At 66.2% G+C, this 113,504-nt stretch carries 104 protein-coding genes, 2 tRNA genes and 2 riboswitches (1 of these 108 cut by a window edge); of the genes, 58 read left to right on the top strand and 48 right to left on the bottom strand.

The annotated features are described in order from the left end of the window. Positions 1-727 carry the 5' portion of a LysR substrate-binding domain-containing protein gene (locus tag BLS52_RS02915; protein ID WP_026545293.1) on the bottom strand. It extends 134 nt beyond the left edge of the window, so only the first 727 of its 861 coding nucleotides appear in the window; its start codon is at positions 725-727; the stop codon falls past the left edge of the window. Between the two features lie 142 nt (positions 728-869). Between BLS52_RS02915 and BLS52_RS02910 the strand changes: the two genes are divergently transcribed. Then, positions 870-2,222, top strand: a complete 1,353-nt coding sequence (locus tag BLS52_RS02910; protein ID WP_090584413.1) for an MFS transporter — start codon at positions 870-872, stop codon at positions 2,220-2,222. Positions 2,223-2,331: 109 nt separating this feature from the next. After that, on the top strand, positions 2,332-2,670 hold the full coding sequence (locus tag BLS52_RS02905) for a YnfA family protein (protein ID WP_090584518.1): 339 nt from the start codon (positions 2,332-2,334) through the stop codon (positions 2,668-2,670). Positions 2,671-2,702: 32 nt separating this feature from the next. Here BLS52_RS02905 and BLS52_RS02900 read toward each other — a convergent pair. The 3 genes from BLS52_RS02900 to BLS52_RS02890 all read right to left on the bottom strand — a co-directional run bounded on the left by BLS52_RS02900 (position 2,703) and on the right by BLS52_RS02890 (position 4,252). Continuing rightward, positions 2,703-2,776, bottom strand: a tRNA-Gly gene (locus tag BLS52_RS02900). A gap of 100 nt (positions 2,777-2,876) precedes the next feature. Beyond that, positions 2,877-3,197 carry a protealysin inhibitor emfourin gene (locus tag BLS52_RS02895; protein ID WP_035778794.1) on the bottom strand — a complete coding sequence of 107 codons (321 nt, stop codon included), beginning with the start codon at positions 3,195-3,197 and terminating at the stop codon, positions 2,877-2,879. Then, positions 3,194-4,252, bottom strand: coding sequence for a M4 family metallopeptidase (locus tag BLS52_RS02890; protein ID WP_090584412.1), 1,059 nt, complete (start codon positions 4,250-4,252; stop codon positions 3,194-3,196). Before BLS52_RS02890 ends, BLS52_RS02895 begins: the two co-directional genes overlap by 4 nt. A gap of 78 nt (positions 4,253-4,330) precedes the next feature. Here BLS52_RS02890 and kynA point away from each other — a divergent pair, with 78 nt between their 5' ends. Both kynA and dcd read left to right on the top strand, forming a co-directional pair. Beyond that, complete coding sequence (gene kynA, locus BLS52_RS02885) at positions 4,331-5,185, top strand: tryptophan 2,3-dioxygenase (protein ID WP_026545288.1); 855 nt, start codon at positions 4,331-4,333, stop codon at positions 5,183-5,185. Between the two features lie 47 nt (positions 5,186-5,232). Continuing rightward, positions 5,233-5,847, top strand: a complete 615-nt coding sequence (gene dcd, locus BLS52_RS02880) for a dCTP deaminase (RefSeq protein ID WP_090584411.1) — start codon at positions 5,233-5,235, stop codon at positions 5,845-5,847. 27 nt (positions 5,848-5,874) lie between these two features. Here dcd and BLS52_RS02875 read toward each other — a convergent pair whose 3' ends face one another. Continuing rightward, positions 5,875-7,224, bottom strand: coding sequence for an MFS transporter (locus BLS52_RS02875; protein WP_245702658.1), 1,350 nt, complete (start codon positions 7,222-7,224; stop codon positions 5,875-5,877). A gap of 177 nt (positions 7,225-7,401) precedes the next feature. Here BLS52_RS02875 and BLS52_RS02870 point away from each other — a divergent pair, with 177 nt between their 5' ends. The 6 genes from BLS52_RS02870 to mnhG are packed head-to-tail and all read left to right on the top strand — an operon-like array spanning position 7,402 to position 13,734. Further along, positions 7,402-10,407, top strand: a complete 3,006-nt coding sequence (locus tag BLS52_RS02870; RefSeq protein ID WP_090584409.1) for a Na+/H+ antiporter subunit A — start codon at positions 7,402-7,404, stop codon at positions 10,405-10,407. After that, positions 10,404-10,895 carry a Na(+)/H(+) antiporter subunit C gene (locus BLS52_RS02865; protein WP_090584408.1) on the top strand — a complete coding sequence of 164 codons (492 nt, stop codon included), beginning with the start codon at positions 10,404-10,406 and terminating at the stop codon, positions 10,893-10,895. The genes BLS52_RS02870 and BLS52_RS02865 overlap by 4 nt, the downstream gene beginning before the upstream one ends. After that, on the top strand, positions 10,892-12,520 hold the full coding sequence (locus BLS52_RS02860) for a Na+/H+ antiporter subunit D (RefSeq protein ID WP_090584407.1): 1,629 nt from the start codon (positions 10,892-10,894) through the stop codon (positions 12,518-12,520). The genes BLS52_RS02865 and BLS52_RS02860 overlap by 4 nt, the downstream gene beginning before the upstream one ends. After that, entirely contained in the window at positions 12,520-13,089 is a 570-nt protein-coding gene (locus BLS52_RS02855; RefSeq protein ID WP_090584517.1) for a Na+/H+ antiporter subunit E, read from the top strand. Before BLS52_RS02860 ends, BLS52_RS02855 begins: the two co-directional genes overlap by 1 nt. Next, positions 13,086-13,343: an MrpF/PhaF family protein gene (locus tag BLS52_RS02850; protein WP_245702657.1), complete on the top strand. Its 258-nt coding sequence runs from the start codon at positions 13,086-13,088 to the stop codon at positions 13,341-13,343. Before BLS52_RS02855 ends, BLS52_RS02850 begins: the two co-directional genes overlap by 4 nt. A 7-nt stretch (positions 13,344-13,350) precedes the next feature. Further along, positions 13,351-13,734 carry a monovalent cation/H(+) antiporter subunit G gene (gene mnhG, locus BLS52_RS02845; protein WP_090584405.1) on the top strand — a complete coding sequence of 128 codons (384 nt, stop codon included), beginning with the start codon at positions 13,351-13,353 and terminating at the stop codon, positions 13,732-13,734. A 154-nt stretch (positions 13,735-13,888) separates the two neighbouring features. On the opposite strand, the gene BLS52_RS02840 is transcribed toward mnhG, so the two are convergent. Continuing rightward, positions 13,889-15,439 carry an HNH endonuclease signature motif containing protein gene (locus BLS52_RS02840; RefSeq protein WP_090584404.1) on the bottom strand — a complete coding sequence of 517 codons (1,551 nt, stop codon included), beginning with the start codon at positions 15,437-15,439 and terminating at the stop codon, positions 13,889-13,891. A 162-nt stretch (positions 15,440-15,601) separates the two neighbouring features. Continuing rightward, complete coding sequence (locus tag BLS52_RS02835) at positions 15,602-15,862, bottom strand: DUF4235 domain-containing protein (protein ID WP_026544188.1); 261 nt, start codon at positions 15,860-15,862, stop codon at positions 15,602-15,604. Positions 15,863-15,976: 114 nt separating this feature from the next. After that, a riboswitch (TPP riboswitch) is annotated at positions 15,977-16,092 on the top strand. A gap of 54 nt (positions 16,093-16,146) precedes the next feature. Between BLS52_RS02835 and BLS52_RS02830 the strand changes: the two genes are divergently transcribed. From BLS52_RS02830 to BLS52_RS02815, 4 genes are all read left to right on the top strand, one after another. Further along, positions 16,147-16,758 carry an ECF transporter S component gene (locus BLS52_RS02830; protein ID WP_090584403.1) on the top strand — a complete coding sequence of 204 codons (612 nt, stop codon included), beginning with the start codon at positions 16,147-16,149 and terminating at the stop codon, positions 16,756-16,758. Position 16,759: 1 nt separating this feature from the next. After that, positions 16,760-18,232, top strand: coding sequence for an ABC transporter ATP-binding protein (locus BLS52_RS02825; RefSeq protein WP_090584402.1), 1,473 nt, complete (start codon positions 16,760-16,762; stop codon positions 18,230-18,232). Further along, positions 18,229-19,026 (top strand): energy-coupling factor transporter transmembrane component T family protein, encoded by a 798-nt coding sequence (locus BLS52_RS02820; RefSeq protein WP_090584401.1) that lies wholly within the window; start codon positions 18,229-18,231, stop codon positions 19,024-19,026. Before BLS52_RS02825 ends, BLS52_RS02820 begins: the two co-directional genes overlap by 4 nt. A gap of 144 nt (positions 19,027-19,170) precedes the next feature. Continuing rightward, a complete protein-coding gene (locus tag BLS52_RS02815) occupies positions 19,171-19,683 on the top strand; it encodes a sigma-70 family RNA polymerase sigma factor (RefSeq protein ID WP_051470461.1) in 513 nt (170 codons plus the stop codon). 18 nt (positions 19,684-19,701) lie between these two features. On the opposite strand, the gene BLS52_RS02810 is transcribed toward BLS52_RS02815, so the two are convergent. From BLS52_RS02810 to BLS52_RS02750, 13 genes are all read right to left on the bottom strand, one after another. Beyond that, positions 19,702-20,259: a COG4315 family predicted lipoprotein gene (locus tag BLS52_RS02810; RefSeq protein ID WP_026544193.1), complete on the bottom strand. Its 558-nt coding sequence runs from the start codon at positions 20,257-20,259 to the stop codon at positions 19,702-19,704. Between the two features lie 140 nt (positions 20,260-20,399). After that, on the bottom strand, positions 20,400-22,001 hold the full coding sequence (locus BLS52_RS02805) for a multicopper oxidase family protein (RefSeq protein ID WP_090584516.1): 1,602 nt from the start codon (positions 21,999-22,001) through the stop codon (positions 20,400-20,402). A gap of 179 nt (positions 22,002-22,180) precedes the next feature. Next, the gene (locus BLS52_RS02800) at positions 22,181-23,386 is read right to left on the bottom strand and encodes an O-succinylhomoserine sulfhydrylase (RefSeq protein ID WP_090584515.1); all 1,206 of its coding nucleotides are present in this window, start codon (positions 23,384-23,386) and stop codon (positions 22,181-22,183) included. Between the two features lie 70 nt (positions 23,387-23,456). Beyond that, complete coding sequence (locus BLS52_RS02795; protein ID WP_090584400.1) at positions 23,457-23,999, bottom strand: rhodanese-like domain-containing protein; 543 nt, start codon at positions 23,997-23,999, stop codon at positions 23,457-23,459. 6 nt (positions 24,000-24,005) lie between these two features. Beyond that, positions 24,006-24,131, bottom strand: a riboswitch (SAM riboswitch). 115 nt (positions 24,132-24,246) lie between these two features. Next, the gene (locus BLS52_RS02790) at positions 24,247-25,101 is read right to left on the bottom strand and encodes an aminodeoxychorismate lyase (RefSeq protein WP_090584399.1); all 855 of its coding nucleotides are present in this window, start codon (positions 25,099-25,101) and stop codon (positions 24,247-24,249) included. A gap of 165 nt (positions 25,102-25,266) precedes the next feature. Further along, on the bottom strand, positions 25,267-27,306 hold the full coding sequence (gene pabB, locus BLS52_RS02785; protein WP_090584398.1) for an aminodeoxychorismate synthase component I: 2,040 nt from the start codon (positions 27,304-27,306) through the stop codon (positions 25,267-25,269). 3 nt (positions 27,307-27,309) lie between these two features. After that, the gene (locus BLS52_RS02780) at positions 27,310-27,927 is read right to left on the bottom strand and encodes a LysE family transporter (protein ID WP_026544198.1); all 618 of its coding nucleotides are present in this window, start codon (positions 27,925-27,927) and stop codon (positions 27,310-27,312) included. Between the two features lie 52 nt (positions 27,928-27,979). After that, complete coding sequence (locus BLS52_RS02775; RefSeq protein ID WP_026544199.1) at positions 27,980-28,378, bottom strand: type II toxin-antitoxin system VapC family toxin; 399 nt, start codon at positions 28,376-28,378, stop codon at positions 27,980-27,982. Then, positions 28,357-28,668, bottom strand: coding sequence for a type II toxin-antitoxin system Phd/YefM family antitoxin (locus tag BLS52_RS02770; protein WP_342707413.1), 312 nt, complete (start codon positions 28,666-28,668; stop codon positions 28,357-28,359). The genes BLS52_RS02775 and BLS52_RS02770 overlap by 22 nt, the downstream gene beginning before the upstream one ends. 92 nt (positions 28,669-28,760) lie before the next feature. Next, positions 28,761-29,270 (bottom strand): low molecular weight protein-tyrosine-phosphatase, encoded by a 510-nt coding sequence (locus tag BLS52_RS02765; protein ID WP_026544201.1) that lies wholly within the window; start codon positions 29,268-29,270, stop codon positions 28,761-28,763. Between the two features lie 3 nt (positions 29,271-29,273). Continuing rightward, positions 29,274-30,893, bottom strand: coding sequence for a phytoene desaturase family protein (locus BLS52_RS02760; protein ID WP_090584397.1), 1,620 nt, complete (start codon positions 30,891-30,893; stop codon positions 29,274-29,276). Between the two features lie 17 nt (positions 30,894-30,910). After that, positions 30,911-31,708: a methyltransferase domain-containing protein gene (locus BLS52_RS02755; RefSeq protein ID WP_090584514.1), complete on the bottom strand. Its 798-nt coding sequence runs from the start codon at positions 31,706-31,708 to the stop codon at positions 30,911-30,913. 10 nt (positions 31,709-31,718) lie between these two features. Then, on the bottom strand, positions 31,719-32,189 hold the full coding sequence (locus tag BLS52_RS02750; protein ID WP_090584396.1) for a MarR family transcriptional regulator: 471 nt from the start codon (positions 32,187-32,189) through the stop codon (positions 31,719-31,721). Positions 32,190-32,281: 92 nt separating this feature from the next. Here BLS52_RS02750 and BLS52_RS02745 point away from each other — a divergent pair, with 92 nt between their 5' ends. The 8 genes from BLS52_RS02745 (at position 32,282) to BLS52_RS02710 (ending at position 41,051) form a co-directional block, all read left to right on the top strand. Further along, positions 32,282-34,459 (top strand): MMPL family transporter, encoded by a 2,178-nt coding sequence (locus tag BLS52_RS02745; RefSeq protein ID WP_090584395.1) that lies wholly within the window; start codon positions 32,282-32,284, stop codon positions 34,457-34,459. Between the two features lie 131 nt (positions 34,460-34,590). Further along, positions 34,591-35,436, top strand: coding sequence for an esterase/lipase family protein (locus BLS52_RS02740; RefSeq protein WP_090584394.1), 846 nt, complete (start codon positions 34,591-34,593; stop codon positions 35,434-35,436). 174 nt (positions 35,437-35,610) lie between these two features. After that, a complete protein-coding gene (dnaK, locus tag BLS52_RS02735; RefSeq protein WP_090584393.1) occupies positions 35,611-37,485 on the top strand; it encodes a molecular chaperone DnaK in 1,875 nt (624 codons plus the stop codon). Between the two features lie 2 nt (positions 37,486-37,487). After that, on the top strand, positions 37,488-38,168 hold the full coding sequence (locus BLS52_RS02730) for a nucleotide exchange factor GrpE (RefSeq protein WP_090584392.1): 681 nt from the start codon (positions 37,488-37,490) through the stop codon (positions 38,166-38,168). Between the two features lie 87 nt (positions 38,169-38,255). Beyond that, the gene (locus BLS52_RS02725) at positions 38,256-39,245 is read left to right on the top strand and encodes a DnaJ C-terminal domain-containing protein (RefSeq protein WP_090584391.1); all 990 of its coding nucleotides are present in this window, start codon (positions 38,256-38,258) and stop codon (positions 39,243-39,245) included. A 37-nt stretch (positions 39,246-39,282) separates the two neighbouring features. Then, positions 39,283-39,705 (top strand): heat shock protein transcriptional repressor HspR, encoded by a 423-nt coding sequence (locus BLS52_RS02720; protein WP_090584390.1) that lies wholly within the window; start codon positions 39,283-39,285, stop codon positions 39,703-39,705. A gap of 48 nt (positions 39,706-39,753) precedes the next feature. Then, positions 39,754-40,359 carry a hypothetical protein gene (locus tag BLS52_RS02715; RefSeq protein ID WP_090584389.1) on the top strand — a complete coding sequence of 202 codons (606 nt, stop codon included), beginning with the start codon at positions 39,754-39,756 and terminating at the stop codon, positions 40,357-40,359. 5 nt (positions 40,360-40,364) lie between these two features. Then, a complete protein-coding gene (locus tag BLS52_RS02710) occupies positions 40,365-41,051 on the top strand; it encodes a PspA/IM30 family protein (protein WP_090584388.1) in 687 nt (228 codons plus the stop codon). A 36-nt stretch (positions 41,052-41,087) separates the two neighbouring features. Here BLS52_RS02710 and trmB read toward each other — a convergent pair whose 3' ends face one another. Continuing rightward, positions 41,088-41,957 carry a tRNA (guanosine(46)-N7)-methyltransferase TrmB gene (gene trmB, locus BLS52_RS02705; RefSeq protein ID WP_090584387.1) on the bottom strand — a complete coding sequence of 290 codons (870 nt, stop codon included), beginning with the start codon at positions 41,955-41,957 and terminating at the stop codon, positions 41,088-41,090. Between the two features lie 34 nt (positions 41,958-41,991). Next, positions 41,992-43,221, bottom strand: a complete 1,230-nt coding sequence (locus BLS52_RS02700) for a M20 metallopeptidase family protein (protein ID WP_090584386.1) — start codon at positions 43,219-43,221, stop codon at positions 41,992-41,994. A gap of 318 nt (positions 43,222-43,539) precedes the next feature. Here BLS52_RS02700 and BLS52_RS02695 point away from each other — a divergent pair, with 318 nt between their 5' ends. Together BLS52_RS02695 and BLS52_RS02690 are read left to right on the top strand one after the other, a co-directional pair. Continuing rightward, complete coding sequence (locus BLS52_RS02695) at positions 43,540-45,195, top strand: DEAD/DEAH box helicase (RefSeq protein WP_090584385.1); 1,656 nt, start codon at positions 43,540-43,542, stop codon at positions 45,193-45,195. A gap of 132 nt (positions 45,196-45,327) precedes the next feature. Beyond that, positions 45,328-45,732, top strand: a complete 405-nt coding sequence (locus tag BLS52_RS02690; RefSeq protein ID WP_026544210.1) for a YccF domain-containing protein — start codon at positions 45,328-45,330, stop codon at positions 45,730-45,732. A 7-nt stretch (positions 45,733-45,739) separates the two neighbouring features. Here the strand turns inward: BLS52_RS02690 and BLS52_RS02685 are convergent, their stop codons facing one another. Beyond that, positions 45,740-47,683 carry a penicillin-binding transpeptidase domain-containing protein gene (locus BLS52_RS02685; RefSeq protein ID WP_090584513.1) on the bottom strand — a complete coding sequence of 648 codons (1,944 nt, stop codon included), beginning with the start codon at positions 47,681-47,683 and terminating at the stop codon, positions 45,740-45,742. Between the two features lie 99 nt (positions 47,684-47,782). On the opposite strand from BLS52_RS02685, the gene BLS52_RS02680 reads away from it, so the two are divergent. Next, entirely contained in the window at positions 47,783-48,781 is a 999-nt protein-coding gene (locus BLS52_RS02680) for an aldo/keto reductase (RefSeq protein ID WP_090584384.1), read from the top strand. Positions 48,782-48,897: 116 nt separating this feature from the next. Then, positions 48,898-51,495 carry an ATP-dependent chaperone ClpB gene (clpB, locus tag BLS52_RS02675; protein WP_090584383.1) on the top strand — a complete coding sequence of 866 codons (2,598 nt, stop codon included), beginning with the start codon at positions 48,898-48,900 and terminating at the stop codon, positions 51,493-51,495. Positions 51,496-51,515: 20 nt separating this feature from the next. On the opposite strand, the gene BLS52_RS02670 is transcribed toward clpB, so the two are convergent. Together BLS52_RS02670 and BLS52_RS02665 are read right to left on the bottom strand one after the other, a co-directional pair. Continuing rightward, positions 51,516-52,136, bottom strand: coding sequence for a septum formation family protein (locus tag BLS52_RS02670; protein ID WP_175460068.1), 621 nt, complete (start codon positions 52,134-52,136; stop codon positions 51,516-51,518). A 324-nt stretch (positions 52,137-52,460) separates the two neighbouring features. Next, a complete protein-coding gene (locus BLS52_RS02665) occupies positions 52,461-53,054 on the bottom strand; it encodes a hypothetical protein (protein WP_090584381.1) in 594 nt (197 codons plus the stop codon). Between the two features lie 275 nt (positions 53,055-53,329). On the opposite strand from BLS52_RS02665, the gene BLS52_RS02660 reads away from it, so the two are divergent. After that, positions 53,330-53,557, top strand: coding sequence for a DUF3073 domain-containing protein (locus tag BLS52_RS02660; protein ID WP_026544214.1), 228 nt, complete (start codon positions 53,330-53,332; stop codon positions 53,555-53,557). A gap of 119 nt (positions 53,558-53,676) precedes the next feature. Here the strand turns inward: BLS52_RS02660 and purM are convergent, their stop codons facing one another. From purM to BLS52_RS02625, 7 genes are all read right to left on the bottom strand, one after another. Next, on the bottom strand, positions 53,677-54,804 hold the full coding sequence (purM, locus tag BLS52_RS02655) for a phosphoribosylformylglycinamidine cyclo-ligase (RefSeq protein ID WP_026544215.1): 1,128 nt from the start codon (positions 54,802-54,804) through the stop codon (positions 53,677-53,679). Then, a complete protein-coding gene (purF, locus tag BLS52_RS02650; RefSeq protein ID WP_026544216.1) occupies positions 54,801-56,360 on the bottom strand; it encodes an amidophosphoribosyltransferase in 1,560 nt (519 codons plus the stop codon). Before purF ends, purM begins: the two co-directional genes overlap by 4 nt. A 123-nt stretch (positions 56,361-56,483) precedes the next feature. Then, positions 56,484-56,777, bottom strand: a complete 294-nt coding sequence (locus BLS52_RS02645; protein WP_090584380.1) for a hypothetical protein — start codon at positions 56,775-56,777, stop codon at positions 56,484-56,486. Between the two features lie 19 nt (positions 56,778-56,796). After that, positions 56,797-58,242, bottom strand: a complete 1,446-nt coding sequence (locus BLS52_RS02640) for a DUF2079 domain-containing protein (RefSeq protein ID WP_090584379.1) — start codon at positions 58,240-58,242, stop codon at positions 56,797-56,799. Then, the gene (locus tag BLS52_RS02635; protein WP_026544219.1) at positions 58,239-58,622 is read right to left on the bottom strand and encodes a sterol carrier family protein; all 384 of its coding nucleotides are present in this window, start codon (positions 58,620-58,622) and stop codon (positions 58,239-58,241) included. The genes BLS52_RS02640 and BLS52_RS02635 overlap by 4 nt, the downstream gene beginning before the upstream one ends. A 2-nt stretch (positions 58,623-58,624) precedes the next feature. Beyond that, positions 58,625-59,629: an asparaginase gene (locus BLS52_RS02630; protein ID WP_090584378.1), complete on the bottom strand. Its 1,005-nt coding sequence runs from the start codon at positions 59,627-59,629 to the stop codon at positions 58,625-58,627. 30 nt (positions 59,630-59,659) lie between these two features. Beyond that, positions 59,660-61,267, bottom strand: a complete 1,608-nt coding sequence (locus BLS52_RS02625; RefSeq protein WP_090584377.1) for a molybdopterin-dependent oxidoreductase — start codon at positions 61,265-61,267, stop codon at positions 59,660-59,662. A 151-nt stretch (positions 61,268-61,418) separates the two neighbouring features. Between BLS52_RS02625 and purD the strand changes: the two genes are divergently transcribed. Continuing rightward, positions 61,419-62,708 carry a phosphoribosylamine--glycine ligase gene (gene purD, locus BLS52_RS02620; protein ID WP_090584376.1) on the top strand — a complete coding sequence of 430 codons (1,290 nt, stop codon included), beginning with the start codon at positions 61,419-61,421 and terminating at the stop codon, positions 62,706-62,708. Positions 62,709-62,710: 2 nt separating this feature from the next. Beyond that, entirely contained in the window at positions 62,711-63,577 is an 867-nt protein-coding gene (locus BLS52_RS02615) for a phosphoribosylaminoimidazolesuccinocarboxamide synthase (protein WP_090584375.1), read from the top strand. Between the two features lie 103 nt (positions 63,578-63,680). On the opposite strand, the gene BLS52_RS02610 is transcribed toward BLS52_RS02615, so the two are convergent. The 5 genes from BLS52_RS02610 to BLS52_RS02590 all read right to left on the bottom strand — a co-directional run bounded on the left by BLS52_RS02610 (position 63,681) and on the right by BLS52_RS02590 (position 70,897). Continuing rightward, positions 63,681-63,757, bottom strand: a tRNA-Pro gene (locus BLS52_RS02610). Positions 63,758-63,826: 69 nt separating this feature from the next. Further along, positions 63,827-65,596: an ABC transporter ATP-binding protein gene (locus tag BLS52_RS02605; protein ID WP_245702673.1), complete on the bottom strand. Its 1,770-nt coding sequence runs from the start codon at positions 65,594-65,596 to the stop codon at positions 63,827-63,829. A gap of 89 nt (positions 65,597-65,685) precedes the next feature. Further along, positions 65,686-67,512: an ABC transporter ATP-binding protein gene (locus BLS52_RS02600; RefSeq protein WP_090584373.1), complete on the bottom strand. Its 1,827-nt coding sequence runs from the start codon at positions 67,510-67,512 to the stop codon at positions 65,686-65,688. A 116-nt stretch (positions 67,513-67,628) separates the two neighbouring features. After that, the gene (locus BLS52_RS02595) at positions 67,629-68,570 is read right to left on the bottom strand and encodes a metallophosphoesterase (RefSeq protein ID WP_090584372.1); all 942 of its coding nucleotides are present in this window, start codon (positions 68,568-68,570) and stop codon (positions 67,629-67,631) included. Continuing rightward, positions 68,567-70,897 carry a transglycosylase domain-containing protein gene (locus BLS52_RS02590; protein ID WP_175460067.1) on the bottom strand — a complete coding sequence of 777 codons (2,331 nt, stop codon included), beginning with the start codon at positions 70,895-70,897 and terminating at the stop codon, positions 68,567-68,569. The genes BLS52_RS02595 and BLS52_RS02590 overlap by 4 nt, the downstream gene beginning before the upstream one ends. A gap of 37 nt (positions 70,898-70,934) precedes the next feature. Here BLS52_RS02590 and sp36 point away from each other — a divergent pair, with 37 nt between their 5' ends. The 4 genes from sp36 to BLS52_RS02570 all read left to right on the top strand — a co-directional run bounded on the left by sp36 (position 70,935) and on the right by BLS52_RS02570 (position 73,653). Continuing rightward, positions 70,935-71,096 (top strand): Sp36 family protein, encoded by a 162-nt coding sequence (sp36, locus tag BLS52_RS02585; RefSeq protein ID WP_090584370.1) that lies wholly within the window; start codon positions 70,935-70,937, stop codon positions 71,094-71,096. Further along, the gene (locus BLS52_RS02580) at positions 71,093-71,575 is read left to right on the top strand and encodes a RidA family protein (protein ID WP_090584369.1); all 483 of its coding nucleotides are present in this window, start codon (positions 71,093-71,095) and stop codon (positions 71,573-71,575) included. Before sp36 ends, BLS52_RS02580 begins: the two co-directional genes overlap by 4 nt. Before the next feature lie 4 nt (positions 71,576-71,579). Then, positions 71,580-72,491 (top strand): NUDIX hydrolase, encoded by a 912-nt coding sequence (locus BLS52_RS02575; protein WP_090584368.1) that lies wholly within the window; start codon positions 71,580-71,582, stop codon positions 72,489-72,491. A 496-nt stretch (positions 72,492-72,987) separates the two neighbouring features. After that, positions 72,988-73,653: a hypothetical protein gene (locus BLS52_RS02570; RefSeq protein WP_175460066.1), complete on the top strand. Its 666-nt coding sequence runs from the start codon at positions 72,988-72,990 to the stop codon at positions 73,651-73,653. Between the two features lie 117 nt (positions 73,654-73,770). Here BLS52_RS02570 and BLS52_RS02565 read toward each other — a convergent pair whose 3' ends face one another. Continuing rightward, positions 73,771-74,448: a Crp/Fnr family transcriptional regulator gene (locus BLS52_RS02565; RefSeq protein WP_026544229.1), complete on the bottom strand. Its 678-nt coding sequence runs from the start codon at positions 74,446-74,448 to the stop codon at positions 73,771-73,773. 212 nt (positions 74,449-74,660) lie between these two features. On the opposite strand from BLS52_RS02565, the gene BLS52_RS02560 reads away from it, so the two are divergent. From BLS52_RS02560 to BLS52_RS02545, 4 genes are all read left to right on the top strand, one after another. Beyond that, complete coding sequence (locus BLS52_RS02560) at positions 74,661-75,845, top strand: MarP family serine protease (protein ID WP_090584367.1); 1,185 nt, start codon at positions 74,661-74,663, stop codon at positions 75,843-75,845. Between the two features lie 155 nt (positions 75,846-76,000). Continuing rightward, on the top strand, positions 76,001-77,695 hold the full coding sequence (locus BLS52_RS02555; RefSeq protein ID WP_051470455.1) for an ABC transporter substrate-binding protein: 1,695 nt from the start codon (positions 76,001-76,003) through the stop codon (positions 77,693-77,695). Between the two features lie 87 nt (positions 77,696-77,782). Then, positions 77,783-78,787 carry an ABC transporter permease gene (locus tag BLS52_RS02550; RefSeq protein ID WP_026544231.1) on the top strand — a complete coding sequence of 335 codons (1,005 nt, stop codon included), beginning with the start codon at positions 77,783-77,785 and terminating at the stop codon, positions 78,785-78,787. Then, positions 78,784-79,731, top strand: coding sequence for an ABC transporter permease (locus BLS52_RS02545; RefSeq protein WP_026544232.1), 948 nt, complete (start codon positions 78,784-78,786; stop codon positions 79,729-79,731). Before BLS52_RS02550 ends, BLS52_RS02545 begins: the two co-directional genes overlap by 4 nt. A gap of 150 nt (positions 79,732-79,881) precedes the next feature. Here the strand turns inward: BLS52_RS02545 and BLS52_RS02540 are convergent, their stop codons facing one another. The 3 genes from BLS52_RS02540 to acs all read right to left on the bottom strand — a co-directional run bounded on the left by BLS52_RS02540 (position 79,882) and on the right by acs (position 84,188). Beyond that, positions 79,882-81,615, bottom strand: a complete 1,734-nt coding sequence (locus BLS52_RS02540; RefSeq protein WP_090584366.1) for a dipeptide ABC transporter ATP-binding protein — start codon at positions 81,613-81,615, stop codon at positions 79,882-79,884. Positions 81,616-81,619: 4 nt separating this feature from the next. Then, positions 81,620-82,096, bottom strand: a complete 477-nt coding sequence (gene aroQ / locus BLS52_RS02535; protein WP_051470511.1) for a type II 3-dehydroquinate dehydratase — start codon at positions 82,094-82,096, stop codon at positions 81,620-81,622. Between the two features lie 109 nt (positions 82,097-82,205). Continuing rightward, a complete protein-coding gene (gene acs, locus BLS52_RS02530; protein ID WP_026544421.1) occupies positions 82,206-84,188 on the bottom strand; it encodes an acetate--CoA ligase in 1,983 nt (660 codons plus the stop codon). 301 nt (positions 84,189-84,489) lie between these two features. On the opposite strand from acs, the gene BLS52_RS02525 reads away from it, so the two are divergent. Genes BLS52_RS02525 through BLS52_RS02515 form a run of 3 tightly spaced genes read left to right on the top strand, consistent with a single transcriptional unit; the run spans position 84,490 to position 87,278 of the window. Further along, positions 84,490-85,758 carry a hypothetical protein gene (locus tag BLS52_RS02525; protein ID WP_090584365.1) on the top strand — a complete coding sequence of 423 codons (1,269 nt, stop codon included), beginning with the start codon at positions 84,490-84,492 and terminating at the stop codon, positions 85,756-85,758. A 45-nt stretch (positions 85,759-85,803) separates the two neighbouring features. Then, positions 85,804-86,583: an endonuclease III gene (gene nth / locus BLS52_RS02520; RefSeq protein WP_090584364.1), complete on the top strand. Its 780-nt coding sequence runs from the start codon at positions 85,804-85,806 to the stop codon at positions 86,581-86,583. Then, positions 86,580-87,278, top strand: coding sequence for an NUDIX hydrolase (locus tag BLS52_RS02515; RefSeq protein WP_090584363.1), 699 nt, complete (start codon positions 86,580-86,582; stop codon positions 87,276-87,278). The genes nth and BLS52_RS02515 overlap by 4 nt, the downstream gene beginning before the upstream one ends. On the opposite strand, the gene BLS52_RS02510 is transcribed toward BLS52_RS02515, so the two are convergent. Next, positions 87,279-88,985, bottom strand: a complete 1,707-nt coding sequence (locus BLS52_RS02510) for a bifunctional 3'-5' exonuclease/DNA polymerase (RefSeq protein WP_090584362.1) — start codon at positions 88,983-88,985, stop codon at positions 87,279-87,281. A 114-nt stretch (positions 88,986-89,099) separates the two neighbouring features. Here BLS52_RS02510 and ssd point away from each other — a divergent pair, with 114 nt between their 5' ends. From ssd to BLS52_RS02475, 7 genes are all read left to right on the top strand, one after another. After that, positions 89,100-90,167: a septum site-determining protein Ssd gene (gene ssd, locus BLS52_RS02505; protein ID WP_090584361.1), complete on the top strand. Its 1,068-nt coding sequence runs from the start codon at positions 89,100-89,102 to the stop codon at positions 90,165-90,167. Next, positions 90,164-91,354, top strand: a complete 1,191-nt coding sequence (locus tag BLS52_RS02500) for a TadA family conjugal transfer-associated ATPase (RefSeq protein WP_245702655.1) — start codon at positions 90,164-90,166, stop codon at positions 91,352-91,354. Before ssd ends, BLS52_RS02500 begins: the two co-directional genes overlap by 4 nt. Position 91,355: 1 nt before the next feature. Continuing rightward, positions 91,356-92,075 (top strand): type II secretion system F family protein, encoded by a 720-nt coding sequence (locus BLS52_RS02495; RefSeq protein ID WP_245702654.1) that lies wholly within the window; start codon positions 91,356-91,358, stop codon positions 92,073-92,075. A 197-nt stretch (positions 92,076-92,272) separates the two neighbouring features. Continuing rightward, a complete protein-coding gene (locus tag BLS52_RS02490; RefSeq protein WP_175460065.1) occupies positions 92,273-92,686 on the top strand; it encodes a type II secretion system F family protein in 414 nt (137 codons plus the stop codon). A 320-nt stretch (positions 92,687-93,006) separates the two neighbouring features. Then, positions 93,007-93,315: a DUF4244 domain-containing protein gene (locus BLS52_RS18435; RefSeq protein WP_175460064.1), complete on the top strand. Its 309-nt coding sequence runs from the start codon at positions 93,007-93,009 to the stop codon at positions 93,313-93,315. A 6-nt stretch (positions 93,316-93,321) separates the two neighbouring features. Further along, positions 93,322-93,690: a TadE family type IV pilus minor pilin gene (locus BLS52_RS18430; RefSeq protein WP_175460063.1), complete on the top strand. Its 369-nt coding sequence runs from the start codon at positions 93,322-93,324 to the stop codon at positions 93,688-93,690. Further along, positions 93,687-94,067, top strand: a complete 381-nt coding sequence (locus tag BLS52_RS02475) for an Rv3654c family TadE-like protein (RefSeq protein ID WP_342707412.1) — start codon at positions 93,687-93,689, stop codon at positions 94,065-94,067. The genes BLS52_RS18430 and BLS52_RS02475 overlap by 4 nt, the downstream gene beginning before the upstream one ends. Positions 94,068-94,200: 133 nt before the next feature. Here the strand turns inward: BLS52_RS02475 and BLS52_RS02470 are convergent, their stop codons facing one another. Together BLS52_RS02470 and BLS52_RS02465 are read right to left on the bottom strand one after the other, a co-directional pair. Further along, positions 94,201-96,555: a DEAD/DEAH box helicase gene (locus BLS52_RS02470; RefSeq protein WP_090584360.1), complete on the bottom strand. Its 2,355-nt coding sequence runs from the start codon at positions 96,553-96,555 to the stop codon at positions 94,201-94,203. Positions 96,556-96,611: 56 nt separating this feature from the next. Continuing rightward, the gene (locus BLS52_RS02465; RefSeq protein ID WP_090584359.1) at positions 96,612-97,262 is read right to left on the bottom strand and encodes a GNAT family N-acetyltransferase; all 651 of its coding nucleotides are present in this window, start codon (positions 97,260-97,262) and stop codon (positions 96,612-96,614) included. Positions 97,263-97,359: 97 nt separating this feature from the next. On the opposite strand from BLS52_RS02465, the gene trhO reads away from it, so the two are divergent. After that, positions 97,360-98,277, top strand: a complete 918-nt coding sequence (gene trhO, locus BLS52_RS02460) for an oxygen-dependent tRNA uridine(34) hydroxylase TrhO (protein WP_090584358.1) — start codon at positions 97,360-97,362, stop codon at positions 98,275-98,277. An 11-nt stretch (positions 98,278-98,288) separates the two neighbouring features. Here the strand turns inward: trhO and srmL are convergent, their stop codons facing one another. Continuing rightward, a complete protein-coding gene (gene srmL / locus BLS52_RS02455) occupies positions 98,289-99,401 on the bottom strand; it encodes a PheS-related mystery ligase SrmL (RefSeq protein WP_090584357.1) in 1,113 nt (370 codons plus the stop codon). Between the two features lie 207 nt (positions 99,402-99,608). On the opposite strand from srmL, the gene BLS52_RS02450 reads away from it, so the two are divergent. The 4 genes from BLS52_RS02450 to proC all read left to right on the top strand — a co-directional run bounded on the left by BLS52_RS02450 (position 99,609) and on the right by proC (position 106,285). Beyond that, entirely contained in the window at positions 99,609-101,189 is a 1,581-nt protein-coding gene (locus BLS52_RS02450) for a DUF7059 domain-containing protein (protein WP_090584356.1), read from the top strand. A 204-nt stretch (positions 101,190-101,393) separates the two neighbouring features. After that, positions 101,394-104,150 (top strand): type I DNA topoisomerase, encoded by a 2,757-nt coding sequence (gene topA / locus BLS52_RS02445; protein WP_090584355.1) that lies wholly within the window; start codon positions 101,394-101,396, stop codon positions 104,148-104,150. A 61-nt stretch (positions 104,151-104,211) separates the two neighbouring features. Further along, entirely contained in the window at positions 104,212-105,198 is a 987-nt protein-coding gene (locus tag BLS52_RS02440; protein ID WP_090584354.1) for a Ppx/GppA phosphatase family protein, read from the top strand. Between the two features lie 253 nt (positions 105,199-105,451). Further along, the gene (gene proC / locus BLS52_RS02435) at positions 105,452-106,285 is read left to right on the top strand and encodes a pyrroline-5-carboxylate reductase (RefSeq protein WP_090584509.1); all 834 of its coding nucleotides are present in this window, start codon (positions 105,452-105,454) and stop codon (positions 106,283-106,285) included. Between the two features lie 6 nt (positions 106,286-106,291). Here proC and BLS52_RS02430 read toward each other — a convergent pair whose 3' ends face one another. Next, a complete protein-coding gene (locus BLS52_RS02430) occupies positions 106,292-106,930 on the bottom strand; it encodes a potassium channel family protein (RefSeq protein WP_051470518.1) in 639 nt (212 codons plus the stop codon). A gap of 22 nt (positions 106,931-106,952) precedes the next feature. Continuing rightward, positions 106,953-108,365 (bottom strand): TrkH family potassium uptake protein, encoded by a 1,413-nt coding sequence (locus BLS52_RS02425; protein WP_090584353.1) that lies wholly within the window; start codon positions 108,363-108,365, stop codon positions 106,953-106,955. Positions 108,366-108,521: 156 nt separating this feature from the next. Here BLS52_RS02425 and BLS52_RS02420 point away from each other — a divergent pair, with 156 nt between their 5' ends. The 5 genes from BLS52_RS02420 (at position 108,522) to BLS52_RS02400 (ending at position 112,164) form a co-directional block, all read left to right on the top strand. Further along, positions 108,522-109,670 carry an acetoin utilization protein AcuC gene (locus BLS52_RS02420; protein ID WP_090584508.1) on the top strand — a complete coding sequence of 383 codons (1,149 nt, stop codon included), beginning with the start codon at positions 108,522-108,524 and terminating at the stop codon, positions 109,668-109,670. Positions 109,671-109,722: 52 nt separating this feature from the next. After that, entirely contained in the window at positions 109,723-110,172 is a 450-nt protein-coding gene (locus BLS52_RS02415; protein ID WP_090584352.1) for an ArsR/SmtB family transcription factor, read from the top strand. Positions 110,173-110,392: 220 nt separating this feature from the next. Then, positions 110,393-111,505, top strand: a complete 1,113-nt coding sequence (locus BLS52_RS02410) for a 3-deoxy-7-phosphoheptulonate synthase (RefSeq protein WP_090584351.1) — start codon at positions 110,393-110,395, stop codon at positions 111,503-111,505. A 160-nt stretch (positions 111,506-111,665) separates the two neighbouring features. Continuing rightward, entirely contained in the window at positions 111,666-111,878 is a 213-nt protein-coding gene (locus tag BLS52_RS02405; protein WP_026544441.1) for a helix-turn-helix domain-containing protein, read from the top strand. 187 nt (positions 111,879-112,065) lie between these two features. Then, positions 112,066-112,164, top strand: a complete 99-nt coding sequence (locus tag BLS52_RS02400) for a 30S ribosomal protein bS22 (protein ID WP_003792170.1) — start codon at positions 112,066-112,068, stop codon at positions 112,162-112,164. Between the two features lie 47 nt (positions 112,165-112,211). Here BLS52_RS02400 and BLS52_RS02395 read toward each other — a convergent pair whose 3' ends face one another. After that, entirely contained in the window at positions 112,212-113,054 is an 843-nt protein-coding gene (locus tag BLS52_RS02395; protein ID WP_051470519.1) for an HAD family hydrolase, read from the bottom strand. A 104-nt stretch (positions 113,055-113,158) separates the two neighbouring features. On the opposite strand from BLS52_RS02395, the gene BLS52_RS02390 reads away from it, so the two are divergent. After that, positions 113,159-113,428: a glutaredoxin family protein gene (locus BLS52_RS02390; RefSeq protein WP_090584350.1), complete on the top strand. Its 270-nt coding sequence runs from the start codon at positions 113,159-113,161 to the stop codon at positions 113,426-113,428. The last annotated feature ends 76 nt before the right edge of the window (positions 113,429-113,504 follow it).

Below are 113,504 nucleotides of genomic sequence, written 5' to 3'. Positions count from 1 at the left end.
TGGTTACCTGCACCAGGTCGTCCGGAATGAGGGACTGCGGAAAGACCGCCAGACCGATGCCCGCGCGCGCGGCCGCCAGCACGCCGTTGATCTCACGGGTGTTGCACGTGATCCGCCAGGTTCGGCCGGCCTTCTCGAGCGCCTCGATGGCCATCTGCCGGCTGAGGCTGGGCGCCTGGTAGGCGATCAGCGGGACGGGTGCGCCGTCGTCGAGCGTTGTTTTGCCGTGGCCGGCCCACACCAGGCGGTCACGCTGCACCAGGGTGCCCTCACCGGTTCCAGCCATGTACTTGATGAGGATGAGGTCCAGTTGGCCGGCGCGCAGGCGCCGCAGCAGCGGAGGGCTCTGCGACACGGTCAGCTCCAGGTTGATCTGCGGATACAGCTGTCGGAAATGGCGGAGGATGCGGGGGAGCTGGGTGATCGCAAGATCATCCGCGACACCGAAACGGAGCCGCCCGCGCATCGCCGAGCCCGAGAAATAGGCGAGCGCCTGTTCCTGCGCCGCGAGGATGGTGCGCGCGAACCCCGCCATCGCGTCGCCGTTGTCGGTCAGGCGCACCTCCCGGGTATCCCGGGCAATCAGCATCCTGCCGGCCGCCTTCTCCAGCTTCCGGACGTGCTGGCTGACTGTGGGCTGGCTCAGGCCCAGCCGCGCGGCGGCCCCGGTAAAACTGTGCGTTTCCGCGACCGCGAGAAAGGACTTCAGCTGGAGCGAATCAAACACGGACGGCCCTTCCCTCATGTTTATTACGTTCTGCAATAGTACTTATAAGCCTGATCACTGTTCCTAATGTGACCGGCGCTGGTTAGCGTTGAATGGTCCCACTCCTTCCAGCCGTCACCCGAACTAGCTCAGGAACACTCTCTTGGCACCCCCACCACCCTCCGCGCCCGCCGGAGACGCGACTCTGACCGCTCCGATCGCCGTGATTCACCAGCGCCCCGCCTGGCGGGACACGTTCATCTCCCTGCGCATCCCCAACTTCCGCCTCTTCGCCATATCCCACCTGATTGCCGTCGTCGCGCTCTGGATGCAGCGCATCGCGCAGGACTGGATGGTGCTCGAACTGTCCGGGTCGGTGACCGCGGTCGGGATTACGGTGGCACTGCAGTTTGCGCCGATGCTGATCCTTGGACCGTGGGGAGGGGTGGTTGCCGACCGCTGTTCCAAGCGCGTGCTCCTCATCATTTCGCAGAGCGTTGCCGCCCTGATGGCTGCAACCATGGCCGTGCTGTCACTGACCGGGGCCATCGAGGTATGGCACGTCTACCTCATTGCCCTCGTGCTGGGCCTGGTCACAGTGGTGGATGCGCCGGCACGGCAGGTCTTCGTCAATGACCTCGTGGGCGCCACCTACCTGCGCAACGCCATCAGCCTCAACTCCTCGATCTTCCAGCTCGGAGCCATGGTGGGTCCGGCCGTCAGCGGTTTGCTGATTGTCGCTGTCGGGAGCGGCTGGGCGTTCGCCATCAATGCGCTCGCCTGCACCTACACGGTGCTGACCCTGTGCCGGCTGCGTACGGACCAGCTCAACACCACCGCCCCCGCCGCTCGTTCAAAGGGACAGCTGCGCGAGGGTGCCCGGTATCTCGCCGGCAAGCCGGCGATTTTCTGGACCACCGTCTGCGCGGCGTTTGTCGCGGTGTTTGCGCTCAGCACTCCGGTGCTCCTGGCGGCCTTTGCCGACGACGTCTTCGAGTCCGGCGCGGGTGGCTATGGGCTGCTCAATACGGCGCTCGCGAGCGGGTCGCTGGTGGGAGCCCTCGCATCAACAAGGCGGACCCAGTTGCGATTGCGTGGGGTGCTCGGCGGGATGACCGCGTTCGGCGGGTTCATGGTGCTTGCCGCGTATGTTCCCAGCCAGCTCGCGTTCACCGCGCTGATGTTCTGTGCCGGTATCGGATGCCTGTGGTTTGTCACCGGAGCCAACCAGCTTGTCCAGGTTTCCACGAACCTTGCCATCCGCGGCCGCGTCATGAGCCTGTACATGATGGTGCTCATCGGCGGCCAGGCGCTGGGCGGTCCTATGGTCGGCTGGCTCGCGGAGAATATCGGCGCGCAGGCAACAATGGTGGTGGCGGGCGGGGTTCCGGTGCTGGCGGCGGGGTGCATCGCCGTCGTACTTGCCCGCCGGGGCCAGCTCACGGTGCGCTTCCGCTGGACACGTTCACCGCACGAACGACGCCGGCTGGTTGCGATCGTGCCGAAGGTTTCGTAGCCGGGCCGCCGGTCCGCTTCCCCAGGGAAATAAGGTCCGCTTCCGCAGGGAAATAAGGTCCGCTTCCGCAGGGAACAAGGTCCGCTTCCGCAGGGAAATAATGGGGACCATGAACGTGCTCCTTGTGGTTGTGCTCTTTGCCGTTGCAGCGTTGGCCGAAATCGGGGGTGCCTGGCTTGTCTGGCAGAGCATTCGGGAGGGCCGGCCATGGTGGTGGGCCGGATTGGGCGTGATGGCCCTCGGTGCCTACGGATTCGTGGCGACGCTCCAGCCGGAAGCGCACTTCGGCCGGATTCTCGCGGCCTATGGAGGCGTATTTGTTGCGGGTTCCCTCGCGTGGGGAATCGTTCTGGACGGGTTCCGTCCGGACCGCTGGGACCTGGTGGGCAGTGCCGTCTGCCTGATCGGCGTCGCCGTGATCATGTTCGGCCCCCGGACGACGGGCTGAGCCATGATTCTTTTCTGGAGCGGATTCTTTTCTGGAGCGGGCGACGGGAATCGAACCCGCGTATCGAGCTTGGGAAGCTAGCGCTCTACCATTGAGCTACGCCCGCATGCGGCCTGAACCGCTCCATAAACACTACAACATCTCCCGGGTGGCCTGATGACGTGACCTGATGACACAGGTGACGGAGCAGCCGCTGCGTGACGGACTCAGGTGTGGCCCCCTGGTTCCTCCGCTGGCTCGTCAGGCAGTTCTTCCGCCGGCTCCTCGGGCGGCGCGTTGCGGGCACGTTCGAGCAGTTCCTTCCAGGGGCCCTGGACGGCGCTCTCGGGGACCGTCGCATCGCGGTAGCCCACCACCACGATGTGGTAGATGAAGCGGTCCCGTTGGAGGGTCTCTGCGTTCTCCGCCTCGGCCTGCTCCAGGAGAGGCAGCCAGCGCTCCTCAGCCTCGGCGGGACTCACCTCGACACTCCAGGTACGGGACAACCCGGCGAAGCCGCCGGACCGCGAGACCTCGATGCGGGTCACAGCACATCCACCTCCCGCCAGGCGTACCCGACAGCCTCCACCTCCGGTGAACCTTCACCGAAGCGGGCCTTCGCCGCGTCCACTGTCACGTCCGCGAACCGGGAGAAGGTGCAGTCCTCGGGAACGTTTCCACCGGTCGCGGCGTCATACCAGATCTGGCCTGCCCGTTCCCAGGCGTAGCCGCCCAGCCGGGTTGCGGCGATATAGAACGCGTGATTCGGGATACCGGAATTGATGTGGACACCGCCGTTGTCAGACGTAGTTTCCACATAATCGGCCATGGTGGCGGGCTGCGGGTCCTTGCCCAGGACGTCGTCGTCGTGAGCGGTTCCGGGCGCCTTCAGCGAGCGCAGCGCGCGCCCCTGCACCTGATCGGTGAAGATGCCCTCCCCGACCAGCCAGCCGGCGGTATCAGCGGACTCGCCGCGCACCCGCTGCTCCACCAGCACACCGAAGACGTCCGAGACCGACTCATTGAGAGCTCCCGACTGGCCCTGGTACCGCAGGTTGGAGGTGTATTGGGTGAACCCGTGTGCGAGCTCGTGGCCGATGACGGTGAGCGAGGCGGTGAACCGGCCGAAGATCTCGCCGTCGCCGTCTCCGAAGACCATCCGGAAGCCGTCCCAGAAGGCGTTGTCATACCGCTGGCCGTAGTGCACGGTGGCGTCCAGCGGCAGCCCGGCATCGTCGATCGAGGACCTTCCGTATACCTCCTGAAAGAGCCCGTAGGTTGCACCGAGACCGTCATAGGCTTCATCTACCGCTACGTCTCCCACCGGTGGATCGCCCTCCCGGCGGACAGCCTCTCCCGGCAGGGTCTCGGTGCCGTACGCGTCCGAAATAGTTCGGCGCAGAGCGAGCACGACGGCGGTGCCGGCTCCGCGCGAAGGATCCCGCGGAGCTGTGGCTCTCGCACTGTGGATCGGGTCCAGCTGCACCAGCGCCCGCCGTGCCGCCGCCGCGGCGTTGTGGTGCCGGGGGTCTTCCAGGCCGGCAAGCCTGGACAACAGATAGGGCGGAACGATGCTGCAGCGGGTATGCACGGGTGCGTTCATGCGGCCTCCTTGGTTGGGTCCAACCTAGTTGCCGCCTCTGACAGTCTTCAATGTCCAGCTAAGAACTAGGCTGGGGCCATGAGTGTGGAGCGGAACACCCGGGATCTCGAGGCCGGCATTGAGAAGGACTTCTCGCAGAAGATGAGCTACGGCTCGTACCTGGCGCTGGATGCGCTGCTGAGCGCACAGCATCCAGTCAGCCGGCCGGAGCACCATGACGAGATGCTGTTCATCATCCAGCACCAGACCTCCGAGCTCTGGCTGAAGCTCGTCCTGCATGAGCTTGGCGCGGTCCGGACGCGCCTGCGCAGCGATGACCTGCGGGCAGCGATGAAGGGCATCGCCCGGATCAAGCACATCCAGCGGTCCCTCACCGAACAGTGGTCCGTGCTGGCGACGCTGACGCCGTCGGAGTATGCGGAATTCCGTGGTGCGCTCCAGGCGGCCAGCGGTTTCCAGTCCTACCAGTACCGCGCCGTCGAATTCCTGCTGGGCAACAAGAACGCGGCGATGCTGCAGGTCTTCGAAAGTGACCCTGAGGCCCGGGAGCTTCTGTCCCGGCTGCTGCACGAGACGAGCATCTATGACGAGTTCACCCGCTACCTGTCCCGGCGCGGCTACGCTATCCCGGCGGAGCTGCTTGAGCGGGACGTCACCCAGGCACACGAATTCAACCCCGCTCTGGTGCAGGTCTACAAGGAGGTCTACGAAGACTCCGCCGGGCACTGGGATGTCTATGAGGCGTGCGAGGAACTCGTGGACCTGGAGGACAACTTCCAGCTGTGGCGGTTCAGGCACCTGAAGACGGTGGAGCGCACCATCGGCTACAAGAGCGGAACCGGCGGCTCGAGCGGGGTCGGTTTCCTCCAGAAGGCCCTGGAGCTGACGTTCTTCCCCGAATTGTTTGCGGTGAGAACCGAGATCGGGCGCTGAGCTTCGCCGATGAATCTGCGGCAATCCTCGTACGGTATTTTTAGACGGTGCTGATCTCAGACCGCGACATCCGAACCGAAATTGCCGCCGAGCGCATTCTCCTCGATCCCTATGATCCCGCGATGGTCCAGCCGTCGAGCGTGGACGTCCGCATCGACCGGTTCTTCCGGCTCTTCGACAACCACAAGTACGCCCACATCGATCCGGCCGAGAACCAGCCGGACCTGACGCGCCTGGTCGAAGTGGCTCCGGATGAGCCGTTCATCCTGCACCCGGGGGAGTTTGTCCTCGGTTCCACCTATGAGATGGTCACCCTGCCCGATGACATCGCTGCGCGGCTCGAAGGCAAGTCATCGCTGGGCCGTCTGGGGCTGCTCACCCACTCAACCGCCGGGTTCATCGACCCGGGCTTCTCCGGCCACGTCACCCTGGAGCTGTCCAATATGGCAACGTTGCCCATCAAGCTCTGGCCGGGTTCCAAGATCGGTCAGCTGTGCTTCTTCAAGCTCACCTCGCCCGCGGAGCACTCGTACGGCTCCGGCACGTACGGCAACCGTTACCAGGGTCAGAGGGGCCCGACGGCGTCGCGCAGCCACCTGAATTTCCACCGCACTCCCATTACGGAGGGCTCGGCGGAGCAGGAACCCGCTGCCGGCGCCTGACAGCAGAACTCAGGGCGCAGACACGGTTCAGGGAGCAGGAACGACGGCGGGAGGCACCTTTGCCGGCGGCTTCACCGGCAGCAGCACCAACAGTCCCGCAAGCAGCACCACCAGGATCCCGATGATCCCGAACCGCTGTTCGCCGAAGATGCCGATGAAGAGGGAGAACAATGCCGGAGCCAGGAAACTGACGGCGCGCCCTGTAGTTGCATAGAGGCCGAACATCTCGCCCTCCTCACCGGCGGGGGACAGACGTGCAAGGTACGCACGCGACGAGGCCTGCGCCGGCCCCACAAACAGGGTCAGCAGAAGCCCGAAAACCCAGAACGTGGTGTCACCGCTCCACTGCACCCCGAAGAACTCGTAGTCCGCCGCACCCAGTACCAGAACCGCCGTGCCGGACACCAGCAGCCCGATCAGCGCCACGATGATCACCAGCTTGGGGCCCACGCGGTCGTCGAAGAAGCCTCCGATCACTGCACCGACCGCTGCGATGACGTTGCCGACGATCGCGAAGAGGATCACCTCGCTGAGCGCGAAGCCGAAGGTTCCCGCCGCGATCACGCCGCCGAACGTGAACACCGCCGCAAGGCCGTCGCGGAAGATGGCGCTCGCGAGGAGGAAAAAGATGGTGTGCGGGCTGGTCCGGTAGATCGCCTTGATGCGGCGGAAGAGCAGGCCGTAGGACGCAAGGAAGCCTAGCCGGTCGGCGTTCCGCTGGCGCGGGACTTCCGGCACGGCGAACATCACCGGTAGCGCGAACGCGAGGAACCAGAGTGCGGAGAACACGGCAACCAGCCGGATGTTGAGGGCGTCCTCAGTGCTGGAACCGAACCAGTCGAAGACCGGCTGAACAAAAGCAACCAGCACAATCACCAGGGCCGCAATGCCGCCCACATAGCCCATCGCCCAACCGAAACCGCTGACGCGGCCGATACTGGACGGCGTGGAGATCTGCGCAAGCATCGCGTTGTAGTTGACGCCGGCGAATTCGAAGAAGATGTTGGCCGCCGCGATCAGCGCGACGCCCAGGAGCAGCAGCTCCGGCCGCGGGAAGACAAAGAAACACAGCGCGGTCAGGACGGCTACTGCGAGGCTGTTCACTCCGAGCCAGAGCTTCCGGCGGCCGCCTACATCGGATCGCTGGCCCGTCACGGGTGCCAGCAGGGCAATGAACAGGCCCGCGACCGCCAGGCCGGCTCCAAGCACCCCGGATGCATAGGCCTCGCCGCCGAACGCGTCCGAGGTCAGGTAGACGGTGAACACGAACGTGGTCATGACGGCATTGAACGCGGCGGAGCCCCAGTCCCAGGAAGCCCATGCAAGTACGGGCCTGGACAGTAGACGGCCGGCGGGCCGGCGGGGTTCCGTGCTCATACGCTGCATGCTATCTGCTGGGGGAGTTCAACCGTCTGAGCCCCGCTTTTTATTCCGGGTGCCGGCCGCTTGAGCGGAGGGCTGAACGGGGCCGGAGTATAAGCATGCCGCGGGTAGAATGGAGAACGCCCTTGACCGTCAGCAGACCGTCTCTACAGGAGAGATCAGGAGATCATCGTGCTACTCGTGCTCATCGCCCTCTTCGCGGTGGCCGGGATAGCGCCCCTGATCTTCCGGCTCATGGGACGGTCGGCGTTCTACGTCCTTTCAGCCGTTCCGGCGGCGGGTTTCATCTGGCTGCTGATGACCTTCGGCGCGTACACCGGCACCGGGCAGGGTCTCGGCAGCGGCCAGCCCAACGCACCGCCGTCCGTCGTCGTTCCCTGGATCCCCCAGCTCCAGCTCGAGCTGGCGTTCCGGATGGACGCCCTATCGGCCGTGCTCAGCATCCTGGTCCTCGGCGTCGGGTCCCTCGTGCTGTTCTACTGCGCCCGCTACTTCAAACAGGACGACGCGGACATCGGACCGTTCGGCGCGCACCTGCTTGCGTTCGCCGGCGCCATGTTCGGGCTCGTGATTGCCGACGACCTCATCCTCCTGTTCATCTTCTGGGAACTCACCACGGTGCTGTCCTATCTGCTCATCGGGTACTCACGGCACCGGCTGTCCGCCAGGCGGGCTGCGTTGCAGGCGCTCATTGTGACAACGCTCGGCGGCCTGGCCATGCTCGTCGGTCTGATCCTCCTGGGACAGTCGGCGGGAACCTACCGGATGTCGGACATCCTCGCCCGCGCAGAGGCGCTTACCGGCCCGATGGTTGAGACCGCCTTCGTGCTCATCCTGGTGGGCGCGCTGTCCAAGTCAGCGCTGGTGCCGTTTCACTTCTGGCTTCCGAGCGCCATGGCGGCGCCCACACCGGTCAGCGCGTATCTCCATGCCGCAGCCATGGTGAAGGCGGGCATCTACCTGGTCGCCAGATTCGCGCCCGGCTTCTCCGAGCATGCTGTGTGGGCGCCGATTGTGCTCGCTTTCGGGCTGGTGACGATGATCTTCGGGGGCTGGCAGGCCCTGCGCCAGCATGACCTGAAGCTCCTGCTGGCGTATGGGACGGTGAGCCAGCTCGGGTTCCTGACCATGGTGGTTGGTCTCGGGGGCCAGGAGGCGGCGCTCGCCGGCCTCGGTCTCCTGCTGGCGCACGGTTTCTTCAAGGCAACGCTGTTCCTGGTGGTCGGCATCATCGACCACCAGGCCGGCACCCGCGACATCCGCAAGCTGTGCGGTATCGGCCGCTCGGCGCCCTTGCTCGCCTCGGTCGCTGTCCTCGCCGCCGCATCCATGGCCGGCCTGCCACCGCTGCTGGGTTTCGTGGCGAAGGAGTCCGTGCTCGAAGCGTTCGTCCATCAGGCAGAAGACGGTCCGTCCGGCGCGGTGGTCCTGGCAGGGATGGTCCTCGGCTCGATGCTGACCTTCGCCTACAGCGCCCGTTTCATCTGGGGCGGGTTTGCACGGAAGTCAGCAATGCCCACACCATTCAAACGGGTGGAGCCCTCCTTCCTCTTTGCCCCGGCGCTGCTTGCTGCCGCCTCCGTGGTATTCGGACTGCTGCCGGTGCCGCTGGACGCAGCTGTCCAGCCGTACGTGAGTCTGTTCCCGCCGGTGGAGGAGACACCCCACCTGCTGCTGTGGCACGGCGTCACGCCGGCACTGTTCCTCTCCCTGGCCACCATCGGCGGCGGCCTCGTCCTGTTCCTGCTGCGCGAGCGGTTCGAACGGCTGCAGACAAGGATGGCGACAAACATCGACGCCGAACAGAACTACAAGTTCGTGATCGGCGTCCTCGATGATGTCGCCGTCTGGCTGACCGGCCGGACCCAGCGTGGTTCCCTGGCGTTCTACCTGTTCGTGATCCTGACGATGGCGATCCTCACCCCGCTCTCTGCGCTGATCCTCTTCAATGCGCCGGTGCCGCAGGAATGGTATCTGGCGGACTCACCCGCCCAGCTGATTGCCGGCGTCGTCGTCATCCTGGGCGCGTTGGCCGCACTGCGCGCCAACAAGCGGTTCATGGCCGTCATCATGGTGGGACTTACCGGCTACGGCATCGCGCTCATCTTCGCGCTGCAGGGCGCCCCGGACCTGGCGTTGACGCAGCTTCTGGTCGAAACCATTGTGCTGGTTGCCTTCGTGCTGGCGCTCAGATCGCTGCCCGCGCGCCTGTGGCAGCGGGAAACCGGCCGGAAATACCGGGTGCTGCGGGCAGTGCTGGGAATCTCCTTTGGCCTGGTGATGGCCGCCATTGCCATGTCTGCAATGGCTTCCCGGGTGGCGGAGCCAATCTCGCGGAGCTTCCCCTCGCTGGCGTACGACGACGGCGGCGGCGCCAACATTGTCAACGTCACCCTGGTGGACATCAGGGCCTGGGACACCTTCGGTGAGATCAGCGTGCTCGCCATCGCAGCCACCGGTGTTGCGAGCCTCATCTTCATCCGGGGCCGTGGCGACGGCCGGTTGCGTGCGGACGGCGTCAAGAGCGGAACTGTAGGCCGGAACCGGGAACCGATCGATGCCTACGGACGGGAAGCCGCGGCCCTTGAGCTGGCGAAAAAGTTCGCGAGCTCCGCCAACGATGCCTGGCTTGTCGCCGGACGGACGCTCGCTCCGGAGCGGCGCTCCATCATCTTCGAGGTGGTTACGCGGCTGCTGTTCCACTCGATCATCGTTTTTTCGATCTACCTGCTGATCGCCGGGCACAACCTGCCCGGCGGGGGCTTTGCCGGCGGTCTGATGGCGGGGCTGGCGCTGACCATCCGCTACCTTGCGGGCGGGCGGTTCGAGCTGGCTGAGGCAACCCCCGTCAGCGCAGGGCTGCTGTTGGGCGGGGGCCTGGCTACCGCAGCGCTCACCGCGATTGTGCCGGTGTTCCTCGGCGGCCAGGTGTTCCAGAGCGCAATCCTCGAGTTCACCTGGCCCGTCTTCGGAGACATCAAGTTCGTCACCTCCACCATCTTCGACATCGGGGTCTACCTGGTGGTGGTGGGGCTGGTTCTTGACGTGCTGCGCAGCCTCGGCTCGGAAATCGATGAACGCAGCGAGGGTCAGACCGCAACCATCGACGCCGGAACGCCTGAACCGGCGGCGGAACAAGAAGAGTCCAGGGGTCCAAAGGAAGAGGTGGTTCCGTGAGCGTCAACATCACGCTGCTGGTGATCATGGCCGCCCTCTTTGCTGCCGGGATCTACCTTCTGCTGGAACGAAGCCTGACCCGGGTCCTGCTCGGTCTGATCCTCGTCGCGAACGGCGCGAACATGCTGCTTCTCGCCGGCGGCGGACCGGCGGGGAAAGCGCCCCTGTATTCGGCCGGCATCCCTGCCGAGGATTACAGCGACCCCCTGCCGCAGGCGCTGATCCTCACCTCGATTGTCATCTCCTTCGCGGTGACGGCGTTCATGCTCGGCATCATCTACCGGTCATGGGTCCTCGGCCGCCAGGACGAGGTCCAGGACGACATCGAGGACCGCCGGGTGGCGTCGCAGAGCAGCTTCGATGCTGAGGATGACGCAGAGATTCCCGTGGAGACCACTGAATTCACTCCGGTTGAAGAGGCGGAGGAAGCACCCGGCGCGCAGCGCGGACCCAGCACCCGGACCACTACACGGAGGGAGAAGCGATGAATGTAGCCAACCTTGCGCCGCTGGCGGTTGTGCTGCCGTTCCTCGGCGCGGCCATGGCCTTCCTTCTCATCCGCCACTCCCGGTCACAGCGCGCGGTGAGCATCGGTACGTTGAGCGTCACGCTGCTGATCGAGGCGTTCCTTCTCGTGGACGCAAGCGCGAGAGGAACCACGGCGGTCTTCATCGGGGGATGGGCAGCACCGTTCGGCATCACGATGGTGGTGGACCAGTTCTCCGCGCTGATGCTGGTGGTCTCCTCCGCGGTGAGCCTGGCGGTCCTGATCTACGCCACCGGCCAGGGCATGACCGACGGCGATGAGGACGGCCCGATCTCGATCTTCCACCCCACCTACCTGATTCTGGTGGCCGGTGTTTCCAACGCCTTCCTGGCGGGTGACCTGTTCAACCTGTACGTCGGATTCGAAATCCTGCTTACGTCCAGTTATGTGTTGATGACCCTCGGCGGCACCACCCCGCGCATCCGTGCCGGGGTGACCTACGTCGTCGTCAGCGTGGTGTCATCGATGCTGTTCCTGATCAGCATCGGCATGATCTACGCCGCCACGGGCACCATCAACATGGCCGACCTGGCTCTGAAACTGGCCGACATAGATCCCGCCACGCAAATGATCCTCCATCTGATGCTGCTGGTGGCCTTCGGCATCAAAGCGGCAGTCTTCCCGCTGTCGTTCTGGCTGCCCGACTCCTACCCGACAGCGCCGGCGCCGGTTACTGCGGTGTTCGCAGGCCTGCTGACGAAGGTCGGCGTGTACGCGATGGTCCGCACTGAAACGCTGCTGTTCCCTGGCGACCGGATCAATACGCTTCTCATGGTGGTCGCGATGCTCACCATGATTGTGGGGATTCTCGGCGCGCTCGCACAGTCGGATATCAAACGTATGCTCTCCTTCACGCTCGTCAGCCACATCGGCTACATGGTGTTCGGGCTTGCCATCTCCACCGTCATCGGTCTCGGAGCCGCGGTGTACTACGTGGCGCACCACATCATTGTGCAGACCAGCCTGTTCCTCGTGACGGGCCTCATCGAACGCCGCGGCGGAACTGCCAACATGGACAGGCTCGGCGGGCTCGCGAAAATCTCCCCCTTCCTGGCACTGCTGTTCTTTGTACCCGGCATGAACCTCGCAGGCATACCGCCGTTCTCCGGGTTCCTCGGGAAGCTCGGCCTGCTGCAGGCAGGCGTGGAGCTCGGTACGCCGCTGGCCTTTGTGCTGGTGGGAGCAAGCGTGACAACCAGCCTCCTGACCCTGCTGGTGATTGCGCGGGTATGGAACCGCGCGTTCTGGCGCAGGCCCGAGGACGCTACGCACCCGGACCCGATCCTGATGTCCACCTCACACGACGGGTCCGCCGCCACCACCTCGGGGAAGGTCACCGGACACAGCACCGGGAAGTTTGCGGGCCGGAACGCCGTGGACCTGCTCCCGCGCACCATGGTGGGAGCCACGGCCGGGCTGGTCCTGCTCGGCGTCAGCCTGACCGTCATGGGCGGGCCCCTGTTCGCGCTGAGCGACCAGGCGGCGCAGCAGATGCTGGAGCGGACGCCCTATATTGACGCGGTCCTCGGTGAGGGAGCCACCGAAGCGGCAGGAACCACACCATGATGACCAGGCAACGCATCCCGCTCCTCGTTGAACTTCCACTGCTGGTCTGGCTTGTGCTGGTGTGGGGAGCCCTCTGGCAGGATTTCAGCCCGGGCAACCTGCTGTTCGGCGCGCTGATCGCGTTCGCCGTTGCCAACCTGCTCTACCTCCCGCCGGTTGAACTGGGCGGGCGGTTCAACCTGCTGTACGCCGTCGGGTTTGCCGGCAGGTTCCTCTACCAGTTGGTCCTCGCCAGCGTCCAGGTCTTCTGGCTGGCGCTCACCCGCGGCCCCCACCTGAAGAACGCGGTGGTTGCGGTGCGGCTGCGCAGTCCCTCTGACCTGCTGGTGACGGCCACCGGGCACGCACTCTCGCTGATCCCCGGGTCCCTCGTGGTGGAGGTGGACCGATCCACCTCCACCCTGTACCTGCACTGCCTGAACGTCGTTACCAGCGAGGACGCGGAGAACGTCCGCCGGAATGTGCGGCGGACCGAGGAATGGCTGATCCGGGCAATGGGCTCACGCGAGGATCTCGCACGGCTGGGCATGCCTGCGCCGCATCACCTCGACGGAAGGGGACACCAGTGACCATCCTGTTCGGCATTGTGGCCGTCATCCTCGGATTCTCGGCGCTCTGCGCCATCTACCGGGTGGCACGCGGACCCTCGATCCTTGACCGAGTACTGGCTGTCGATGTGCTGCTCGCCATTGTGGGCGGCGCACTGGCGGCGGACATGGTGTTCAACGGTCACACCAACAGCCTGGTGATCCTGGTGGCGACCTCGGTCATCGGGTTTATCGCTTCCGTGACGGTGGCCCGGTTCGTCACGGAGAGGAAGTGAACCGCTGATGGACGCGGCCCTGGATCTTCTTGCCGGTGTGCTGCTCCTAGGCGGGGCTCTCATGTCGCTGGCCGCCGCCGTCGGCCTGCTGCGTTTTCCTGACCTGTTGAGCCGTATGCACGCGGCGACCAAGCCGCAGGTGCTCGGCCTGCTGCTGTTCCTGCTGGCAATTGCGGTACAGCAGCGCACCTGGGCTGTGATCCCTGTGCTGGTCCTTTGCTGGGTCTTCCAGCTGCTGACGGCTCCGGTTTCCGCGCACATGGTGGGACGCGCAGGTTACCGGACCAAGCACCTGCGCAAGGACCTGCTCAGCATGGACGAGTTGGACGAAGTCGTGGAACACGCGGCCAACCGCCGTCGTAAAGAGGCTGACCGGGCGTCGAACGAGTAAGTCGGGCCGCCCCTCGGACGAGTGAGCCTGACGCGCGTTGAACGAGTGAGCCTGACGCGCGTTGAACGAGTAATCTTGACCGCGCGTCCAACCAGCGAGCCCGACATGACTTTCATGTCGGCTGGTAGGCAACAATTGCCCAGGCGTCTTCCGGTCATGGTGGCGCGGTGCTGGGTCCGGTGTGTGCGAGTTGGTGATGGACGGCTTCTTCCACTTGCCGGTACCGGTTGCGTTTGGGGTTCCGGTGGGGGTCGATGTATTTCGGTGGCCGGAACCATGGGATTCCCTGAACCGATTCGACCGACCAGTTGCCCTCGTGGAGCAGGTGGTGATGCCGGGAGCAGAGCAGCACGCCGTGGCTGATGCTGGTGGTTCCGCCCGCTGCCCACGGGACGATGTGGTGGGCTTCGCACCAGGTGGCGGGCACCGTGCAGTCCGGGAAGGCGCAGCCCTTGTCACGGGCAACCAGTGCCCGCCGAAGGTGCGGCGGGAAGAGGCGTTGGGCCCGTCCGATGTCCAGGACCTGACCCTTTCCTCCGAGCACCAGCGGCAGGATGTCCGCCTCGCACGCCAGTTTACGGATGCTCCGGGCGCTCATTTGTTCGGCGAAGACCGCATGGCCGTCCTGCCCCAGATCGCTCAGGAGATCGCGGTAGTTGATGGTGACCATCACCTGCGGGCGGTGCCCTCCGGTGGCCGGCAGACCGTCACCGGCAAGGGCGATCCGGCACCCGGACACCAGCCCGTCGAGCAACTCCTGCGCGCGGGTCGGGCGGCCCGGTACCGGCTGGGCGTTCACGCCCGGCCCCTGGTCGCCCGGTCCCTGGTCGCCGGGTCCCTGGTCGCCGGGTCCCTGGTCGCCGGGTCCCTGGTCGCCGGGTCCCTGGCTGTTCGGTGCCTGGTTGCCCGGCGTTCCCGGTTCAGCCGGCTGGTTCCCGCCACCGGTCCGCGTTCCGGGTGGGGTGGTGCCGTTCGCTCGGGGGTTGGTGGCCGTGTTCATGACGGTCAGGAGATACTCAAACTGTTCATCGGTGGCGCCGATCTCCAGGAACTGCAGACCATGACGCCTACCGCGCAGGAAGACGCCCTGCCTGGCCCGGAGGACCTTCTCCGTCGGTTCCACGCCGTCCTGGTCGAGCACGCTTTCCCAACGCCGGGCTAGGACCCGCAGGACGTCCTCATCGGACTCCACGGCCTGGCGGACCAGGTGTTCCTCCATGGCCTCCACCTGGCGGCCGGTCGCGACAGCCCGGACACGGTGAACGGCGTCCCTGACCACCATCGCCGCCCGGGTGCTGAGTACTCCGGCACGGGTTGCAGCGGCCAGGGCAGGCAGCGGAGCCTGGACCGGTGCACCCGGCCCCGGAACCGCGGGAAGCACGTCCTGGCCCAGCCGCAACCGGCGGTTCGCCTCGGAACGGCTGACCCCGAGCTTCGCCCGCAGGTACTCAGCCGTGCCCTTATGGGCTTCCTGACCGTCCGTGGCGGCAAGTGAATGGTCTTCGGCGGCCCGGGCAACCAGGGTCTGAAGGTGATCCACCACCCTGGAGATCTCCTCCACCCCGACAAGAGCCGCAACAACCTCCTCCCGCCCCAGGAGGAGATAACCCGATTCGAAGTGCTCCGCGAAAGCCAGCAAATCCGAACGCACTGCACGCAGGAGAGAATCATCTACCCCATGGTGTTCGAGCAATGCGACGGCCATACCAAAATATTATCGAAGACACGTACTAATACCGACCGAAACCCGGCAATGTGGAGGAGCAGTCACCCACAACATATCCACACACGCAGACGGGGATCATACGCGAAGCAGGAACAGGGATCACACGCAGAGAGGGATGTCGCCAACGTACCCGGGCAATTCCTAGGTGATGTGGCGGGTGCGCTCGTAGCGGCGGATGGCCTGCTGCGTGGTCCGGTTCGTGAGGACGCGGATAGTGGTGCTCACCGTTCCGGAAATGACCGCAAATGCCAAGGCCGACCGCAGGCTGTTCTCCAGGCCCTCCTTGTCCTTGGGGGGCTCGTTTCCGGTAACCCGCTTCCAGATGAAGTCGACCAGCTGTGTGCCTACGAGCCCCGCTCCAATGCCCAGTCCAACGCCCATCAGTTTGAAGATCGTGTTCATGGTGCCTCTTTCAGTCGGCTTGTGCTTGGTCCCAGCCTAGCGTTATCACCGCGGCGATAGATGACGCGACGACGGCGGAGACGGGAGCGGCGGGTGTAGAGTTGGTATCGCTCAAAACAACGACAGGGGAGCGCAGCCACGTAGGTGGTGGGCGCTGAGAGTGCGGACCACCGCAGACCCTCGAACCTGATCCGGCTAGTACCGGCGAAGGGAGTCGAGTTCTCAGGGCAACCGGCGTCCTGCCGGTGTGCCTTCCCCTCCTGTACCCAGGAGGATCAAACACCATGACTGAAACAAAGGGCCCTACCCCGGCCACATCCCGGCGCCGTTATGAATGGCGGGTGGTGGATATTGTGGTCGCTTCCGTGATTTCGGTGGCCGTCGGCGTCATCTTCTTCGCCTGGTCGGCAGGCTACAGCGGAATCGCCGCCGTCACTGCGGCCTACCCACCGCTGGCAGGCCTCTACTCCGGCGGCTGGCTGATTGCCGGCGTTCTCGGCGGACTCATCATCCGCAAGCCGGGCGCGGCCATCTACTGTGAGGTCCTCGCAGCGGCGGTATCGGCGCTGATCGGCACCCAGTTCGGCATGGCCGTCCTGCTCTCCGGCCTGGTCCAGGGCATCGGTGCGGAACTGGTGTTCGCGCTGTTCCTGTATCGCCGCTGGAACATCGGCGTGGCGCTGCTTGCCGGCCTCAGTGCGGGCATTTTCCTGGCGGTCAGCGAAAACATCATGTACAACGTCGAATGGGCCCTCGAGTTCAAGCTGATGTACGGCGTGTTCGCCGCCATTTCCGGTGTGGTCCTGGCGGGGCTGCTGCCCTGGCTCGCCACCCGGGGACTCGCAAAGACCGGCGCATTGTCCTCCTTCGCTGCGGGCCGTACGGCCGACGTCTAGCATGGGTTCGCCGATCACCGCCCGGGGCTGGGGCTGGCGCCATCCCGGGCGCGTACGCTGGGCAGTCCGGGACATCGACCTGACGGTTGAAGCCGGTGAGCGGGTGCTGCTTCTCGGCGCCTCGGGTGCCGGCAAGTCCACGCTTCTGCACGGACTGGCCGGTGTCCTGGGAGATCAGGAAGAGGGGGAGCAGGCAGGCCACCTCACGGTCGACGGCGTCAGCCCGGCCGATGCCCGCGGCCGTTCCGGTCTGGTCCTCCAGGATCCGGATACCCAGCTGGTACTGGCGCGCGTCGGTGACGAAGTGGCGTTCGGGGCCGAGAACCTTGCCGTGCCGCGCGCCGAAATCTGGCCGCGAGTGCACCGCGCGCTCGACGACGTCGGCCTGGACGTCCCGCTGGACCACCCCACCACGGCGCTCTCCGGCGGCCAGAAGCAACGGCTCGCCCTGGCAGCCGTCCTCGCCATGCAGCCCGGACTGCTCCTGCTCGACGAACCGACTGCCAACCTGGACCCGGCAGGCGTCATCGATGTGCGGGACGCCGTGGTGCGCGTGCTCGAACGGACCTTAGCCACGCTGGTGGTGGTGGAGCACCGCGTCGACGTCTGGGCCGACGTCGTCGACCGCGTGGTGGTGCTCGATTCCGACGGCGGGATCCTCGCCGACGGTGCGCCCTCGGTGGTGCTCCGGCAGGAAGGTACGAGGGCCCGGCTGATCGAAGCCGGCGTCTGGGTGCCGGGCTACCGTCCGGAAACCCCCGCCGTCAGCGCCCGGCCCGGCGCCGACCTGCTGCACGCAGCCGGGCTCGCCGTCGCGCGGACCAGGCGCGGAAATGCAGTGCTCGACGACGTTGACCTCACCCTCCGCGGCGGGGAAGCTCTCAGCGTGCTGGGCCCCAACGGGTCCGGCAAATCGACGCTCGCACTCACGCTTGGCGGGCTGCTCCGGCCCCGCAGCGGTGAACTTGCCGCCCGGCCTCCGCTTGCGCGCGGGGCCGGAACCAGCCCTGCGGGTTGGAAGTCCGCTGAACTGGTCAGCCGCATCGGCACCGTCTTCCAGGAACCGGAACACCAGTTCCTGACCCATACCGTGCTGGACGAGCTGGAATTCGGGCCCCGCAGGGTTGCCCGCCAGGACGAGGCGGAAGTGCGGCGTCGCGTCGACCCCCTCGCTGAGCGGCTGCGCCTTACCGGCCTGTTGAAGGCGAATCCGTTCACCCTCTCGGGCGGTGAGAAGCGGCGGCTGTCGGTGGCGACAATGCTGGCCACCGGCCCGGAAATCCTGATCCTCGATGAGCCGACCTTCGGCCAGGACGCGCACACCTGGGCGGAACTGGTGGCGCTCCTCGCCGAGCTCATCCACGCCGGCACGTGCGTTGTCTCTGTGACCCACGACCGTGACTACACCGCCGCACTCGGAAGCCGGGTTCTTGCCGTCGACGGCACGTCCGCAACGCTGGAGGTGGCCGCGTGAGCGTCGATGTGCTGAATCCAGAGATCACCGGGAAGGTGCTGCCCAGGGCCAACCCGCTCTCCAAGCTCTTCGCCGCGGTGCTGATCACCGTGGTGGTGATGCTCAGCGTGGACTGGGTGAGCGCCGGCGTCGTCCTGGTCAGTGAACTGCTGCTGCTCCCGCTGCTGGGCATCAGTGTGCGCCGGCTGCTGTTCCGCACCTGGCCGTTCGTGGTCGCCGCTATAGTCGCCGCGTACGGCACCGCGCTGCTGGCGGACAAGACGGGGAGGGTCCTTTTTGAGCTGGGCCCCGTGCTGTTCACCGAGGACTCGGTCAACGCCGGACTCGCCATCGGGCTGCGCGGGCTCGCCATTGCACTCCCAGGGCTCTTCCTGCTGGCAAGCACAGATCCCACCGACCTGGCAGACGCCCTCGCCCAATGGCTGAAGGCGCCGCACCGGTTTGTGCTCGGTGCACTGGCGGGCATGCGTCTGGTGGGCCTGCTGTTTGACGAGTGGCGGACCCTGGGGCTTGCGCGGCATGCCCGCGGCGTTGCCCACGAAGGCAACCCGGCGGCGCGGTTCGGGAACTTCCTGGGGCAGGCGTTCGGGCTCATGGTCCAGGCCATCCGCCGGGCCACCCGGCTTGCGGTCGCGATGGAAGCGCGTGGTTTCGGGGCGGGTCCACGCACGTGGGCGAGGGAGAGCACCTTCAGCCGGATCGACGTCGTCGTTGTCCTGGTGGGGACGCTGATCGCGGCGCTTGCCGTCACCGCAGCGGTGGCGGCGGGCACCTGGAACTTCATTCTCGGCTAGCAGCACCTGTTCCGAAGACGCCGCGGAGGAGCACACTGGAGGGACAGTGTTTCGAGAAGCCGCAGGCTTTTCCCAACCTTGCACGGCGTCAATGGGTAGGTAACGCGGTAGCGATGGCTTGAATGTCGAGTGTGGGGAACGAACATGGCCGAGGGACAGGCGGAGTGGCTCAGCGTCATCAGGGACCACCACCTGCGTGCGCTGCGGCGGTTTGTCCGCCGGCTCACCTCCGATGTCTTCCTGGCCGATGACGTTGTCCAGCTGACCCTGCTGCGTGCCTGGGAACACCCGGTCATGCGCGGACACAGCGAACTCGAGATCCGGGCCTGGCTTTTTGTGGTGGCCAGGAACATCCTCACCGACTCGTACCGCAGCGGTTTCCGCCGCCACGAGTTCGACGTCGATGAACTCCCGGAAGTGCCCTCGGACGACGACGTCGAGCAGTTACTGACGTCCTGGCTGCTGACGGACGCGCTCAACGAACTCTCACCCGACCACCGCGACGTGGTGCTGCACTTCTACTTCCGCGGCGAAACAGCGGCGGAAATTGCACGGGCCCTCTCGATACCGGAGGGGACCGTGAAATCCCGCCTGCACTATGCCCTGCGTTCCCTGCGGAACGCGCTTGCTGCCCGGGACGTCGCCTCGGGCAGCTAGCTCAGCTCAGTGCGCGGCTTACTGGATCATGGTGCCGTCAGGTGCCACCACGTACCAGACCTCGTTCACGCCCTGGCCGTTGGTGTCGCCCGGGGCCTCATCCTCGGCGAAGTAGTAGATCGGCATGCCGTTAATGGTGACCTGGAGTTCACCGTCCGGGGTTTCGATCGTGCCCAGTTCTCCGGTAACGCCCTCAGCCTCGGGGGTCTCGCTGTCACTCAGCACCGGCGGCCAGGCCTCAAGGCAACCGCCCTCGCAGGCGCTCACCCCTGAATCCGGCTCGTCATTGGTGAAGTAGTAGACGACCATTCCCTCGGCGTCGACGACGATCTCGCCCAGGTCGGTTTCAGCCACAGCGAGCGGCGTTCCGACGGTCCCGCCGCCGGCGGCACCCTCCGTCGGTTCCTCGGATTCACCCTCGGTGGGTTCCTCGCTCGCCGGTTCCTCGCTTGCCGGTTCCTCCGCCGCCGTTTCCTCGGCCGGTGGCGCCTCGGTCTCGCCAGACCCGCCACAGCCGGTCAGCGCCAGCAGGCAGATGGCGAGGATGGCGAACAGGACGCGCATTGCTTTACTCATCTTGATTCCTCCCGTAATCACCCCCTGGACACCCGGGGGATGGGAGTGGCCACTCGACCCCTCTGCTGGGAAGACGCACCGACCGCCCCTGATGGTTCAACGGTCAGGCGAACTCACAGGTGAATCCCAGCTTGGAGCATCTATGCGGCAGGGGCATCCCAGACGGGGCGGGCGGACGTGATGGGATCATTGGGATCCGCCTCGCCCTCCTTCAGACCAACCCGGAACTGCAGCATCATGTCATGGTCCTCGTGGGGCAGGTTGTGGCAGTGAACCATGTAGCGGCCCTTGTGCGGTGTGAAGCGCATGATCGCCTGGACCGTCTCGTTCTCGCCGACATACATGACGTCCTTGGGCCCCTCCTCGTAGCTGAACGCCCGCTGTCCGTTCCGGCTGATGATGTGAAAGTCAACAAGGTGGATGTGCAGGGGATGGAACCATCCGCCGGACTTGTTCTCGATCTCCCAGATCTCGACGTCGTTCACGCCGGGGTTGGCCACGGCCCACTGGAAGTTGCTGGCGATGACATCCGCCCAGCTCTTCCCGTTGATCTTCCAATCCCCGTTCTGGCGCTCGACGCGGAGCCGTCGCGTGGTCTTCGCCATGGCACGGGTGAGGGTCATGGGCTCGCTGTTGGCGAGCACGGTGGGAAGCCTGAGCGCTGTGGGATCGTTCCGGTCAAACGCGTCATCCGTGACGTCGAACGCCATGACGCGCCTGGTGTTGCCGTACTCGGTGTTGTTGTCCAGCGGCAGGTTCTGCAGCTCGACCCGTTGGCCGGCGCGGTAGCGGGAGAAGTCGATCAGGACCTCGTAGCGCTCCGAATTCGCGTGCCGGTACTGCCCCACAGGAATCGCCCGGGGCGTGAGCCCTCCGTCGGTCGCAACAACGGTCAACGGCTCTCCGGTGCTGAGCCTGAATTTGAAAGCGCGTGAGATTCCGCAGACCAGCACACGGAAGCGGTAGATCCGGCGCTTGACCTTCATGACAGGCCAGGGCACCCCGTTCACCAGGTTGATGTCACCCCACAGACCGCTGTGCCCGCGGTCATCGTAGTAGGGGTTTCCGTCCGCGCGGAGCTGGATGTCGCTCACCATGAGAGGCACGTCGAACTCGCCCTGGGGGAGGAGCGCCCGCTCCACCGGGTCGTGGATCTGGTACATCGCGACCAGCCCGGAATACGCGTTCTGCGCCGTGTAGTGGACGCCGTGGTCGTGGTACCAGAGTGTCCGGGCCGGCTGGAAATTGGGGTAGAGGTAGTCCTTCCGGAACCCGGGAAGCGTGGTGTCGGAGGCATAGCCGTCGTACTGCGGCAGCGATGCCGATCCGTGGAGGTGCGTGGAGGTCGCCAGCGGTGTGCCGAAGTCCGGGTGCGACTGGGGAAGCTGGTTCCGCATGGTCACTACGGCGTGGGTGCCCTGGTTGATGCTGATGGTGGGGCCGGGGAAGATCCCGTTATACCCGAGGATCCGGGTTTTCAGCCCGGGTACCAGGGACGCTACTGCGGCCTGCTGCGTGATCCGGTAGAAATTCTGTGGCTTTCCGTCGAGGGGATTGATGCCGGTCCGGTACGGGGCCAGGAACGGCGGCCGCGTGAATGCAAGGAGGTACGGCTTCAGTTTCGAGCCGTCCAGAACCGGTGCGGACTTGGCACTGATGGAGGAGAGAGGAGCGGTGAGAGTTGCGGCGGCGAGCGCGCCGAAACCACCCATCGCAAGAAAATTGCGCCTGCTGATAGACATTGCTGCCATCCCTTTCCAAAGATTTTCTCTTGGCGGGACGCGCATCGGGAGGCGTATCAGACGCCTGCCCCAGACTCCGTTCTCGATGTGGTCTCAGCTGACAAGGATGCTCCTGGGTGCTTGGAGAAACCTTGGACGATCGTTTTCCTTACCCGACGGAACCCCGAACCTCCTACGGGTCAGGAAGCAAGCGCCTTTCGGAGGTCGGACTGCAGGTCGCTCACATCCTCAAGGCCCACCGAAAGCCGCACGACGCCGTCGGACAGGCCAATCGCCGCACGCCCGTCGGGGCCCATGGCGCGGTGGGTTGTGGTTGCGGGGTGGGTGATCAGCGTCTTCGAATCGCCCAGGTTGTTCGAGATGTCGATGATCTCAAGGGCGTCGAGGAGCGCGAAGGCGTGTTCCTTGCCCCTGTCCGCGGGCGCATCCAGTTCGAAGGTCACCACTGTTCCCCCGGCGGTCATCTGCGCGGCAGCGAGATCGAACTGCGGGTGCGATTCCAGTAGCGGGTACCGTACCCAGCTCACCGCCGGCTGCGCCTCAAGCCACCTGGCCAGCGTCAGCGCCGAGGAGGACGCGTGGTTCACCCGCAGCGACATGGTCTCCAGCCCCTTGAGCAGGGTCCACGCGTTGAAGGATGACAGAGCCGGGCCGGTGTGCCGCATGAGCGTTTTGACCGGGCCCTCGATGAATTCCCGGCGCCCGAGGATCGCTCCGCCCAGCACCCTGCCCTGGCCGTCCATGTGCTTGGTGCCGGAATAAACGACGACGTCGGCGCCCAGATCGGTGCACCGCTGCAGCAGCGGTGTGGCGAAGACATTGTCGACCACAACCTGCGCACCGGCCGCGTGGCCCAGTTTCACGACCCCGCCAATGTCCACGATCTCCTGCATCGGGTTGGACGGTGACTCGAAGAACACAGCCGTGGTGGGGACGCTGAGCGCCTCCTCCCACTGCGAAAGGTCCCAGCCGTCCACAAAGACCGTCTCCACACCCCAGCGCGGCAGGATTTCGTTGAGGATCACAAAGCAGGAACCGAAGAGACTCCGGGATGCGACCACCCGGTCGCCGGCAGCCAGAAGTGCACCCAAAGCGGTGAAGACTGCGGACATGCCGCTCGCAGTGGCGAAGCACGCTTCAGCGCCTTCCAGCAGCCGCAGGCGTTCCTGGAACATGGCGACGGTGGGGTTGCCGTACCGGGAGTAGACGAAGCGGTCGACGTCCCCGGTGAACGCGGCCTCCGCCGCCGCCGCGGAGGAATAGACAAAACCCGAGTTCAGGAAGAGAGCCTCGGAGGTTTCCTCGAAGTTTGACCGGGCCAGCCCGCCGCGAACCGCCAGCGTGTCCGGCGACCAGCCGGCGACGTCGTCGTCCGGCCGTTGAATGCGGGGGTATCCCCCGTTGCCGGCGATGGGTTCGCGGCCGGCTGCCGGGGAGAACGACGACGGCGTCGGCTCACTCACCGGCGTGGCCGTGGCTGTCCGTCGGCTGGTCAGAGCCGCGCCCGGCGGTACCTGGGTTCGCTTCAGAAGCGCTGGTTTCTGGGCCCGTGGCGGTTTCTGAGTGCACTGCGGTTTCTGAGTGCACTGCGGTTTCTGAGTGCACAGCGGTGGCGAGGCCGCTGGAGCGCCAGCCGCCGTCGGCCTCAAAACCGTGCAGCACGTTGAACGCCGTGTGACCGGCAGCCGCGGCGCTCTGTGCGGCAGCAACCGAACGGACGCCGGAGCGGCACAGGAACAGCAGTTCCCTGCCCTTGAGGCCGTTCAACTGGTTGAGGAAGGAGACATTGCGGGAGCCGTCGGAACGGTTCCATTCAAGGAAGAGCGGCACCGTGCCGGCGTCGGTGAGGTCGGGGACACCGACGCTGCGCCACTCCTCCACCGTGCGGACGTCCACGAGGACGGCGCCCTTGCTCACCCGCTCCACCGCTTCGCGGGGTGTGATGTTGCCGGCATAGCCGTCGGCGGGATGGGAATGGGGAATGGAATGCTGTGACACTGTGTCTCCTCACGCTGTGCACGCTGGTGATCGTGGATCCTGATCGGTGTGCCGAGTAGTCACCTGAGGCACCCCGCCGTGAAAGAGGGTTGCCGGCCAGCAAGTCAGGGCTTGGCGCTGGCGCTCGTTACTCCGGACTGAAACGTAGCACCGGCGGCGCCCCCGCTGCCACGCCGAGCCGTAACGTGCGGTAACGCCTGAAGCTGCGGTAACGCCTGGTCCTCCCGGACGTGCTTGGGACGAAGAGCTAGGACACCGAGTCGACGAGCGCACCCAGCTCGGCCGTAAGCTCCGGCGAGACTGTCACGGGCTTGCCGTCGATCGACTCCACCTCGGCGAGCAAACGGACGCTGGAAATCAGCCAGACGCCGTCGGAGGCGAAGAGATCCGCTGGCACCAGCGGTCCATAGCCGAGTTCCCAGCCGGCGCTGCGGGCAGCGGTGAACAGCGCGCCCTGCGAGGTGCCGGGCAGGATCCCGCTTTCCAGCTGCGGCGTGATGAGGTGCTTGACGCCGTCGCGGACGCGGGCGATCAGGACGGTCGACGTAGGGCCCTCCAGCACCTTCCCATCGGATGAGGTGAAGATGACGTCGTCGGCGCCGTGGGACCGTGCATGGCGCAGGGCTGCCATATTCACGGCGTAGGAGAGAGTTTTAGCCCCCATCAGCAGCCACGGCGCGCGCTGTCCCACAGTGCTGTCGTACCCGCGGTCAAGCAGGAGGACGGCCAGGCGCCGCCCGCGCAGGCCCCCAGGCACGGGAGAGACCAGCACCCAGGCGGTCGCGCCCGCTCCCTCTTCCCCGCGGGTAGCCACGAGCTTGACCACCAGGTCGCCGTCGTCGTCGGTTACCGTCAGTGCGGTGGAGATGGCACGTTCCCAGACGTCCGACGCCGGGACGTCCAGTTCCATCGCCTCGGCGGACGTCGCCAGCCGGGCCAGGTGCGCCCGGAGCTTCCGCGGTGTGCCGCTGACGGCAAGCATGGTCTCGAAAATCCCGTCTCCGCGCGTGACTCCCGTGTCCGTGACCTTGAGCTGGGGCTGGGACGCGTCAGCGATCCGTCCGTCGGGGTAGTCGGGATCCAGGAACACCAGAACAGTCATGCGCCCAAGCCTAGCGACCGAGGGCCCCGCGGTGAGCGAAGCGAGGCGTGGGAGGGCGGTAGGCGCTAGCGACCGAGGGCCCCGCGGCGAGCGAAGCGAGGCGTGGGAGGGCGGTAGGCGCTAGCGACCGAGGGCCCCGCGGTGAGCGAAGCGAGGCGTGGGACGTCAGTCCGGGAACGCCGTTCCGAGCGCCGACAGCACGCCGAAAGCCTTTGTCCGCACTTCCTCCCACTCGTCGGCAGGATCGGAATCGGCGGTAATCGCACCGCCCACGCCGAGCGTGAGGCGGGTGCCGCCGTCGTCGTCCTCCAGCACGAGGGTGCGGATGACGACGGCGAGGTCCGCCGCCCCATCGAGTGAAAAGTAGCCGGCCGCGCCGGAATAGATGCCGCGGGGGGCACCCTCGAGCCGGTCGAGGATCGCCATGGTGCTGATTTTTGGCGCGCCGGTCATCGAACCGGCAGGGAACGCGGCGGCAATGGCCTCGGCACGGGAGGACCCGGGGCGTAGCCGGGCGTCGATGGTACTCACCATCTGATGGACGGTCGCGTACGTTTCGATGTCACACAGGCGGCTCACCGTCACGGTGCCGGGGATCGCCAGATGGGAGAGGTCGTTGCGCAGGAGATCCACGATCATGATGTTTTCCGCGCGGTCCTTGGTGCTGGTGCGCAGGTCTTCCTGCAGGGCGGCGTCCTTGCCGGGGTCCGGGGACCGGCGCCGGGTTCCCTTGATCGGTTCGGCGCGCATTCCACCGGTTGAATCGAGCCGGAGGAACCGTTCCGGGGAGGTGCTCGCAACCGCAAGCCCGGGGAACGCGAGGAAGTGGGCAAAGGGCGCCGGATTGGACCGGCGGAGTGCGAGGTAGGCCTCGAGCGGGTCCAGCCCGGTGTCTTCGCGGGCCGTCAGCGCTGTGGTCAGGCAGACCTCGTAGGAATTGCCGTCCGCAATCTCGGCCGCTGCCGAACGGATGTTCCTCAGGTACTGCTCCCTCGTATCCCGAGCGGTAAAGCGTGGGGCCGGCAGGGAAGCGGCCGGCGCAGCGGGACGGCCGCCGGACAGAATCACGGCGCGTGCACGGTCCAGCCAGGCATCGGCGTCATCGTCGCGGAAGCCGTCGCGCAGGGTGAGCAGGTAGGTGCGCTTCTCCCGGTGATCGAGGACAACGGCACGGCCCGCGAAGAGCAGTGAGGCATCCGGCACCGGGGAAGGCATATCAGTGCGGCCGCCGGTTTCGCGCTTCAGCTCGTAGCCCAGGTAACCGAGCCAGCCGAGGGCAAACGGCCCGGGATAGATATCGGGCGACCGGACGGCACGCCGGCCCCAGACCCCGTCGAGCCAGCGGAAGAACGGACCGGCCATGCGCGCGGTGACCGGGCCGCTGGTGACGAGGGTAGTCCCGCCGGAATGCTGGGCAAGCTGCCCGTACCGGCCGCCGTCATCGGCGAGGATGGAGAACCGGCTTCTGCCCTGGGGATCTTCGGCGGCGGAGCTGTCCAGCCAGGCAGCGGACCCCGAGCCGGCGTAGAGCTCGCGGAATACCGCTTCAGCGCCCGGTAAAGCGTGGAGCATCTCGACCTGAAGGGTGAGCCCGCGCCGCGCAGCCCGTTCCATTGACATCAACGACTCGCACTGCGGCAGGCCGGTCAGCGCACGGCGGAGCTGATCCGGGACGGCGTTCCCCCGATGGCCCTGGACGAGGAGGTCGGCATGATCTGCGGGCCGGTCGGACGCCAGCCAGCGGTCTTCCTGGTCAGACCAGCGCTGCCAGAATGGTGCGTAGGTGTCGCCGTCGCGGGCCAGGGCGCTGGTCCGGCGCAGGTCGTCGTCGGCGTCGATCCAGATCACCACATCGAGGAGGTCACGGGCGGCGGAGCAGGCCGCACCGACTCCCTCGACCACCACAATGTCGGCGGGCTGCGTGAGGCGGGCGGCGCCGTCGTCGTTCGCGGACCAGTCCCAGGCTGTCCATCGGGCTGGCTCCCCGGCGGCAAGCGGAGTCAGCACGCTCCGGACATACCGTTCCAGGCCGTCGGCGAGGCCGTCCCAGCCGGGGTAGATGTCCTCGAGGTGGAACAGGCTGACGGTATGGTGTTCGCGCAGGAGCGCAGCCAGTTCTACGGCAAGGGTTGTCTTGCCGGCGCCGGAACGGCCGTCCACGGCAATCAGCAGCGGGACGACGGCGTTGGCTGGCTTGTGTGCCATGGGTCAGGCGAAGGCCAGCAGAGCGCCCACGGCAACGAAGAGACTGCCGAAGATGCGGTTGAGCAGGCGTTGTCCGCGCGGCCCGCTGGTGAACCGGCTGAACGAGCGCGCCGCGGCGGCGAAAAACAGCCACATCACCATGACATCGATGACGACGACGGTCCCCGCCAGCACGCCGTACTGGCCCAGGAACTCCTGGTCGGGGCGGATGAACTGGGGGATGAAGGCGAGGAAGAACACGATGGCCTTGGGGTTGAGCAGGTTCACCCAGAGGCCCCGGCGGAACATCGAGGCGGCGCCTTCCGCGTAGAGGGTGGCAGCCTGCTCAGCCGGCACGGGAGGCTCCAGGAATTTCCGGATCCCGAGGTAGACCAAGTAGGCGGCGCCCGCATACCGGATGATATTGAACGCCACCGGTGACCCGGCCACCAGCAGGCCTACCCCGGCGGCCACAACGGCGATATGTACGAGCAGCGCCGTCTGCTGGCCGAGGATGCCCCACATGGAACGGCGGAAACCCACCGTGAGCGCGTTGCTCATAGTGTTCACGGCACCGGCTCCGGGGGTAAAGCTGATGAGCGCCTGGGCACCGACCAGTGCCAGCCAAAGCGAAAGAGTCACTGAACAATCTTAGGGGCGGCGGGAAGTCTGCCGCGCCGGGCATCCGTGTTGATCACCAGAGAGTGCTGAGGGGCTCGAAGCCCTGCATTGCGGCATCGCTGGTAATGACCGTGGCACCCTCTATCAGGGCCTGCGCAGCAATCAGTCGGTCGAAGGGATCGCCGTGGTGCCAGTCCAGTGACGCGGCGGTGAGCGCGTGCTCGGAGGTAATGGGGATGGTCAGCGGAGCCACCCGCCGGACATGGTGCTCGTAGCCCACGAAGACCTTGTCCAGGCCGGGAAGTTTCCCCTTGCGGAACTTGTACGCGAGTTCGTAGGCGGTCGCGGCGGAGGCATACAGTGTCTCATCCATGCTGCTGATGATCCGGCGCGCCTTGGCTGAGAGAGAGCGCGGACTGGCCATCGCGAAGAGCAGGGCCTGCGAGTCGATCAAATAAGCGGTTGCTCCCACGCCTCCAACTCCTCCCTGCTCATCGGTTCGAACGCCTCCGCAGGCACATCGAGCGGGCCCAGAAAACCCAGAGTCCGTTTCAGGGGTCTTTCGATCTTGACGAGCTTCGCTACCGGTCTGCCGCCGCGGGCAATTACGACCTCGTCGCCCTTCTCGACCATATGAAGTAACTCCGACAACCGGGTTTTCGCCTCTTGGACGTTGTACTGGCCCATGTTGACCAAGTCTAGTTGGTCAACCTCTGCTGTGTACGGTTCAGCCCAATATTCGTGGGCGTCGAATGCGGTCATGCAGCAACGGTACGAAGCGGGATGGCCTCGAGAGACTCAACCGGCCACTATGTGGATAACCCTCTAACGATCCCCACGCTGTGGAGGGGAAGTCACCGGGACGCGCGCCGGCGCGCCAGCTCATCCTGGACGTACTGCACAATGCCCGGAACGGCGTCGTGGATCATCTGCCAGGTCGCCTCAAAGTCGGCGCGGTCGCCGTACCAGGGGTCATAGATGCCGAGTTCCGAGACCGGGGTGCCGGCTGCGGAGGGATCGAACTCGCGCAGCATGCGCACCCTGCCCCGGCTCTCGGCGTCGGGTGCCTCGAGTTTGAGATCCTCGTAGTGGTCCACGTCCAGTGCGAGGATGAGGTCCCGCTCCGCGTACCAGCCCGGATCGAACTGCCGTGCACGGTGGGCCTCACTGGCCAGGCCCAGTTCCGTCAGCTTCGCGGCGGCACGCTCGTCGATCGGGTTGCCGCTCTCCCAGCCCGTGGTGCCTGCCGAATCCACGAGCACCTCGCCGCCCAGCCCGGCTTCCTCGAAAGCCTGGGTCAGCATGATCTCGGCCATGGGAGACCGGCAGATATTGCCGGTGCAGACAGTGACAATCCGGTACATGCATCAATCGTAGGTCGCTGCGTCCTGCTCGTCCTCAAGCAACGCCATTGCGGCGCTGTGCCCGCCGAGTCCGCTGACGCCTCCGCCGCGACGGGAGCCCGCGCCGCACAACAGGACGCGCGGATGGTCCGTCGCCACGCCCCACCGCCGGGCGGGGGTGTCGAGGGGGTCGTCGTCGTCCGCGAAGGGCCAGGAGAGCGGGCCGTGGAAGATATTTCCGCCGGTCAGGCCCAGGGTTTCCTCGAGATCGAGGGTGGTCTTGGTTTCGATGCAGGGATCGCCCGACGGCCCCGCAAGGAGGCAGTCCTCGATGGGCTCAGCCAGCACGCTGTTCAGTGATTCCAGGACGGCCGCCTGCAGCGCCGCCCGGTGGGCGTCATGGTCCCCGCCCACCACCAGCCGGTGCGGAGTCTGCAGGGAGAAAACAGTCAGTGTATGCGCGCCCGATTCCCGCAGTTCCGGCGAGAGGATCGAGGAATCCGCCAGGGAGTGGCAGTAGATCTCGATCGGCAGCGGACTGGGAACCCGGCCGGAGGACGCCGCGGCATGGGCACTCTCCAGCTGCGAGTAGGTCTCGTTGATGTGGAGCGTTCCGCCGAATGCCTGCTCCGGGCTTACTTCGGGATCCTTCAGCCGGGGCAGCCGCGAGAGCAGCATGTTCACCTTTACCTGCGCTCCCTCCGGAGCGTGATGCTGCGGCGCCGTGAACCCGGACGCTTCCGGCCCCCCCATCAGCCGGCCCAGCACAGCGGGTGTCACATTGGCGAGGACAAATTCACCGCTCACACGGTGCGGAGCGCCACCGCCATAATGGACGACGCCGTTGGGCGCCACGGCGGTCACCTCCGCTCCGGTCCGGATCACCACGCCGGCCTCCCGGGCCGCACGTTCCAGGGCGCCGGAGACGGCACCCATCCCGCCGACAGGCACGTCCCAGTCGCCGGTTCCGCCGCCGATCACGTGGTAGAGCAGGCACTTGTTCTGCTGCAGGTCCTGATCATGAGCGCTGGCAAAGGTACTGATCAGTGCGTCGGTCAGCAGCACGCCACGCACCAGGTCATCCTTGACAGTGCGCTCGATCACTTCGCCGACCGGGCGTTCAAGAAAGCTTTCCCACACCTCGTCATCGCCGACCAGCGCCCGGGCCTCGGACCGGCGCAGCAGCGGGGCAGTGACGGTGGGCCACAGTTTCCTCGCCAGCAGGGCCGTGCTCCGGTAGAAGGATGCGAAGCCGGCCGCATCCTCCCCGGCGCCGATCCGTTCAAAGCCCGCTCGCGTGGCCTCGCCGTCGAGATTGTCGACCAGCAGGCCCGCATCCGAACCCGGCACCGGCGTATAGGAGGAATACCGGCGTCGTACCAGCTGCAGGTCAAGGTCAAGGTCCTTGATGATCTGCTGCGGAAGCAGGCTCACCAGGTAGGAGTAGCGGGACAGCCGGGCGCCGGTGCCGGGGAAGGCCTCCGCAGAGACCGCGGCGCCGCCCACATGGTCCTGGCGCTCAAGGACGACCACGGATCTGCCGGCCCGGGCCAGGTACGCCGCCGCCACCAGTCCGTTGTGGCCACCGCCCACCACAACAACGTCGAAGTGGTCAGGATCCTGGAGTCGGGGCCGGCTCATCATCGCCTCACCCTATAACTTCACACCCGGATGATGAGTTCGCCGCAGGGGATGAGGAACCAGCCATCCGGTGACTCGCCCCAGCGCCGCCAGCCCGCGGCCATCCGTTCCAGCGCGGCCCGGTCTGCCAGTCCACGCTCGAGCGTCTGGTCGGCGAAGGCGGAGCTGAGTACCCGCTCGGCCCAGGTGTCCGCGTGCCAGCGGCGCCGCTCGGCCGTGGCATACAACCAGTTCGACGACGACGCCTCCACCTCGGCGAGGCCCGCCTCGTGCGCCCAGGCGAGGAGGTGGCGGCCGGCGTCGGGCTCTGCCCTGTTGCTGCGGGCGAGCCGCTGGTAGGTTTCCATCCACTCGTCGAGTTCCGGGGTGGGCGGGTACCAGGCCATGGCGTGGAAGTCGGCGTCACGGACGGCGATGATCCCTCCCGGCCGCGTGACGCGGTGCATTTCACGCAGCGCGGCTACCGGATCGGTGAGGTGCTGCAGCACCTGGTGGGCGTGGACCACGTCGACGGACTCGTCTTCAAGATCGAGGTCATAGACGTTGCCCGTGCGGAAGTGCAGGTTCTCCACTCCGGCGTAGGTCCGTTCAGCCAGGGCCACGACGTCCTCCGACCGGTCCATGCCGATCACCCGGCCGGGGTCCAGCAGCGCCGCGAAGTCTGCGGTGATGCTTCCGGGTCCGCAGCCGACGTCGAGGAGGTCCATCCCGGAGGAAAGATGCTCGAGGAGGTAGCCGGCGGAGTCGGAGGCGCGGCGCGTGGCGTGCGCGCTGGTCACGCTGGTGTGATGACCGTGGGAGTAGACCTCATCGCTCATGATCGACACGTTACTCCGGCGGACCGCCGAGCGCCTGCTGGCGTGCCTGCACGGTGGCAGCGGTGACCTTGCGCATCATGTCGCTGAGCAGCTCGATCTGAGTGGGGGAGTACCCGGACAGCGCAGCCTCCACTTCACGGGCCAGCGGCGCAAACAGCCGGGACCCGGTATCCAGGGCTTTCTCCGTCATTTCCAGGTGGACCTGCCGGCGGTCAACCGAACTGCGGGAGCGCCGGACATGGCCTGCCTGGCCCAGCCGGTCGATGAGCGCGGTGGTGGCCGGCGAACTGAGGTTGAGCGCCTGGCGCAGCATCCCCGGCGTCACCGTTACGCCGGCCCGGGCGGCTCCCATCATGATTCCGAGCGCGTTGAGGTCCGTCCTGTGCAGGTCATCCCGCACGCTGACGGTATCCACGTAACGGTCGGTCTCGACGGTGAACTGCTGCAGCAGGGCCAGCAGTTCACGGGGTGCGGCGGCCATGGTCCTCCCTTGCTCAACTCAAGATTAGCCAGTACCCAATTATCTCCATGATGGATATAGTAGCCTGCAGAGATACTTTGGAAAGGATCGGCATGTTCAACAGGAAGTGGGCTCGGGCGGTCATCCCCGCGTTCATCGTGGTGCTGTGGTTCATCGGTGCAGGCTTCGGCGGGCCCACCTTCGGGAAGCTGGAGGAAGTCTCGAGCAATGACCAGGCCTCCTTCCTGCCCGCAGGCGCCGAGTCCACGGCGGCGGGAGAGCTGCAGAAGGCATTCACCGAGTCGACGGCACTGCCCGCCGTCATTGTCGTCGAATCAGAGACGGAAATTCCGCCGCAGGAACTCGCGCTGTACCAGGACATTGCCGGCGAGCTGGCGGAGGTTGACGGGCTTGAGCCGGCTGCCGAGGGGCAGCCTGCACTGCTCGGTCCCATTCCCTCGGAGGACGGGCTCGCCATCCAGTTCATTGCTTCCGTATCCGACGACGCCGAGCTGGGTGAGGTGGTGGCGGAACTCCGCGAGGTGCTGGAGGCCCAACTGCCCGACGGTGCGGAAGGTTACGTCACCGGCCCCGCCGGATTCACGGCCGACCTGGTCAGCGCCTTCGGCGGTATTGACGGAATCCTGCTCGCCGTTGCGCTCGCCGCGGTCTTCGTGATCCTGCTGGGCGTTTACCGCGCGCTCATCCTGCCGTTCCTCGTCCTGTTCACCTCTGTGTTTGCGCTCGCCACGTCGATCCTGCTGGTCTACGCCTTCGCGCTGTGGGGCTGGATCGAGCTGAGCGGCCAGAGCCAGGGCATCCTGTCCATCCTCGTGATCGGCGCGGCCACGGACTATGCACTGCTGCTGGTGGCACGCTACCGGGAAACGCTCACCGAGTTCAGCTCAAAGTGGGATGCCATGCGGGTAGCCTACCGGGCTTCGGTGGAGCCGATCGTGGCCTCCGGCGCAACGGTGATCCTCGCGCTGCTGTGCCTGCTCTTCTCGGACCTGAACTCAAACCGGAGTCTTGGTCCCATCGCCGCCATCGGCATTGTCTTCTCGCTGCTTGCGGCTCTGACACTCCTGCCGGCGCTCCTCCTTCTCTTCGGCCGGAGCGCGTTCTGGCCGCTTCGGCCGAAGGCGGGCACCCACCCGGCCGGCGTGCATGGCCGGAACGTCACCGGGCTTGAGGGGTTGCGCGGAATCTGGAAGCGCGTCGGCCGCGTGATTTCACGGTCCTCGCGGCCGGTGTGGATCGTCTCGCTGGTGGTGCTCGGGGCGGGTTCCCTCGGCCTCCTGCAGCTGCAGGCCTCCGGAGTGCCCCAGTCCTCGCTGATCCTGGCGCCGTCCAATGCGGTGGACGGACAGGACGCGCTGGCGCGCCACTTCGACGCCGGCGCCGGCAGCCCGGTCACGATCATCGTGCCGGAAGGGCAGCAGGACGGCGTGCTCGACGTGCTCGACCGGCAGGAGGGTGTCACCGAGGCGACCGTGGTCGCGGAACAGGGAGGCGACGTCGTCGTTCGCGGGGGTAATGTCCTGGTCCGTGCCACCCTCGACTTCCAGGCCGACTCCGCGGAGGCTGAGGAACTCGTCCGGCAGTTGCGCACGGACCTCGATACGGTGAGCCCGGAGGTGCTGGTGGGCGGCGTGACCGCGGTGGCCCTGGACACCAATGTGACCGCCCAGGCGGACCTGGCGAAGATCATTCCGATCGTCCTGGTGGTCATCCTGGCCGTCCTGATGCTGCTGCTGCGGTCGGTGCTGGCGCCCCTGCTGCTCATCGCCTCCGTGGTGCTGTCCTACGCGACGGCGCTTGGCGTCTCGGCCCTGGTGTTCAACAACGTTCTCGGGTTCGACGGCGCCGATGCCTCCGTGCCGCTTTTCGGCTTTGTGTTCCTCGTGGCACTCGGGGTCGACTACAACATCTTCCTGATGACCCGCGTGCGGGAGGAGTCACTGCGTATCGGTACGCGCCCGGGCATCCTCCGCGGCCTCGGCGTTACCGGCGGCGTGATCACCTCCGCGGGGATCGTGCTGGCGGCAACCTTCGCGGCCCTCGGGGTCATCCCGATCCTCTTCCTTGCCCAGATTGCGTTCATTGTGGCATTCGGCGTGCTGCTGGACACGGTGATTGTCCGGTCCCTGCTCGTCCCGGCCCTCGCGTATGACATCGGCCCGAAGATCTGGTGGCCGTCGGCACTGGCGCGGCACGACGGCGGAGCCACCCTTGGCCGGGAGGCTGAAAGTGAGCAGGAGGAGCGGAAAGAGCCCGCCCACCGGGCATAGCTGCGGTGGGCAGCCGCCGAAGCGTGCACATATTCCCATTCGTGTTGCGCAGGTTACCGGCGAGTAGCTAGCGTCTGTGCGATGCCCGCTCCCGCCCGGGGAGCTTCGATGATACGAAGAGGTTTCAACGCATGCCACACCGCCTGTCGACAATCCTTGCCACTGCGGCCCTGCTTGGCGGAAGCCTGGCCGGGGCAGCACCCGCCGCAGCCGATACCGAGGACATTTCCCCGCCCGGCGCAAACAACTGGTCCTGCAAACCGAGTGCGGAACACCCGTATCCCGTCATCCTCGTGCCCGGAACTTTCGAGAGCATGCTGAAGAACTGGTCCACGCTCTCGCCGGTCCTCGCCGGGCAGGGATACTGCGTTTTTGCCCTCAACTACGGAACCACCAACGGCATCGACGCCACCGGCCCGGTGGCTGACTCCGCCGCTGAACTGGGCTCCTTTGTTGACGCTGTCCTCGGCGCCACGGGGGCGCGGAAGGTGGATCTGGTGGGCCACAGCCAGGGCGGCATGATGCCGCGCTACTACATCGGTTTCCTCGGAGGCGCAAAGAAGGTCAACCACCTGGTGGGAATTGCTCCGTCCAACCACGGGACCGAAGGTGTCCTCGTGCCTTCCGGGGACGGACCCGTGACAACCTCTGATTCCGGCTTCCTGTGCCAGGCGTGCGCGGATCAGGAGGCCGGCTCACCGTTCCTGACTGAGCTGAACTCCATCGGCGACACCGTCAACGGACCCGCCTATACCGTCATCAGCACCAAATATGACGAGGTGGTCACGCCGTACACCAGCCAGTTCCTCGACGGACCGGCCAGGCAGGTCACCAACATCACCATCCAGGACAAATGCGCGCTGGACCTGATTGAGCATGACCAGGCGCCGAATGATCCGGTGGTGCACCGGCTGGTGTCCCATGCGCTGACGCAGGAAGGGCCGGCGGACCCGGCCTTCCAGCCGCGCTGCCTCTAAGGGATCTCCCGACGTCGTACCCCGTCAAGCCAGAGTTGAGTCGCTTTCGCTCAACTCTGGCTTGACTCTTGTTCGGGGCCGGGTACACTTGAGTGCAGAACGCTCAATCTGGGCGGAATCCGAACATTCTGGCCGGGCGGTGACACGCCGCCGGCTCGTCGAAAGGAAATACGCATGTCACGTGCAGTAGGTATCGACCTCGGAACCACCAACTCCGTTGTCTCCGTCCTTGAAGGTGGCGAGCCCACCGTCATCGCCAACGCGGAGGGTGCGCGCACCACCCCGTCCATCGTCGCGTTCTCCAAGAGCGGTGAAGTGCTGGTCGGTGAGATCGCCAAGCGCCAGGCCGTCAACAACATCGACCGCACCATTTCCTCCGTCAAGCGCCACATGGGCACCGACTGGAAGAAGCAGATCGATGACAGGACCTACACGCCCCAGGAAATCTCGGCCCGTATCCTGCAGAAGCTGAAGACCGACGCCGAGAGCTACCTCGGCGAGAAGGTGACTGACGCCGTCGTCACCGTCCCCGCATACTTCAATGACGCCGAGCGCCAGGCAACCAAGGAGGCCGGGGAGATCGCGGGCCTCAACGTCCTGCGCATCGTCAACGAGCCCACCGCCGCAGCGCTCGCCTACGGACTGGACAAGGGCAAGGAAGACGAGCTCATCCTGGTCTTCGACCTCGGCGGCGGTACATTTGACGTCTCGCTCCTCGAGGTCGGCAAGGACGAGGACGAGTTCTCCACCATCCAGGTCCGCGCCACCGCCGGTGACAACCGTCTGGGCGGCGACGACTGGGACCAGCGTGTTGTTGACTTCCTCCTGTCCCAGGCCAAGGCGAAGGGCGCTGACCTTTCCAAGGACAAGATCGCCCTGCAGCGCCTGAAGGAAGCTGCCGAGCAGGCCAAGAAGGAACTCTCCTCGGCCAGCTCCACCAACATCTCCCTGCAGTACCTCTCCGTCACCTCCGACGGCCCGGTGCACCTGGATGAGCACCTCAGCCGTGCCAAGTTCCAGGACCTCACCAAGGACCTGCTGGACCGCACCAAGAAGCCGTTCCAGGACGTGATCAAGGAAGCCGGCATTAAGGTTTCGGACATCGACCACATCGTGCTCGTCGGTGGTTCCACCCGCATGCCCGCTGTTTCCGAACTCGTCAAGGAGCTTGCCGGCGGCAAGGAGCCCAACAAGGGTGTCAACCCCGATGAGGTCGTCGCTGTCGGTGCCGCTCTCCAGGCCGGCGTGCTGAAGGGTGAGCGCAAGGACGTTCTCCTGATCGACGTCACCCCGCTTTCCCTCGGCATCGAGACCAAGGGCGGCGTGATGACCCACCTGATCGAGCGCAACACCGCCATCCCCACCAAGCGGAGCGAAACGTTCACCACCGCGGATGACAACCAGCCGTCCGTTGCCATCCAGGTGTTCCAGGGTGAGCGCGAGTTCACCCGGGACAACAAGCCGCTGGGAACCTTCGAGCTCACCGGGATTGCCCCGGCGCCGCGCGGCGTTCCGCAGGTCGAGGTGACCTTCGACATCGATGCGAACGGCATTGTTCACGTGTCCGCCAAGGACAAGGGCACGGGCAAGGAACAGTCCATGACCATCACCGGCGGCACCGCGCTGTCCAAGGAAGACATCGACCGCATGGTCCGTGACGCCGAGGAGCACGCAGCGGAGGACAAGGCACGCCGCGAGGCAACCGAAACCCGCAACTCCGCCGAGCAGCTCGCCTACTCTGTGGACAAGCTCATCGCCGATAACGCTGACAAGCTGCCCGAGGAGGTCAAGACCGAGGTGCAGGCCGACGTCGACGCCCTCAAGAAGGCGCTGGAATCCCAGGACAATGATGAAGAGGTGAAGGCCGCCTTCGAGAAGCTGCAGGCTTCCCAGACCAAGCTCGGTGAGGCCATCTACGCCCAGGCGCAGCAGGAAAGCGCCGCCGGTGCCGGCGACGCCGGAACCGGCGAGCCCAGCGGAGACGGTTCCAGGGCTGACGACGAGGACATCGTCGACGCCGAGGTTGTTGACGAAGACGAGAAGAAGTAGCCATGCCTCACCACGGAAACGAAGAAGAGCACTCCGAGCCGGTCAGCTTCCGGGACAACCGGAAGATTGATCCGGAAACGGGCAAGGTCCGTGGGCAGGAGCAGCAGCAGGACGCCGGCGCGGGCAATCCTGACCCGGAACCCTCAGCGGGTACCGGGCAGGAGCCCGCGCCCGCGGAAGACCCGGACGGCGGTGTGGACGCCCTGGCGCAGGCCGAGGCCATCCTCAACGAGGCCGGCGGCGGGGAGGAGATTCCCGCGGCGTCGACCGACGTTGAGGCTGAGCTCCGGAATGACCTCCTGCGGCTCCAGGCCGAGTACGTCAACTACCGGAAGCGGGTGGAGCGGGACCGCGACGTGGCACGGGACATGGCAGTGATCGGGGTACTGAACTCCCTTATGCCGGTACTGGATGACATCGACGCCGCCCGCCAGCACGGCGACCTTGCGGACGGGCCGTTTGCGGCGATTTCCACGAAGCTGGAGAACGCGCTGAAGACCTACGGCCTTTCCCGCATCGATGAGACCGGGGTGGAGTTCGATCCGAACATCCACGAGGCGCTCATCCAGCAGCCGAGTGCCGAGGTGCAGTTCGACAGCGTCAGCCAGATCCTCCGCACGGGCTACAAAAAGGGAGACCGCGTCCTGCGCGCCGCCCAGGTGATCGTAGCGGTACCGGAGTAAACAGGATGGATGCAGGGAGCCCCCGTTCGGGGGCTCCCTTCGTCCCCCACCGGACACCATGAAGATTTGAACGAGAGGAGGAGTCAGATGGCTAGTCAGGATTGGGTCGACAAGGACTTCTACAAGATCCTTGGCGTGCCCAAGGACGCCTCCGACGCCGACATCAAGAAGGCCTACCGGAAACTCGCCCGGAAACACCACCCGGACCAGAACCAGAGCACAGGCGGCTCGGACAGGATGTTCAAGGACATTTCCGAGGCCTATTCGGTGCTGTCCGATCCCGAGGAGCGCCAGCAGTACGACGCCATCCGGGCCATGGGAAGCGGGGCCCGGTTCACAGCGGGCGGGCCCGGCGGGGCAGCCGGCGGCGCAGGATTCGAGGATGTGTTCGGCAATCTTTTCGGCCAGTCCGCGGGCCGCCAGCGCGGCGGCTTCGGCGGCGGCAGTAATTTGCCCCCCGAATTCGCCGACCTGTTCGGCGGCGGCGGCTACTCCTCCGGCGGCGGATTCCCCGGCTACCAGGCACCGCCCCGCAAGGGAGCGGACCGCACCGCCAGCACCACCATCTCTTTCGCGGGGTCAATCCGCGGGACCACCATCGGTCTGCGGGAACCGTCCGGTGAGGTCATCGATGTGCGGATTCCGGCCGGCATCCGGGACGGACAGAAGGTCCGGGTGCGCGGCAAGGGCCAGAACGGCCCGGCTGGAAGCGGGGACCTGATGGTCACCGTCAATGTGAAGCCGCATCCGTTCTTCCAGCGCGACGGCGACAACATCCGGGTGCACGTGCCGGTCACCTTCCCGGAGGCCACGCTGGGAGCGCAGATCGAGGTCCCCACCCTCGACGGTGAGAAGGTCACGGTCAAGGTGCCGGCGGGTACCCCGTCCGGCAGGACGCTGCGGGTGAAGGGGCGCGGGGTGAAGACTTCGAAGGTAACTGGTGATCTGCTGGTGACCATCGACGTCGTCGTTCCCCAGAATCTCAACAAGGACGCGGCAGCCGCGGTCGAGGCGTTCGCCAACGCCACGAAGGACGCTGACCCACGCGCCAGCCTGGCCGAGAAGGCGCGGCTGTAGGGTGTGGGCAATCTAGGCAGCAGAGGGGAGAAACACCATGTCTGTTGACATCAATATGCCGATCTACGTCATCTCCGTAGCGGCGGAGCTGGCGGACATGCACCCCCAGACGCTGCGTCAGTATGACCGGCTCGGCCTCGTGACCCCGAGCAGGGCACCGGGACGCGCCCGCCGCTACTCGCAGCGGGACGTCAACGTCCTGCGTGAGGTCCAGCGGCTGTCCCAGGAGGGCATCTCGCTCGAGGGCATCCGGCGCATCCTGGAACTGGAGAACCAGGTCATGGCCCTCCAGCATCGGGTGAGTGAGCTCACGGAGGAGCTGTCCCAGCGCCGCAGGTCCGAGACCAGCCGGGTGTTCGCTGCGGGTCTCGCAGGCGACGTCGTGACCCTGGCGCGGGGGCAGCGGCCCCGGCCGCGCAGCCAGGCGCTCATGATCTGGCGGGGCGATCCCACCCGCTAAACCCACCCCCACGTGGCGCGCAGCCGGATTCCACGGCACACTTGATACATGCCTGACTCAGAGTTCGAAGACGCCGCGGGATTCCTGCTGGAGGGCATTCTCCAGCTCCTACTGTTCGGGGGCGCAGTCCTTGGCGTCCTCGCCATCGGTGCAGCGACAGGCACCTGGCTGATCGTCCGCCGAGTCCGCCGCTCGGGAATTCTCCGCCGCAGGATCGAGCGGGGTTCAAGCCGCCTGCGGACCTTCTCGACTGACGCGTCATCACGCGAGCTCGCGCGGCTCCGCCTGCAGCTTGAGCGTTCCACTGATGCGACGCGCCGCTCGGTTGCGGCGGCAATCGCCCAGGGCGCGCCGACCGGCGACCTGGCTGCCACCGCAGACGATCTCGCCCGGGCCGAGGCAGTGCTCTGCGAGCGTCTCGCCCTTGCCGAACGGGAGCCGAACCGGCCGCTGCGTGAGGAGCTTGCCCGGGACATCGCCCGACAGGTCAGTTCCCTGTGTGATCTCTCCGCCCAACTGCGGCGGACCCTGCTCGAGGTGCACCAGGCAGCGGGTAGCAGGCAGTTGGACCGGGCAACCTCGCGCCTGACTATGGAGATCGGGGCACTCAACACCTGGAGCACCGCCTACGGCACCGGTAGCAGGCGGGCATAGCCCCAGTGTCTGTCCGGCGCCGCATCTCACGCATCATCTCCTCCCGCCGCAACGCCGCCGAGCCGGTCGATCCCATTGCAGCGCTCGGGGATTCCCAGCGCCAGCAGGAGGAGAACCTTGATCGCGCCCGGCGGAGCGTGGCGGATCTCGCCGCTGTCCGGCACCGCGTCGACACTCTGGCGCGGCAGGCTGCCTCGGATCTGGACCAGTGCAACCGGGAGGCGGAGCGCGCAGTCGCGCAAAACAACGACGACGCTGCACGCTCAGCGCTGCGCCGCGCACTGGAGGTGCAGAAGAGACTGGACTCGCTGACCCGCCAGCGCGACGACGTCGACCGGCAGTTCCACTCGCTGGAAGCCGACCTGTACCGGTTGGAGACTTCACTGCAGGAGAACGCGGTTCGATATGAATCCCTGAAGGCCCAGCACGGCGCAACCCAGGCAGAACTGAACGTCCGCGGCGCGGTCTCAGCTTCGGCGGGGAACAGCGCTGAAACAGCGCGTGCGGCCCGCGAAGCGGAACAGGAAGCACGGCGCCTGCGGCACCTGCAGACAGCGCAGGAGGAACTCTCCTGGTCCGACCCAACAGCCGGGAAGCTTGAGGAGGCGTTCAGCGAGCTGGAAGCCCGCGAGGCGGCCGAGCAGGAGCTGCGCCAACTGAAGGCCCGGGCTGAGCAACGCGGGCAGGGCTAGGTAGCGCCAAGGCAGCAGCCTCTGGAGAACCGTCGCTCAGACGCGGCGGTATGCCAGGTCGAAGATCATGCGGCCGGCGTCATGCGCCTTGTTCTCGAAGCTTGTGAGGATGCGGCCCTCGAACCGGGGAGCCCAGCCGCCGAGGGCGTCCACCTCGCCCTCGTTCAGCGAGGCTGTACCGGCGGGCTCGCGTCCCTCCCTGCGGGGAGTGCCTCCGACCTCGTGCTCCACACCGCTGGCCCACACCTGGGTGAGGGGGCTCTCCGCGCCCGCCCGAACACCTGCGTGCAGGTTCTCGAACAGCGGGGATTTCTCCGCTGCGGCGCGCATCTGGGCGGCGTAGTCGGACCAGTCGGTGGCAAGGCGCAGGAAGCCGCCGGGTTCCAGCACCCGCCCGGCCAGCTCGATAAATGAGTCCTTGACCAGCCGCCGCTTGTGATGGCGGGTCTTGTGCCACGGGTCCGGGAAGAACACCCAGAGCTCGGTGACCGAGGCAGGGCGGATCATCGTGGCCAGTGCCTCGGCGGCGTTGACCTGCGCCACCCGGACGTTGGTCAGGCCCCGCTGATCGATCCGCAGCAGGGTCTGGGCGAGCCCCGGTTTGTACACCTCGAGTGCGAGGAAGTTGCGGTCCGGGTTTTCGGCGGCGGCGTGCGCCACCGCCTCGCCCAGGCCCGATCCGATTTCGATCACGAGGGGAGCATCGCGGCCAAAGGAGGCTCCGGCGTCGTACTCCCAGGAAGGATCCACGGAGGTGTCCGCCGCAGAACTGCGCGGCACCTCGACCACCAGGCCCTCGGACAGCTCGGCCCAGGCATCACGACGGCGGCCCTGCAGGCGGGAGCCGCGGCGCACAAAGGAGACGGGCTGGGCGGGGAAGGGCTGGGGATCAGGGTGCGTGCTCATCGGTACCAGCGTACCGAGCGGCGCCAAAGCAGGATCAGGCGCAGGCCAGTTCAGCGATCCGCGACAGGGCCAGTTGCGCGTAGAGGGCCGTGCCGTCGGCCAGGATGCTGTCGTCAAACGCGGCGTAGGGCGAGTGGTTGAAGGCGGTGTCCGCCGGGTCGGCACCCGGCCGAACGGCGGAGAGGAACACAAAGCTCCCGGGGACGGCGGCCAGCACCCGGGAGAAGTCCTCGGAGCCGCTGAGCGGATTTACCATCTGCGTGTACCGCTCGTCACCGAACAGGTCCCGGACGTGCTTTTCGATGTTCGAGGTTTCGGCCGGATCTGTCACGGTCAGCGGGTACTCGGTTTCGTACTCGACCGTTGCGTAGAGCCCGTGCGCCTCGGCGATGCCGTTCACCAGGCGCGGGATCGCGGTGCGCATCAGGTCCCTGTTCTGCTCGGAGAAGGTCCGGATGGTTGCCTCGATACGGGCCGACTCGGGGATGACGTTCCGCTTGGTTCCCGCGTGCAGCAAGCCCACGGTGAGCACCACGGGATCGAACATGTCGAACTGCCGAGTGATCATTGTCTGCAGACTCGTCACGATTTCCGCTGCAACAGTTACCGGATCCTTGGCGCGGTGCGGCGCGGAACCATGACCGCCGGCCCCGTGAACGGTGACGTAGAGCCCGTCGGACGCCGACATCAGCGTGCCGGGCCTGCTGGCGAACAGTCCGTTGGGCAGCAGTGAGGACACCACATGGATGCCGTAGGCCGCATCCGGCCGCCGCCCGGCGGCTTCCAGCACGCCTTCGCGGATCATCACCCCTGCGCCGTCGAAACCCTCCTCACCCGGCTGGAACATCAGTACGACGTCGCCGGCCAGCTCCTCCTGACGGTCGGCGAGGAGCCGGGCAGCCCCGGCGAGCATTGCCGTGTGCAGATCATGGCCGCAGGCATGCATGGCTCCATCGATACGCGAGGTGTAGGAAACTCCCGTCTGCTCCTGCACTGGCAGAGCGTCCATGTCACCGCGCAGCAGCGCCACGGGCTTCCGTGCGCCGTTACCGGGCGCCGTCCCGCGGAGCACGGCCGTCACGGACGTGGTGTCCCGGCCGACGCTGATCTCGTAGGGGAGTCCGTCGAGTGCCTCCAGTACCTTTTCCTGGGTCCGCGGAAGGTGCAGGCCGATCTCCGGTTCCTGGTGCAGCCGGTGGCGGAGTTCGGTTACCTCCCCTGCAAGGTCTGTTGCGTGGGAACGGACAGCGCCGGCGTCGGACATGGTTTCTCCTGCTCGCGGAAGGGATCGTGATGGGATTCCGGTGCGGCGAACCTGGTGGGCTTGCTCACACAATCCCAATCCTCACCGTCCGGCGGCGGGTGTGCAACCGGACTGCTGATAGGCTAGGAACACTTGTCTGCGGCACGTGTTGCTTCTTTGAAGCCGAACAGCTGCAGCCTGCGTCGATGAACGCATTCTTTTGTCCCGCGCTATCTCCCAAGATCGTGAGAGCGGTTGACACTGTCTGACTTTCCTTCGGCGGACTCTGGGCACCAACCGGTGCGCAGGGAAGATGAGAAGAAAGTTCGTGTACCTTACATGACTACTTTTGCTGCCCTTGGCGTGCCTACAGCGCTGGTTCGTTCCCTTACCGACCAGGGAATCACCGAACCGTTCCCCATCCAGGTGAAGACCCTCCCGGACACCCTCGCGGGCCGGGATGTCCTGGGCCGCGGCCGCACCGGCTCCGGAAAGACCCTCGCGTTTGCCCTGCCGATGGTGTCCCGCCTCGCCGAGCGTGAAGCGGCCTACCGCCGCAAGCCCGGGCGTCCGCTGGCGCTGATCCTGGCCCCTACCCGTGAACTTGCCACGCAGATCAACGCCACCGTTGAACCGCTGGCCCAGGAGCTCGGCCTCAACACCACTGTCATCTACGGCGGAGTGTCACAGGCCCGGCAGGAAAAGGCGCTGCGCGCCGGCGTCGACATTGTCATTGCCTGCCCCGGCCGGCTCGAAGACCTGATGGGCCAGAAGCTGCTCACCCTTGAGTCGGTTGAGATCACCGTGCTCGACGAGGCCGACCACATGGCCGACCTCGGCTTCCTCCCCGTAGTGAAGCGGATCCTCGACACCACACCGGCCGAGGGCCAGCGCATGCTGTTCTCCGCCACACTGGACAACGGTGTCGACAAGATCGTGCAGCGCTACCTGTCCAACCCGCTGACCCACTCCGTGGACACAACCCAGGCCTCCGTCACCACCATGGAGCACCACGTCCTGCTCATCGGTGACCAGACCCAGAAGAAGCAGCTCATCGTCCAGCTCGCTTCGGGCAAGGGCAAGCGCGTGCTCTTCATGCGCACCAAGCACCATGCGCGCAAGCTCGCCAAGACCCTGACCGACGCCGGTATCCCCGCCGTCGATCTGCACGGCAACCTGTCGCAGAATGCCCGCGACCGGAACCTCGCGGAGTTCTCCACCGGTGATGTGCGGGTGCTCGTCGCAACCGATGTCGCTGCCCGCGGTGTCCACGTGGATGATGTTGAACTGGTGGTCCACGTCGATCCGCCCACAGAGCACAAGGCGTACCTGCACCGCTCCGGCCGTACGGCCCGCGCCGGGTCGGACGGCACCGTTGTGACCATCACCCTGCCCGAGCAGAAGGGTGAGGTGCAGAAGCTCATGCGGGCGGCCGGCGTCGATGTCGCATTCGAAAACGTCTCCGCTACCTCCCCGCTGGTGGGCAAGCTCGTCGGCGATGTAGCGGAAAAGATCGATCCGCGGACCCGCGCCGCACTCCAGGCCCAGCGCGAGTCCAGCGGCGGCGGGTCATCGACCGGCGCCAACGCCCAGCGCAAGCGCGCCCGTCGCGCCGCTCCTGCCGCAGGTGGACGCGGCGGCCGTGGCGGCCGCGGGCGCGTTGCCGCCGCGGAGCCCCAGGGCAACCGCGCGGAGCGGCGCAAGGACCAGCCGCAGGCTGCCCGCTTCGGTACGGACAGCGACCGCCGTCGGACGGGCGAGGGCGCTGCCGCAGGCGGCGACCGTACCCGCCGGCCGCGTTCGGCCCGCTCCGGTGACGTCGCCGCGCACAGCGCCGGCGGCGCGCGCAGTGGAGGGGCCCAGACCGGTTCCGGGCAGCGGAGTTCGGGGCAGCGCGCTTTGGCGCCGTCGTCGTCGGGCCGGCCGTCCGGCAACCGTGCATCCGGTTCACGCCGGGCCAGTGCACCGGCTTCGAACGAGCGCCGCGGCCGCTAGGCAGTACGCCGCAGGAACCACGCTGCCCACCGAGCCCAACAGCCCGGTGGGCAGTGGCATTTCTGCCGGTTCCTGACATTTCAGGGAAGCCCCTGATGGCCTTTGACCGCCCACGATGGGAAGAATGGAACCATGAACGCACTCCTGAATGTCATTTGGCTTTTGTTCGGCGGAATCTGGCTCGCGATCGGCTACTTCCTGGCGGGCATCGTGTGCTGCCTGCTGGTGGTCACCATCCCCTTTGGGATCGCCTCGTTCCGCATCGGTGCCTACGCGCTCTGGCCGTTTGGCCGGTCTGTGGTGGACCGCGGCGGCCGCACCTATTTCTTCTCAACCCTCGGAAACGTGGTCTGGGTGCTGGTCGCGGGCATCTGGATTGCCATCGGCCACGTACTGACGTCCATCCCGATGTTCCTCAGCATCATCGGGATTCCCCTGGGCATCGCGAACATCAAGCTCATCCCGGTGTCACTGATGCCGCTCGGGAAGGAAATCGTACCGACGTCGGGCACACGGTTCCCCCAGCAGCTGCGGTGAGCGGCGCCTACTGAGCCGCCCCGCGCAGGAACTCCTCCATCAGCGGTCCGCCGGAAATGGACCCGCGCTCGCCTTCCCCGACAAAGACGGCGACGGCGAGGTCACCCTGCAGCGCCACCACCCAGGCGTGGGTCCGCGGCGGATCCTCCGTACCGAACTCGGCAGTACCGGTCTTGGCGAGGACCGGTTCACCCGGCACATCAGCCAGCAGTTGCGCACCTCCCACGGTGACCACAGCTCCCATCATCTCGCGCAGCGCTGCCGCCTCGTCCGCGGTGAGGTTACTGGGGGCGGGCGTTTCCGTCGCCTCCGCAGACGGCTGGGCTGAAGCGGACGACGACGGCGCGACCGACTCCTCCCCGCCCCCGGCCAGGAGCGTGGGAGCCACCCGCTCCCCGGCTCCCACCGACGCCGCCATGATGGCCAGCGAGAGGGGAGAGACAAGGACCTCGCCCTGACCGATCATGGACGCGGCATGGGTGGTGCCGTCCGCCTCCGCCGGAACCGAACCGAAGAAGGCCGGGGTGCCGATCGGAACATCGACCCCGATCCCGAGATCCGCCGCCGCGGAGGCCAGATCTTCCTGCGACACGGTATCCCGCTGCGAGATGAAACCGGTGTTACACGACTGTGCAAGAGCCTGGAGGAGGGGGATCTCCCCGGTGAACCCGACAGGGTACCCGGGTACGTTGGTGAATGTACGGCCATCGACCTCCAGCTCCGGAGGGCAATTGGTGATTGTCTCCGGGGTGAAGCCGCTCTTGAGCAGGGCCAGCGAGGTGGCCACCTTGAACGTCGACCCGGGAGGATACTGACCGAGCAGGGCCGTCTGCAGTCCTTCCGAGCCAGGACCGTTTGCCACCGTGAGGATCTCGCCGGTGGAGGGCCGGATGGCAACGATCGAGGAGGCGGAGGGCTCCTCGGCGAGCACTTCCTCGGCGAGTGTCTGCAGGCCCGCGTCGAGGGTGAGTTCGAGCGGTTCGCCGGGCACGGCAGCCTTCTCGAACAGGACCTCACCGGTACGGGTTTCACCTTCGCCGGTCACGGCCTCGATGACTATCCCGGGAGTGCCGCCCAACTGCTGGTCGTACTGCAGCTGGAGGCCGGAGAGCCCGGCTAAGTCCCCGGCCTCCAGACGTCCCTCCGACTGCTCCACCAGCTCTGCGGTCACCGGTCCCACGGATCCCAGAAGCTCTCGCGCGAAGCTGCGTGTTGGTGCCAGGGGGAGGCTGTCGGGAATGCCGGTGGCACCCGGGATGGCCTCCAGCTCAGCGTCCGAAACGGGCCGGTCCCCGTTGTCGCGGAGCACGATCGCCTCAACGAACGCCTCCGCGCCGGCACCGAGCACCTGTTCGGTATAGGTAGCGGCGTCCACTCCGACCAGTTCCGCCAGTGCCGCCGCCGACGATTCCAGGGCGGACGCTTCAACAAGCGTCTTGTCGATTCCCACCCGAATGACAGGGCGGTCGGTCACAAGGACCTCACCGCCGGCACCGAGAATCTCGGCGCGTTCGGCGGGTGCTCGCGACACAGCGAGGGAGGCGTCGGCACCCAGCCCGTCGACCGCGATGGAGGGGTCCCAGGCCACCTGCCAGACGTCATCGACCAGGGTCAGCTCCGCGGTGGTGGTGTAGGCCCAGTCGCTTTCTCCCGGATCGACGTCCCACACGTGACTGAGCTGGGCTGTCGCGGTGTCATCACCCGTGGATTCGACGGACGCGACGGAGACCGTGGGTGAGACCGGTTCGAGGGCTGCGCTGATCTCTTCGAGCTGTACGGTGGCTTCCTCGCCGGAAACGGACGAGAAGGCGATGCCGCTGAGGTCCTGGTTGGTCAAGCCTTCGGCAAGCTGTGCTGCGGCATCTTCCGGATTCGGACCTGCCTGCGTGCAGGCAGACACAGACAGCACCATGGCGGCGGTCAGGATCAGAGACGTTCCGGTTTTCCCCATGCGCTCCATTATGCCGACCGCTTCCTGAACCCGCGTTCTCTGTCCACAGCACAGGCACACCCTGTCCGGGTTGACCGCCACCGGCATACCATCGGAGACATGACTCTGACCCGTACTGAATTGGCAGCAGGTTTCACCGTGAGCGCGCAGGGTTTCGGCGGCATGGCGCTGACCGAGGTCTACGGCGGTCTTGACCAGGAGCAGGCGCTGCAGACTCTTCGTCACGCCGTCGATGCCGGTGTGACGTTCATCGACACTGCGGACATCTACGGGGCGGGAACCAACGAGGAACTGGTGGGCCGGCTGCTGGCCGCACGGCGGGACGAGGTCGAGGTGGCCACCAAGTTCGGCATCCAGGGGAGTCCGGCCGCCGGCTATACCGGGGTCCGCGGCGATGCCGCCTATGTCCGGAGTGCGGCGGAGGCGAGTCTGCGGCGGCTGGGCACCGACGTCATCGACCTTTACTACATGCACCGGAGGGACGAGTCGGTACCCCTTGAAGAGACCGTGGGCGCAATGGCGGACCTGGTGTCGGCTGGAAAGGTGCGCCATCTGGGCCTTTCGGAGGTGACCGCGGATGAACTGGCCGCAGCGCACGCGGTGCATCCGATCGCCGCGGTACAGAGCGAATGGTCGATCTGGAGCCGGGATGTGGAACGGCAGGTGGTGCCGACAGCCGCCAGGCTCGGAGTCGGGTTTGTTCCCTACTCACCGCTCGGCCGCGGATTCCTCACCGGCACGGTCCAGTCGCAATCGCTCTCCGCCGGTGATTTCCGCCATCGTGTCCCGCGGTTCAGCGCGGACGCGATCAAAGCCAATGCCGCCGTAGTGGAAGCTGTCCAGTCGGTGGCGGCCCGCACCGGTGCCACGCCCGCGCAGGTGGCGCTGGCCTGGCTTGCGGTGCAGGGAGTGAAGTTCGGTCTGCCCGTGGTGCCGATTCCCGGCACCCGCAAACCGGAACGTATTGATGAGAATGTCGGTGCGCTGGAGGTGCGGTTGTCGGATGCGGACTGCGATGTGCTGGATGCGGCCGCGGACCTTGTGGTGGGGGAGCGGAGCGCGGATCCTGCCTGGGTGTCGAAGGGGAGAGAGGCCTGAAGGGCTGTCTATGGCCGGAGCGGTTCGCCTGAAGAGAAAAGGGTCGAATGGCTCTATGCGACTAAGTTGAGCGTAGTACACTCAATTTAGTCGTTGTGTTATCGCAGGAGGCCACCATGGACACCAAGTTCACCACCAAGAGTCAGGAAGCGCTGTCCGCTTCCGCTACGAATGCCTCCACCGCGGGCAACCCGCAGGTGGAGCCCGCGCATCTGCTCAAAGCCCTGATGGACCAGCGCGACGGCGTGGCCGTCGCGCTGCTCACGGCTACCGGAGTGGGCGCGGACAGTGTCAGTGTCAAGGCGAGTACCGCGATCAAGGCAATGCCGGCGTCGTCCGGCTCCTCCGTCGCGCAGGCCCAGTTCTCGCGCCCCATGCTGCAGGTCATCGCCGCCGCCCAGCAGGAAGCGGAGTCACTCGGTGACACCTATGTCTCCACGGAGCACCTCCTCCTTGGCATCGCAGCGGACTCCGGCGCCGCGGGGCGGATCCTCCGCGAGGAGGGCGCCTCACGGGAGGCGCTGCTTGCGGCGCTTCCCGGCGTGCGGGGTGATCGGCGTGTCACCAGCCCTGATCCCGAAAACACGTTCCAGGCACTCGAGAAGTTCGGCGTTGACCTGACCGAAATTGCGCGTTCGGGGAAGCTGGACCCGGTCATCGGCCGTGATACCGAAATCCGTCGCGTGGTCCAGGTCCTCTCGCGGCGGACCAAGAACAACCCGGTACTGATCGGTGAGCCCGGCGTCGGCAAGACCGCCGTGGTTGAGGGCCTCGCCCAGCGGATGGTCGCCGGTGACGTGCCGGAGTCCCTGCGGGGAAAGACGCTCATCAGCCTCGACCTCGGGTCCATGATCGCCGGCGCGAAATACCGCGGCGAGTTCGAGGAGCGGCTCAAGGCCGTCCTTGAGGAGATCAAGGCGTCCAACGGCCAGATTGTCACCTTCATCGATGAGCTGCACACCGTCGTCGGGGCCGGCGCCTCTGAAGGTTCAATGGACGCGGGCAACATGCTCAAGCCCATGCTTGCCCGCGGGGAACTCCGCCTGATCGGCGCCACCACGCTCGATGAGTACCGCGAGAATATCGAGAAGGATGCTGCCCTGGAGCGCCGCTTCCAGCAGGTGTACATCGGCGAGCCGAGCGTCCAGGACACGATCGGCATCCTGCGCGGTCTCAAGGAGCGCTACGAAGCGCACCACAAGGTTTCCATTGCCGACTCCGCCCTGGTTGCCGCGGCCACGCTGTCCAACCGGTACATCACCGGCCGGCAGCTGCCGGACAAGGCGATCGACCTCGTGGATGAGGCGGCCTCGCGGTTGCGGATGGAAATCGACTCCGCACCGGAGGAAATCGATCAGCTGCGCCGCGCCGTCGACCGGTTGACCATGGAGGAACTGGCGCTCGAGGGCGAATCCGATGAAGCGTCAGTGGAGCGACTGGCGGCCCTGCGTGCCGACATGGCGGACCGCAAGGAGGAACTTGCCGCGCTCAACGCCCGCTGGGAAGCGGAGAAGGCGGGGCTGAACCGGGTCGGTGACCTCAAGGCGAAGCTGGACGAGCTGCGCTCGGAGGCTGACCGCGCACAGCGTGAGGGAGATCTGGAACACGCTTCACGCATTCTTTACGGTGAGATCCCGCAGCTGCAGCGCGAGCTCGAGACGGCGCAGGCCGAGGAGGAAGGCTCGGCCGATTCGCCGGAGCTGATGGTGGCGGAGGAGGTCACGGCGTCGGACATCGCGGAGGTCATCTCGGCGTGGACGGGCATTCCGGCCGGACGCATGCTGCAGGGCGAAAGCCAGAAGCTGCTGCACATGGAGGAGAACATCGGGAACCGCCTGATCGGCCAGAAGAAGGCTGTCGCCTCCGTCTCGGATGCGGTCCGCCGGGCACGCGCCGGAATCTCGGATCCGGACCGCCCCACCGGATCCTTCCTGTTCCTTGGACCGACCGGCGTGGGCAAGACCGAGCTCGCAAAGGCACTTGCCGATTTCCTCTTCGACGATGAACGGGCGATGGTCCGGATCGATATGTCGGAGTACTCGGAGAAGCATGCAGTTGCGCGGCTGGTCGGTGCGCCTCCCGGTTACGTCGGCTACGAGGAGGGAGGTCAGCTCACCGAAGCTGTCCGCCGCCGGCCGTACAGCGTGGTGCTGCTCGATGAGGTGGAGAAGGCGCACCCGGAAGCCTTCGACATCCTCCTCCAGGTGCTCGACGACGGTCGGCTCACCGACGGCCAGGGCCGCACGGTCGACTTCCGCAACGTGATCCTCGTGATGACCTCGAACCTCGGTTCGCAGTTCCTCGTGGACCCGACGCTGGACGAGTCGGCCCGGAGGGACGCCGTCATGTCGGTGGTGAACATCAGCTTCAAGCCCGAGTTCCTCAACCGGCTCGATGATGTCATCATGTTTGACGCACTGAGCCTGGAGGAGCTTTCACAGATCGTGAACCTGCAGGTGCAGTCGCTCGCCGCCCGTCTCCAGGAACGCAGGCTCACACTCGACGTGACGGACGCCGCGCGGGAGTGGCTGGCGCTCACCGGGTTCGACCCAGCGTACGGCGCCCGTCCGCTGCGCAGGCTCGTACAGCGGGAGATCGGCGACCGGCTTGCCCGCGGCCTGCTTTCCGGAGAAATCAACGACGGCGACAAGGTACGGGTGGACCGCGCGGCGGATGGTTCGGAGGCGCTGAGCGTTTCCAGCGTTCCCGCGTAAGGGGTGCGACCGGGGCCGGTTTACTCAGCCAGGAGGGTGTCCGTGATGACGTTGCCTTCGTCGGATACCACGAAGCAGTCGATGCGCCGGTCGCCCTCCGCCCAGGTTCCGGAGGTAGGCGTGACCTGTGTCAGCGTCAATCCGGAGTAGCCGGCAGCCGCATCCTCGTCGATCGGCACTGAATTGCACAGCTCGTCGCCGCTGGCGTTGAGTGCGGCTTCGCCGGGGAAGTCGGCGTCCTCGGGCAGGCTTGTGGTCGCCAGCAGCTGGGCGTTGTGCGGTGTGGTGCAGGTGACGGTCGTGACGTCCGCGCTGACGTTGGCCGCATCGAAGCCGAGGATGCAGGCACCGGCCTCCAATTCCAGCGGCGAGATGTTCTCGGCGATGATTCCGTCGGCACCGGGCGTGCTGCCGGGGGTTGCCCCCCTACCGGTGTCGTCCCCACGCAGTGCGTTGACAATGCTCACGATGGCGAAAATCAGCAGCGCAAGCAGCAGCAGGCCTGCCGCGCCGAGGATGAGCAGCTTTTTGCGGTTCGAGCCGGATACGGACCGGTCAGCTGCCCGTGCACGAATCCGGGTGGGCGACGCCTGCTCCGTGCCGGCCGGCGGAAGGCCATAGGGCCCGCCGACCGGTGGCACAGGACTGCCGGGAGTCTGCGGCCCCTGGACGGGGAACGGCTGCGCCCAGGGTGTTTCGGGTGCCGCGTCAGGAGCTGCCGGGGGTGTTTCAGGCGCCGCGTCAGCGGTTTCAGTGGCCTTGCGGGCTGCGGCGGAAGCTTCGGCGCCTTTCGCTGCTGACTCTGGGGCTGCGGCAGGCTCGGCGGGGAGACCGGCCGGCAGGTCCGCGGGGTCGGCTGCCGGCTCACGGGTGCTCTCAGCGACAACCGGCAGGCCGGTTGCCGCAGAATGCCGGCCGGCGTCGAACAGGGCATCCCAGCGGGACTGGTCCTGTTCCTGTCCCGTTCACGCTGGTTCACTGCCGGACGCCGCGAGGCTGGCCAGTCCAGGAGGGGTGTCGCTCTGCCCGCCGTCGTTCTCCTTCGGGGCCGGTGCCTCGGGCGCGCCAGCCGGGTCCGGCGCCTCAACCGAATCGTGCGAATCGACCCGACCAGCCGGGCCGGCTACTTCCGTCTCATCCGCTGCTTCAACCGGGCCGGGCAAGTCCGCCTCGTCCTGCTGCTCCGCCACATCACCCGCAGTCCCTCCGGCCGGAGCCGTGCCGGCGGGTGCGGCGGCCTCCGCGGGGTCATCCCCCGTTCGCGCGCCGGTGGCAAGCGTGCCTGCCTCTTCGGCTTCCCGGGCGACCGACCGGGCTTCTGCCGCCACCTCGTCCAGCGACGTGGCCTGCGCTGAGTTCTCGCTGATCTCGGCGGCGCCAAGCGTCGGCTCGTCCAGGCGCAGTTGGTCGGCGGGAGTGCTCAGTTCCGGCTCGACAGCCTCGGGGGAAACATCGGGTTCCGGGAGATGAACGTCGTCGGCGCTGAGGAGCGGTTCCGACGTGGACGGTTCACCCGGCGCGGCATCGCCGTCCTCCGGCTTGTCCGGCTGATCGCTCATAGTGAACTGCCCCCTCGTGGCCTGCCGGGTGACGGGCCGGCTTTTTCTCCCAAATTACCCCTCGACTCTAGTCAACAATGGGGCCTTCCCGCATGATGGGTGAATTGTCTGTCACGTGTTGCCGGATCGCGCCGGTCCGCTCCGCACGACGGACCGGTTAAACCATGTAATCTATAGGTACGACACATTGACCGGATACTCCGGGGCCTCGCTGCGCCTTTAACTCTGAAGGCTCCGCGACCACCTCCGGATCGACGCAAAAAGGGGGTCACGCCATGGGGCGCGGCCGTCAGAAGGCGAAAGCCACCAAGCAGGCACGGGACATGAAGTACTTCAGCCCGTCCACAGACTACTCGGCGCTCCAGCGTGAGCTCACGGGCCCCGGTAGTCGCGCCTCCCGCCATGATGATCCGGTAGAGCCGGATTATTCGGCGTATGAGGACAAGTACGCGGACCAGTTTGATGATGAAGAGGACGACGGCGGCACCCGCCGCATCGGCTGAGTCCCCTTCCCTGTGAGCTGAAGGCTCGCACCATACTTTGAGAACCAGCGGCCCGGACAGAATCTGTCAGGCCGCTGGTTCTTGTTGTGTCGGGGAAGTCCGGGGCGTACCGGACCAGGTCAGGACGCGTATGCGCCGACGAGCCGAACCGCACCGCCGTCAACGCCCTTGGCGCCCTGTACGTAATCCGGGCCGTCGGTGTCTTCGCCGGAAGCCTGTCCTACCTGGCCCATAACCCACGCAGGGACGCCGCGCTCGTTCAGGCGGGCAACGGCGTCGTCGGCTCCTGCGGCGGAAACCACCGCGACCATCCCGACACCGAGATTGAGCGTGCGCTCAAGGTCCGGCAGCGGCACGCTGCCCAGCTCGGAAACCAGGCTGAAGATCGGGGGGAGTGACCACGTTGAGCGGTCCACGGTTGCTTCGAGTCCGCGGGGCAGCACCCGGGCGAGGTTCGCAGCGAGACCGCCGCCGGTGACGTGGCTGAAACCATGGACGGCGCCGTCGGAATCGAGAGGGAAGTGCCGGGCAAGGTCAAGGCAATCGGAGGCGTAGACGCGGGTGGGCTCCAGGAGTTCCTCACCCAGGGTGCGTCCCAGCTCCGACACCTGCCGGTCCAGTGCCCAACCGGCCTGGTTGATCACCCGGCGGACCAGGGAATAGCCGTTGGAGTGCAGCCCGGAGGAAGCCATGCCGATGATCACGTCGCCTTCCCGGACGCGGTCGGGGCCCAGCAGTGCGTCGGCTTCCACCACTCCGGTAGCTGCGCCGGCGACGTCGTACTCGTGTTCGCCGAGGAGGCCCGGATGCTCGGCCGTTTCGCCGCCCACCAGGGCTGTGCCCGCTACCGAGCAGGCTGCTGCGATGCCCCGGACAATCCCGGCGATCCGCTCCGGTACCACTTTGCCGCAGGCGATGTAGTCGGTCATGTACAGCGGTTCCGCGCCGACCACCACAATGTCATCCACCACCATGCCCACGAGGTCGAAGCCGATGGTGTCATGGATGTCCATCGCCTGGGCGATGGCCACCTTGGTGCCCACGCCGTCGGTGGAGGTGGCGAGCAGCGGCCGTCGGTAGGTGAGCAGCCGCGACACGTCGTAGAGACCTGCGAAACCGCCGACGCCGCCCACCACGCTGGACGTGTGGGTGGCCTTGACGGCGTCCTTCATGAGCTCCACCGCCCGGTCGCCGGCTTCGACGTCCACTCCGGCGCTTGCATAGGTGATGGGGTCGGAAGAGGTCATACCCGCTCTTTCTTGTCTACGTCGGTCAGGAGGGTCTCGAGCTCGTTGCCGGGACCCGGATCGCACCCGTTGGCCCCGGATTTCTCGGCGGGATCAACCCGCTCGAGGAGGTTTTTGCCGCGGCGGTCTTCCTCGGGCAACTGGATGGGGTAGTCGCCGGTGAAGCAGGCCGTGCACAGCTTCTCGCGTGGTTGCCGGGTGGCGTTGATCATTCCGTCTTCGGAGATATAGGCCAGGCTGTCCGCTCCGATGGACTTGCTGATCTCATCAACGGCGGCGCCGTTGGCGATCAGCTCGGCACGGGAGGCGAAGTCGATGCCGTAGAAGCAGGGCCACCGCACCGGCGGGGAGGAGATCTTCACGTGCACTTCCGCGGCACCGGCCTCGCGCAGCATGCGCACCACGGCGCGCTGGGTGTTGCCGCGGACAATCGAATCGTCGACGACGACAATCCGCTTGCCGCGGATCACCGACTCCAGCGCGTTGAGCTTCAGCCGGATGCCGAGCTGGCGCAGCGTCTGGCTGGGCTGGATGAAGGTGCGCCCTACGTAGGCGTTCTTGACGAAGCCGTGGGCAAAGGGAATTCCGGACTCTTCCGCGAAACCGACAGCGGCAGGGGTGCCTGACTCGGGAACGGGAATGACGACGTCGGCCTCTGCCTGGTTTTCCCGGGCCAGCTGGCGGCCCATCTCCACCCGTGAGTCGTACACCGAGCGGCCTGAGATGGCGGCGTCGGGACGGGCGAGGTACACGTACTCGAAGACGCAGCCGGCGCGCGTGGTCGGCGCGAAGCGGCGGGAGCGGACACCGCCCTCGTCGATGGCGATGAACTCGCCCGGTTCGATTTCCCGGATGAAGCTGGCGCCGACCGTGGCGAGTGCAGCCTGCTCGGATGCGACAACCCAGCCGCGCTCCAGCCGGCCGAGCACCAGCGGGCGGACGCCGTGCGGATCCCGTGCCGCGTACAGCGTGCCCTCATCCATGAACACGAAACAGAATGCGCCCTCGATGGTGGGCAGGAGCTCCAGTGCAGTGTCTTCAAGCGAGCGGCCGTCGTCGCCGTCGAGCAGGGTGGTGACCAGCGCGGTGTCCGAGGTGTTGCCCTGCGCCATCTCGCCGGAGCGGGGCTTGCCGTGGCGTTTGAGGACCATCTGGTACAGCTCGGCGGAGTTGGTGAGGTTGCCGTTATGGGCAAGGGCCACGGTTCCGGCGGCGGTGGCGCCGAGCGTGGGCTGCGCGTTGGCCCAGTTCGAGGACCCGGTGGTGGAGTAACGGCAATGACCCACGGAGATGTGGCCGGTGAGCGTGTTCAGCGTGGCTTCGTCGAAAACCTGGGAGACCAGGCCCATGTCCTTGTAGACGTTGATGCGGGTGCCGTCGCTCGTGGCTATGCCCGCGGACTCCTGGCCACGGTGTTGCAGCGCATACAGGCCGTAATACGTGAGTTTGGCGACTTCCTCGCCGGGGGCCCAGACGCCGAAGACGCCACAGGCATCCTGGGGGCCTTTTTCGCCGGGAAGTAGATCGTGGGAAAGCTGTCCGTCACCGCGCACCATTGCTACATTCTCTCACGGCGTACCGGGGGTCTCTTCCTGATGCGCTATGTTGCGAACTTTCGTGTAGCTCTGGTGGGTTGCGCACGGTCGAAGCCGCCAAAGGTACGCAAAAGTTCCGGAGGGTCAGGCGTCGTCGTCGTCGGTGCGCTCCGCCGTCGCTTCCTTCATGCGGCGGACGCTGATCCAGTCGAGCAGCAGCACCACCAGCCCGCCCAGCAGCAGCCCGGGCAGCGCGAGGACCACCGTGAAGAACCCCAGCACGGACTCGCGGGTCAGGGTCGGGTCAGCCGGCCCGGTGTAGGCGATCACCAGCGCGGCGATAAACCCGATCAGCGCTCCCAGACCCATGAACGGGGCGAACTTCGGTGCCCGCCGGATGGTGACCTGACGGCGCTCGGGAGGTTGCTGCGAACTCATGATTCAAGGCTACCGGGCATCAGCCCGCCCGCCGGACCAGCTGGTAACCGTCCTCATCGGACACCAGCGTGTAGTCCTCGCCCGGCCAGGTCTCTTCGGCATGCTGCTCGGCGCTGGCGGGGCGGACGGGCCCCCAGCTCCAGTCCTCCGCGTCCACCACGAGGTAGTCCGGCGCGGGGTTCTCATTCCCGATCCAGTACACCTCGGTGTCCGGCACCAGGTACGGCATCAGCACTACGCCGGTCTCCACGGTCGAGCCTGCGGGGATCCGGTCCATCATCCGGTGCGCCGCATCCCAGCGCGGCGACTGCTGGAACGTCTCCGGCTTTGACAGCGCCGCGAGAGGCTGGCCCGGCAGAAGCATCAGCGCCACCACGGTGACAACCGGCACGACGGCGGCGCTATAGGACCGCAGCCAGCTGCGGTTGCTGCGGCGGGCCAGCAGGATGGCGTGGATCAACGCACCGAACAGGACGGGCATGAGCACGGCGTTGTAGTGCCAGCCGGGCCCCCAGTAGGACTCGTTCGCTGCCGCGAAGCGCCACAGCAGCGTGGGCAGCATCACCCACGCGAGCGGTGAACGCAGGAACAGGAACCCGCCGGCGAGCAGCAGCAGCCAGAGCGTCTCGTATTTCTGTTCGGCGGTCAGCATGGCGAACAGCGTAGGAAGCGGGTCCGCCAGGAGAGCGTCTATGTCGATACGGTCGGAATAGTCGTAGGTGCCTCCGCTGTTCAGCGCCGGCAGGATGACGCCGACGGACAGCGCCACCCAGGCGAGCCCCCACAGAGCCAGTCCCAGGCCGGCCAGGTAACGGCTCCGGAAGCGCCAGGCCAGCACCAGCCCGAACGCGAACACGGTGAGCCCCATGTCCTCCTTCACGAACACCAGGAGCCCACTGACGACGACGGCGGTGCGCAGCCTGCCTTCGATGTACGCCTCCATTGCCAGCGCCAGCAGAGGCAGCGCGAGCGCCACTTCGTGGAACTGCACCGCAACCGCGGACTGGATGCCCCAGGAGAGGGCGTAGGCGCCCCCGAGGAACAGCCCGGGCATCCGGCCGACGTGCCTCACGGCAAGCCGGGTGAGCACTAGGGCCGACCAGCCCACCAGCAGGTTCTGCACCACCAGGAGCGTGAGCGCGGACGGGAAGAATGCATAGGCGGGCCCGAGGAGGACTAGCAGCGGGTGGAAATGGTCGCCGAGGAGATTGAACCCGTGACCCTTGATCGGAACGATCGGCGCATCCAGGCCGGCGTATGCCTTTGCGAGCTGGGTGAAGATGCCGAGGTCCCAGGACGGGATGTCGAACCTGTGCCACTGGGTGATCGAGAAGACCGTGTACAGCGCGGCGGCGGCGGCCGCCACCGCCCAGGCTTCCACCGGCTGGCGGCGCAGGGCGCTGCCGGCGCCGCGTAGTCCGCGGACCAGGAAGGTTTGCCTGCTGCCATCACGCTCGAGGATCATGCCGGGCCCGGTGGCTGCGGCGCCTGGGGGAAGAGCGGCAGCAGCGCGGACAGGTCCGCGCGCTGGCCGGAGGCGGAGACGGCACCCGATGCCACTGCCTGGGCCCAGTCCACCTCCCCGATGATCAGGGCAAGCCAGGTGTCGGCGCTGGTTTCAATGACGTTCGGCGGGGTGCCGCGGGTATGGCGCGGGCCCTCCACGCACTGGGTGACCCCCAGCGGCGGGACGCGCACCTCCACGGTGTTGCCGGGTGCGCGGGCGGCGAGCTCCTCCAGGGAGTAGCGCACCGCCGTCGCGCGTTCGGTGCGGTCTGTGCTGCCGGCGACCACCGCGCGGACCGCAGCGCTGCCCGCGGCCGCAGGGATACGCCGTCGTGCCATGGTCAGTCCAGCAGCGCCATGACCGGAGCGGCGAGACGCAGCCTGCCGACGGGAACACCGCCGCCCAGCACGGGCTGCACAACCTTCTCCAGCACGGGTGCCACGTCCTCGGCGTCGAGGGCGCCGGAGGCGGCAAGGAGGGTCAGGCCCACCAGGGTGGTGGCGCGGATGTTTCCGTCCAGGATCTTGAGCGCCATCGAGACGCCGGTGGGAGCGGCCATCACGAGGACGCCCTCGGCGCCGTTCTTGGCCAGGATCCCGAGGTCTTCCATGACCACGGAGTTCTCGCGGCCGTGGCCGTGGACCGCCCACGGGTAGTCGAGCATGGCCGTGGCGATGGTGGCTGCGCGGGCATCGGCGTTCTTGTCACCCGGTGCCTTGGCGATCTTGCCGATGCCGCGGGCCAGCCCGGTGAGGGAGACTGCGCCGAGCGGGGCGCCGCAGCCGTCCACCGCCCAGTGCTCCACCGTCTCTTCGGTGTATTCCTCGATGACGGCGGCGATGCGCTGCTGCAGCGGGTGGGCCCGGTCGAGGTACGTCTTGTGGTCCCACGAATTCTCGGTGCAGGCCCAGAGGAAGGCGGCGTGCTTACCGGAGCAGTTGAACGCCACCCGCCGGCGCCCCTTGTCGGTGCGGATGAGCCAGTTGCGGGCTTCCTCGTCCTGCGGCCAGTCGGCGGGGCACTGCAGGTCATCCTCCGTGACGCCCGCCGCGCTCAGCATGGACTTCACCACATCCATGTGCTCGTGGCTGCCCACATGGCTCGCCGCCGCGAGGGCTACCTGCGCGCCCCGCAGCGGGACTCCGGCCTGCATGGCGGCAAGGGCCTGGAACGGTTTCAGGGTGGAGCGCGGGAAGATGGGCGCATTCACGTCGCCGAGTTCCGTGACCGTGGAGCCGTCAGCCGCGAGCACCACGGCGGAGCCGATGTGGCGGGACTCGATGAAGCCGTTACGCTCCAGGACCGCGAGGTCAACCGCGCTGGACGAGGGGAAAATGGAGGGCATGCTTCAAGTATTGCGCATCCGGCTGAAGTGCTACTCCGCGGAGAACTGGACGGTGTGCCAGCCGGACGCGCCGTCGGGGACGCTGTCGGCGCGCTCCTCGGTCTGGACGCCGTCCGGGTCATAGGCCCGGGAACGGATCCGGTGGGATCCCGGCTCCAGCTGCACTTCATGCGTCCACTGCCGCCAGGTGTCCACGGTGTATTCGGCGGCGAGGGTGGCTTCCTCCCAGGGTCCGTCGTCGACCTGCACCTCCACCCTGTCGATGCCGCGGGTCTGGGCCCATGCAGTACCGCCCACCCGGACGGTCCCGGGGGCTACCTTGGCGAAGGCCCGGGGAACCTCGACGCGTGACTGCGTCTTGATGGGGCCCTCTTCCGCCCAGCCGCGGTCTGTCCAGTAGGCGGTGGCGTCCGCGAACCGGGTCACTTCGAGATCGACCACCCACTTGGTTGCCGAGACGTAGCCGTACAGCCCCGGGACCACCATGCGCACCGGGTAGCCGTGTTCCAGCGGAAGCGGTTCATCATTCATGGCGACGGCGAGGATAGCATCGCGCTCGTCCTGCAGGATGGGCAGGGGAGTGGAGGCGCTGAAGCCGTCGGTGCTCGTGGAGAGCACCATGTCCGCACCAGCGGTGGGCCGGGCGCGCTTGAGCAGCTCGCGGATGGGATAGCCGAGCCACTTCGCGTTGCCCGCGAGGTCCCCGCCCACCGGGTTGGACACACAGGTGAGCGTGATGTGCCGCTCGATCAGATCGGACTCCAGCAGCTCCTGGAAGGTAACCCGGACCTCCTCCTCGACCATCCCGTGGATCCGCAGTTCCCAGGTGTCCACGTCGATGGTGGGGACCTGCAGGGCGGTGTCGATACGGTAGAAATCCTTGTTCGGGGTGACCCACGGCTCAACGCCGTCGAGGTCCACGTCCACACCGTCCGGGACCGGCATCGCGGTGCTGGCCGGCGCCGGGAACTTCAGCCGCTCCCGGGTGACATTCACGGTGTTGCGGATACCGCTGACCACGGCCCCACCCGCCGCGGTTGCAGCGGCGACGACGGCGGTCACCCCCGCCGCAGCGAAGAACCCGCGCCTGCTGACCCCGGTACGTGCGCGCTCGGGTGGGTTGTCAGCGGTGCTGAAGGCGCCGTCGTCGTCGGCTGCTTCGGCAGCAGTGGGCCGGGCAGCGCGGAGCTTCTGGATCATCCACCGGAGCGCGGCCAGTCCGGCCAGCGTTCCGATGACTGACGGCACCGCGTCAAGGACTGTTGCGCCGGCACGGGAGACGACGGCGGCAACCATGACCGCCCCCATGTAGAGGACCCCCGCCACCCCAAGGACCCAGCGACGCCAGGCGACCAACCCCAGGAGGGCGGCCAGGAAGACGATCGTGACAGCCATGCCGACAAAGAGGGCGAGTTTGTCATTGGTCCCGAAGGTGTCGATCGCGAAGTCCTTCAACCATGACGGCGTGAAGTCGATGAAGGTCGATCCCAGCGCAATGAGGGGTGCTGACCGCGTCGAGAAAAACGCACCGACCAGCTCGGCCACGCCGAGGACCAGGCCCGCCGCGAGGATTCCGGCGAGCATCGGGAGTGCACGCAGCGACGGGGCGCTGCGGCGGGAGGTGCGGACGGCTTTCATACCAAGTGTTCGGAGAGGGCGGCTTCACGTATTGGTGTTGCAGTTTTTGTCGCCGTTCTGCTGTTATCCAGGCGTCTTGGCAGCAGAACCGCGACAAAAACTTCCGTAGTCATTACTTTGGCACAGGAGTCAGCCAGTACCCTGAACTACTGTGAAGGTTCTTGTGATTGGCCCCGGAGGCCGCGAACACGCCATTGTCCGAGCTCTCCTCGCCGATCCCTTTGTGAGCGAGGTGCATGCAGCACCGGGAAACGCCGGAATGGCCCAGGACGTCCCGGCGCACAGCATCGATGCGAACAACCCGGCAGCCGTCACGGAGCTGGCCGTCTCGCTAGGCTCCGACCTGGTGGTGGTGGGTCCGGAAGCTCCATTGGCTGCGGGTGTTGCGGACGCATTGATCGAGGCGGGGATCCCCGTTTTCGGTCCCACGAAGGCGGCTGCTCAGCTCGAGGCGTCGAAGGCGTTCGCGAAGCAGGTCATGGCTGCCGCCGGGGTTCCCACGGCGATGGCGAAGGTCGCCTCCACAGCGGCCGAAGCCGAAGAGGCACTGGATTCCTTCGGTGCACCCTACGTCGTCAAGGATGACGGGCTCGCGGCGGGCAAGGGAGTGGTGGTGACCTCCGACCGCACCGCAGCCCTGAACCATGCGCAGGCGTGCTTCGACGCCGGCGGCACCGTGGTCATCGAGGAGTACCTTGACGGCCCGGAGGTCTCGCTCTTTGTCCTCTCGGACGGCTCCACCGTAGTGCCGCTCGCCCCGGCCCAGGATTTCAAGCGCATCTTCGACAATGACGAGGGCCCCAACACCGGCGGCATGGGCGCCTATTCACCCCTGGAATGGGTTCCCGCCGGTCTGGTGGATGAGGTTCTTGAGCGCGTGGCGCAGCCCACCATTGACGAGATGGCGCGCCGCGGCACGCCGTTCACCGGCGTTCTCTACTGCGGGCTGGCCCTGACCTCCCGTGGGCTGCGGGTTATCGAGTTCAACGCACGCTTCGGTGATCCGGAGACCCAGGCGGTCCTCGCCCGGCTCAGGACCCCGCTGGGCGGGGTTCTCCTCGCTGCCGCGAAGGGCGAACTGGAGACCGTCGACAACCTGCACTGGTCCTCCGAAGCTGCTGTCGCCGTCGTGCTTGCTTCCGCGAATTACCCGGACGCACCGCGCACCGGCGATCCGATCTCCGGGCTGGAGGATGCCGCCGCCCTCGAGGGGGTATCCGTACTCCATGCCGGCACCGCGCTTGCCGGGGACGGCGCAGTGGTGTCGTCCGGCGGGCGGGTGCTCGCCGTCGTCGGGCTCGGTTCCGACCTTGCGGAGGCGCGCGACAGGGCGTACGACGGCGTGAGTCGCCTGACGCTCGAAGGCGGCCAGTACCGCACGGACATCGCTGCGAAGGCCGCGCGCGGTGAAGTGGTTGTTTCGGCGACGGGCGGAGCGTAGGAATGGCACAGGAACTTGCCGGCTGGCAACACATCTACTCGGGCAAGGTCCGGGACCTCTACGAACCAGTGACAGGGGAGGACGACCGCGTACTGGTGGTAGCCAGTGACCGGATCAGCGCCTATGACTTTGTGCTGTCATCCGAGATCCCGGACAAGGGCCGGGTCCTCACCCAGTTGAGCCTGTGGTGGTTCGAGCAGCTCACGGGGATCCCCAACCATGTGTTGTCCACCGATGTTCCGGCCGAGGTGGCCGGTCGCGCCATGATCTGCCAACGGCTGGAGATGTATCCGGTCGAGTGCATCGCCCGCGGGTACCTGACCGGTTCCGGGCTGGCCGAATACAACGAGTCGCGGACGGTGTGTGAATTGCCGTTGCCGGACGGCCTGGTGGACGGATCGCGGCTGGACAAGCCCCTGTTCACGCCGTCAGCCAAGGCCGAAGTGGGCGAGCATGACGAGAACATCACCTACGACGCCGTGGTCATGATGGTCGGCGATGACCTCGCGGCAAAGCTCCGGTCCCTGACACTCGATATCTACGCCCGGGCGGAGTCCATTGCGCGGGAGCGTGGGATCATCCTCGCGGACACCAAGGTGGAGTTCGGGATGTCCAGCTCCGGCGAGGTAACCCTCGGGGACGAGGTGCTGACGCCGGATTCCTCGAGGTTCTGGGATGCTGAGCTGTACTCTCCGGGCAAGGCGCAGCCCTCCTTCGACAAGCAGTTTGTCCGGGACTGGCTCACGTCCGACGACGCCGGCTGGGACCGCGTGTCAGCCCCGCCTGCCCTGCCGGCCGAGGTGGTCGAGAAAACCCGCGCCCGGTACATCGAGGCCTACGAGCGGCTGACGGGGCGGACGTTCAGCTGATAAATAGACACCGATTGCCCACTGGGTTGAGCAGCTCAGTGGGCATACACAAAAGCTGCCCACCGAGTAGTGCAACTCGGTGGGCAGCTTTTGTTTTCGTGTGTGGTCGGGGTGACAGGATTTGAACCTGCGGCCTCGTCGTCCCGAACGACGCGCGCTACCAAGCTGCGCCACACCCCGATTGTGCTGTCCCGGGCAAGCCGCGAAAGCAACCTCTCAAGGATAACGGACAAATGTGCCGGTGACGAACTACACCAGTGAGTCCCGCCAGGCAGCGTGGAGTGTCGCGAAACGGCCCGTACCGCTGATCAGGTCGGCGGGCGTGCCGTCCTCCACCACGGCGCCGTCGTGCATCACCAGCACGCGGTCGGCGATCTCCACCGTCGAGAGCCGGTGGGCGATGATGAGCGCAGTCCGGTTGCCCAGCAGTTTCTGCAGTCCCTGCTGGACCAGGCGCTCACTGGGGATGTCCAGTGATGACGTCGCCTCGTCGAGAATCAGTACCGCCGGATCGGCGAGGAAGGCCCGCGCGAAGCTGATCAGCTGCCGCTGGCCGGAAGAAACGCGCCCGCCCCGCTTGTTCACGTCGGTGTCGTAACCTTCCGGCAGCGAGGTGATGAACTCATGCGCACCCACGGCCCGCGCAGCGCCTTCGATCTCCTCACGGCTGGCTTCCGGTTTGCCGAGCGCAATGTTGTCCGCCACGCTCCCGCTGAACAGGAAGGCCTCCTGGGTGACCATGACGACGGCGCGGCGCAGGTCCTGCGGCGCCAGCTGGCGCAGATCCACCCCGTCCAGGGTCACACGGCCTTCCGAGACGTCATAGAACCGCGCGATCACCTTGGCGAGTGTTGACTTTCCCGCACCGGTCTGGCCGACGAGGGCCACGGTCTGACCCGCGGGAAGGGTGAGATCCAGGCGCGGCAGGATGACGGGACCGTCCCCATAGCGGAACTCCACGCCGTCGAACTCGATCCGGCCCTGGGCATTCTTCAGCGGCACCGGGTTCTTCGGCGGACGCACGGTCGGAACTTCCTGCAGCAGTCCGGAGACCTTCTCCAGCGCCGCGGCAGCGGACTGGAACGAGTTGTAGAACATGGCCATCTGGTCCACCGGCTGGAAGAACCGCTTGCTGTAGAGCAGCAGGGCCAGCAGCGCGCCGACCTCGAGGGACCCGCCCAGGACGCGGAACCCGCCGAACAGCAGCACAGCGGCCACGGTTACATTGCCGATCAGCACCAGGCCGGGCTGGAAGACACCGTTCAGGTTGATCGAGCGCACCGTCACCTTGCGGTAATCCTCGGCGAGCTCGTCGTAGCGGTCGGCGTTGACCTTCTCGCGGCGGAACGCCTTGACCGCGCGGATGCCGGTCATGGTCTCAATGAAGTGGACGATCAGCCTGGCCGATACCACCCGCGATGACCGGTATGCGATCTGCGAGTGCTTCTGGTACCAGCGGGCCAGAAACGTCATGGGGATGGCCGCGACGAGGATCAGCAGCCCGGTAGGCCAGTCCAGCACAAAGATGGTGACGGCAGTGAAGATCATGTACATCAGGCCGGATGCCAGTGAACTCACGCCGGAGTCAAGCAGCTCGCGCAGCGCTTCAAGGTCTGAAGTCTGGCGGGAAATGATGCGTCCCGACGTGTACTTCTCGTGGAATTCGAGGCTGAGCCGCTGGGTGTGCCGGAAGACCCGCAGACGGAGATCCAGAAGCATCGCCTGGCTCAACCGGGCGGCGGCGAGAACGTAGCCGGCCGTCAGCGTAGCCGCGAGCACAGCGGCTACGAGGTAGGTGATGCCGGCAGCCCAGAGCAGCGCCGGATCGCCCTGCAGCAGCGAGGGCAGAGCGTGGTCGATCCCGAAGGCAATGATGGCGGGCCCTGCCACCCGGGCAATCTGCGAGAAGACCACCAGGAAGGCCGTCCAGATGAACTGCCTGCGGTTGGGTCGGATCAGCGAACCGAGCAGCCTGAAGGACCGGGACCGCACCGACTTGTTCTGCGCGCGGTCCAGCATCACCTCGTCCTCGTTGGTGACGCCCGAGGAAATGCCCGACGACGACGGCCGGTCGGTCGTCACACGGCTGTTCTCCTTCGGTTCGGTGCTCATGCGCGCGCCTCCTGGTCATTGCGGCCGAGCTCTTCCAGCTCACTGTCCAGGTCGACTGGCTCATCGGACAGGCTGGCGATGACGTAACGGTAATGATCGCTGCGCGCCAGCAGCTCGGTGTGGGTGCCGACGTCGGCGATCCGGCCGTTCTCCATCAGCGCCACCCGGTCCGCCAGTGCAACGGTCGAGGGCCGGTGCGCGACGATCAGGGTGGTGGTGTCCGCCAGGAGCTCACGGAGCCGCTCTTCCACCAGCTCCTCGGTGCGAACGTCGAGTGCGGACAGCGGGTCATCGAGCACGAGCACCTTCGGCTTCGCGGCGATGGCGCGTGCCAGGGCCAGGCGCTGCCGCTGCCCGCCGGAAAGGCTCAGGCCTTCTTCGCCGATCAGGGTGTCAACGCCGTCGGGGAGTGAATACACAAAGTGTGCCTGCGCCACGTCCAGGGCCTCCGCAAGGATTGCCTCGGCGTCGTCGTCGTTCCGGGGATCCGCACCCATCAGGACGTTTTCGCGGACCGAGTTCGAGAACAGCGTGGTGTCCTCGAAGGCCACGGCCACGTGGCGGCGCAGTTCGGAGAGGCTGAACTCGCGCAGGTCGATGCCGTCGATGCGTATGGCGCCCCCGGTGACGTCGTAGAGCCGGGGCACCAACTGCAGCAGCGTGCTCTTGCCGCATCCCGTGATCCCCACCAGTGCCATGGTCTCTCCGGCCCGCAGTGTCAGGTCCACACCGTTGATGACGGATGCGGAGGTATCTACCGCGTCCGGGTAGCGGAAGTGGACGTCGTCGAACGTCACCTCTCCACGCGGGTCGGTGAGGCTCCGGGCTCTTGCCGGATCGGTGATGGTGTTTTCAGACTCCATGACCTCGTAGTGGCGGTCGATCGCCGTTTTGGCGGTGAAGGTCATGGCCAGGAGCGGACCGATGAATTCCACGCGCCCGGCCACCACCCCCGCGGTGGCGAAGAATGCGACGAGGCTGCCGATGGTCACGGCATCGTTTGCCGCAAGCACGATGCCGGTGACCAGCGATGCCCCGAGCGCCAGTTCGGGGAGGAGCGTGACGATCAGGGAGAAGGTGGCAAGGCTCTTCGCCTTGTGAATCTCGGTTTCGCGGAGTTCCTCGGCCTGGTCGCTGAACGCGTCGAGAGCCTCGCGGCTCCGGCCGAACGCCTTCAGGACGCGGATCCCGTGGACGGACTCCTCCACGGTGGTCGCGAGGTCACCCGCCTGGTCCTGGCTCTTGCGGGAGACCCGGCTGTAGGAAGTCCGGAAACGGAAGCCATAAATCATGACCGGGACTGCTGCAGCGAGGAAGATGAGCGCGAGCGGCCAGCTCATGAAGAACATGATGGCCACCCCGGCGGTCACGGTGATCGAGTCGACCACCAGCATGATGGCGCCGAAGGCCATCCAGCGCCGCATGAGGTTCAGGTCGGTCATGGCGCGGGACAACAGCTGGCCGCTGCCCCAGCGGTCGTGGAAGGCTATGGCAAGGTTCTGCAGGTGCCGGTAGAAGGACGTCCGCAGGTTGGTTTCCACGGTGGTGGCTGGATTGATGACGAAGAAGCGGCGCATGGCCACGAAGGCAGCCTCCAGCACACCGAGCATGAGGACAATCCCGGAAGCTATCCACACCGTCGCGGCGGACTGGCCCTCGGCGAGTGCGTCATTGACGAGCACCCGGAACACCTGCGGGATCGCCAGGACCATGATGCTGGCCCCGAGCGCGGCAAACAGCCCCAGTACCAGCCGCGGCAGGATTGGTCGGAGGTGCGGGTAGAGACGCCTGAGGGACTCCCACAGTGTAGATTGCGTCGGCATGCTCTTCTCTCGAAGTTGGAGACGTGAGGGAGCCGAAATTTCGTGTCCCCCAGCAACTATCCTATGTCAGGGAGTGCATGGCGCGCGCGTTTTTGCGTTCCGGTGGACCCGGGAACTCAGCGGGACGTGAGCGTCAGCAATACTGCTTCGGGGCGGCAGGCAAAACGGACTGGTGCGAACCGGGACGTACCGATACCTGCGGACACATTCAGCGGAACGGTGCTGCCGTTGTGCTCCCACTGGGTCAGGCCGCGGGCGCGCCAGGTGGGCAGATCACAGTTACTGACGAGCGCCCCATACCCGGGAATGCACACCTGACCGCCGTGGGTGTGGCCTGCAAGGATGAGGTGTGCCCCGGCGTCGGTGAAGGTGTCCAGAACACGCTGGTACGGAGCATGCGCGACGCCGACCCGAAGGTGCGGTGCCTCGGCTGCGGTGCTGCTCCCGGCCGGGAACCCGGCAAATCGGTCCCGGTTCAGATGCGGGTCATCCACGCCGCTGAAATCCAGCCGCAGGCCGCGAAGAGCGACGGACTGGGAGCGGTTGGTGAGGTCAACCCAGCCGGCCGAGCCGAACCGGGCGAACATCTGCTGCCACGGCAGTTCCTTGAGCGGCTTTGATCCGTTGGTGGAGGACGGTCCGCTCAGGTACCGGAAGGGGTTGAGCATCCGCGGGGCGTAGTAGTCGTTGGAGCCGGGAACAAATACTCCCGGGAAATCGAGCAGCGGCTCCAGAGCGTCAAGCAGGGGAGCGAGCGCCTTGGGATGGCTGAGGTTGTCGCCGGTGTTGACCACCAGATCGGGCTTCAGATCGGCAAGTCCCCGCAGCCACTTTGACTTCGCGGATTGCCTTGGCACCATGTGGATATCGGAAAGGTGCAGCACCCGGAGGGGGCGGCTACGCGGCGGCAGGATCGCAAGCGACTCCTCGCGAAGGCCGAAGAGGTTCCGCTCAATGAACGCTGCGTACCCCACAGTGGCGACGCCCGCCGCCGCGGTTGCACCAAGGGTGAGCGCTGCGGCGGTGCGGGCGCCGTCTCTAGTTGTCGCCACGATCAGCCATTGCCTCCACCGTTGCCGTTGCCATTACCGTTCCCATTGTTCCCCGAATTGTCCGGCGGGGTGACGGGCAGGGTGTTGCCTGCAGGCGGCGCCGGAACGAACTGCTGGAAGCCGTTGTTGTTCAGCGGCTGCCCGGGCGCGGTCGGCTGCGGCGTCGGCTGGTTCGGCGAAGGCTGCAGGGGGCGCTGGACCAGCATGTTGGACGGCGGGTCGGCAAAAGGTTCCGGCTGATACGAACCCTGGATCTGCTGCATGTAGCGGGCCCATGAGGGTGCGGCGACGAATGCGCCGTCGATCTCCTCGTAGACCCGTCCGCCGATCCGGAGGGCGGACAGCGAGGTGCTGTTCTCCTTCCAGTTGCCCACCCAACTGGCCGTGGCCATGGCCGAGTTGTAACCCACAAACCAGGTCTGTGACCGGGCGTCGTTGGTGCCTGTCTTGCCTGCCATCGGAATGTCGCCGAACTCCAGCAGCTGGCCTGAGCCGCGCTCCATCACTTCCTGGGTCGCGTAGTTGACTCCGCGTGCAAGCTCCTTGGGAATGACCTGCTCGCATTCCGGCTGCGGGACGGGGAAGGTGCTTCCGTCGACGGCGGTGACCTCGGTGAGTGCCCGGGGCTCGCACGTGAGACCCTCGGCTCCCAGTGCAGCGAACGCGGTAGCCATGGACATCGGGGCAACTTCGCTGCCGCCGCCGATCAGTGCGGACGGCTGCACCTGGAGCGGCGTGTATTCCCCGCTGGCGCTCTTGCCGTCGTGGACTCCAAGCTTCGAGGCGATCTCGAAGGGCTTGCAGAGATCCACCTCTTTTGCGGTGTACATGGTGACTGTGTTGTAGGACTGAGCAAGACCTTCGAGCACGGTGTAGTTGCCGTAGTTGATGTCGCCGTAGTTCTGCGGCTCGTAGCCTTCCTCGTCGGGGAGGACGTACTCCCCGCCGGGCAGGCAGCTGGCTTCCCAGGTTTCACCCTGTTCATACTTCTTCTTGCTGCCGTCGACCATGGCGTTCAGGGAGCGGCCATCCTCAAGCCAGGCCGCCACGACAAATGGCTTGAAGGTCGATCCCGGCTGGTATCCGCCCAGCCCGCCCACCGGCTTGTTGGGGTCACCGCCGGCGTACTGGTCGACGTTGAAGTTCAGGACGGAATCGCCGGCCGTCTCTCCCGGCATGAACCGGGTGTTCTGCGCCATGACGAGGATGTTGCCGGTGCCCGGCTGCAGGCTCACCATCGAGTGGCCCACGGCGGCGTCCGTGGTTTCGCGGTTGGCTGTCTCGTTGACGGCGGTCTGCGCGGCCGCCTGGGCCCGTGCGTCCAGGGTGGTCTTGATGGTGAGGCCGCCCCGGTAGAGCAGGTTTTCTCGATCCTCGCGGGTCTCTCCGTACGCCGGATCGTTGAGGACCAGATGGGTGACGTAGTCACAGAAGTAGGGTGCCTGCTCGGCACCGACACAGCCGTTGAGGACGGGCGTGATGTTCAGTCCGAGATCGGACGCGACGGCGGCGTCGTACTCTTCCTGCGTGATCTTGCCGGTCTCGAGCATGCGGCCGATCACGAGGTTGCGGCGCTCCAGCGAGCGCTCCGGGTAGAGCTCCGGGCTGTAGAAGGTGGGGCCGTTGACCACACCGGCGAGGAGCGCAGCCTGCTGGATGTTGAGGTCTTTCGCCTCGACGTTGAAGAAGTACTTGGAGGCAGCCTGGACGCCGTAGGTATTGCCCGTGAACGGCACGATGTTGAGGTAGCCGGCGAGGATTTCGTCCTTGCTCAGCTCCTTCTCCACTGCAATGGCAAGCTTGGCCTCGCGCAGCTTGTCGCCCAGGGTCTTCTGGCCGCTGAAGGTGATGTCGCCGCCGGTGCGCATGCTCGCGTCAATCAGGACGTTGTTGACGTACTGCTGGGTAATGGTGGAGGCCCCGCGCGTGGTGTCGCTGCTGATGTTGCTGATGGCGGCGCTGATGATGCCCTGCAGATCCACGCCGCCGTGCTCGTAGAACGCGTCGTCTTCGATGGCGATCAGCGCATCCGTCATGTTTTCGGAGACCTGGTCCAGCGTGACGGGCTGACGGTTCTCCTCGTACAGCGTCGCGATCAGCGAGCCGTCGGAGGCGACGATCTTGGACGGCTGGGCGAGCGCACCGCGCTCCAGCTCAGCCGGAAGATTCTCGAAGAACTGAATGGACGCCGACGCGCCAGTGCCGGCGGCAGCAGCCACGGGCACCAGAAGACCCGCAGCAAGCACCCCACTCAATCCACTGATTCCAAGAAATGCAATGATTTTCCCCAGGGTGGTTGCCGTGTCAAAGAAAGGAGATTTACGAGCAGCCATGTACTCCAGTTTACAAGCACGCGCTACCCTGTGAGTCATGACCAAATGGGAGTACGCCACAATTCCGCTCATCATCCACGCCACCAAGCAGATCCTTGACCAGTGGGGTGAGGACGGCTGGGAACTGGTGCAGGTAGTTCCCGGCCCCGACGGCAACGGTCTCGTTGCTTATCTTAAGAGGGAGAAAAACGCGTCGTGACCAGCGCCAATGAAGCGGTGTCAGCCGTTGAGAGCAGGCTTCAGGACCTGGGAATTACGCTCCCGGAGGTGGCAGCGCCGGTAGCGGCCTACATCCCGGCCGTGGTGTCCGGCAACTACGTTTACACCTCTGGTCAACTTCCGTTTATTAATGGCGAACTCCCAGCTACGGGCAAGGTCGGCAGTGATATAAGCGCGGAGCAGGCCAAGGAGTATGCGGCCACCTGCGCAGTCAATGCCATGGCCGCGGTGAAGTCCCAGATCGGTGACCTGGATCGCGTGAGCCGCATCGTCAAGGTGGTCGGTTTCGTGGCCTCGGACCCGTCTTTCACCGGCCAGCCCGGCGTCATCAACGGTGCATCCGAGCTCCTCGGCCAGGTGTTCGGTGAAGCGGGTGCCCACGCCCGTTCCGCGGTGGGTGTTGCCGTACTACCATTGGATGCGCCCGTCGAAGTCGAAATAATCGCGGAGTTCATCTAGTTTCGTGAATCGCTCAAGCACCAGGCTCTTCCCAGTCCCGGAAGAGCAGCAGGGCGCCGCCCGCAGTTGGATCGACCATGGCGAGCGTACCCCCGTAAAGCCTCGGCCGGCGTCGTCGGTCGTGCTGATCCGTGATGCCCCGGCGGGCACGGAGGTCTACCTCTCCTACCGCCGCGGGGAGTCTCCGCTGGGCGTCGTCGCCTTCCCCGGCGGCAGCGTGGAAGAGCACGACGACGACCCCGTCACCTGGTTTGGTCCCTCACCTGCCCAGTGGGCGGCGGCGCTTGCCACTGAGGATCACCACGTGGCGCGGCGTTTTGTTGTTGCCGCCATCCGCGAACTGTTTGAGGAAACAGGGGTGCTGCTGGCCGGTCCGGATGCCTCCAGCCTTGTCGAGGGAACCCGTCACCCGCAGTGGATGGAAGCCCGCGAGGCGATCGCTGCCGGTGAGAAGACCTTCGCGGAGATCCTGTCGAAGCGTGCTCTCGGGTTGCGCACCGATCTGATCAAGCCGCTCTCGGCGTGGCTGAGCCCGGACTTTGCGCATCGCCGTTTCGACACGCGCTACTTCGCGGCTGCGCAACCGGTCAACCAGGAACCGACCCTCCTTTCCAGCAAGGGTGTGTGGGGGCAGTGGCGGTGGTCGGCCGAGGAAATCAGGCAGCGGGATACCACAAAGCTCGGCGACGAGGTCGGCCAGCCGAATACTGTCGGCCGCACCCTGAATGAACTGACCGTGCCCGCCGTCGAACTGATCCTTGAAAAGATCGGATCCTCGCGCGGCTGCATCGCCTACCTGTCCCACAAGCGGCCCATGAAGGTTTTCTCGCCCCGACTGGTCGAGGCCGATGACGGACCGCAGGTCGAAGTGGAATGCTCCACCGCCACGGAAGGTTCCGAACAGCGGGGGCGGTAGCCGCCGCCGTCGTCGTCGAGGTCCAGCCTCCGTCCCTTCTGTCCTCCGCCCCTTCCACCTCCCGGAACTTTTGCGCATTTATGGCGGCTTCTCCGCACGGGAAGCCGCCATAAATGCGCAAAAGTTCGGGGCTGTGGATACCGGACGCAGACGTACGGGGAATGCGCTGAGATGGAGCATGCCCCGATACGCTCAGTTGCCCGAGGAACTTCATGGTCGGTCCTTCACTTTGCGGCAGGCACTCGACGTGGACCTGACCAGGAGCCGAACGCGTGCCAGGGATCTGGTGACCCCGAGCCGCGAAGTGCGCGTTCCGGTCGGCGTTGCGCAACCGGTGCTGTCGCGTTGCAGGCCCTATGTGGAACTGCTCCCGGGGAGTTTCGTATCGCATACGACTGCGGCAGAGGTTCACGGGATTCACCTGCCATCCTGGATTTCCTGCGAGCGCCTTCACCTGTCACGCGGCAGGCAGTCAGCTGCACCGCGAAGGAAAGGCGTGACAGGCCACCGGCTCGATGTCTCTGACGGTGATGTCGTCGAGTTTGACGGGGTGGCGGTTACTGCCGTCTCTCGAACCTGGCTTGACCTTGCAACAGTGCTCCCTCTTGAGGATCTGATTGTTGCGGGCGACCAGATTGTGAGCGAGCACGTCCGCTCTTTTGGCCCGCCGACGACAGCTATGGTGCCCAGGCACGAACTGTCCGCATTTGTGGCGACACACGGACGGAGTTGGGGAATCCAGAAGGCGCGGCTGGCTTTAGACCGCCTGCGGGTCGGCGTGGACTCGCCTCCCGAGACGCTGGTTCGCCTGACTCTGGAAGACGCCGGCTTGCCGGAATTTGCGGTCAACTACCCGTTGCGAGACCGGCATGGATCGATTGTCGCGTGGACGGATCTCGGCTGCGAGGCATTCCAAACCTGCATCGAATACGACGGTGAACATCACCTGACGCCGGAACAGCAGGCCCGGGATATGGCTCGCGACGCCAAGGTCGCCGAAGTCGGGTGGGCTCAGGTGAAGCTGAACCGGCTCGATCTGCAGGAAGGTGGCTGGCGGATCGTTGCGAAGGTCAGGAAGACGCTCTTACGTCAGGGCTGGCGCCAGGGAATCCCGGAACTTCTGCGCAGCTCGGGTGGCTTGCCACGACGAGAACCCGCCTGATCTGCGCAAAAGTTCGGGGAGGTGCGTAACTTCCCGGAGCACTTGTGCACGTCCGGCGACGTGTCGGCCGGTTAAGCCACCAGACATGCGCAAAAGTTCGGGGAAGAGTGGGATGGGTCAGCGGCTCCGCTGGCGCAGCCGCTGGATGTCGAGAATGACGACGGCGCGGGCCTCAAGGCGGAGCCAGCCGCGCTGCACAAACTCGGCGAGGGCCTTGTTCACGGTTTCGCGGGAAGCGCCGACGAGTTGCGCCAGTTCCTCCTGGGTGAGCTCGTGCGCCACCAGGATGCCGTCGGTCGCGGGCCTGCCGAAGCGGTCCGCGAGGTCGAGCAGCGCCTTGGCAACGCGGCCCGGAACGTCCGAGAACACCAGGTCCGCCAGCGACTCGTTGGTGCGGCGCAACCTGCGCGCGAGGGCCTGCAGAAGCTGGGCTGACACCTCAGGGCGGGTCTCGAGAAGCGCACGGAGGTTTTCATTCTTCAGGCCTGCGAGCCGGGTCTCTGACACTGCGGTAGCTGTTGCGGTACGCGGGCTCGGATCGAACAGTGCCATTTCGCCGAAGAGTTCGCCGGGGCCGAGGATTGCCAGCAGGTTCTCGCGGCCGTCCTGTGCGGTGCGGCCAAGCTTGATTTTGCCGGAGACGATGAAGTAGAGCTGGTCGCCCTGATCTCCCTCCCGGAAGACTGATGCGCCGCGGGAGAGATCCACTTCGGTCAACTCATCAGTGAGTGCCGCAAAGACCTCGTCACCCAGCGAAGCGAACAGGGGCGCCCTGCGCAGTACCTCAATATCCATGAAATCTCCTCGGTGTAATGCAACTGCATGATGAAAACTGGCCAGATTACCGTCTTTCCCCATCTTGCCGTACGCGGGGACGTTGTGACACCTGCTACACGCATGTTCGCCGAGGGGAAAGGTAAATCACGTTCCCGTCGGGGGACTGTCGGACCGGGAACGTAGAATTGAACCTGTTGGGGAAGTACGGCGCTTCCTGAAAGGGGAGTGACGTGCTCGGCTTGACGTTCCTGGATATCCTCCTGGTCCTGATGCTGATCGGATACCTGATCGCCGGCTTGAAGAACGGGTTCCTCGTCACGCTCGGAGGGATCATCGGATTCGGCGCAGGCGCCGTAGCCGCGTTCTTCGCCATCCCCCTGGTGAGCGCCTGGGTGTCCGAGGACAACTGGAGACTGGCCGCGGTCATCGCCACAGCGCTGCTTCTTGTCATTATCGGACAGGCCCTCGGCGCCGGCCTCGGACGTGCGCTCAGCAGCAGGACGGGCTCGGTGCCGGTCCGCGTGATCGACCGTCTGCTGGGAGGCGCCACCAACGTCGTCGTCGCTGCCCTGGTCCTGGCCATGCTGGCATTCAGTATGAGCACCATGGGTGTGCCGTTCCTGTCCCAGTCCATCGCGTCGTCGAAGGTGCTGGGCACCATTGATACGCTGACGCCGTCGCCGGTGCGCACCTGGATGGCACAGATCCGCTCCATCGCTGTCGCCGACGGCATTCCCACGCTCCTGGAGTCTGTAGCGCCCGCAACTCCGGCGCCCATTCCCGATGCGTCGGTGGACACCCCGGAACTGGCGGCTGCATCGGCCTCCGTTCTGCGGATCGCGGGCACCGCGTTCCAGTGCGGCCAGAACCAGACAGGATCGGGGTTCGTCGTCGCACCCGGCCGGGTCGTCACCAACGCCCACGTCGTGGCGGGAGTGAACCAGCCGGTGGTCGAGTACCCCGGCAACGGCGCCGTACCTGCGAATGTGGTCTACTTCGACCCGGTCAGGGACATCGCGGTTCTGGCGGTGGACGGACTTGACCGCGCACCGCTCGCGCTCGGTGAGGGGCTGGAAACGGGAGACACCGCCGCATTCGCAGGTTACCCGGCAGGCGGGCCGTTCCAGATTCAGCCCGCCAGCGTCCAAAACCGTTCCGATGTACTCGTCGAAAACATCTATGGAGCGGATCCGACGGCAGTCGACGTCTACACCCTCGCCGCGAACGTGCAGCAGGGGAACTCCGGCGGGCCGCTGCTGGATATGCAGGGGCGGGTTGCAGGCCTGATCTTCGCCAAGTCCACCGCAGATGTACCGGTTGGTTATGCACTCACACTCGACGAGCTTCGCCCCGTCGTCGAGCAGGCGGCGGATCTCACCGAGACGGTTTCCGCCGGTCAGTGCACGGAGCGCTGAGAGCGCTTAACCAAATCGTGATGGCTTGCTGACGGGAAATGCTGGACCCGCCAGCGCAGCGAGTTAGGCTCGTCACATTAGGTAACACGGGATCATCCGTGCGCCAACCGGACACAGGGACGTGTCCGCCCGGTAACAGATCATCAGGAGCACTAATGTTCACAAGCAAAACAGCGCGGGGGACGCTTCCCACGAGGAAGCGCGCTGCCGCCTTTACCGCAGGTGCCGCGATCACCGCGCTGCTGCTCAGCGGCTGTGTCCAGAGCCAGCGTGAGGAGGACGGCGGCGCAGGCGGGGAAGGGGAAGTTGATTCGACCTTCGTCTTCGCAGCTTCATCCGATCCGGCGTCTCTCGATCCGGCCTTCGCCAGTGACGGCGAGTCCTTCAGGGTCAGCCGGCAGATCTTCGAAGGTCTGGTCGGCGTGGAACCGGGAACCGCTGACCCGGCACCGCTCCTGGCCGAATCGTGGGAGACGTCCGAGGACGGACTGTCCACCACCTTCCAGCTGAAGGAAGGCGTGACCTTCCACGACGGCACCGATTTCAACGCCGAAGCCGTCTGCTTCAACTTCGACCGCTGGTACAACTTCACCGGGCTGGCTCAGGCGCCGTCCGTGTCCTACTACTACAACAACCTGTTCCGCGGGTTCGCCGATTCGCCGGAAGCAGCGGTCTACGAGTCCTGCGAGGTGAACGGCGACCTCGAGGCCACCGTCACGCTCGCCAAGCCGTTCGCCGGATTCGTCCCCGCGCTGTCGCTCCCCGCCTTCTCCATGCAGAGCCCCACCGCGCTGGAGGAGTTCAACGCGGATGACATCGGCGGGTCCTCCGAAGCCCCGCAGCTCAGCGAATACGCCCAGGGCAATCCTGTCGGAACGGGCCCGTTCAAGTTCGATTCCTGGAACGTGGGCGAGGACCTCACCATCTCCGCCTACGAGGAGTACTGGGGCGAGCAGGGCGATGTCCAGCAGGTCATCTTCCGGATCATCGATGACCCGCAGGCCCGCACCCAGGCGCTGCAGGCCGGAACCATTGACGGCTTCGACCTGGTATCGCCCGCGGACATCCCGGTGCTCGAGGAGGAAGGGTTCATGATCGTCCCGCGCGATCCGTTCACCATCCTCTACCTCGGCATCAACCACGCCGTCGAAGAACTGAGCGACCCCCTGGTGCGCCAGGCTATCCACCACGCGATCGACAAGCAGGCTCTGATCGACCAGACCCTGCCTGAGGGCACGCAGCTTGCCACGCAGTTCATCCCGGATGTTGTGGACGGCTACAACGAGGACGTCACCACGTACGAGTATGATCCGGAGCGCGCTAAGGAACTGCTTGCCGAGGCAGGCTACCCGGACGGCTTCGAGGTCGAGTTCAACTACCCGACTGACGTCTCCCGTCCGTACATGCCCACTCCGGAACAGGTCTTCACCAACATCAGCGCCCAGCTGGAAGAGGTCGGGATCACCGTTACTCCGGCACCGGACGTATGGACGCCTGACTACCTCGACCGCATCCAGGGCACCGAGGATCACGGCATCCACCTCCTGGGCTGGACCGGTGACTACAACGACACGGACAACTTCATCGGCGTCTTCTTCGGCCAGGAAAAGATGGAGTTCGGGTTCGACAACCCGGAGCTGTTCGAGGCGCTGAGCGAGGCACGCGGCATGACCGACCGGGAGGAACAGACCGCGATGTACGAGGAGATCAACCAGCAGATCGCGGAGTTCAACCCGGCGATCCCGCTGGCCCACCCTGCGCCGTCGCTGGCCTTCGCCCCGCGGGTCGATTCCTACCCGGCGAGCCCGGTCAATGACGAAGTCTTCAACATGATCGAGCTGAACGAGTAACAACAGGAGCGGAGGGACCGGCTCCATTGGTCCCTCCGCTTTTGTCTGCTCCCGTTCGGCCCGGTACCGCACTGTCGAAAGGACACTGTGCTTCGCGTCATTGGTAAACGCCTCGCCCTGCTGATTCCCACCCTGTTTGGCCTTTCGGTCCTGCTGTTCCTTTGGGTTCGGAGCCTGCCGGGCGGCCCCGCCACAGCCCTCCTGGGTGAGCGGGCAACTCCCGAGGCAGTGGCCAGAGTCAACGAACTCTACGGCTTCGACCAGCCGCTCCTGCTGCAGTACTTCACCTACATGGGAAAGCTGCTCCAAGGCGATTTCGGGACCTCCATCATCACCGGCCGCCCCGTCCTCCAGGAGTTTGCAACCCGCTTTCCCGCCACGATCGAGCTGAGCGTGGTGGCCCTGATCTTCGCAATCGGCATCGGCATTCCGCTGGGATACCTCGCCGCCCGGCACTACGGGAAGGTGGTGGATCACGGCTCGGTTGTCCTGAGCCTGATCGGCATCACCATCCCGGTGTTCTTCCTTGCTTTCATCCTGAAGTACCTGTTCGCCATCCAGTGGCCCATCCTGCCGCCGGACGGCCGCCAGAACCCCCGGATCAATGCCACCCATTTCACGGACTTCTACGTGCTGGACGGCATCCTCACGGGAGAGTACGACGCCGCGTGGGACGCTTTCCAGCACCTGATCCTTCCGGGGCTGGCCCTCGGAACGATTCCGCTCGCCATCATTGTGCGGATCACCCGGGCCTCGGTGCTGGAAGTGCAGAACGCCGACTACGTAAGGACGGCCCGCGCCAAGGGCCTCATGGAGAAAACCATTCGGAGCCGGTTCATCCTGCGCAACGCCATGCTGCCGGTTGTGACAACCATCGGCCTGCAGACCGGACTGCTGATTTCAGGCGCGGTCCTCACGGAGACTGTCTTCGCCTTCAACGGCATCGGCAGTTTCCTGCGTGATGCGATCTTCGAACTGGATTATCCGGTGCTTCAAGGCTTCATCATCTTCATCGCGATCCTGTACGCACTGATCAATCTCATCGTTGACATTTCGTACACCATCATCGACCCAAGGGTGCGTGTGCAATGAGCAACATTCTGCCTCCCGCCGCGGGCGGAGAAGTCACACCGGCCACCGCGGAACCCACGCTTTCCGAGGGCAGCGGCACCGGCCTCTGGAAGGATGCCTTCCGAAGGCTGCGACGCAACCCGCAGGCCATCGCCGGTGCGATCATCATCGGTCTGTTCCTTCTTGTGGCCGCGCTCGCCCCTATCCTTGCGCCCTACGGCGGAAATGAGCTGCCCGGCCGGACGGAAATCACGCCGATCAACATCCCCGGGCCGGGGGAGCTGCCGGAATACCCGCTGGGACTGGACCGGTTCGGCGGTGACGTGCTCAGCAAGCTGATCTGGGGTGCGCAGGCATCGCTGATGATCGGTGTCATCTCAACCGCAATCGGGCTGGCCGGGGGCATGCTGCTCGGGCTGCTGGCCGGCGGCCTGGGCGGTTGGGTGGACAGCGTCATCATGCGTTTCGTGGACATCCTGCTCTCGGTCCCCAACCTGCTCCTCGCCGTCAGCATTGCCGCCATCCTCGGACAGGGGCAGTACGCGGTGATGATCGCCATCGGCGCATCCCAGCTGCCGATCTTCGCGCGCCTGCTGCGGTCCTCGATGCTCTCCCAGCGAGGGTCCGATTACATCCTCGCCGCCCAAACCCTGGGACTGAGCAGACGCACCATCACCATGAGCCACCTGCTGCCCAACAGTGTTGGACCGGTCATTGTGCAGGCGACGCTATCCCTGGCAACGGCCGTGATCGACGCGGCTGCGCTGTCGTTCCTCGGGCTCGGCGGCGGACTGCCGCAGACTGCGGAGTGGGGCCGCATGCTGACGTATGCCCAGGCCGAACTGGCGTCCTCCCCGTACCTGGCGTTCCTGCCCGGTGCATGCATCGCCATCACTGCGCTCGGCTTCACCCTGCTGGGCGAATCGCTCCGCGAGGCGCTCGACCCGAAGACCCGCCAGAAATAAGGCTTCCAGTACGACGGCGGCCGGTCACCTTCGCAGGGAAGGTGACCGGCCGTCGTCGTACTCTTTCTGCGGAACTTTCGTGCAGATCTGGCGTTTTCCGGCGCTCAGAAGCCGCCAGAGCTGCGCAAAAGTTCCAGGGGGAGTGGGACGCTAGGCGATGTTGAGCTCGTTGCCCGGGATCGACGCCAGGAGCCTGCGGGTGTAGGGATGGCGGGGGTTCTGGAAGACTTCCTCGGAGCTTGCAGCCTCGACCAGTTCGCCGTCCTTCATGACGCACACGTAGTCGGAGATGAGCCGTACCACCGCGAGGTCGTGGGAGATGAACAGGTAGCTGAGCCCAAGCTCGGACTGCAGGTCGCCCAGAAGCCTGAGGATCTGGGCCTGCACCAGAACGTCGAGGGCGGACACGGGCTCGTCGCAGATGATGAGTTCGGGCTTCAGGGCCAGCGCCCGGGCAATCGCGACGCGCTGCCGTTGGCCGCCGGAGAGCTCGGAGGGGTACCGCCGCAGCGCGTTGTGCGGCAGGGACACCTGGTCCATCAGCTCACGCACGCGTGCTGCACGCTCCCTTTTCGACCCGCGCTTGTACGCGTTGAGGGGCTCCTCAACAATGCGCTCGATAGTGAACATCGGGTTCAGCGAGGAATACGGGTCCTGGAAGACGGGCTGCACCCGCTGCCGGAAGTCCGCAAGCTGGGCCTTGTCCAGGGTGGCCACGTCCATGCCGTCGAACGTCATGGTGCCCGAGGTGGGCTCGATGAGCTTCAGGAGCATGCGAGCCGTCGTCGTCTTGCCGGAGCCCGACTCGCCCACGATGGCGACGGTCTGCCCACGCGGGATGTCCAGGGTGACGTTCTTCGCGGCGTAGAAGTCCTCCGAGCTGCCGCGCCGCTTGTAGATCTTGGTGAGGTCCCGGATCTCGACGATGTTGTCTGTCGGCGCGGCCTGTTCCACCGAGTCGGCGTCGGCCTGGTGTTCCTCGAACGCGGCCTGCGCCACGGCAGTGCGCTTCGCGGCGTCCTCGTGATAGGCGCCCGGCCTCAACCGGACGGCGGCCACGCTGGGCGCGGCGCGGACCAGGGACTGCGTGTAGGGGTGCTTCGGATCGTTCAGCAGCTGCGCGGCCGGCCCGGTCTCCACCACGCGGCCGCGGTGCATCACCACGAGCTCTGACGCACGCTCCGCTGCCAGCCCGAGATCATGGGTGATGAGGAGCACCGAGGTGCCGAGCTGCTCGGTCATGGTGTCGATCTGGTCCAGGATGGTGCGCTGCACGGTGACGTCGAGGGCGCTGGTCGGCTCGTCGGCAATCAACAGCCGGGGACGGCAGGCCATGCCGATCGCGATGAGCGCGCGCTGGCGCATTCCGCCGGAGAACTCGTGCGGGTATTGCTTGGCACGCTCGGCGGCGTCCGGCAGGCCGGCAGCGGACAGAACCTCGACGACGCGGTCCTTGACGTTCTTCTTGTCCGCGAGGCCGTGCACCAGCAGCGTTTCCGCCACCTGGGTGCCGATCTTGGCGACGGGATTGAGATTGGACATGGGGTCCTGCGGAACCAGGCCGATAGCCCGGCCGCGGATGGTTCGCATTGCCGATTCCGGGAGGGGAACGAGATCGCGGCCCTCGAACAGAATGCTTCCGCCGGTGACCCGCCCGTTGCCCGGAAGCAACCCGATGCAGGCCATCGCGGTGGTGGACTTTCCCGATCCTGACTCGCCAACGATGGCCAGGGTCTTCCCGCGATGAAGGGTGAAGCTGGCATCCTCCACGGCGTTGACCTCGCCGTACGTGGTGCGGAAGCTGACTGCCAGGTTCTTCACCTGAAGCATGGGCGCGTTCTTGGCGTCATCGACGGCATTGTCGATGGAGGTGATTTCCGTCATGGCTCTATCGTCCCTCATAACCGCCCTGCATCAGGTCATGCCGCGTGAGTTTCCGAACGAGGTGATCGATGGCCAGCCGGTACCCGTCCACCCCCGCCCCGACGATCACCGCGTCAACCACGGCCGACAGGTAGGAGTGGTGGCGGAACTCCTCGCGGCGATGCACGTTGCTGATGTGCACCTCCACGGTGGGCAGGCCCACCGCGCTGATCGCATCCCGCAGGGCCACCGAGGTGTGGGTGTAGGCGGCGGCGTTGATGACGATCCCGTCAGCGGTTCCTGCAGCCTCCTGGATGGCCGTCACCAGTTCACCCTCGTGGTTGGACTGCCTGCAGTCCACGGCCCAGCCGTGCGCGCCGGCGGCGGAGGCACACAGCTTCTCGACGTCGTCGAGGGTGTTCGAGCCGTAGACACCCGGTTCGCGGGTGCCAAGCAGGTTCAGGTTGGGGCCGTTGAGGATCAGCAGGGTAGTGGTCGCCATGGCTTAACTATGCCCCACGGCCAACCGCGGATAAGGGCGTCACGCACCCGGCTCCGCAACGTGCCCGGGTTGCCGCCAGAACGGATGCGGCAACCCGGGCACGCTGGGTCTACTTGCGCAGCGACGCGGCGATCTGCTGCATGATCGTCGGATCGGACAGGGTGGTGGCATCGCCCACCTCGCGGCCCTCCGCAACATCCTTGAGGAGGCGGCGCATGATCTTGCCCGAGCGGGTCTTCGGCAGCTCCGGTACCACGAGGATGTTGCGCGGCTTGGCGATCGGCCCGATCTCCTTGCCCACATGGTTCCGGAGGGTGGTGACGACGTCGTCATCCTGGGCCGCAGAGCCGCGCAGGATCACAAAGGCAACCACAGCTTCACCGGTGGTCTCGTCGGAAGCGCCGACGACGGCGGCCTCCGCCACCGACGGATGGCTCACCAGCGCCGACTCGATTTCCGTTGTGGACAGGCGGTGTCCCGAGACATTCATGACGTCATCCACGCGGCCGAGCAGCCAGATGTCGCCGTCCTCGTCACGTTTTGCACCGTCACCGGCGAAGTACATGTTCTCGAAACGGGACCAGTAGGTTTCCTTGAATCGCTCCGGATCGCCCCAGATTCCGCGCAGCATGGCAGGCCACGGTTCGCGGATCACGAGGTAGCCGCCGGCCCCGTTGGGTACCGACTGCCCCATCTCGTCCACCACGTCGACGGCGATACCCGGCATGGGAACCTGCGCGGACCCCGGCTTGCATGCGGTGACGCCCGGAAGCGGGGCGATCATGTGCGCGCCCGTCTCGGTCTGCCACCACGTGTCCACAATCGGCGCGCGGCCCTCCGCCCGGCCCCCGTTCCCGCCGATGATCTCCCGGTACCACATCCACGCCTCGGGGTTGATGGGTTCGCCAACCGATCCGAGGACCCGGATCGAGGAGAGGTCGAACTTCGCGGGGATGTCGCGCCCCCACTTCATGAAGGTGCGGATGGCCGTGGGGGCGGTGTACAGAATCGAGACCTTGTACTTTTCCACCAGCTCCCACCAGCGCCCCTGGTGCGGGGTATCCGGCGTGCCTTCATACATGAGCTGGGTGGCGCCGTTAACCAGGGGGGAGTACGCAACATAGCTGTGCCCGGTGACCCAGCCGATGTCCGCGGTGCACCAGAAGACGTCCGTTTCAGGATGCAGGTCGAAGGTGTACTTCTGCGTGAAGGCGGTCTGCGCCAGGTAACCGCCGGTGGTGTGCAGGATGCCCTTCGGCTTTCCCGTTGTACCGGAGGTGTAGAGGATGAAGAGGGGGTGTTCGGAATCGTGTCCCTCGGCAGTGTGCTCGTCGGAGGCCGACCCCACAGCATCATGCCACCAGACGTCGCGGCCCTCTGTCCACTCGACTGGCTCCCCGTTGCGCTTGACCACCAGCACGTTCTCGATGGTGTGTCCCGGACGTTCCAGGGCGCCGTCCACGGCCGGCTTCAGCGGGCTGGGCTTGCCGCGGCGGTAGGTGCCGTCCGAGGTGACTACCAGCTTCGCTTCGGCGTCGTCGATCCGGCTCCGGAGGGCATCGGCGGAGAATCCTCCGAACACCACGGAGTGCACGGCGCCGATGCGCGCGCAGGCCAGCATGGTGATGACGGCCTCTGGAATCATGGGAAGGTAGACGGCCACGCGGTCGCCCTTGGCCACGCCGAGGGACTGGAAGGCGTTGGCGGCCTTCTTCACCGCCGTCGTCAGTTCTGCGTAGGTGTAGGTGAGGGTATCTCCCGGTTCGCCTTCAAAGTGGATGGCGACGCGGTCACCGCGGCCCTGCTCCACGTGGCGGTCCAGCGCGTTATAGGCGGCGTTGATTTTTCCGCCGACAAACCACTTGGCGAACGGCGCCTCCGACCAGTCAAGCGCCTGCGAGAAGTCCTCGTGCCAGGTCAGGAGTTCGCGTGCCTGGCGGGCCCAGAATTCGGGGCCTTCCCGGCCCTGCTCATACAGGTCGGCGGAGCCGATGGCATTGGCGGCGAAGTCCTCGCTGGGCGGGAATCGGCGCTCCTCGTGCAGCAGATTTTCGAATGCGTCACCCGTGGAAATCTGGGTGTTTTCAGACATTGTGAACCCCTTCGGCAGGTCGGTGCGGAGGCAGGCCTGAACGACGTCAGCGACCCGCAAATGTGCTGTGTCCCACACTAGCGGGGGCCTCCGCCATTCTGTGTGCGGGCAGTCACAATTCGGGTGCGAATGGCACACATTCTGCGGTGAACGGCGAGCACGGTGCGCCGACATGTCCCATCATTGGTAGGAAAGGAAGTGGTCGTTGACTAGGGTTGGCTGAGAAATCCGAATCCGGCTCAACGCCCTCGGCACCTGCGACTGCGGCACCAGCCGCCGTTATGAAACGGAGAATCCAGACATGACCGAACAGCGCCAGTACGACGGCGGCGCAGGCACCGCGCATAGCTCGCCGGTGCAGCAACCCGGCCGGTCCGAGACCCCTGCTGATCCCTCCAGCTCCGCCGGACCCGAGGCAGTCGCCGGCCCGTTCACCCTGCGGGAGACCGTGATCGGTGTTTCCGTGCTGGTGATGTTCACCGGCACCATCCTGCCCTTTGTGGACGGCGTGAACCTGTGGCGGGCGTTCCCGCTGTTCTTCCTCGGCATCGGAATACTGCTGCCGGTCGCCGCTCTCGCACTGCTGATCGGCCGCCGGTCCGGCGCCAGGCACCTGCGGGTCGGTTCGCTGTCCGTTGACCAGTTCGCCTCTGTCACCGCAGCTTTCGCCGCGGCGTTCTTCTTCCTGCAGACCGTCACCATCTTCGGCATCGGATCATTCATCGCACTGCTGGGAGCAGTCGGGTTCCTCGTGGCCACGGTCGGGGGTCCGCACCTCGGGGTATTCAAGAGCGATTTCACCGGACGGCCCTCGTCCTCCGCGCACCCGATCGCACGGGAGGCACTTCCGGCCCGGCCGCGCCCACCCAAAGCCGACACCGCAGAGAAGGCAGGCGGTTGGAAGAACTTCCGGCCTGGATCGAAGGCCGCGCCGGCGTCGGACGGCCCCAACAGCACCGGCCGCAGTGCGGGCTACGCCGTTGCGGGTTACGCGGCAGGCCAGGGCGCGGGCAACCAGCAGGTGCCGTTCTCGGCGGGACAGGGCAACGCTGAGGGCAGTGCACAGGCAGCTCCCGCCGCCCGCGAGCCGGCCGCCACCAAGGCAACAGCAGTGCAGCCGACACCCGCGCAGCGCTCGGATGCTGAGCGCTCGGACACCCAGGTTTCAGCGGCACAGCCTTCCGGCGCGCAGGCCGATGCCGGCCGTGCCGAAGCAACTCAGCCCGCCGCCACCGCAGCCCAGCCCAAGGTCGAAGCGGCAGAGCCCGCAGCGAGCGAGCCGGAGAACGCCGACGCGCAGGCCTCCCACCCGCGCACTGAGTCAATCTCGGCCACCCGCGATGCGGAGGACGAGGAGCCCGTGCTGGAGGCGTTCTGGTTCGCGGTCGGTACTCCCCGGTCGGTGGTCGACGAGCAGACCGGTGCCCAACTGTTTGTGCTGCAGCCCGGCGATTGGGAAGTGGGAATCGAGGACCGTGGCCACGAGTTCCTGGTCCAGGACAAGCGGACCGGGCGAATCGGTGTCATGCGTGACCTCCGGAATATCGAGCGCGCTCCCCGCGAGGGCTGATCCGGCGCCGGGCCGGACTCAGCGGGAGGGGAGGAAGGAGTCAGCGTGGATGCATCGCCGATTGCACTGAAGCGCCGGGCGCGCAAAATCCACCGTGTGCTCGCGGATGCGTACCCTTACGCTGTGGCGGAACTGGACTTCCGTAATCCTTTCGAGCTGCTCGTAGCCACCGTTCTCTCGGCACAGACAACCGATGTCCGGGTCAACCTGACCACTCCGGCGCTGTTCGCGCGCTATCCGGATGCCCGAAGCCTCGCGGAAGCGCCGGAAGGTGTCCTCCAGGAGATGATTCGTCCGACGGGATTCTTCCGGGCCAAAGCCAGGAGCCTGCTGGCTCTGGCGACCCGCATCGTGGACGATTTCGACGGCGAGGTGCCCGGCAGGATGGCGGACCTGGTGACCCTCCCGGGCGTGGGGCGCAAGACGGCCAACGTGGTGCTCGCCAACGCCTTCGGGGTGCCCGGTATCTCGGTCGACACGCACTTCGGCCGGCTGTCCCGGCGGTTTGGCTGGACGGTGGAGGAGGACCCGGTGAAGGTGGAGTCCGACGTCGCTGCCCTGTTTGAGCGCAAGGACTGGGGCATGCTTTCCCACCGCGTGATCTTCCATGGCCGACGGGTCTGCCACGCACGCAAACCGGCGTGCGGCGCCTGTCCGGTCGCTTCGCTCTGCCCCTCCTTCGGCGAAGGCGAGGTCGATCCGGAGAAGGCACGAAAGCTGCTGAAGTACGAGCTGGCACCGGGTCGCGAGGAGCTTCATCGCCGCATGCTGGAGGGCGCCTCGCGGGCCGAGCTTCTGGCTGACGGATTCACGCTGAGCGCATGAGCGCCTATTCCGAACTGAAGGCGTTCGCCCAACGCGGCGAACCCATCGGGCCCGGCGGTGACACTTCCGAGGCCTGGCAGATACGCGGCATGGATATCGCGACCGCGAGGCCGGCGGCCGTCCTCGTCCTTTTCGGACACCTCGACGACATGCCCGCCAGGATCCACTCACCCGCCGTGCCGGATGACCTCGACGTCCTGTTCGTCACCCGTGCCGGAACTTTGCGTAACCACCCCGGCCAGGTCGCCTTTCCTGGCGGCAGGATTGACGACGACGACGCCGGCCCCGTTGCTGCAGCGCTGCGCGAGGCGGAGGAGGAAACCGGGTTGGACCCGGCCGGCGTCGAAATCCTCGGACCGCTGCCGGAGGTCGGGCTTCCCGTGAGCAACTACCTGGTAACACCGGTGCTGGCCTGGTGGTCCTCACCGACCCCCGTGCGCGTAGTGGACCACGCCGAGTCCTCCCATGTTTTCCGGGCGCCGGTTGCTGAATTGCTTTCGGCCGAGGTGCGATTTACCGCGGTGGTCCGGCACAAGGGACGCGAACACCGCACGCCTGCCTTCACCATTGACGGCATCACCATCTGGGGTTTCACCGGCCTGTTGCTCTCCCGGCTGTTCGACGGACTGGGCTGGACCCAGCCGTGGGACGAGTCACGGGAGCAGGACGCACCCATCGGGCGGGATCGCGTCTAGCTACTTGGCGTCGGCGTAGGAATCCACCACAACCACGTTCACGGGAAACTCCACCGGGATCTGTCCGAACATCAGGTGTGCGGCGGAGCGTGCAGCCTCGGTGACCATGGCGGACACCCGGTCGGCCAGCTCACCGGGCACATGCAGCATCACCTCGTCGTGGAGGAAGAAGACAATGTGCGCCCCGGCGTTGCCGGCAGTGTCGGCGCGCAGCCGCCGTCGTAATTCTGCGAGCCAGCACAGTGCCCACTCGGCGGCAGTCGCCTGGACCACGAAGTTGCGTGTGAAGCGTCCACGGGAACGGGCGAGGGCATCGGCGCGCTGCTGCTCCGCAGCATTGCCGGTGCGCTGTGCGGTGAGCCAGCCGTCCGACGGCGGCGGGCAGCCACGGCCGAGGAAACTTGCGACGACGCCGCCCCCCTCTCCGGTGCGTGCCGCCGCCTCCACCACGGCGATCGCCTGCGGGTAGGTGCGCGTCAGCTGCGGCATCAGGCGGCCGGATTCGCCGGTGGTTGCGCCGTACATCGCACCGAGCATGGCCACCTTTGCCTTCGCGCGGTCGCCGCCGAAACCCTGATCGGCAATTCCCTGGTACAGATCCAGCCCGCGACCGGCTGCAGCGAGCGCGGAATCCCTGCCCAGTGCCGCGAGCACTCGCGGCTCGAGCTGCGCGGCGTCGGCGACGATCAGGACGTGGCCCGGGTCGGCGCGGACAGCATCCCGGACCTGATGCGGGATCTGCAGGGCACCGCCGCCGCGGGAGGCCCAGCGCCCGGACATGCTCCCGCCGACCACGTACTCGGGCCGGAAGCGGCCGTCATGCACCCAGGTGTCCAGCCAGGTCCAGCCGTTCGCCGTCAGCAGCCGGGAGAGCTTCTTGTACGTCAGCAGCGGGGCAATGGCGGGATGCTTGTGTCGCTGTAGCTCCCAGGATCGGGTGGACGACACCTCGATTCCTGCCCGGTGGAGGGCCCGCAGCAGCTCCTGCGGCGAGTCCGGGTTGAAACGGGGGTTGCCCAGGGCAGCGCGCAGTTCACCTGCCAGGCGTTCGAGCTGAGCGGGCCGGTGACCTTCGCGCGGGCGCTTTCCCAGCTGGGATTCGAGCAGCTCATTGTGGAGGTCGGCGCGCCAGGGGATGCCGTGGAACTCCATTTCCGCCGCGATCAGGGCGCCCGCGGACTCAGCAGCCAGCAGCAGGGCCAGCTGTGAAGGCCGGTTGCCGGCGTTCACGGCGCGCTGCTGAGCGGAGAACTCAGCTGTGACCTCGTGGACGTCGGCGCCGGCGGCAGGCTGGGCTGATTCGAAGAGGCTTCCCTGATGCGGCGACGGTGCAGACGGCGGCAGCGCCCGGGCGGGATTCGCATCCTCCGCCCCGTCCGGCAGGGACTGGAGCCTGCTGCCATATTCGGTGTCTGCACAGGCGGGGGAGTGGCGCAGGATCTCCCTGCTCAGTGCGACGTCGTGACAGCGGTCGATGGAAATTCCGGCTGCCAGGAGGGCTGGGTACCAGTTCCGGGTGCTGTCCCAAATCCAGCGGGTGCCGGGGCGTTCCAGCTGGCGGACTGTGGCTGCCAGCTCCGCGGCCGGCACGACGACGGCATCACCTGCCGGTACTCCTGTCGAATCCACCGGCAGGAAGGCTATCTCGGCACCATCGGCTCCGTGAGTGCGCTGCCCGCTCGAAGGCGGCGCGAGGACGATGTACACGCCTCCTATTGTTGCCCACCATGGACCCCGACTATTCCTGCACTTCGGCTGAAGATATCCACATAGGCAGGTTCCGGCGCGGGACGCGCACGTTTGCGGGCGCAGGCTTACGGTATGTCTTCCTGGATCCCGGCTCCTGATTCGGCCAGCGTCGTACTGGTCAGTTCCTCGCAACGTCTCCGCGATGAAGCGGCGAGGGTAGTGGTGGCTGCGGGTCTGACGCTCGCGAACGCTTCCACAATTGGCGAGGCCCTTGCGCTCCGTCCCGCCGTCGTGCTGCTGGACAGCGGGAGCGCCCGGCATGCCGTCCCGGGCTGCGCCGTGATCGTGCTTGGGATTGAGGGCGAGGAGGCAGGTGCCTGGGCCTCCGCCGCGCGCTGTAACGCAGACCGTGTAGCCATCCTGCCGCAGGCTGCCGGCTGGCTGGCCGAGCATCTGGGCATGCTGCAGCGTGCCCAGGATGAGGGAACCGTTGTCGGAGTGCTGGGAGCCGCCGGGGGAGTGGGTGCGAGCATGGTCAGCGTGTGGCTCGCCGCCGGCGCGGGTTCCCGGAACCTGCGGCCGCTACTGGTCGACGGCGATCCCCTGGGCGGCGGGCTGGAGCTGGCACTTGGCAGCGAGGCCCTGCCCGGCGTGCGCTGGCCGGATCTGGGAGAGGTCCGTGGCACGCTGAACCCGGATCAGCTTGTTTCCGCCCTCCCTTCGCTTGAAGGATTCTCCCTGCTGTCGATGGGCGTGGATCCGCCTCCACCGGGCATTCTGGCGTCCACCGCGGTGCCGCCCGTCATGGAGGCGGCGAGGGCCGCCTACGGCGTAACGCTGGTTGACGTGGCGCGGGGCTGGTCAGCGGACGGGTCGCTGCTTCCGTACTGCGACAGCATCCTCCTGGTGGTGCCGGGAAGGACCCGCGCCATCTCAGCGGCCCGCGCGCAGGTCGCCCAGTTGCACCCGTTGCCCATCCGGGCGGTTATCCGGGGGCCGCTCGGACCGGATCTTGACCCACAAAGGATCGCTGACGCGCTTGGACTGCCGTGCGCCGGCTATCTGCCGCATCTCCGCGCCGCCGACGAGCGCGAGAACCAGGGGAGGCTCCTCGACCTTGCACGCCGGCGGGCGGTCCGCTCCTTCGTCCGTTCGACACTGGATGCCATCCTCACCGGAACGTTGGAGCTGAGCGCATGAACCAGCAGCCCGGATCGCGGCGCAACCGCCGGACCGCCGTGGCCACCGACGCCGCCATGGTCACCCAGGTGCGGAATGCGGTCCTCAGCGAATCGGCGCCGGTCACCGGGGCACGTCTGGCAGCAGCGGTCCAGTCCACCGGGCGTTTGTTGGGCTCCGAGGGGGCCTTCCACACCATGGACCGGGTCCGGGCCGAGCTGCAGGGTCTTGGCCCGCTGCAGCGGTTCGCGGAGGACCCTTCCATCACCGACATCCTTGTGAACGGCCCGGATGCGGTCTGGGTGGACGACGGCGGCGGCCTCCAGCGCACAGATCTCTCCTTCCCCGCTGATGCTGACGTGCGGGCACTTGCCGCCCGGCTCATTGCTGCGGGCGGGCGAAGGCTGGATGACGGAAACCCCTGCGTGGATGTGCGGCTGGACCGGTTCCGTGTGCATGCGGTTCTCCCACCGCTGTCCACGCACGGGACGCTGCTCTCCATCCGAATCCAGCGGCAGCGCTCCTTCACCTTCGACGAACTGGTGCCCGCAGCCGGGCTCGACGCCCCCATGTCGGCAGCCCTGCGCGGCATCGTCCACAAACGGTTGAACTTCCTCATAAGCGGCGGCACCGGTACAGGGAAAACCACGCTGCTTGGCGCTCTGCTGTCCCTGAGCGGCCAGGATGAACGGCTGGTCACCGTTGAGGATTCCGCTGAACTCAGCCCCGTGCACCCGCATGCCGTGGGGCTGCAGGGCAGGCACGGAAACCTGGAAGGCAGCGGGTCGGTGGACCTGGCTGAGCTTGTCCGGCAGGCATTGCGGATGCGTCCCGACCGCCTCATCGTCGGTGAGTGCCGCGGAGCCGAGGTCCGCGAACTGCTGGCCGCAATGAATACCGGACACCACGGCGCCGGCGGGACCATTCACGCGAATTCGGCGGCGAGCGTTCCCGCCCGGCTCTGCGCGCTTGCGGCCCTCGCCGGGATGGAGGCCGGCGCCTTGGCGTTACAGGCCGCCAATGCGCTCGATGTCATCATCCACGTTGTTCGCACACACAGCGGGCGCACGGTCTCCGAGATCGGTGTGCTGGAACAGGCCGGCGGCGGCGAATTGACCGTGCGGACGGCGTTGAGGCGGAATGGGGCAAGATCAGAGCGGGGGCCGGCCTGGGAAAAGCTGGCTGGAATGCTTGACCGGGGCCGTTGACATGAGCGGCGTACTTTTGGCCGGAACGCTGTTCGCAGCCTATTGGCTGCTGATGCTCCCACGTCGTCCCCTGCATGCCGCCGGGGCGCCGGCCCGGCATCCGGTCGCCTCCCCTCGGCTGGTCCTCCCGAAGCGCCAGCGCACAACGGACCCACATGAGATTCCGCTGTTCATCCACCAGCTCACCGGTCTGCTCCAGGCAGGCCGGGCACCCTCGCAGCTGTGGGGAGACATGCTCAGCGTGCACGGCGGAAGCAGCGGCTTCCCGGCAGCCATCAAACCTGCCCTGCTGCCGGCGCATCAGGCGGCCCAGCTCGGGCTCAGCGTTCCGGAGGTGCTGCGGGAGGCAGGGTCGCAGACCCGCGATCCCGCATTGAGGTCCCTCTGGCGTGATCTGGCCGCCTGCCTGGAGGTTGCCGAACGCAGTGGCGCGTCCCTCGCCGCCGTCCTTTCCCGTTACGCTGCCCAGCGCGATGCCCAACTGGATTCCGATGCAGCCCGCGGCACGGCACTCGCCGGTCCCCGGGCAACGGTCCGGCTGCTGTCATGGCTGCCGCTCTTCGGGCTCGGGGTCGGATATCTGCTTGGGGTTGACCCCGTAGCGGTCCTGCTCGGTTCGGCACCCGGTATTGCCACGCTGTGCGCGGGAGCGGTGCTCATGGTCATTGGCAGGTTCTGGTCAAGCAGGCTGGTCCGCGCCGCCGCGGGTGATTCGGCATGACCGGTGCGCTGGTTGCGGCCCTCCTCTGGGCGGGGTGTTGGCTGCTGCACTGTTCGCCGGCACGTTCGCGTGGAGGCATTGGTTCCGCCCCGACCACCTGGCGACGGACTCCGTCCCGGCAAAACCCAGCCGGCGGAATCCCACAGCAAGGGTTCCCACAGCAAGGGCTGGACGACCCGGCGCTCATGATGGACCTGATGGCGTCCATGCTTGCGGCCGGGTCGCCGCTGGACCGTGGCCTGGACATTCTTGCCCGGTCGGCATCACCGCCCGTCCGTACGTCTCTGATCTCCGTCAAGACGGCACTGGATCTTGGGGCGTCCTGGGAGGTGGCGTGGGCGGCAGCCTCCGCCGGCGGCTCCTGCGAGGCCGTCCAGGAACTCGGGCGCGCGCTGAGATTTGCCGGCACAACAGGGGCGCCGTCCGCCGCCGTTGTCACGGCGCACGCTGCCCAGTTCAGGCGGAGAAGGAACAGGGCTGCGGAACAGAGGGCTGCCGCGCTCGGGGTCCGGCTGGTCGTTCCGCTGGGTTTGTGTTCGCTTCCTGCCTTCGTGTGCCTGGGAGTCATCCCCATCCTGGTTGGCCTGTTTCCGGCTTTCACCACCCAGTAGAGGGCGCGACCGTGCGCTGTCAGCGGCCTCGCGCCAGCTGGCACTCCCTACGGCGCCACAGCGGTCACCGCCGCCTCACGCCACAGCCGCTATCGCCGCCTCACGCCACCGCCAACCGGCGCGGCCACCGGCGCCGTTGCTACCCCGCTCGCAGCGGCCGCAGCTGCGGGGCCGCAATCCCTCTCGCGCTCCACAATCCCTTGTAACACCTGCACTTATCCACTTACGGGGTTCTCCCTCTCCAGGTTGAACGGGTGCGCGGAACACTCGAATCAGCCGCTCAAGCGGTCAACCGTAACAACCACTATCAAGGAGTTGTCATGTCACGTTCCATCACCGCACCGACCGCACCGACCGCACCGACCGCGTGCTCCGAGGGTTTGCCGCAAGACCGTCAGAGCGAACAGCCGCTCGCCACCGTGACGTCCCTGCGGCCCGGCAGCATCGGGGACAACCGGCCTGCACCGCGCGGGCTGATGCGGTCGGAGGCCGGGCTCGCGACGGCCGAGTACGCGATCGCCACGCTGGCTGCCGTCGGATTCGCGGCGCTTTTGGTGGCAGTCCTATCCAGCGGGGAGATCCGCGGCCTGCTGACGTCCCTGATCACCAACGCCCTCAGCTTCGGCTGAGGCTTCATGGCCCGGGCAGGAATGCCGGTGACCGACCGCGGGGATAGGGGAACGGTCACTGCAGAGGTGGCGGTGGCTTTCCCCGCGGTGGTGGCTCTGCTGGGGGTCGTCCTGGCGGCTGCAGCACTAGGGGTCTCGCAGCTGCGTATCGAGGAGGCAGCGAGGGCCGGAGCACGCGAGATCATGCGTGGTGAAAGCAGCGCAGCCGCGGCAGCCACCGCCCGCAGGATCGCCGGCGGCGACACGCAATTCGCCGTCCATCCGGAGGGCGGCTACAGCATCGTGACCGTGACAACTTCGGTTGATGTGCCGGTACTGGATCTGTTCAGCATCGACCTTTCGGCCCGCGCCGTCGCTCTGCCGGAGCAGTTATGAGGCGCCGAGCAGTTATGAGGCGCTGCAGCTGTGAGCGTGAAACGGGCGCGGGAACGGTGTTGATGGCGGGCATCGCGATAGCGGCCCTGCTGGTTCTCGCGGTAGTGGTGCTCTTTGCCCAGGCGTCGGTGGCCGCCTCGCGGGCGGCAACGGCCGCGGACCTGTCGGCGCTTGCGGCGGCGGACGCCGCACGCGGGCTGCGTGACGGCAGCCCGTGCGCAGTAGCTGCCGGGGTTGCCGCTCACCATGGCGCCCGCCTCACGGGGTGCCTGGTGCAAGGGCAATCAGGCCATATTGTTCAGGTTCATACTGAGGTGGATTCCGTTCCCGCGCTGCCTCCGGCGTCGGGCCGGGCGCGAGCCGGGCCACCACCGTAGACCACTGCCGTAGGCTGCCGCCGTAGGTCGCGGCAGACGGGTTGCCCTCGCCGTAGGCCTCCGCGCCGAAGACCGGCCGCGAACTCATCCCCGCGCGGAGCCACCCCGGAGCACAGCCTCACCGAAAGGAGCTTCACAGATCCGGCATGCTCGCCGCTGGCGCAGGTTCACCAAGCCGGGCCTGCGCCAGCAGCATGTTCAGCAGGGTGAGGGCACCCGCCTTGCTCAGCGGGTTGTTGCGGTTGCCGCACTTGGGTGACTGGACGCAGGACGGGCAACCGGACTCACACTCGCAGGCGCTGATCGCTTGCGCCGTAGCGCTGAGCCAGGTCTCGGCAGCGTCGAAGCCACGCTCGGCAAATCCCGCGCCGCCCGGATGGCCGTCATAAACGAAAATGGTGGGCAACCCGGTGTCGGCGTGCAGGGCGGTCGAGACCCCACCGATGTCCCAGCGGTCGCTGGATGCGACGAGCGGGAGCAGCCCGATCGCGGCATGTTCCGCAGCGTGCAGTGCGCCGGGCAGGTCTGCTGCGGTGATGCCGCTGCTTTCGAGCAGCCGGTTGTCGCACTCGAACCAGACACTCTTCGTGAACAGGTCCCGCGCCCCGAGTTCCAGGGGTTCCTCCCCGAGGATCTCATTCGAGACGAACGCCTTCCGCTGGAAGGAGATCACCTGCGTGGTCACCTTGACCTCGCCGAAACAGACCCGGACAGGGCCCCACAGTACTGCGCGCTGCTCAGAGATCACCTCGATCTGCGTGACGTCACGGGCTTGGGTGTAGTAGTCGGGATTGGAGCGGGTCACCATCGCGCAGTGGTCCTGCTCGTTCAGCTCATCCACAACGTAGCTCTGGCCCTGGTGCACGTACACGGCACCCGCGTGCGCCTGATAGTGGCTCTGCGGTGAATCCATGGTTCCGAGCACCGTCCCGGTGTCGCTCTCGATAATGTTGATGGGCCCGCCCCCATCAGCGCGCAGGTTGACCATGCCCGCGGCGCTCTGCGGATGTGTCCAGAACCAGCCCGCAGGCCGGCTGCGCAGGAGCCCCTGATCCACCAACTGGTCACACAGGGCCCGCGCGGTCTCCCCGAAGAGCGGCAGGTCCTCGGGTGTCAGGGGAAGCTCGGCGGCAGCAGCGCACAGGTGCGGACCGAGCACATAGGGGTTCGCGGGATCGAACACCGTCGCCTCCACCCCGACGTCGAACACCGCCTCGGGATGGTGGACCAGGTAGGTATCCAGCGGGTCATCACTGGCAACAAAGGCCGCGAGGGCGTCCTGTCCGGAACGGCCGGCTCGCCCGATCTGCTGCAGCAATGACGCACGGGTCCCAGGCCATCCGGCCACGAGTACGGCGTCCAGACCGGAGATATCGATCCCCAGCTCCAGCGCCGACGTGCTCGCCACCCCCAGCAGGCGGCCGGACCGCAGCGCAGCCTCCAGCTGCCGGCGCTCCTCGGGAAGGTATCCGGAACGGTAGGCCGCCACCCGGGCCGGCAGCTTCTGATCCACCTCGCTGAGCAGCCGCTTGGTATTCGCGGCGATACTTTCAGCGCCGCGGCGGGATTTGATGAAGGCGATGGTCCGCACCTGCGCCGAGACCAGGTTGGTCAGCAGGTCGGACGTTTCCGCGATTACTGTCCTGCGTTGGCGGGCTCCGTTTTCACCGCGCAGGTCAGTGAGCTGAGGCTCCCAGAACGCCACCGTCGTAGACCCGTGCGGCGAAGTATCCTCGGTGAAGGCGGTGACGGGCGCTCCGATCAGCTTTCCAAAAGAGTCGGCTGGAGCCGCGGACGTGGCTGAAGCCCCGATGAACACGGGGTCTGCGCCGTAGGAGGCGCATACCCGGCGCAGCCTGCGAAGCAGGTTGGCGACATGCGATCCGAACACCCCTCGGTAGGTGTGGGCTTCATCCACGACGACGTAGGTGAGGCGCCGGAAGAACCGCGCCCACCAGGCATGGTTCGGCAGGATGCCGTAGTGGAGCATGTCCGGGTTGGCCAGGACCAGGTTGGCGTGGTCGCGGATCCAGCGTCGGGCACCCGCGTCCGTGTCGCCGTCGTAGGTGTCCGCCCGGACGGTGGGCAGGCCAAGCGAGGAGATGGCTGCCAGCTGGTCCGCGGCCAGCGCCTTGGTCGGTGAGAGATACAGGGCCACGGCACCGGCGGGCTCAAGCGAGATCTTCTCCGCCAGGACGGATCGGTGGATCGCGTCGAGGACGGGCAACTGGTAGCTCAGGGACTTCCCGGAGGCCGTGCCGGTTGCAATGACTACATGCGATCCGGCATGTGCGGAGTCCGCGGCGTCACTCTGGTGCTTCCACGGCATCGGGATCCCACGCATCCGGTAGGCGTCCACCACCTCGGGGTGGACCCAGCCGGGCCATTCGCTGGAGACGGCCTCACGCGCCGGAAGATGCCGGACATGAACGAGCTGCTCAGGATCTCCTCCGCCGAGAAGCGGGATCAGTGAATCGTGTGCAGGCACCCAGCTATTTTGTCACCCCGGCACAAATCGGACCGGCGCGGGATCGTTGAGAGTGCTCAGCGGCGGATGACGAATGCGTCCGCCAGGTAGGTCCACCCCAGGTACTGGTACAGGTGACGCCCGCTTTCCGAAGCCATCAGCAGCCCGGTTTCCACGTCCTCCTCAAGGATGGCGGCGGTCAGTGCCCGCATCACGAAGCTGCCGAGGCCCCGACGGCGGTACAACGGATCAGTGATGATGCGGTCGAAGACTGCATGGTTGTCCTGTCTGGCGACCGACCCCCGCGCCACCTCCTCGCCGTTCACCGTCACGGACACGCGCCGGCAGTCTGCTTCGCGGATGTGCTCGAGCTTGAACTCCTCGTCCGGGGGGAGCGGGTCCTCGACGTCCTGTCCGTCCATGTCCGCGCACATCAACGCCTGCTGCGAGTCGGTGACCCGCAGCTGGAGGGGAGCGGAGGCTTCGATAAGGTCATGCATCCGGTTGGTGACCACTGTGAGCACCCTGCGGGAGTCCTCGCGGGTTTCACTCGCGAGCTCGAGGAACTCCCCGATGGTGGGCTCGTAGACGATGGTTTCCAGCTGGTCCTGTTGGTCGGTGAGCAGGACGGACACGCTGCGCCCGCGGTCCTGGGGAGTGTAGCCGCGGCATTTCGCCCAGCCGGAAATCCACGTGCGGACGAGTTGATCTGAAAGAGCGGCTTCCATGCCTGAACCCTAGTGGGGAGCAGAGGGCTTGAACATAGATTCCCGAAGAGGTTGCAGATTTGAGACCTCGCACCCGCACGCCGGTACCCTTTAATGCGTGTCCATGAACCGAATTGTTTTGTACTATGCGTTCACTCCGCTCCCTGATCCCGAGGCGGTCAGGCTGTGGCAGCGTGCCCTGTGCGAGAAGCTGGGGCTCCGTGGCCGCATCCTCATCTCCAGGGACGGCATCAACGGCACGGTCGGCGGCGAACTGAACGCCGTCAAGCAGTACGTGAAGACCACCCGAGAGTACCCTGCCTTCAAGAAGATGGACATCAAATGGTCCGAGGGCGGCGCGGACGACTTCCCGCGGCTCAGCATCAAGGTGCGCGAAGAGATCGTCTCGTTCGGCGCCCCCGGGGAGCTGAAGGTCGATGAGAACGGCGTGGTCGGCGGCGGGACGCACCTCAAGCCCGAACAGCTGCACCAGCTGGTTGATGAACGCGGCGACGACGTGGTCTTCTTCGACGGCCGCAACGCCCTCGAAGCGCAGATCGGCAGGTTCCGGAACGCCGTGGTCCCGGATGTGAACACCACCCACGACTTCGTGCGCGAACTCGATTCCGGCAAGTATGACCACCTCAAGGACAAGCCCGTGGTCACCTACTGCACCGGAGGCATCCGGTGCGAGGTCCTGTCCAGCCTCATGGTCAACCGCGGCTTCAATGAGGTCTACCAGCTGCAGGGAGGTATCGTCCGGTACGGCGAAACCTACGGCGATTCGGGCCTGTGGGAAGGGTCGCTGTATGTCTTCGACAAGCGTATGCACGTCGAGTTCAGCAAGGACGCCAGAACCATCGGCAAGTGCGTGCGCTGCTCCGCCCCCACCAACAAGTTCGAGAACTGCTCCAACCCCAGCTGCCGGAACCTCACGCTGTACTGCGCCGAATGCGCGGCGGACCCGGCAAAGCTCCGCTGCCCCCAGGGGTGCGAAACAGACGAGGCTGAAGCCACCGCCGTCGGCGCAGCCTGAAGCTCCCGCCTTCATCCGGTCAGTTCTAGCACCGGCCCTTCATGGAGTGCAAGGTACACCCGGTCCCGCAGCGCATTTGCTTCCGTATCGGTCAGGGTCCGGTCCAGCGCCTGCAAGGTGAGCCGGACCAGCAGGTTCACCTGCCCCGGCTGGGCATTCAAACGCACGACGGCGGGAGCCGGCAGCTGCTCCACCGGCGTCCGGGCGCGGATCACCAGTGATTCCAGGACGTCGGCGTCGGCGCCGAGGGTATCCCTGGCGGCATCTCCCAGCGTCTCCTCATCCATATCCGGGCCGCACAGGACGGACAGATCCCTCCGGACCGCCGGCATGAGCGAGACGGGGCGCCAGGGCTGAAGATCGAGCAGCTGCGAGGAAACGCGGGGGTCCGGTGAGCGCAGCAGCCGGATATCCCCGATGCCCTTGCGCAGCATCAGCGCCCGGTCGAGTCCCATTCCAAGCGCGAGACCGCACCAGCGGCGGGGATCCAGGCCGGAACTGCGGAGAACTTTCGCGCGCACCAGGCCGCACTCGGCGAGTTCCAGCCAGCCGGCAGGCGTCTGGACATCAATCTGCATCCCGTGCGATGTATAGGAATGTGTTGCCGGAACCGCCCGCCAGTGCGCGCCGGGCAGCACGGAATCCACGACGGCGTCGGCCATGCGGTGCAGGTCGTCCTCACCCAGCAGGCCGCGGGCCTTGAGCCGCCACAGGTCCACCTGGTGCGGCGTCCCCACGTGGGTGCGGTCCACGGCGTCGCGCCGATACACCAGGCCGGGCAGTACATGGAGCCGGTCGTAGGGGTCAGCAACCGGTGCAAGGGAGTCCAGGACGGCGGGAATGCCTGCGGAGGTATGGCTGCGTAGCATCACCGTGGGGCTCGCGTGGCGGGAGTAGCGCTGATCCCGGGTGACGTCGTCGGGCGCGTAGCCCAACCGGTCATAGTTGTCCGCTGTGGCCACCAGGCCGGTGGTGCGGTGGGTTGTGGCGGGTATGTCCCAGAGCTGCGTCAGGCGGCTGATGACGCCGTCGAGCAGTTCCTGCATGGCATGCGGACCCTGCGCGGGATCGGTGAGGTCCCGGACGGCCAGGGCTGAGGTGAGTTGGGGGATGGTGAGGTACATGGCTGATCCTTGGAAAGTGTCGGGGAGGGTTTCTGGAACGAAACCCCGGCCGCGGACACCGTGTGGACCTAGCTGGAGAAGACGCGCAGCGCAGAGCCCTCACGGCCGAGAGGCGGCCGGGGGCTGGTAAATCGCTGGTTTGCGTGCATGGCTCAATGGTACGTGAGGACATTTGTGGGCGGAATTTCCCCATAAACTTTCCCCGTGATGAACCATGCAGCCGGCGCCCCGTACAGCGATGACCAGGACCTGATCGACCGTCTCGCTGCGGATCTCGGGGCGGCGGACTACACGGTCGACGGCGTCGCCGGACTGGTCGGTGGAGACGCCTACGCCGCGCTGGATCGGGACCAGGCGGTGCCCGCGCTGCTGGCCGCGCGTGGCGCGCACCGCACCGGGGCCGGAAGCCGGCTTGCCGCCGTCGTGCTGGTTTTCCTGCTCGGTGAAGCGCTGCCCGCGGCAGAGCTGGACGGCGCCTTTCCCTCGGTCGGAGCAGCCGGGCTCCTGGCGCTCGGACTGGCGGAGGAGTACGACGGCGGCCTCCGCGCCGCGGTGGACCTCCGCCCCTATTCTTCGGACGCCGGCGGTGACCTGTGGGTGGCATCCGACCTCGGCTCACACCTGCGGCCCGGCGTGCTGCGGACCGATCACGTGCTGGGGATAGGGCGTGCGTCGCTGACCCTGGCGCAGTTCGCCGCGCGCGCCCCGGTTGACCGTGCCCTGGACCTGGGCACCGGCTGCGGAATCCAGACCTTCCATCTGCTGGCCCACGCCCGGCACGTCACTGCGACCGACATTTCGAAGCGCGCGCTCGCGGTCACCCGGTTCAACCTGCTGCTCAACGCGCCGGCGCTCGGGATTGACCCGGAACATCTCGACGAGCGCGTGTCGCTGCGGTCGGGGAACCTTCTGGAGCCGGTGGCGGGGGAGACCTTCGGGCAGATCGTGTCCAACCCGCCGTTTGTCATCACCCCGCGCACAGCTGGGGAGGCGCCCGCGGATCAGTTCACCTACCGCGATGGCGGCCGTGCGGGCGATGACATTGTGTCCTCCCTGATCCGCGGGTTGCCGGGCGTCCTGGAGCCCGGCGGAACGGCACAGCTCCTGGGCAACTGGGAGATACCGGAGGGCCTGGCCTGGGAATCCCGGATCGCCGGGTGGGTGCCGGACACCGCGGACGCCTGGGTGGTTCAGCGTGAACAGCTGACGCCCACGCACTACGCGGAAACCTGGCTGCGTGACGCGGCCGAAAACCGGAACCCCGACCGCTTCGCTGAAAGGTTCGGCGCCTACCTGACCGACTTCGCCTCCCGGTCCGTCGAACACATAGGTTTCGGCATGGTCTGGCTGCGGAACGCCGGCGGTCCGGCGACGCTCCGCCGGTTCGAGGAGATCACCCATGACCTGGAACAGCCGATCGGGCCCCACATGAGTGCCGGCGTCGCACGTCTCGACTGGCTGGGCACCGTGGGGGACCTGTCCGCCGAACATCTCACGGTGGCGGACGATGTCACCGAAGAGCGGCACCAGCGCCCCGGCGCGGAGCATCCCGGGGTGATCCTGCTGAGGCAGGGCGCCGGCTTCCGCCGCACCACCCTGCTGAGCACGGAGTTGGCCGGCTTCGTTTCAGCGTGCGACGGCGACCTCACCGCGGGGCAGATCATCGGTGCGCTCGCAGCGCTCCTGGACCGCGACGATGAAGCGTTCGGCAGAGACCTGCTGGAGGACGTAAGCAGCCTGGTGGCGGACGGCTTCCTCCTTCCTGCCTCGGCACGGGCAAGCGCCTGAGGCGCCGCGGCAGCCGCCTGCAGCGCACCGCGGAATTATTCACAGTGGCCGGCCCCGTGACAAGGGTCCCGAATCAAGCCGTTACCCTAGTGCAGGTAGGCATGCCGCATACTGTGAAGGGCAGGACGCCCACCCAATCCGAATATTGAGCTCAGAACGAGCGGTAGTTCTGCTGTTTAAAAAGCACCTGTATCGAGGAGTGAAGTGCCAGCTAAGGCAACGGACAAGAAGCCCGGCAAGAAGCTCGTTATTGTCGAGTCTCCCGCCAAGAGCAAGACGATTGCGGGCTACCTCGGTGAGGGCTTCGAGGTCACTGCGTCGATGGGACACATCCGCGACCTCCCCCAGCCCTCGGACCTCCCGGCGGAGCTGAAAAAAAGCTCGCTCGGCAAGTTCGCGGTGGACATCGAGAACGATTTCGAGCCCTACTACGTGGTGTCGGCGGACAAGAAGAAGCGCGTCGCGGAACTCAAGGCGGCCCTCAAGGACGCCAGCGAACTGTATCTCGCGACTGACGGTGACAGGGAAGGCGAGGCCATTGCCTGGCACCTCCTTGAAGTGCTCAAACCAAAGGTGCCCGTCTACCGGCTGACCTTCCCCGAGATCACCCGCGAAGCAATCCAGCGCGCCATGGAGGAGCTGCGTGACCTCGATATCCCGATGGTCGACGCACAGGAAACCCGGCGCATCCTGGACCGCCTCTACGGCTATGAGATCTCACCTGTCCTGTGGCGCAAGGTGGCGCGAGGACTCTCCGCGGGCCGCGTCCAGTCGGTGGCCACGCGGCTGGTAGTCGAACGTGAGCGTGAGCGCATGGCTTTCCGCCCGGCGTCGTACTGGGATCTCACCGGAACCTTCTCACCGGTTGATGCGTCGAAAGGCGAGTCCTTCACCGCAAAGCTCGTGGCGGTGGACGGAACCCGCGTCGCAACCGGCAAGGACTTCAGCGACCTCGGCGAGCTGAAGTCGCAGAACGTCGCCGTCCTCGATCAGACTGCCGCGGCTTCTCTCGCTGAAGGCCTGAGCGACGCGGCGTTCGCCGTCCGGTCGGTGGACACCAAGCCGTATACCCGCCGTCCCGCAGCGCCCTTCACCACCTCGACGCTGCAGCAGGAAGCCGCACGCAAACTGCGCTTTTCCTCCCGCGTCACCATGCAGGTAGCCCAGCGTCTGTATGAGAACGGCTACATCACCTATATGCGTACCGATTCGCCGGCGCTGAGCGACCAGGCCATCAACGCAGCCCGCCGTCAGGCCTCGGAACTGTACGGTGCGGAGTACGTGCCTGAGGCGCGCCGCGTGTACAAGGGAAAGTCCAAGAACGCGCAGGAAGCCCACGAGGCCATCCGTCCCGCCGGTGACTCCTTCCGCACACCTGCCCAGGTTGCCAAGCAGCTTCACGGTGACGAGTTCCGGCTCTACGAACTCATCTGGAAGCGTACGGTTGCGTCCCAGATGGCGGATGCCAAAGGCTCGACGGCGTCGGTCCGCCTTGGCGCTGTTTCTCCCGACGGCAAGGACGCAGAATTCTCGGCTTCCGGCACGGTCATCACCTTCCGCGGTTTCATGGCTGCGTACGAGGAGGGCAGGGACGCCTCACGCGATGAGGATGACGCTGCGGGCGGAACCGAATCGGGACAGGGCGGCAGGCTGCCCAACCTCGCGACCGGTGATGGCCTCGGTGCGGAGGATATTTCGCCCATCGGACACGAAACCTCACCGCCGCCCCGCTACACGGAGGCCTCGCTGGTCAAGGTGCTTGAAGAGCGGGGAATCGGGCGACCTTCCACGTATGCAGCGACGATCTCCACGATCATGGATCGGGGTTACGTACGCACCCGCGGTCAGGCGCTCGTGCCGAGCTGGATTGCCTTCTCGGTGGTCCGGCTGCTCGAGGAGCACTTCCACGACTACGTCGACTATGACTTCACCGCCGAGCTCGAGGAAGACCTCGACCGCATCGCCCGGGGTGAGGAAAGCCGCGTCCAGTGGCTGAACCACTTCTACTACGGGGACCGTAAGGAAACCGGGCTGAGCACCATCGTCAACGACCTTGGCGAGATTGACGCCCGCCGCATCAACTCGGTGGAGATCGCGGACGGCATTGTGCTGCGCGTCGGCAAGTTTGGGCCCTACCTGGAAAAGCCGCTGCCGGCAGACGCTCCGGAGGGTTCGGAACCCCAGCGGGCCAATGTGCCGGAGGACCTGGCCCCGGACGAACTGACGGCTGAGAAGGCCGTTGAGCTGATGAACACTCCCGCCTCCGAGGAGCGGGTCCTGGGGACCGATCCTGAGACCGGGCGGACTATCGTTGCCCGCGACGGACGCTATGGCCCCTACGTCATCGAAATCATTCCGGAGCCTACCGCCGAGGATCTGGCCAACCAGCCTGTGGAGTATTACAAGAACGGCAAGCCCAAACCGCCGAAAAAGCCGGTCAAGGTCAAGCCGCGCACCGGATCGCTGTTCAAGTCAATGTCGGTTGAAACGGTGACCCTCGAGGATGCCCTCAAGCTGATGAACCTGCCCCGCGTGCTGGGCAAGGACGCGGAAGGCAATGAGATCACCGTGCAGAACGGGCGGTTCGGGCCCTACCTGAAGAAGGGCTCGGACTCCCGCTCGATCGGTTCTGAAGAGGAAATCTTCACCATCACGCTGGAACAGGCACTGGAGATCTACTCCCAGCCCAAGCAGCGCGGCGGCCGGACGGCCACGCCGCCGCTTGCCGAGTTCGGTGACGATCCGGTGTCCGAGAAGCCCATCGTGGTCAAGGAGGGCCGCTTCGGTCCCTACATTACGGACGGCGTCACCAACATCACCGTCCCACGGTCCACGGCCATTGAGGAACTGACCCGGGAAACGGCCGTGGCACTGCTGGCCGAGAAGCGCGCGAAGGGACCCGCTCCGCGCAAATCAGGCGGCCGGGCCCCGGCCAAGCGCAAGGCCACCGCCCGGAAGTAATCTTGGCCGCCCGCGGTCTCCTCGTGGAGCCGGTTCAACGCCCGCGGGACATAATAGGGTCATGCGGCTAGGCGTTCTTGATATCGGGTCCAATACGGTGCACCTCCTCCTGGTGGATGCCCATCCGGGCGCACGGCCGGTGCCGTACGCTTCACACAAGCGGCCGCTGCAACTGGTGAGCTACCTCGATTCCGAGGGGCGGATCAGCGACGAGGGGCAGCGGGAACTCGTGGACTTCATCCAGCAGGCCCGTGCCTTCGCCACCGACCATCGTGCCGAGGACTTCCTCGCGTTCTGCACCTCGGCGATCCGGGAGGCAGGAAACGGCGAGGAGGTTCTACACCGCGTTGAAGCAGACGCCGGCGTGGTTCTCCAGGAACTCTCCGGTGACCAGGAGGCTGCCATGACGTTCCAGGCGGTGCGGCGCTGGTATGGGTGGAGCACCGGGTCCATTCTGAACCTGGATATCGGCGGCGGTTCTTTCGAAATGGCCATGGGACATGACGAACTCCCCGAAGTGGCCCGCTCCGTGCCGCTCGGTGCCGGGCGCCTCACCCGGGAATGGCTGCCGGGTGACCCGCCTGCGCCCCGCGACGTGAAGAACCTCCGGCGGTACATCAGGCAGACCCTCAAGGAGTCCGCCGGCAGCTTCACCTCCCTCGGCCGGCCGCACCTGGTGGCCGGAACTTCAAAGACTTTCCGTTCCCTCGCGCGGATCGCCGGGGCGGCGCCGTCGGGTGCGGGCCCGTTTGTGCGGCGCACGCTACGGCTCGAGGATCTTTCCCTGTGGGCGAAGCGGCTGGAGGCGATGTCCTCGAAGGACCGGGCGAACCTTGACGGAGTCTCCGAGCTGCGTGCACGGCAGGTGCTTGCCGGAGCGCTTGTGGCCGAGGCGGCTTTCGAGGTCTTCTCGGTCAGTGAAATGGATATCTGCCCGTGGGCTCTGCGGGAGGGCCTGATTCTCCGCCGCTTCGACACCCTCATGTTCGAAGCGGACGAGCCGATGCCCTCCGTCGGCGTCGGGCATGTGCACCTCGGAGCGCGCTGAGCCGCACGGCGGAACCCCCACGCACGCGCAACCCCATCAAAAGGAGACGCCGGCGGGCCTGCAGCGTAATTGGGGGAAATCACAGCTGCGGCCCACCGGCGTCGGCCGGGCCAGGGAGAGCCCGGCCTCATCACTCGCACCTTTATGAGGTAATAACGACTGTACTGCTATTTCCCGGAACTGCACCCCTGCGCAGCCTGTGAGGATGCTGTGAATCGCTCAGTCATGACACGATGGGCCGATGGCTATCAACATCCCCCAGCACATCTCGTTCCTCGGCTGCGGTTCAATGAACGGCGCTATCCTCACCGGTCTGCTCGCGGCGGGCCTCCCTCCCCAACAGGTGACAGCTACCGTCCGGGGTGCGGAAAAGGCCGCAGGCCTGAGCAGGAAGCATGGTGTGTCCGTGTTGTCCTCGACTGAGGATTCGGCCGCCAACAAGACAGCAGCGGCGGCAGCCGACGTCGTACTGCTCGGAGTGAAGCCGGTCGGGATCCTTGACCTTGCCCGCGAGATTTCTCCGGCGCTGAAGCCGGGGACGGTGGTGATCAGCGTTGCTGCAGCGATCTCAATCAACATGCTGGAGGCGGCACTGCCGGAGGGCCAGCCGGTGATCCGGAGCATGCCCAATACTCCCTCGAGCCTCGGCCGCGGCGTGCTGTCCATTTCGGCGGGAACCAGTGCCACCCCCGAGCTGATGGACCAGGCCCGGGCCATCCTCAGCGCGGCAGGAACCGTCGTTGAAATCCCCGAAGAGCAGGTTGATGCGCTCTCGGCGGTGAGCGGTTCAGGGCCCGCCTACGCGTTCTACCTGGCGGAAGCGATGGCAGCGGCCGGCGTGAAGCTGGGACTCGACGAGGACCTGGCCAAGCTGCTGGCAACCGAGACCGTGGCCGGCGCAGGCTTCATGCTCGCTGAGGAAGGCGCGGACGCGACGGCGCTGCGCAAGGCCGTGACGAGCCCCAACGGGACAACCGAGCGCGCGATAGCAACCTTCGACGAGCAGGGACTTCCGGACATCGTCGCTGCAGGAGCACGTGCAGCGGCGGAGCGGGCGGCTGCGATCACCCGCGAGCTGGGCGGGTAAGCCCCGTCAGGGCCGTGCGGCGAAGCGTTCGAGAAGGTCCACATGGCCGGAGACGATGAGCATGTCCCGGCTGGTGACCTTGGTTTCCGGGCGGGCGTAGGTGAAGTCCTCGCCCGGTGATTTCACGCCGACCACCGTGACCCCGTATTTGGAACGGACTGCCGATTCGCCCAGCGTGAACCCCTGGGTTTCCTTCGGCGGGAACATCTTGACGATGGCGAAACCGTCCTCGAACTCGATGAAGTCGAGCATCCGGCCGCCGACCAGGTGCGCGGCGCGCTGCCCGGCGTCGGCCTCGGGGTAGATGACGTGGTTCGCCCCGATCCGCTTGAGAATCTTGCCGTGCGAGGGCGTGATCGCCTTGACCCACAGATTGTCGATGTTCAGGTCCACAAGGTTTGCGGTGATCAGAACGCTCGCCTCGATCGAGGTTCCCACCCCCACGACGGCGGCAGGAAACTCCTGCGCCCCCAGCTGGCGCAGGGCGTCGATGTTGGTGGCGTCCGCCTCCACGACATGGGTGAGGGTTCCCGACCACTTCTGGACCAGCTGCTGGTCCTTCTCAATCGCGAGCACCTCGCGTCCCTGTTTGACGAGCTGCTCGGCCGTGGCGGCGCCGAATCGCCCCAGCCCGATCACGAGCACTGGCGCGTTGTGTGCTGGTCTCTCAGCCAATGATTGGCCTCTCTTCCGGGTAGTGGTAGAGCGTGCTGCGCTGGCGCAGAGCGAGCGCAGAAGCAAGGGTAATCGTTCCAAGACGGCCGGCGAACATGAGCGCAGAAAGAACATACTTTCCTTCAGGTGGAAGTTCCGCGCTGAGGTTGGTGCTGAGACCGCAGGTGGCGAACGCCGAGATGACCTCGAAGAGCACCCGGTTCAGCTCCACCCCTGAGATCCACACGATCAGGCCGGTGCCGACCAGCACCATGGTGGCACCCATGAAGATCACCGAGATGGCAACCCGCATGGCTCCCTGGGGGATCTTTCGACCGTAGACGCTGACGTCCGAGTCGCCGCGGGCCTCAGCGAGGATTGCGAGGAACATGACAGCGATGGTGGTGACCTTGATTCCGCCGGCTGTCGAGGCGGAACCGCCGCCGGCGAACATCAGCGCATCCGTCAGGAGCATCGTGGTCGGCTCCATCTGGTTCTGGTCCACGAGATTGAAGCCGCCCGAGCGCGTGTTGATGGACGCGAAGACAGAATGAATGATCTTGTCACTGACGCTCAACCCGCCGACGGTGTTGCTGTTGGACCACTCCATCCCACCCCAGAGCACCGCTCCCGCAACCAGCAGGATGAGTGACACGTTGATGGTCAGCTTGGTGTGCAGACTCCACTTCTGGATGTGGTGGCGGAACTGCACGAGGATCAGGATGACCGGGAAGCCAAGGCTGCCGACAAAGACACCGACCATGATCGGCATGAGAATCCACAGGTCAGTTTCGTAAGGCACCAGACCGTCCGAGTGCGGAGTGAACCCGGCATTGTTGAACGCCGAGATGGAGTAGAAGATCCCGTGCCACACCGCGAGCCAGAAAGGCTCACCGAGGATGATGAACCGGGGAATCAGGGCAAGGGCCAGGACCACCTCGACGGCCACGGAGGTGGTGATGACAATCCGGAGCAGGGTGCCTACCTCGCCCAAGCGGGTCGCGTTATTGAGTGCGGACTGCGCCAGGAGTTTGCCGCGCACCCCGAGCCGCTTGCTTACCACCAGGGCCAGGAGGGAGGCGAGGGTGAGGGTCCCCAGTCCGCCCACAAAGATGCCGATCAGAATCACCAGCTGGCCGAAGAAAGACCAGTGGGCAGCTGTCGACACGACCGTCAGTCCCACCACGCAGACCGCGGAGACGGCAGTGAAAAGGGCATCGTGGAGTGGAGTGAATTCACCGGAACTGCTTGACGCCGGCAGGGAAAGCAGAACGGTGAAGACGAGCACCACCAGCGCAAATACCAGCAGGGCAACCCGTGCGGGGGAGCTGTTGACTACGCCGTCGATGAAGTCGCGCGCCCGGCGCAGCAGGTGCAGGTGAACCTGGTCTTCCCCTCCCAGCCAGGAGGGGTGTGTCCGTGTCATGCTTGCTGATCCGCTCCGTATCTCCCTGGTCCCTCCGAGTAGTAAACCACCTTCACACGTGCGCCGTGGGCAGGAAGGGCCCGGATCGCGTAGCCTGCTGGAGTGGCCAGTACCTCCGTTCCCGCCTTTTCAACGAGGGTGGTGTGGGACGAATCCATGCTCGCGTACAACTTCGGCGCGCACCATCCGATGAGCCCGCTGCGGCTCGACCTGACCGCGCGCCTTATTCGGGCCGTCGGATTGTTTGACCTTCCCCAGGTCCGGATCCTTGTGCCCGAGGTTGCCGACGACGTGAGCCTGCTGACCGTTCATGATGCGCGGTATGTGGACGCGGTGAAGGCTGCCGATGCCGATCCGGAGGCTGCCGATGGAACCGCGGGATTCGGAACCGATGACACGCCGGCTTTTGCGGGCATGCACACGGCCAGTGCTCGCCTGGTCGGGGGTTCGATCGCCGCGGCCGACTCCGTGTTGTCGGGAGCTGCGCAGCACGCAGTGAATTTCGGCGGCGGAATGCATCACGCCGGCCGTGCGGTGGCAAGTGGATTCTGCATCTACAACGACGCCGCCGCGGCAGTTCAGCGCCTGCTCGACAACGGCGTGCAGCGCGTCCTCTACATCGACGTCGATGCTCATCACGGTGACGGCACGCAGGAGATCTTCTGGGATGACAATCGGGTAATGACCATCTCCCTGCATGAGACGGGCATGAGTCTTTTTCCCGGCACGGGGTACGCCAATGAAATCGGCGGTCCTGCGGCGCAGGGTTCCGCAGTCAATGTTGCGCTACCCACCACCACGGGGGACGCGGGATTTCTGCGGGCCTTCCACGCGGTGGTGCCCCAGCTGACGGCCGCGTTCAAACCTGAGGTGATCGTGAGCCAGCACGGTTGCGACAGCCACGTCGATGATCCGCTGACCAACCTGCGTATCACGGTGGACGCGCAGCATGCGGCAGCGGTGGCCGTGCGGGAGCTCGCTTCGCAGCATTGTGAGGGACGCTGGATCGCAACGGGAGGCGGCGGGTACAACATCACGTCAGTGGTGCCGCGCTCCTGGACCCTGCTCACGGCTGTGGCCGCAGGCGCTGATATCACCCTGACGACGCCGGTGCCCGGTTCCTGGCGTTACTATGTGACCGAGCGTTTCGGCCGCAACGCGCCCGAAGTGCTGGGGGATGGTGTCGATACCTGGTGGCAGTCCTGGGAAGCCGGGTTCGATCCGAACGCCAACCTGGACCGCTCGATTATGGCCACGCGGAAGGCCGTGTTTCCCTTCCACGGATTGGACCCCTGGTTCGACTGACTTCGCCCCACCAAGGGATGCCGCTTTCGTTATATACGGATATGGTAATGGGATGGTCATGGATGATGTGTTCGCCGTCATCGCCGAAGCAACCCGCCGTCAGATCCTGGCATCCCTGCGGGATGGAGACAAAGCGGTAGGCGAACTGGTGCAGGAGCTTGAGGTAAGTCAGCCCACCGTTTCCAAGCACCTCAAAGTCCTGCGGGAAGCGGGCCTTGTATCCATGCGGGCACAGGGTCAGAAGCGGTTCTACTCCCTCGTCCCGGAGCCGCTGCAGGAGGTTGCTGCCTGGCTTGCCGGGTTCGAACTACCTGTTCCCCAGAGCAATTCATCCCTGGCCCCAGCTGTTGTTGAACCCGCGCTTGGTGAGATGGTCCCGGTGACGCCGGCTCTTGCGCAGGCAGATGGAGCTCAGCAATTCGGGCGCACCGTCGGCAGAGCCGCCGAGCGGGCGGCCGACCTCCTGTCCCAGTTCCCGAAGCTGCGCCGCCGCAAGGAGTAACCCGGCCGGGCATGACTGTTACTTCCACACCGGTCACAATTGCGCCGCCACTTTGGCAATATGCCGCGGGCCTATTACGCTCAAGCCATGACAACCCGTTGGTATGCGTATTTTGCGTTGGCTCTGGAGGAGCCCGCGGCCTAATACGCTGACCAACACCTTCAGAGCCAACAGGGCAGGACACGCTTCCTGCCCTTCGTCGTTTCCACGGCGGGTTCTGATGGACAGACCCGCCGAGAACCTCTTCGAAAGCGGGACCATGAAAACCCTCACCACCTCCTCGTCCAACGTCAATGTGCGCACGATCGAGCCGCTGCCCACCCCGTCTGATGTGCTCGCGGAACTGCCCGCGTCGGACGAGGCAGCCGCCTCCGTCCGACGCTCCCGTGAGGAAATCAGGGCCGTGCTCAACGGGCTCGATGATCGGCTCCTCGTCATCGTTGGTCCCTGTTCCATCCATGACCCCGCCGCCGGCCTCGAATACGCGCGCATGCTCGCCGATGCTGCCCAACTGCACCGCGAGGACCTGCTGGTGGTCATGCGCGCCTACTTCGAAAAGCCAAGGACCACCGTGGGGTGGAAGGGGCTTATCAATGATCCGCACCTGGACGGCAGCCATGACATCGCTGCCGGCCTTCGTGCTGCGCGGAACTTCCTCCACGATGTGGCGGCGCTCGGTGTCCCGCTGGGCACCGAGTTCCTCGAACCGATCAGTCCGCAGTACATCGCCGACCTTGTCAGCTGGGGCGCAATCGGAGCGCGGACCACGGAAAGCCAGATCCACCGACAGTTGTCGTCGGGACTATCGATGCCGGTGGGTTTCAAGAACGGAACCGACGGCGGAATAGGAGTAGCGCTGGACGCCTGCGCCTCCGCGAGTGCGCCACAGGCCTTCCTGGGCGTGGACGACGACGGGCGGGCAGCCCTTGTGTCCACCACCGGCAACCCCGATACTCACCTGATCCTGCGTGGCGGCGCTGACGGCCCGAACTACGGCGCCGAGGACGTGGCGAACGCATCGGCACGCCTCGCTGCCGCGGGCCTGAACGGCCGCCTCATCGTGGACGCGAGCCACGCGAACAGCGGCAAGGACCACCGCCGCCAGGCGGCGGTCGCCCGCGAGCTGGCGGACGCGGTGGAGGGTTCCGATGCAATCGCCGGCGTCATGCTGGAGAGCTTCCTGGTGGAAGGTGCCCAGAAGCTGGATGTCTCGGCCCGGGGCGACCTTGTCTACGGCCAGAGTGTCACCGATGCCTGCATGGGCTGGGGCACCACGGCGTCGGTACTGGGTGATCTGGCGAGGGGATCACGCCGTCGTCGTAGTGTTGGCTGATCGTGACTTTGGGCGCTTTCACTTTGGCCACATCAACCACTAGAGTATCTCCCTAGACGGACTATCCTCAGGTCTCAAGGCGACACGCCGTTCGGCGTTCCACCAATTATGGTGGGCGCCCATCTCAGGGTCAGCTCCAGGAGAAAAGGACAGTGGTGAGATGACGAACGGGAGCAACTTCTCCGACGTGCGCTTCCTAACGGTGGCGGAGGTCGCCGACGTGATGAGGGTGTCAAAGATGACCGTGTACCGGTTGGTCCACTCGGGTGATATGCCGGCGGTCCAGTTTGGGCGTTCCTACCGGGTGCCCGAATCAGCCGTACAGCAGTATCTCCGGTCGGCCTCTGTTGAGGGCGAGTCCGGCACCGGCTAGCAGGCCGGTCAGGGAGGCCGGTTTGACCGGGTACTCTGTTAAGAAGCGTTTTGCGTAGGCGGCCGTTCATTCGGCCGCAAGATGTGCGTCATCGCGATGTACGTCAATTGTCAGATTCGAGCTTCCACGCCGCAGCACCTGCGGTGGAGGTTGTCCGGAACCGGAATGAATAGTTTGTGAGGACTCTATGGGTTCAGTAATCAAGAAGCGCCGCAAGCGGATGGCGAAGAAGAAGCACCGCAAACTGCTTCGCAAGACCCGCCACCAGCGCCGCAACAAGAAGTAGCATCGCATCCGGTCCGCCCTCGAGCGGACCGGTTTTGCGTTTAAGGGCTAACCCCTCATCCGGGTGAACCCGCGCCACAGTCCGTAGACCACGCCGGCTCCCGTCGCTGCCTTGAGTCCCAGGGTGGCTGCCCGGCGGCCGCTCCGGAAGTCATAGATGGGCCAGTTGGAGTCCCGGGCGTGTTTGCGCAGGCGGTGATCCGGATTGATGGCCACGGGGTGTCCCACGATGCTCAGGAGCGGGATGTCATTGTACGAATCGCTGTAGGCCCAGCAGCGCGACAGGTCCAGGCCCTCGTTGCCTGCGAGCTCGCGAACGGCAACGGCTTTGGCGGGACCGTGAAGGAACTCACCCACCAGTTTGCCGGTGTAGAAACCCTCGGAGACCTCGCCGACGGTGCCGAGCGCGCCGGTGAGACCCAGCCGGTTGGCAATGACGCTGGCCACTTCAACCGGGGTTCCGGTGACCAGCCAGACGCGGCGTCCGTTCCGGAGATGCTGCTCGGCCAGCGCCCGTGCGCCCGGCCAGATCTTCGAAGCAATCATCTCGTCATACACCTCTTCGCCGAGGGCGAGCACGTCCTCATGGGCGATCCCGATAGCGAAGGCGAGCGCTGCGTCGCGTACCGCGTGAATGTCGGTCATGTTCTCGCCGCGCATGACGAAGCGCAGCTGTTTCCAGGCCAGCCCGGCAGCAAAACGGAGCGTGAAGGCCCGCCGCTGGTACATCTTGCGCGCCACATGGAAAAGGCTGGCACCGCGCATCATGGTGTTGTCGACGTCAAAAAATGCTGCTTCTCCGGCCGGCCCGCCCAGCGGCGCCGCTTCAGCAGGCACAGCCTCTGCGGCTGACCCGGGAACGACGACGGGCTGGAGGCTGGCTGCGGACATAGCATGAGTCTAATCACTGCCCGGCGCTGGGCGGGGAACCTGCGGCCGGTACCCCACACCTCGCTGCGCTCGGCGCGGGTCCCGCGGCCGGTACGCTTGGATCCATGAGCGAGCAGACGCAACCGCCTGCGGGGGACTGGACGTCCGGTCTTGTGCTGGTCACCAGGCCTGACTGCCACCTGTGCGAGGCCGCCCGGGAAACCGTCGGCCGCGTCGCCGGTGAGCTGGGGGTCGGCTGGCGGGAGGAATCCGTAACCGACCACGCCGAACTGCTCCAGCGTTTTTCGGAGGAGGTGCCCGTGCTGCTCCTCGACGGAGTCCAGCGCGACTTCTGGACCATCGACGAGGCACGCCTGCGCAGGCTCCTTGCCTAGGCCTCCGGTACGCCCGCCCGCGCGCGGGTTCATCAAACTTTGAGCGCTACGGTCCGGGACCTAGAGTGGAGATACC

The sequence above is a fragment of the Arthrobacter subterraneus genome, from assembly GCF_900099735.1.
Classification (GTDB): Bacteria; Actinomycetota; Actinomycetes; order Actinomycetales; family Micrococcaceae; genus Arthrobacter_D; species Arthrobacter_D subterraneus.
Note: the sequence above shows the minus strand (reverse complement) of the source record. Positions and strands in the feature narration are given on the sequence as shown.

Excerpts from the sequence above, each read along its gene's own strand:
- BLS52_RS02500 (WP_245702655.1), top strand. The coding sequence starts at position 90,164 with ATGAACCAGCAGCCCGGATCGCGGCGCAACCGCCGGACCGCCGTGGCC.
- BLS52_RS02395 (WP_051470519.1), bottom strand. The coding sequence starts at position 113,054 with ATGTCCGCAGCCAGCCTCCAGCCCGTCGTCGTTCCCGGGTCAGCCGCA.
- BLS52_RS02840 (WP_090584404.1), bottom strand. The coding sequence starts at position 15,439 with ATGGCCGTCGCATTGCTCGAACACCATGGGGTAGATGATTCTCTCCTG.
- BLS52_RS02475 (WP_342707412.1), top strand. The coding sequence starts at position 93,687 with ATGAGGCGCCGAGCAGTTATGAGGCGCTGCAGCTGTGAGCGTGAAACG.
- BLS52_RS02745 (WP_090584395.1), top strand. The coding sequence starts at position 32,282 with ATGTTCAACAGGAAGTGGGCTCGGGCGGTCATCCCCGCGTTCATCGTG.
- BLS52_RS02590 (WP_175460067.1), bottom strand. The coding sequence starts at position 70,897 with ATGGCTGCTCGTAAATCTCCTTTCTTTGACACGGCAACCACCCTGGGG.
- BLS52_RS02680 (WP_090584384.1), top strand. The coding sequence starts at position 47,783 with ATGACTCTGACCCGTACTGAATTGGCAGCAGGTTTCACCGTGAGCGCG.
- BLS52_RS02730 (WP_090584392.1), top strand. The coding sequence starts at position 37,488 with ATGCCTCACCACGGAAACGAAGAAGAGCACTCCGAGCCGGTCAGCTTC.
- BLS52_RS02630 (WP_090584378.1), bottom strand. The coding sequence starts at position 59,629 with ATGCCCTCCATTTTCCCCTCGTCCAGCGCGGTTGACCTCGCGGTCCTG.
- BLS52_RS02415 (WP_090584352.1), top strand. The coding sequence starts at position 109,723 with ATGGTCATGGATGATGTGTTCGCCGTCATCGCCGAAGCAACCCGCCGT.
- BLS52_RS02825 (WP_090584402.1), top strand. The coding sequence starts at position 16,760 with ATGGGTTCGCCGATCACCGCCCGGGGCTGGGGCTGGCGCCATCCCGGG.
- acs (WP_026544421.1), bottom strand. The coding sequence starts at position 84,188 with ATGTCTGAAAACACCCAGATTTCCACGGGTGACGCATTCGAAAATCTG.
- BLS52_RS02905 (WP_090584518.1), top strand. The coding sequence starts at position 2,332 with ATGAACGTGCTCCTTGTGGTTGTGCTCTTTGCCGTTGCAGCGTTGGCC.
- BLS52_RS02750 (WP_090584396.1), bottom strand. The coding sequence starts at position 32,189 with ATGGCCGCCGCACCCCGTGAACTGCTGGCCCTGCTGCAGCAGTTCACC.
- BLS52_RS02740 (WP_090584394.1), top strand. The coding sequence starts at position 34,591 with ATGCCACACCGCCTGTCGACAATCCTTGCCACTGCGGCCCTGCTTGGC.
- BLS52_RS02645 (WP_090584380.1), bottom strand. The coding sequence starts at position 56,777 with ATGAGTTCGCAGCAACCTCCCGAGCGCCGTCAGGTCACCATCCGGCGG.
- BLS52_RS02465 (WP_090584359.1), bottom strand. The coding sequence starts at position 97,262 with ATGGAAGCCGCTCTTTCAGATCAACTCGTCCGCACGTGGATTTCCGGC.
- BLS52_RS02805 (WP_090584516.1), bottom strand. The coding sequence starts at position 22,001 with ATGTCTATCAGCAGGCGCAATTTTCTTGCGATGGGTGGTTTCGGCGCG.
- BLS52_RS02390 (WP_090584350.1), top strand. The coding sequence starts at position 113,159 with ATGAGCGAGCAGACGCAACCGCCTGCGGGGGACTGGACGTCCGGTCTT.
- BLS52_RS18435 (WP_175460064.1), top strand. The coding sequence starts at position 93,007 with ATGTCACGTTCCATCACCGCACCGACCGCACCGACCGCACCGACCGCG.
- BLS52_RS02525 (WP_090584365.1), top strand. The coding sequence starts at position 84,490 with ATGACCGAACAGCGCCAGTACGACGGCGGCGCAGGCACCGCGCATAGC.
- BLS52_RS02440 (WP_090584354.1), top strand. The coding sequence starts at position 104,212 with ATGCGGCTAGGCGTTCTTGATATCGGGTCCAATACGGTGCACCTCCTC.
- BLS52_RS02420 (WP_090584508.1), top strand. The coding sequence starts at position 108,522 with ATGCTCGCGTACAACTTCGGCGCGCACCATCCGATGAGCCCGCTGCGG.
- BLS52_RS02755 (WP_090584514.1), bottom strand. The coding sequence starts at position 31,708 with ATGAGCGATGAGGTCTACTCCCACGGTCATCACACCAGCGTGACCAGC.
- BLS52_RS02625 (WP_090584377.1), bottom strand. The coding sequence starts at position 61,267 with ATGAAAGCCGTCCGCACCTCCCGCCGCAGCGCCCCGTCGCTGCGTGCA.
- sp36 (WP_090584370.1), top strand. The coding sequence starts at position 70,935 with ATGACCAAATGGGAGTACGCCACAATTCCGCTCATCATCCACGCCACC.
- BLS52_RS02855 (WP_090584517.1), top strand. The coding sequence starts at position 12,520 with ATGACCAGGCAACGCATCCCGCTCCTCGTTGAACTTCCACTGCTGGTC.
- BLS52_RS02725 (WP_090584391.1), top strand. The coding sequence starts at position 38,256 with ATGGCTAGTCAGGATTGGGTCGACAAGGACTTCTACAAGATCCTTGGC.
- BLS52_RS02695 (WP_090584385.1), top strand. The coding sequence starts at position 43,540 with ATGACTACTTTTGCTGCCCTTGGCGTGCCTACAGCGCTGGTTCGTTCC.
- BLS52_RS02600 (WP_090584373.1), bottom strand. The coding sequence starts at position 67,512 with ATGCCGACGCAATCTACACTGTGGGAGTCCCTCAGGCGTCTCTACCCG.
- BLS52_RS02835 (WP_026544188.1), bottom strand. The coding sequence starts at position 15,862 with ATGAACACGATCTTCAAACTGATGGGCGTTGGACTGGGCATTGGAGCG.
- dnaK (WP_090584393.1), top strand. The coding sequence starts at position 35,611 with ATGTCACGTGCAGTAGGTATCGACCTCGGAACCACCAACTCCGTTGTC.
- BLS52_RS02400 (WP_003792170.1), top strand. The coding sequence starts at position 112,066 with ATGGGTTCAGTAATCAAGAAGCGCCGCAAGCGGATGGCGAAGAAGAAG.
- BLS52_RS02515 (WP_090584363.1), top strand. The coding sequence starts at position 86,580 with ATGAGCGCCTATTCCGAACTGAAGGCGTTCGCCCAACGCGGCGAACCC.
- BLS52_RS02690 (WP_026544210.1), top strand. The coding sequence starts at position 45,328 with ATGAACGCACTCCTGAATGTCATTTGGCTTTTGTTCGGCGGAATCTGG.
- BLS52_RS02720 (WP_090584390.1), top strand. The coding sequence starts at position 39,283 with ATGTCTGTTGACATCAATATGCCGATCTACGTCATCTCCGTAGCGGCG.
- BLS52_RS02665 (WP_090584381.1), bottom strand. The coding sequence starts at position 53,054 with ATGAGCGATCAGCCGGACAAGCCGGAGGACGGCGATGCCGCGCCGGGT.
- BLS52_RS02810 (WP_026544193.1), bottom strand. The coding sequence starts at position 20,259 with ATGAGTAAAGCAATGCGCGTCCTGTTCGCCATCCTCGCCATCTGCCTG.
- BLS52_RS02715 (WP_090584389.1), top strand. The coding sequence starts at position 39,754 with ATGCCTGACTCAGAGTTCGAAGACGCCGCGGGATTCCTGCTGGAGGGC.
- purM (WP_026544215.1), bottom strand. The coding sequence starts at position 54,804 with ATGACCTCTTCCGACCCCATCACCTATGCAAGCGCCGGAGTGGACGTC.
- BLS52_RS02545 (WP_026544232.1), top strand. The coding sequence starts at position 78,784 with ATGAGCAACATTCTGCCTCCCGCCGCGGGCGGAGAAGTCACACCGGCC.
- BLS52_RS02890 (WP_090584412.1), bottom strand. The coding sequence starts at position 4,252 with ATGAACGCACCCGTGCATACCCGCTGCAGCATCGTTCCGCCCTATCTG.
- BLS52_RS02860 (WP_090584407.1), top strand. The coding sequence starts at position 10,892 with ATGAATGTAGCCAACCTTGCGCCGCTGGCGGTTGTGCTGCCGTTCCTC.
- BLS52_RS02555 (WP_051470455.1), top strand. The coding sequence starts at position 76,001 with ATGTTCACAAGCAAAACAGCGCGGGGGACGCTTCCCACGAGGAAGCGC.
- BLS52_RS02410 (WP_090584351.1), top strand. The coding sequence starts at position 110,393 with ATGGACAGACCCGCCGAGAACCTCTTCGAAAGCGGGACCATGAAAACC.
- BLS52_RS02700 (WP_090584386.1), bottom strand. The coding sequence starts at position 43,221 with ATGTCCGACGCCGGCGCTGTCCGTTCCCACGCAACAGACCTTGCAGGG.
- BLS52_RS02830 (WP_090584403.1), top strand. The coding sequence starts at position 16,147 with ATGACTGAAACAAAGGGCCCTACCCCGGCCACATCCCGGCGCCGTTAT.
- BLS52_RS02685 (WP_090584513.1), bottom strand. The coding sequence starts at position 47,683 with ATGGGGAAAACCGGAACGTCTCTGATCCTGACCGCCGCCATGGTGCTG.
- BLS52_RS02760 (WP_090584397.1), bottom strand. The coding sequence starts at position 30,893 with ATGATGAGCCGGCCCCGACTCCAGGATCCTGACCACTTCGACGTTGTT.
- clpB (WP_090584383.1), top strand. The coding sequence starts at position 48,898 with ATGGACACCAAGTTCACCACCAAGAGTCAGGAAGCGCTGTCCGCTTCC.
- BLS52_RS02660 (WP_026544214.1), top strand. The coding sequence starts at position 53,330 with ATGGGGCGCGGCCGTCAGAAGGCGAAAGCCACCAAGCAGGCACGGGAC.
- BLS52_RS02770 (WP_342707413.1), bottom strand. The coding sequence starts at position 28,668 with ATGACCGCATTCGACGCCCACGAATATTGGGCTGAACCGTACACAGCA.
- BLS52_RS02425 (WP_090584353.1), bottom strand. The coding sequence starts at position 108,365 with ATGACACGGACACACCCCTCCTGGCTGGGAGGGGAAGACCAGGTTCAC.
- BLS52_RS02495 (WP_245702654.1), top strand. The coding sequence starts at position 91,356 with ATGAGCGGCGTACTTTTGGCCGGAACGCTGTTCGCAGCCTATTGGCTG.
- BLS52_RS02605 (WP_245702673.1), bottom strand. The coding sequence starts at position 65,596 with ATGCTGGACCGCGCGCAGAACAAGTCGGTGCGGTCCCGGTCCTTCAGG.
- ssd (WP_090584361.1), top strand. The coding sequence starts at position 89,100 with ATGTCTTCCTGGATCCCGGCTCCTGATTCGGCCAGCGTCGTACTGGTC.
- BLS52_RS02790 (WP_090584399.1), bottom strand. The coding sequence starts at position 25,101 with ATGACTGTTCTGGTGTTCCTGGATCCCGACTACCCCGACGGACGGATC.
- BLS52_RS02615 (WP_090584375.1), top strand. The coding sequence starts at position 62,711 with ATGGCACAGGAACTTGCCGGCTGGCAACACATCTACTCGGGCAAGGTC.
- kynA (WP_026545288.1), top strand. The coding sequence starts at position 4,331 with ATGAGTGTGGAGCGGAACACCCGGGATCTCGAGGCCGGCATTGAGAAG.
- aroQ (WP_051470511.1), bottom strand. The coding sequence starts at position 82,096 with ATGGCGACCACTACCCTGCTGATCCTCAACGGCCCCAACCTGAACCTG.
- BLS52_RS02815 (WP_051470461.1), top strand. The coding sequence starts at position 19,171 with ATGGCCGAGGGACAGGCGGAGTGGCTCAGCGTCATCAGGGACCACCAC.
- BLS52_RS02875 (WP_245702658.1), bottom strand. The coding sequence starts at position 7,224 with ATGAGCACGGAACCCCGCCGGCCCGCCGGCCGTCTACTGTCCAGGCCC.
- BLS52_RS02540 (WP_090584366.1), bottom strand. The coding sequence starts at position 81,615 with ATGACGGAAATCACCTCCATCGACAATGCCGTCGATGACGCCAAGAAC.
- BLS52_RS02450 (WP_090584356.1), top strand. The coding sequence starts at position 99,609 with ATGAACCATGCAGCCGGCGCCCCGTACAGCGATGACCAGGACCTGATC.
- BLS52_RS18430 (WP_175460063.1), top strand. The coding sequence starts at position 93,322 with ATGGCCCGGGCAGGAATGCCGGTGACCGACCGCGGGGATAGGGGAACG.
- BLS52_RS02490 (WP_175460065.1), top strand. The coding sequence starts at position 92,273 with ATGGCGTCCATGCTTGCGGCCGGGTCGCCGCTGGACCGTGGCCTGGAC.
- pabB (WP_090584398.1), bottom strand. The coding sequence starts at position 27,306 with ATGGCACACAAGCCAGCCAACGCCGTCGTCCCGCTGCTGATTGCCGTG.
- BLS52_RS02565 (WP_026544229.1), bottom strand. The coding sequence starts at position 74,448 with ATGGATATTGAGGTACTGCGCAGGGCGCCCCTGTTCGCTTCGCTGGGT.
- mnhG (WP_090584405.1), top strand. The coding sequence starts at position 13,351 with ATGGACGCGGCCCTGGATCTTCTTGCCGGTGTGCTGCTCCTAGGCGGG.
- BLS52_RS02635 (WP_026544219.1), bottom strand. The coding sequence starts at position 58,622 with ATGGCACGACGGCGTATCCCTGCGGCCGCGGGCAGCGCTGCGGTCCGC.
- BLS52_RS02765 (WP_026544201.1), bottom strand. The coding sequence starts at position 29,270 with ATGTACCGGATTGTCACTGTCTGCACCGGCAATATCTGCCGGTCTCCC.
- BLS52_RS02405 (WP_026544441.1), top strand. The coding sequence starts at position 111,666 with ATGACGAACGGGAGCAACTTCTCCGACGTGCGCTTCCTAACGGTGGCG.
- purF (WP_026544216.1), bottom strand. The coding sequence starts at position 56,360 with ATGGTGCGCGGTGACGGACAGCTTTCCCACGATCTACTTCCCGGCGAA.
- srmL (WP_090584357.1), bottom strand. The coding sequence starts at position 99,401 with ATGTACCTCACCATCCCCCAACTCACCTCAGCCCTGGCCGTCCGGGAC.
- trmB (WP_090584387.1), bottom strand. The coding sequence starts at position 41,957 with ATGAGCACGCACCCTGATCCCCAGCCCTTCCCCGCCCAGCCCGTCTCC.
- BLS52_RS02640 (WP_090584379.1), bottom strand. The coding sequence starts at position 58,242 with ATGATCCTCGAGCGTGATGGCAGCAGGCAAACCTTCCTGGTCCGCGGA.